We start from the raw sequence: 115,343 nt of genomic DNA on the forward strand, positions 1-115,343 counted from the left end.
ATGCTGGGAACTCAGGTGAGCAAGAATCCGGATACTGTGAAGAAAATGGCAGAGATCGGCTGTGAACTGGGCAATCACTCCTATGATCATACAAATCTGACGAATCTGGATGCAAATGGAATCCAGAAACAGATGAGTGACACGAACAATCAGCTCGTCGAAGCTTGTGGACAGAAAGCGACGGTCATGCGTCCTCCTTACGGTGCGATTAATGATACAGTTAAACAGAACGCAGGCTTGCCTATGATTCTGTGGTCTATAGATACTCTGGACTGGAAGACGAGGAATACGCAGTCCACGATCGACGCAGTTATGAATAATGTCCAGGACGGAGCTGTCATTCTGATGCATGATATTCATACACAGTCCATTGATGCGGCCATTGCATTGATTCCGAAGCTTCAGGAAGCCGGATATCAGCTTGTTACCATCAGTGAGATGGCAGAGGCGAAAGGAATCCAGATGGAAAATGGCGGAAAATATGGATTCTTCCAAAAAAGTGAATAAAAGGTGTTTGCAGTTTTCTAAAAATGTGGTATCATATAGCATAGTAACGCTTTACAGTGTGAAACTATAGAACGAGAGGTACAAAGAAATGGCATATGAAATAACAGGGCATACTGTCCTTACCGGCCTCCTTGGAAGTCCTGTGGCTCACAGTATTTCGCCAATGATGCACAACGAAGCATTCCGCCAACTGGGGCTGGACTATGCATACTTGGCATTTGATGTCGGGACAGATCATTTGAAGACTGCTGTGGAAGGTCTTAAAGTCATGGGAGTCAGGGGCTTTAACCTTACAATGCCGGATAAGAATCTGATGTGTAGTCTGGTTGATAAGCTTTCACCTGCTTCAGAAATCGGTGGGGCAGTGAATACAGTGGTAAATGATGACGGCGTGTTGACCGGATATACAACGGATGGAAGCGGATTTATGCGATCAGTTAAGGAAGAAGGCATGGATATTATCGGGAAGAAGATGACACTTCTCGGAGCAGGAGGAGCTGCGGCCGCAATCATGATTCAGGCGGCACTGGACGGAGTGGCTGAGATCTCCGTATTCAATATCCGAGATGATTTCTTTACACGTGCAGAAGGTATTATGGAAAAATTGAGAGGGCAGACGGAATGTAAGCTAAATCTTTATGATTTCTCAGATCCGGAAGTTCTGAAGAGAGAGATCGCAGAGAGTGTCATCCTTGTAAACGGAACTTCCATCGGAATGGCACCGCGTACAGACCGCTGCATTATAACTGACGACAGTGTATTCCGGAAAGATCTGTTTGTCTTTGATGTGATTTATAATCCGGAGGAAACCCTTCTTCTTAAGAAGGCGAAAGCGGTCGGATGTCAGACAGCAAACGGTCTGAATATGCTCCTTTATCAGGGCGCGGCTTCTTTTGAACTCTGGACCGGGTGTGAGATGCCGGTTGACATCATCAAGGAAAAATATTTTAAACGTTAATTGACAAATCGGTTTGAATTGTGTATTATGGTTTATATGCTGATAAAATTGAATATTCTACTATCGAAATACGATGAAAAGAAGTAGTAGGTATAATGAAGTGTCACAGAGAGTCCTTGGCAGGTGCGATAAGGATACAACGAGTTATATTGAATTCCTCTTGGAGTAGAGTGCTGAATTACTGTAACAGTATTAGTAGGCATCTCCGGAAGCAGCCGTTATCTGCAAGGGTATAACCGGAATAAAGGCGTACCTGTCGAGGCAGTTGCTGTGAAGTAACTGTGAAGTGAGGTGGAACCACGAAGTATGATTACTCTCGTCCTCTGTATGTGCAGAAGACGGGAGTTTTTTATTACCATTGACTCAATAGGAAACTTCGTTTCTGCAAAAGTACGCTTCCCGGTGGGAGCATGTTTTTCAAAATCTTAAGAGACAGAAAGGAAAAAGACTATGATTATTGTATTAAAACCAAGAACAACAGAAGAAAATATTTTGCGAGTAGAAAACATGGTGCGCGCGAGAGGGCTCGAGACGCATACAGTCCGTGGTGAAGAGCTTACCATTATCGGATGTATCGGCGATACGGTCCGCGTTGACCCGCGGCTTTTTGAAGTGGATAAAAGCGTAGAAAAAGTTATGCATGTGCAGGAACCGTATAAACTGGCGAACAGAGCATTTCATCCGGAAGATACAATCGTTGATGTTGCAGGTGTTAAGGTCGGCGGAGGCCATATGGCACTGATCGCCGGACCCTGCTCTGTAGAAAGTGAAGAACAGGTGATCGAGATCGCTAAGGCGGCTAAAGAATCCGGTGCAAATATGCTCCGCGGTGGGGCGTTCAAGCCGAGAACCAGTCCATATTCTTTCCAGGGAATGGGACTTGCGGGGCTGGATATCCTTTGCAAAGCAAGAGAAGTAACCGGCCTTCCAATCGTAACGGAACTGATGTCTGCAGAGTATCTGGATTTATTTGATGAAAAAGTAGATTTGATCCAGATTGGTGCAAGAAATATGCAGAATTTTGATCTCTTGAAACAGCTTGGTAAAACAAAGAAACCGATTCTTCTGAAGAGAGGGCTGAATGCAACATATGAAGAGTGGATCATGTCGGCAGAATACATTATGTCATCCGGCAACCCGAACGTAATCCTGTGCGAAAGAGGTGTACGTACATTCGAAAGCTACACCAGAAACACACTGGATTTACAGGCAATTCCGGTAATCAGACGTTTGAGTCATCTTCCGATCATCGTGGATCCGAGCCACGCAGGCGGAAAATGGTGGCTGGTAGAACCGATGTCCAAAGCAGCGGTTGCAGCAGGGGCAGATGGTCTTATGATCGAAGTACACAACAATCCGGAGTGTGCGCTCTGCGATGGAGGACAGTCTTTGAAACCGGCGAAATATGATACCCTGTTGAAAGAGATCCGTCAGATTGCAGAAGTTGTAGGTAAGAAAATGTAATTGACAGGAGGATAGAACATGAGTGAACCAGGTATCAAAATGGTCGTTGATTTAAAAGAACATAGTTATCCGATATATATAGAAAGGGGAATTATGGGTCAGGCTGCCGAACGGATCAAAGAAGTATATCATGGCAGAAAAGTGATGATCATCTCGGATGACAGTGTGTACGCTTATTATGGAGAGGCAATTAAGAAAGAACTCTCAGGAAGTTTTGAATGCTATGAAACAATCATTCCTCATGGCGAACCGTCTAAAAGTTTTCAGACCCTTCCGAGGGTATACAGTTCACTTCTGAAGGCGAAGATTACCAGAACGGATCTGATTGTGGCACTCGGCGGTGGGGTGACCGGTGATCTGGCAGGATTTGTGGCAGCAACTTTCTTAAGAGGAATTCAATTTGTCCAGATCCCGACTTCCATATTGGCACAGGTGGATTCGTCTGTAGGAGGAAAAGTGGCAGTTGATCTTCCGGAGGGAAAGAACCTGGTTGGCGCATTTTACCAGCCGAAAATGGTTCTGATCGATCCGGATGTACTGGACACTCTTCCGGAACGCTATGTAACCGATGGAATGGGAGAGGTCATTAAATACGGATGCATCAAGGACGCAGAATTATTTGCAAAACTAGAAGAGTACGGCTCTTTCGAGAATCTGAAGGCGCATTTAACCGACGTGATCGCGACTTGTGTAAACATTAAAAGAGTGGTCGTGGAAGAAGACGAATTTGACATGGGAGAACGGATTCTTCTGAATTTCGGGCATACGCTGGCACATACGATTGAGCAGTATTATCACTATGAGAGAGAAAGCCACGGAGAAGCGGTTGCTATCGGAATGTATCAGATCACCAAGATCGCGGAGGAGAAGGGGCTTACGAAAACGGGGGAGGCCGAGAGAATCAAGAATGTCCTGAAGGCTTATGGACTTCCGACAGAAGCGCATCTTCCGCTTCCGGAATTGATCGAGGCAATGAAGCTGGATAAGAAAACAATGGGAAATAAATTGAAGGTCGTGCTGCTTCACGAGATCGGAGATGCTTATGCATATCCGACGAGCATAGAATTTTTCGCGGGAGACCGTCAGGTATAAAAAAAGAGTTCCGAAAGGAACTCTTTTTAAAATCGTGAATTTATTTCTGGTTCGCCATGCGCCCCTCAAGAAGATCGTGAATCTTGTCGGTCGGGTTCAGAACGGAGCTGATCGGGATGTCATGATTCAGAGAATCGATGATCAGTGCGAGGAACTTGCTCATGTCTGCTTTGATAAAGTACGGCTTTGAGTTAAGTTCAGGCGGAAGATACGTCAGGTTGGTCGTGATCAATCCATCCATATAGCCTTTTTCGTAGTATTTGTCGAATTTTCCGAGACCTTCCGTGAAAAGACCGAAGGTGGTGCAAACATATACACGTGCGGCGCCGCGGTCTTTGAGCTGCTTGGTTACATCCAACATACTTTCTCCGGATGAGATCATATCATCGACGATGATGACCGTTCTTCCATGAACATCATCCCCGAGAAACTCATGCGCTACAATTGGGTTTTTCCCATTTACAACGGTTGAATAATCGCGTCGTTTGTAGAACATTCCCATATCTACACCGAGTACATTGGAAAAGTATACGGCTCTGCCCATTGCACCCTCGTCCGGGCTGATGATCATCAGATGCTCCTTGTCGACAGCAAGGTCAGGTACAGCCTTAAGAAGTGCTTTCATAAACTGGTAAGCAGGTGAGAAGTTGTCGAATCCCTTCAATGCGATTGCGTTCTGGACTCTCGGGTCATGTGCATCGAAGGTGATGATGTTGGAAACGCCCATCTGAACCAGCTCATCCAGTGCCATGGCACAGTCAAGGGATTCTCTCTTGGTACGCTTGTGCTGCCTGCTCTCATAGAGAAACGGCATGATCACGTTGATGCGGTGTGCTTTACCGGTACATGCGGCGATCACACGCTTCAAATCCTGGAAATGATCATCCGGTGACATATGGTTCAGATGTCCGTTCACGGTATAAGTAAGGCTGTAGTTGCAGACATCGACCATAATGAATAAGTCTTTTCCGCGGACACTTTCTCCGATGACGGCTTTGGCTTCCCCAGTACCAAAACGCGGACAGTTGTGTTCTGTCAGATACGTGTCAGCTTCGTAAGAAGAAAAAATCGCAGGATCCAGAAAATCATGAAGAGATTCCTTACGAAAAGAGACAATATAATTGTCTACCTTCTTTGCGAGCGGCTCGCAGCTCTTTAAAGCGATAATCTTAAGCGGTGCGATCGGCAGCGCTTTTTCCATAAATTCTATATTTGTCATATGTGCCTCCTGTATTCGAATGTCGCTCATTTCTCCTACTCATTTATACCATTATTTTAGAACTATGGCAAGAAAGAGCTGTAAAAAATTGCAATTTTCGCGGAAATCTAGTATGATAAGAAAGAATAGAAAATGGGGAGCTTTTAATTTTATGAAGCATGAGCATATTATAAAGAGTGTAGAAGAAGGAAGCATTGCCTGGGAAATGGGGATCGAACCGGGAGACAGGCTGCTTCAGATTAACGGAAGTATCATAGAAGATGTATTTGATTATCACTATTATACGAACGATGAAGAACTTCTTATTCTGATCCAGAAGGAAAATGGAGAGGAATGGGAGCTTGAGATTGAAAAAGATTATGATGAAGATCTGGGAATCGAGTTTGAACAGGGTCTGATGGATGAGTACCGTTCCTGCAGGAACAAGTGCATGTTCTGTTTTATCGACCAGATGCCGAAGGGGATGCGGGACACCCTGTATTTTAAAGATGATGATTCCAGACTTTCTTTCCTCCAGGGAAATTATATTACGTTGACAAATATGAGCGATCATGATATACAGCGTATCGTGGATTATCATCTGGAACCGATCAATGTTTCGATTCATACAACGAATCCAGAGCTTCGCTGCAAGATGCTGCATAACCGCTTTGCGGGAGATGCGCTGAAGAAGATTCAGATTTTATACGACGGCGGGATCACGATGAACGGGCAGATCGTATTGTGTAAAGGGATCAACGACGGAGAAGAGCTGGAGAGAAGTATCCGGGATATGACGAAATGGCTTCCGAATCTTCAGAGCGTATCGGTTGTTCCGGTGGGACTTACGAAGTTCCGTGACGGGCTCTATCCGCTGGAGCCGTTTACAAAAGAAGATGCAAAGGAAGTACTTGGCATCATTCACAAGTGGCAGAAAAAGATTTATGAAGAATACGGAATACATTTTATCCATGCCGGAGACGAATGGTATTTGCTGGCGGAGGAGGAACTACCGGAAGAGGAGCGGTATGACGGATATTTACAGCTGGAGAACGGGGTAGGTATGCTGCGCCTTCTTCTGAATGAATTTGAGGAAGCATATAAGCCGCTTGCAGGTGATGGAAGAGAGATCCATCTGTCCATGGCGACGGGCAAACTGGCCTATCCGTATCTGAAGGAGATGCTGGAACGGCTGAAGGCGAAGTACCCGAATCTGAATGTGAATCTGTTTGAGATCCGCAATGATTTCTTCGGGGAGCGGATCACCGTTGCAGGACTGATCACCGGACAGGATCTGATCGCACAGCTTAAGGGGCAGGATCTGGGAGATGCGCTTCTTCTCCCGTGCAGTATGCTGCGGAGCGGAGAGGAAGTATTTCTGGATGATGTGACCGTGACGGAATTATCGGATGCTTTACAAGTTCCGATAGATATTGTAAAATCAAGCGGTCAGGATTTTATAGAAGCAGTATTACAGCAAACGAAAGGGGCAAGATTATGAGTAAACCTGTAGTTGCCATTGTGGGGCGTCCGAATGTGGGAAAATCAACGCTGTTCAACGCATTGGCAGGAGAGAAGATAGCAATTGTGAAAGATACGCCGGGGGTGACCCGGGATCGTATTTACGCCGAGGTAAACTGGCTGGATAAAGATTTTACACTGATTGATACGGGAGGTATTGAACCGGAGAGCAGGGATGTGATCCTTGCCCAGATGCGGGAACAGGCGCAGATTGCGATCGACACGGCAGACGTGATCCTGTTCATGACTGATGTGAAGCAGGGATTGGTAGATGCGGATTCGAAGGTGGCAGACATGCTCAGACGGTCGCACAAGCCGGTGATCCTCGTTGTGAATAAAGTAGATAATTTCCAGAAAATGATGCCGGATGTTTATGAATTCTATAATCTGGGCATCGGTGATCCAATGCCGATTTCAGCGGCAGAGCGGATCGGAATCGGGGATATGCTGGACAAGGTACTGGAGCATTTCCCGGAAAGAAGCGGGACAGAAGAGGAGGACGAGCGTCCGAGAATCGCGATCGTAGGAAAGCCGAACGTTGGGAAATCTTCCATTATCAATAAGCTGATCGGGGAAGACCGGGTGATCGTATCGGATATTGCAGGAACGACGCGAGATGCCATCGATACGGATATTGTGCATAACGGAAGAGAATATGTTTTTATCGACACCGCCGGACTTCGCAGAAAGAATAAGATCAAGGAAGAGCTGGAGCGCTACAGTATCATTCGTACTGTGACTGCGGTAGAGAGGGCGGATGTGGTCCTCATTGTGATCGATGCGGTGGAAGGTGTGACTGAACAGGATGCAAAGATTGCAGGAATCGCACATGACCGTGGTAAGGGGGTTATCATTGTAGTAAATAAATGGGATGCCATTGAGAAAAATGACAAGACCGTGAAGGAATATGAGCAGAAGATCCGTATGGTTCTCTCCTTCATGCCTTATGCAGAAATCATGTATGTCTCAGCCAAAACGGGACAGAGACTTCCGAAACTGTTTGATATGATCGATATGGTCATCGAAAATCAGACACTCCGTATTGCAACCGGTGTTCTGAATGAGATCATGACTGAGGCCGTTGCGCTTCAGCAGCCCCCGTCAGATAAAGGAAAACGACTGAAACTGTATTACATTACCCAGGTCGCTGTAAAGCCGCCGACATTTGTCATCTTTGTAAATGATAAAGAACTGATGCATTTTTCGTATACACGTTATTTGGAAAACAGAATTCGCGAGGCCTTCGGCTTCAAGGGAACTTCGCTGAAATTCTTTATACGTGAGAGAAAGGAGAAGGATCAGTAGGATGGAACGGCTTATTTGTTTGGGAATAGGATATGTGTTTGGATTGTTTCAGACTGGATATATTTACGGGAGAATGCATGGAATGGATATCCGCAAGCATGGAAGCGGAAATGCGGGTTCCACCAATGCACTCAGAACAATGGGTGTTAAGGCAGGCGCGATCACTCTTTTGGGGGATTGTTTTAAATGTGTGATTGCTGTGCTGGTAGTCCGGGGAATCTTCGCAAGCCGGTGTCCGGAAATCCTGCCGCTCCTTTCACTGTATGCCGGATTCGGAGCAGTACTTGGGCACAACTATCCGTTTTATCTCGGATTTAAGGGAGGAAAGGGAATTGCGGCTACGGCTGGTATGATCCTTGCGACGGATCTTAGAATGGCTGCGGTATGTCTTGTGGTTTTTGTGGTGATCGTAGCGGTTACAAGATATGTTTCTTTAGGGTCACTTGTAGTTACGGTACTGTTTCTGGCAGGACTTGTGATCTGTGGACAGATAGGGGAGTTTGGAATGGCGCAGAACTATCTTTTTGAAATGTATGGGGTAGGGCTGTTGTTTACACTATCAGCTTTCTTCCAGCACAGAGCGAATATTAAGAGACTTCGGGAAGGAACAGAGAATAAAATCGGCCTGAAGAAGAAAGAAGCATAGAAAAAGATAAGGAGAATGACAATGAAGAAGATTGGAATTATGGGTGCAGGAAGCTGGGGGACTGCTCTGGCAATTTTACTTTCAAATAATGGACATGATGTGACGGTCTGGTCGATCGACAAAAATGAGGTTGAGATGTTGTCCGAAAAAAGAGAACATACATCCAAACTTCCGGGAGTTGTGATTCCGGATCATATCGTGTTTACCAATGACATTCAGGATGGAATTCTGGAGAAAGATGTAGTCGTGCTGGCGGTGCCGTCACCGTTTACCAGAAGTACAGCGCGTTCTATGAAACCATTTGTGAAGGAAGGACAGATTCTTGTTAATGTAGCGAAAGGAATCGAAGAGAGCACACTTATGACCTTAAGTGAGCAGATTGAAGAAGAAATACCACAGGCAAATGTAGCGGTACTTTCAGGCCCGAGTCATGCAGAAGAAGTTGGACGCAAACTTCCGACGACGGTAGTTGTGGGCGCAAAGAAAAGAGAGACTGCCGAATATCTGCAGAGCATTTTCATGAGCGAAGTGTTCCGCGTTTATACCAGCCCGGACATTCTGGGCATTGAGCTGGGCGGTTCGCTGAAAAATGTCATCGCTCTGGCAGCCGGAATTGCGGACGGTCTCGGCTATGGCGATAATACAAAAGCAGCCCTGATCACGCGTGGAATCGCAGAGATCTCACGGCTTGGAGTGAAAATGGGCGGTAAGATTGAATCATTTACCGGTCTGACCGGAATCGGAGATTTGATCGTGACCTGCGCCAGTGTACACAGTCGCAATCGAAAGGCTGGCTATCTGATCGGGCAGGGCAAGACCATGCAGGAAGCGATGGATGAAGTGCAGATGGTTGTAGAAGGCGTTTATTCTGCGAAGGCAGCGAAGAAACTTGCAGAGAAATATGAGGTCTCCATGCCGATTGTAGAGGAAGTGAACCGCATCTTGTTTGAGGGAAAGAAAGCAGAAGAAGCGGTACGGGAACTGATGCTGCGTGATGGAAGAATCGAACATCCGGCACTTCCATGGGAAGAATAGAAAAAACGATACTTTAGGAGGCGTATGTTTACGAAAGACAGAAGCAGGGAAGAGGATGAGAGAGTACGCGGGGAGATCGTGAGAGTCAAACCGGATTATAGAGCGGGACTTACAGAGGAACAGGTAAGAACACGTGTGGAAAATGGATGGACGAACGAGGAAGTGGCGCCGCCAGCATTGACGACAAAAGAGATTATTCATAAAAATGTATTTACGTATTTTAACTTGATTTTTCTGGTGTTGGCGATCCTTCTTTGTATTGTCGGATCGTTCCGTAATCTGACATTTCTTCCGGTCATTATCGCAAATACAATGATCGGAATCATTCAGGAGATCCGTGCAAAAAGGGTCCTTGAAAAGCTGAACATGCTAAATGCTCCGCATGCGGAGGTGGTACGGGACGGAAATGTGCGGAAAATTGATGCGATTGATCTTGTAATCGATGACATCGTCATTTTCGGCGCGGGCAACCAGATCTGTGCGGACGCAGTGGTGGAAGAGGGAGAAGTCAGGGTCAATGAATCCCTTCTTACCGGAGAATCGGACGAGATTACCAAGCGTCGGGGAGACACGCTGCTTTCAGGAAGTTTCATTGTATCCGGAAAATGCCATGCCAGACTGACCAGTGTGGGAGAAGATTCTTATATTTCCAGGCTGACTCTGGAAGCCGGAGCCATGCCGGAAGGGGAACAGTCTGAGATGATGCGTTCTCTCGACCGGCTGGTTAAAGTTGTGGGAATCGCTCTGATCCCGATCGGGATCGTGCTTTTTGTTCAGGGCTTCTTCTTTAACGGGGAGAGTTTCCGGGAAAGCATTGTATCGATGGTTGCAGCCGTGATTGGAATGATTCCGGAAGGTCTGTATCTTCTTGCAAGTGTGGCAATGGTTGTGAGTGCCATGCGGCTTGCAAAGAAACGAGTACTGCTTCATGATATGAAGAGTATCGAGACTCTTGCCAGGGTCGATGTGCTTTGTGTGGATAAGACCGGAACAATCACGGAAAACAGCATGTGTGTGAATAAGGTCGTGAGAGCGAAGGGGTATGAGGAAGAAACTATGCCGCCGCTTGAAGAGATGATCGGGGATTTTGTGAAAGAGATGGAGGCAGACAACGCCACCATGGCTGCTCTGAAAGAATTCTTTAAAGAGAATTCCGGGAAGAAACCGGACAAAGTCATCCCGTTTTCTTCCACTGTGAAGTATAGTGGTGTCATTTACGGAGAAGATGCCTATGTGCTCGGAGCACCTGAATTCGTTCTGAGAAAGATGTTTTCAGAACATCAGGATAAGATTAATCAATTTGCAGAAAAAGGCTACCGGGTTCTTGTTTTTGCAAAATATGATGGAATTCCGGATGGAAAAGCGTTGACCGGAGAGGCAAATCCGCTGGGATATATTCTGCTTCTGAATAAAGTCCGCAAAGAGGCGCCTTCAACGTTTGCATTTTTTGAACAGCAGGGTGTTGAGATCAAAGTGATTTCCGGTGATAATCCACTGACCGTCTCTGAGACAGCAAAGCAGGCAGGAATTCGGAACGCAGAGCGCTATATTGATGCACGGGAACTAAAGACTGAGGAAGAACTGGAAGAAGCTGCCCGGAATTATACCGTATTCGGAAGAGTTGTGCCGGAACAGAAACGCCAGCTTGTGCATGCGTTGAAACGTCAGGGACGTACGGTCGCGATGACCGGGGACGGTGTCAATGACGTACTGGCACTGAAAGATGCGGACTGTTCAGTTGCGATGGCTTCCGGAAGTGATGCGGCGGCACAGGCTTCCCAGGTTGTTCTTCTGGAATCTGATTTTTCCAAAATGCCGGAAGTTGTACTGGAAGGGCGTAGAGTCGTCAATAATATTCAGAGATCGGCCAGTCTGTTTCTGGTGAAGAATATTTTTTCTTTCCTCTTATCGCTGTTCTCTCTGGCTTTCATGATTACGTATCCGCTGGAACCGTCACAGGTTTCGCTGATCACGATGTACACCATTGGTATCCCTGCATTTTTCCTGGCACTTCAGCCGAACAAGGATATCATACGGGGACATTTCCTGACGAATGTGGTTCTGAAGGCACTTCCTGCCGGACTTACGGATGTGATCGCGGTCGGTGCACTGGTCGTGTTCGGGCAGACATTCGATGTTCCTGCATCGGATATTTCTACAGCAGCGACGATGCTGCTGGCAATTGTCGGATTTATGATTCTTTACCGGATCTGTCAGCCGATGAATCTTTTCAGAAGGGTGATCTGGATAGGATGTGTCGTCGGAATGATCGGCTGCAGCATTTTCCTTCCTGATTTATTCGCAATCACGGGAATGTCTACGAAATGTATCATGCTGTTTGTAGTCTTCTCCATTGCGACAGAACCGGTGCTGCGCTATCTCACACGGTTTGTGGAGTGGATCAGAGAAGGCTATATCCGGCTGTTTAAGAATCCGGAGAAAAAGAGGGTGTAATGAATCAGACATTTTTGATTTTGACAATATTGGGAATGGTGTTTTTTGGATCAATATATGGAGGCCTGAAAGGAAAAATCGGCAATGGGGTGCTGGTATTCAAAGCGCTTGCCACTCTGATGCCGGTCCTGGCGGCCTTTGCAGGAGTGCGTGCAAATAACAGTATGTCTGGCTGGCTGATGGTCGGGGGAGCAGTTCTTTGCATGGTGGCAGACGTGCTGCTTGAGCTGGTCCTTTTGGCAGGCGTGGCTGTGTTTGCATTAGCTCACCTTTTATTCATTGCAGGATATGCATGCCGTTATGGGATGGAATGGTATACGCTTATTCTTTTTGCTACAGGATATTTGATATTTTTTGTTGGACTTGGAAAGTATCTACCTGAAGCAAAGAAGATGAACCGGAAGAAAATGGTTCCCGATGCAGTTTATCTCACCGGCGCGGCCATATATCCTGCATTTCTCTGTGGAACAGCAGCTATGGCTTTGTCCGGGCTGATTAAAAGTGGATTTTCATTAAGTGCAATACCGGGGGCTATTGGTGGAGTATGTTTTATGATTTCCGATTATATTTTGGCCTGGAGGACATTTACGAAAAGAAAAGAGAGAAAATACAGTCTGATCCTGTTAATATTTTATTATAGTGCGGTGTATTTGCTGGTATGCTGATAAAGTTGTAAGGGGTGCGTTATGGATAGAAAGCAGATGACCAATATCGAAGTGAAGAGAAACAACGGAAACCGTGTGTACCGGTATATATGCAAAAATGGTATTGTATCGAATCCGGATATTTCTTATGCGACGAAGATGAGTTTTTGCCTATAAAATGGATTGCTCTTTTGTGCTCATGTACAGCATAATCTCAGAAAGCAGGGCATACACTGGTATCAGCCGGCAAAGGAGGATACCATATGAATACATTTGACTTATACAAGGACATTGAGACGAGGACAGGCGGGGAGATCTATATCGGAGTTGTGGGACCGGTCAGAACCGGAAAATCCACGTTTATCAAGCGGTTCATGGATGTGCTGGTACTTCCGGGAATGAAGGATGAACACATGAGAGCAAGAACGTTGGATGAACTTCCCCAGTCTGCATCCGGCAAGACGATCATGACGACCGAACCGAAATTTGTCCCGAAAGAAGCGGCTGTGGTCCGTCTGTCAGGGGATACCGATGTGAAGGTGAGACTGATCGATTGTGTCGGTTACATGGTGGAAGGAGCGGCAGGGCATATTGAAAATGGAGACGAGCGGCAGGTGAAAACGCCGTGGTTTGAGTATGAGATTCCATTTACCAAGGCGGCGGGAATCGGAACCAGAAAGGTAATCTGTGACCATTCCACGATAGGAATCGTGATCACGACCGACGGGAGCATCGGTGATATTCCAAGGGAGAATTACCGCCCGGCAGAGGAACAGACGATTCAAGAACTAAAGAGTCTGGGAAAACCGTTTATCGTTCTGGTAAACACCAGAAAGCCTTATAGCGAAGAGGCGAAGAAAGTCGCAAAGGAAATCGAAGAAACGCATAAGGTTACAGCGATGCCGGTGAACTGTGAACAGCTAAAAGAGGAAGACATCCATCATATTATGGAACAGATTCTGTTTGCATTTCCGGTTTCGGAAATTCAGTTTTTCATTCCCAAGTGGGTGGAAATGCTGCCACGAGATCACAAGATCAAGCAGGATATGCTGGAATATGTGCGCCAGGTCCTTAATCATGTCGATGAGATCCGGGATGCGCAGGATGCGGTCGTGACCCCGCAAAGTCCTTACATAACTGAGGCAAAGGTTGGAAAGATCTCCATGGACACCGGATGTGTCGCTGTGGAGATCCGGGTGGATGACGCGTATTATTATGAGACATTAAGTGAACTTACCGGAACCGCGATTACCAGTGAGTATGATCTGATCGGAACGATCAAGGAACTGTCGTCACTTCGAAAAGAGTATGAGAGTGTGAAGGATGCCATGGATTCTGTGAAATTAAAAGGCTATGGTGTGGTAAGCCCCGGAAAAGAGGAAATCCATCTGGACGAACCTGTCGTCATCAAGCAGGGAAATAAGTTCGGTGTGAAAATTCATTCCGAGGCGCCGTCCATTCATATGATACGTGCCAATATCGAGACGGAAATTGCGCCGATCGTGGGGAGCGAGCAGCAGGCAGAGGATTTGAAGAACTATATCAAAGCAGCTGCCCAGTCACCGGAGGGAGTCTGGGGAACGAATATTTTCGGCAAATCCATCGAAGAGCTGGTCATGGACGGGATGCACGGAAAGATTGCGATGATCAACGATGAAAGTCAGGTGAAACTTCAGGATACCATGCAGAAAATTGTCAATGACAGCAATGGAGGGCTGGTCTGCATTATCATTTAACAGGAATATGTGGTTGCACAGATGATTTGGGGTATGTTATACTTTTAGATATCAAATATGCCGGTACCGTTTTTTACAGGTATCGGCTTTGACTGTACGTAAGGAGAAGAAAAGAGGAGAGTATAAATGAAAGCAGCAATTGTTTCAGTAGATACATTGATTTACCAGAAATTAAAAGAGGATGATTGTGCGCCGATCGTCAAAAGGATGCTGGGGCAGGTCAGCTTCCGGACGGAACTGATTCAGCCGGTTCCGAATGACAAAGAGGTGATCCGGAAGGTGCTTGCAAGGATCGCTGATGCGGAAATCGCCGATCTGGTATTGACTATCGGAGGAATCGGGTGCAGGGATGAAGACTGGACACCGGAGGCGACGAAGTCGATCCTGGACAAAGAAATACCGGGCATGGCAGAAGCGATGCGGCTGTATATGGAGAGAACGAGAAAGCGCGCCATGCTGACCAGGGGAGTTGCCGGAATCCGGAACCATACGTTGATCGTGAATCTTCCGGGAAGTCCGAAGATCATCAAGGAATGTCTGGAATACATTCTCCCGGAGATCGTTTATGCGACCGAAGTCGTACTGGGAGAACATGACGATATTAAGGAGTAGCAGATGAAAGTAAGGATATATACCGATGGCGCTGCAAGGGGGAATCCGGACGGACCGGGGGGATACGGGACGGTTCTGGAATATGTAGATACCAAAGGGCAGCTCCATGTAAAGGAATTGTCGCAGGGATATGTGAAGACGACCAATAACCGGATGGAGCTGATGGCGGTGATCGCCGGACTGGAGACCCTGAACCGGCCATGTGAGGTCGAATTATATTCGGATTCTCAGTATGTGGTCAACGCATTCAACCAGCACTGGATCGAAGGATGGATCCGCAAAGGATGGAAGCGCGGCAAGAACGAACCGGTCAAGAATGTGGACCTCTGGAAACGCCTTCTGGAGGCGAAAAAGCCGCATCAGGTTCAGTTTATCTGGGTGAAAGGTCATGACGGCCATCCCCAGAATGAGCGGTGTGACCAGCTCGCGACGACAGCGGCCGACGGAAAGGATCTGATCGTTGACGAGGGACTTTAGACTTTACAAGATAGAAAAAATGTGTTAGAGTGTTTGAGGCAAGTAAGACAGACGTTCGCGGCTGCAGGTGCCGAAAGGCCGCAGGTGAGGAAAGTCCGGGCTTCACAGGGCAGGATGCCGGATAACGTCCGGTGGAGGTGACTCCAAGGAAAGTGCAACAGAAATAAACCGCCTGTCATATGACAGGTAAGGGTGGAAAGGCAGTGTAAGAGACTACCGCCCGTCTGGTAACAGAAGGGGCACATGTAAACCCCATCCGAAGCAAGACCGAATCAAAACGATGTGGCGGCCCGTCACGTTTTAGGTAGGTCGCTTGAACCTGCTGGCGACAGCAGGTCTGGATAGATGAACGTCCAACGACATAACCCGGCTTATCGTTTTGCTTGCCTGTTTATACTGAATTTTTATTTATGGTTTGTCATAGTTATGTATAATGTAGCGGAGAGGAAAGGTGGCTATTGTTAGTCACTTTTTTCTTTTATAAAGTAAATATAGGAGTATGATACTGGAGTGGAGTAAAATGTACGATATCGGAATATGTGATGATGGGTTTGAGATTTGTGGTTTTATTCAAAAGGTAATCAAGGAATATGCAGCAACTCATTTAATGAAAAAGAATTGGGAAAAGAATTAGAATTTGCAGATAGCATTGGATTCCTTCTGGAAAACCCTACTTTTCTGGACCGGTATTCTGGCTATGAGAACTTGAAGATGCTGGCATCTATTCGGAACCTGATTGGAGAAGAAGAAATTTATGCTATACTGCGAAAAGTTGGACTGGATGCAAAGGCGGAAAAGAAGAAATATCGTAAGTATTCCCTTGGGATGAAACCCGACAAAAAAGCTAATTGCAACAAAATAGTATAGGGAGAGGTATCACTCTTTTGAGTAATATCTCTCCCTATTAAAGGTTGTTTATTTTCCTTACGTTATTTTACAGAATTAATGTTTTCTCCTTTTCTGTCTGTCATATTTTTCTTCGCAGTATTTGCACCGGTACACTTCATTTTCCGGATCGGTCAGGACGAAGATATGATCCAGCTCCTGTTCGATGGAAGTGATACAGCGTGGATTCTTGCATTTGATCACATTTTTGATCTCTTTCGGAAGCGTCAGCGCCTTTTTGTCGACGATTTCTTCATTTTCAATGATATTGATCGTAATGTTGTGATCGATGAATCCGAGGATATCCAGGTCGATGATGTCGATCGGACATTCGATTTTGATGATGTCCTTCTTACCCATCTTGTTGCTCTTGGCGTTCTTGATGATAGCTACACAGCAGTCCAGCTTATCCAGCTTCAGATATTTGTAAATATCCATGCTCTTTCCGGCTTCAATGTGATCAAGAACAAAACCTTCCGAAATCTTACCGATATTCAATGTATTCTTTACCATAGTCAGTTACCTCCTAATCCACATGGATATCAAGCAGTGTCAGAATGAGGGCCATTCGGATATAGACACCATACTGTACCTGCTTGAAATAAGCAGCTCTTGGATCCTCATCTACTTCGACAGAGATCTCATTTACCCTTGGAAGCGGATGAAGCACCAGCATATCCGGCGGTGCGAGTTCCATTTTGGCTTTGTCGAGAATATAGAAATCCTTCATACGGACATAATCTTCTTCGTTAAAGAAACGCTCTTTCTGTACACGTGTCATATAGAGAAGATCGAGGTCAGGAAGCGCCTCTTCAAGACGAACTACCTCAGTATATGGAATGTTCTGTTTATCCAGAACGTCATGTCTTACATAATCCGGAAGACGAAGTTCTTCTGGTGAAATCAGTACAAATTCAATATCATCGTAGCGGGCAAGGGCATTGATAAGAGAATGAACGGTACGGCCGAATTTTAAGTCACCACAGAGACCGATTTTCAAGTGGTTCAATCGTCCTTTCAGAGAACGGATCGTAAGCAGGTCGGTTAAAGTCTGGGTCGGATGCTGATGTCCGCCGTCACCTGCGTTGATGACAGGAATGGTAGCATGCTGGCAGGCAACCATCGGAGCCCCCTCCTTCGGATGCCGGATCGCACAAATATCAGCGTAGCAGGAAATCATGCGGATCGTGTCAGAAACACTTTCGCCTTTTGCAGCAGAACTGGATGCTGCTGAAGAAAATCCCATGATGCTGCCCCCAAGATTCAGCATTGCAGCTTCATGGCTGAGGCGGGTACGGGTGCTTGGTTCATAGAATAAAGTAGCAAGCTTTTTGCCGTCGCATGCATGTGCGTATTTCTTTGGATTTGCCTCGATGTCGTTCGCGAGATCCATGAGTTTGTCAAGTTCTTCGACAGAAAAATCTAATGGACTCATTAAATGTCTCATGTAGGAAACCTCCTTTATTTTTGCCAGAATGACGACAGGTCTTCTGGAATTAATCTTTATTCTTCACTATCATATAATAAAACAGACCACATTTCAATAAGGATTTTATCTTTTGGTTTTCCGGCAGTTCGCTCTGATTTGGATATTCAGCCAAAGGAAGAGGAATAAAGAACTGGATTTTATAAAAAAAATAGTATATAATGTCCACGCAGGCAATGAATGCCGAAAGAACGAGCGAATGATAGAAGAAAGAACGTACAGATAAGGAGAGAATCCATTATGGAAACATTACTGGAGATGAGGCAGAAACTGGATGAGATCGATACCCAGATTACGGAGCTCTACGAGAAACGTATGGAAATATGCGGACAAGTGGCGGATTATAAGATAAAAAATGGAAAAAAGGTACTGGACCGCACACGCGAGAATGAGAAGCTGGCGTCCGTATCTGCAATGGCGACGAATGATTTTAATAAAAAGGGAATCAGAGAACTGTTTGAGCAGCTGATGTCCATGAGCCGGAAACTCCAGTATCAGAAGTTGTCCCAGGAAGGCGTCCTTGGAAGACTTCCTTTTATTGAACTGGATGAGCTGAATGTGGAAGGGGCCCGTGTGGTGTTTCAGGGCGTTGAGGGCGCCTATAGTCAGGCTGCCATGGAGAAATTCTTCGGATCAGGTCAGAAGAATTTCCATGTGCCGACGTTCCGGGATGCAATGGTAGCGATCGAAGAAGGAACGGCGGATTATGCGGTGCTCCCGATTGAAAATTCGACAGCAGGCGCGGTGGATCAGGTCTATGATCTCCTGGTAGAATTTGAAAATTATATTGTCGGTGAAGTCATCCTTCCGGTCCGCCATCAGCTTGCCGGTCTTCCGGGTGTGAAGATTTCCCAGATCAAGAGAGTATATTCCCATCCGCAGGGACTGATGCAGAGCGCCAGATTCCTGGATAATTACGGGGACTGGGAGCAGATCAGTGTCGCGAATACGGCGGTTGCGGCGAAGAAGGTGCTGGAGGAGAAGAATCCGGAGCAGGCGGCTGTGTGCAGTGAATATGCGGCAAAGCTTTACGGCCTGGAGATCCTGGAGCAGGACATCAATGCAGAATCCGATAATTCGACGAGATTTATTGTCATTACGAACCAGAAGGTATTTTTGAAACATGCCTCAAAAATCAGCATCTGCATGGAAGTTCCGCACGAAAGCGGATCCTTGTATCACCTGCTTTCACATTTTATTTACAACGACTTGAATATGACCAAGATTGAATCACGCCCGATCGAAGGAAGAAGCTTTGAATACCGCTTCTTCGTTGATTTTGAGGGAAATCTTGCGGACGCGGCCGTCAAAAATGCGATCCGCGGTTTGAGAGAAGAGGCGCTGAATCTGAAAATTCTCGGCAATTACTAGATTCAGAACAGACATATGCTTTGACATTTGCAATGGGAAAGGACAAATGAAATGAGAACGAACGAACTGGTATTATATCGCTATATGGAACATGAAGATCTGCTGCGTGATATGACATTTTTGATCGAAAATGCAGATAATGAGTATTATAATAAAGAAGATCTGAAGGGACTTTTATATGAATGCCTGAATGAAATGATCGAACTGGCGAGCTGTTACGGATTTGAAGGAAATCTGTGGCATAATTTTCTCACTTTACTGCTGGCAAACAGTGAGAATGCGTACAGTACTGCATGCGAGATCGTAGGTGAGATCGAAGGGAGTGTCAATGAGGCAGCACTTCATGATTTTGAAATTTTCAAAGAATTGTTTGATTATGACCTTCACCGGATGGAGAAGGAGATTGGGACTACCTGTATTTACATGATCGAGGATTATCATCACACAAACGGGCACGGAAAAGTCTTTAATAAGAGGATCCGCGACCGCATCTGCGATCTTGCAGGGGCACTTGGACAGGCAGGATCCGCGGAAGAATTCAAGCGGATCATCACCGGATTTTACAAAGAATTCGGAGTGGGCAAGCTTGGACTTCATAAGGCGTTCCGCGTGGAGCACGATGAAGACGGTGTGCAGATCGTGCCGATCACTAACATCGCCCATGTTCATCTGGACGATCTGGTGGGATACGACATGGCAAAGCAGAAGCTCATCGACAATACGGAGGCATTTGTAAGCGGAAGACGCGCGAACAACTGTCTGCTGTTCGGAGATGCAGGGACAGGAAAATCCTCTTCGATCAAGGCAATCCTAAACCAGTATTATGACAGGGGACTGAGAATGATTGAGGTTTATAAACATCAGTTCCAGGATCTGAATGATGTGATCGCGCAGATCAAGAACCGCAATTACAAATTTATCATCTATATGGATGATCTCTCTTTCGAAGAATTTGAAATTGAGTATAAATATTTGAAAGCAGTGATCGAGGGCGGACTGGAAAAGAAGCCGGACAATATTCTGATCTATGCGACCTCCAACCGCAGACACCTGATCCGTGAGACTTTCAAGGATAAGGCAGACCGCGATGAAGAACTGCACACCAACGATACGGTGCAGGAAAAACTCTCACTGGTGGCAAGATTTGGTGTTACCATTTATTTTGGAAAGCCGGATAAGAAAGAATTCCAGAAAATTGTCAAAACACTGGCGGAACGAAACGGGCTTACGATGCCGGAAGATCAGCTCCTGTTGGAAGCAAATAAATGGGAACTGAATCACGGTGGCCTGAGCGGAAGAACGGCGCAGCAGTTCATCGATTATCTGCTTGGTAAGAATTAGGAGTACTTGCGCTTTCGGACAGGACTTGTTATACTAATATGATACTGGAATTATAAAAATCGGATCAAGGAGATCATGGTATGAAATGGAATAAATTCAGAATAGAGACAACGACGGAAGCGGAGGATCTTGTCAGCAGTATGCTCATGGATCTGGGAATCCAGGGCATTGAGATCGAAGATAATATTCCGATGAGTCAGAGAGAAAAAGAGCAGATGTTTGTGGATATTCTTCCGGAGACCGGCGTGGATGACGGAGTTGCCTATATCAGCTTCTATCTGGAAGAAGAGGATGACAAGGAAGCGGTACTTGCAAAGGTTCGCGCTGAACTTGAGGATATGCGTGTGTATATCGAGGTGGGAAGCGGATCGATTGAGGAGTCGCAGACGGAAGATGTGGACTGGGTCAATAACTGGAAGAAATATTTCCATCAGTTCTACGTAGATGATATTTTGATCATCCCGTCCTGGGAGAATGTGAAGCCTGAAGATGAGAATAAGATGATTGTACACATCGATCCGGGCACTGCGTTTGGCACCGGTATGCATGAGACCACGCAGCTCTGTATCCGGCAGATCCGCAAGTATACCACGGAGCATACACGGATTCTGGATGTGGGATGCGGCAGCGGTATTCTGGGGATGCTTGCATTGATGTTCGGAGCCGAATATTCCGTCGGAACCGATCTGGATCCGTGTGCCATCGATGCGACCCGTGGGAACATGCAGGTAAATGGGATCACCGAAGATCGCTATGAGGTGATGATCGGTAATATCATTGATGATAAAGCGGTGCAGGATAAAGTGGGTTATGAGAAATATGACATTGTTGCAGCCAATATCCTTGCGGATGTGCTGGTGCCGCTTACGCCGGTTATTGTGAATCAGTTAAAACCGGGCGGAATCTATATCACCAGCGGAATTATTGATGACAAAGAAGAAACGGTAGTGAATGCTGTGAAAGCAGCGGGGCTTGAGGTCCTTGAGGTGAACTATCAGGGAGAATGGGTTTCCGTAACTGCACGTAAGAATTAGATGGGATGAGTGAGTGATGCATCATTTTTTTGTGACACCTTCGCAGGTGGAAGAACCGTATATCTATGTGGTAGGGCAGGATGTCAATCACATGAAGAATGTCCTTCGGATGAAACCGGGCGAACAGGCCGGGATTAGTGATGGGAATAATCTCAAATACGTCTGTGAAGTGGTATCTTACGAGGAAGGAAGGGCTACACTTCGTATCCTGGAAAAAATGGAGGCGGATACAGAGCTTAGCAATGAATTGTATCTGTTTCAGGGACTTCCCAAGGGAGACAAGATGGAGCTGATCGTTCAGAAAGCGGTGGAACTCGGAGCGGTGAAGATCATTCCGGTCGCAACGAAGCGTTCTGTCGTGAAGCTGGATGAGAAGAAAGCTGCAAGAAAAGTGGAACGCTGGAACAGCATTGCCGAGAGCGCCGCAAAGCAGGCCGGTAGAAGCCGAATCCCGGAAGTGGAGATGCCGCTTTCGTACAGCGAGGCTCTTAAGAAGGCCGCAGAGCTGGATGTGGTGCTGATTCCGTATGAGCTTGCCAAAGGGATGGAGGAGACAAAACGGATCATTCGTTCCATCAAAAGAGGGCAGTCTGTTGGAATCTTTATCGGGCCGGAAGGTGGTTTTGAACAGGAGGAAGTGGAAGCAGCCATCCGCAGTGGTGCAAAAGAGATCACCCTTGGAAGGCGGATTCTGAGGACCGAGACAGCGGGACTAGCGATTCTTTCTGTGCTGATGTTTGAACTGGAAGAGCAGCAGTAGGATTTCATTCAGAAGAGACAGATGGCAGGAAAGCAGAACCGGCATAAGATATAGTGAGGAAGAAGTTAGGAGACGATAAAAATGGAAGTTTATCTGGATAATTCAGCTACGACCAGAGCATATGACAGTGTCAGGGATATCGTTGCGAAAACGATGTGTGAGGATTACGGCAATCCATCTTCCATGCATAAAAAAGGCGTGGAGGCGGAAAAATATGTCCGGGGCGCAAGGGAAACGCTGGCAAGGCTGATGAAAGTGCAGGAGAAGGAAATATTCTTTACATCCGGTGGAACAGAAAGTGACAATCTGGCACTGATCGGAGGCGCGCGTGCAAATCATCGCGCCGGAAAGCATCTGATCACGACGGCGATCGAGCATCCTGCTATTTTGAATACGATGAAATATCTGGAAGAAGAGGAAGGGTACCGGGTCACATACCTTCCGGTTGATATGTACGGGCGGGTGCGTTTGGATGCCTTGAAAGAAGCACTCTGTCCGGAGACGATCCTGGTATCAATCATGTATGTAAATAATGAAATCGGATCCGTACAACCGATCGCGGAAGCAGCAGGAATCGTGAAGTCCTATAACCGGAATATTCTGTTTCATGTGGATGCCGTGCAGGGCTTTGGAAAATACAGGATCTATCCGAAGAAAATGGGAATCGACATGTTCTCGGTAAGCGGACATAAGATTCACGGCCCGAAGGGGATCGGATTCCTCTATATCAATGAAAGGGCAAAAGTAAGACCGATCATTTTTGGAGGAGAACAGCAGAAGAATATGCGATCCGGTACGGAAAATGTTCCGGGTATTGCCGGAATCGCGCAGGCAGCAAAAGAGATTTATACGGGACTGGACGAAAAAGTGGCGCATATGAGGTGGCTGAAGCAGAAATTTATAGAAGGTGTCAGCCAGATCGAACATACAAAGGTTCATGGACTTACCGATGAGACGAGCGCACCGCATATCATCAGTGTGGGAATTGCAGGGATCCGGAGTGAGGTTCTGCTGCACACACTGGAGAGCAAAGGAATTTATGTATCATCCGGTTCTGCATGCTCATCGAATCACCCGTCTGTGAGCGGAGTGTTAAGAGGAATCGGTACAGGTAAAGAATATCTTGATTCCACAGTTCGCTTCAGTATGTCAGAATTTACAACGGAAGAAGAGATTGATTATACATTGCAGACATTATACAATTGTGTGCCGATGTTAAGAAAGTACACACGCCATTAGGAGGAAAGTATGAAGTTTCAGACTTATTTGATAAAATATGGAGAGATTGGAATCAAGGGAAAGAACCGGTATATGTTCGAAGACGCGTTGGTGCGTCAGGTAAAATTCGTTTTGAAAGATGTAGAAGGAGACTTCCACGTATACAAGTCACAGGCCCGTGTCTATGTGGACTGTGAAGGATACTATGATTCCGACGAAGTGACGGAAGCACTTCAGAGAGTGTTCGGAATTGTGGGAATCTGTCCGGTAGTCCGGGTATCTGACCGTGGATTTGATGAATTGAAAAAAGATGTGGTTGCATATATGGACGAAATGTATCCGGATAAAAATATCACATTTAAAGTCGAGTCCAGAAGAGCAAAGAAGACTTATCCGAAAAAATCGATGGAGATCAATTGTGACCTTGGAGAAGCGATTCTGGATGCTTTTCCGGAAATTCGCGTGGATGTTCACAAGCCGGACGTTCTTCTCCGAGTAGAAGTCCGCGAGGAAATCTATATTTATTCGGAAATTATTCCGGGACCGGGAGGCATGCCGGTCGGTACGAACGGCAAAGCCATGCTTCTCCTTTCAGGAGGAATTGACAGCCCGGTGGCAGGGTATATGATCTCCAAGAGAGGAGTCGGACTTGAGGCGACTTATTTCCATGCACCGCCGTATACCAGTGAGCGCGCAAAACAGAAGGTGGTCGATCTGGCGAAGCTTGTCTCAAAGTATACAGGACCGATCAAGCTTCATGTCGTGAATTTCACCGATATCCAGCTCTATATTTATGAGAAATGTCCGCATGACGAGCTTACTATTATTATGAGAAGATATATGATGCGGATCGCAGAGCATTTCGCAAAACAGGATGACTGTCTGGGACTGATTACAGGAGAGAGCATCGGGCAGGTGGCGAGTCAGACGATGCAGAGCCTTGCGGCTACAAATGATGTTTGCACTCTTCCGGTATATCGTCCGCTGATTGGTTTTGATAAGCAGGAAATCGTGGAAGTGGCAGAGAAGATCAACACCTATGAGACCTCGATCCTTCCGTATGAAGACTGCTGTACCATTTTTGTAGCAAAACATCCGGTAACAAAACCAAATGTGGAAGTGATCAGAAAATCGGAAGAAAAACTGGCGGAAAAGATTGATCAGCTTTTTGACGAAGCAATTCGTTCGGTAGAGACGATTATCGTAAAATAAAGGAAACAAAGCCTAAAAAATAAGATGAAGGCTCCGAGAAACCTTCATCTTATTTTTAACTAAATATTAAACTAAATATGGGTTCAGGATTTCAAGAATGTGATCGACTTCTTCACTGTCAGCGTGAATGTTGAGATCAATCGGTTTTGAAAGATCCAGACTAAAGATACCCATGATAGATTTAGCATCGATAACGTATCTTCCTGATACAAGATCAAAATCATAATCAAACTTTGTGATTTCATTTACGAAAGATTTTACTTTATCAATTGAGTTTAAAGAAATCTGTACTGTTTTCATGTGAAAGTTCCTCCTTGTTTTGAATTTATATAGATATATTATAGTTTGTATAGAGAATTGTCAAGGAATAAAATGCCAAAGAAAACGATATTTTTTTGTAAAATCTTATAGAATTTGAAGGTGGGAAATGTGATGAGAAAAGCAGCGTTACACAATTTGGGGTGTAAAGTAAATGCCTATGAGACGGAAGCAATGCAGGAACTTCTTGAGAAGAACGGATATCAGATTGTCCCGTTCCAGGATGAGGCGGATATTTATATCATTAATACCTGTTCGGTTACGAATATTGCAGACCGGAAATCCAGACAGATGATCCATCGTGCCAGAAAGCAGAATCCGGATGCGGTGATCGTGGCTGCGGGCTGTTATGTGCAGGCAAGGACCGATGCAGGGGAAAAGGATGAGAATATTGATATTGTCATTGGGAATAATAAGAAACAGGAGCTGATCGGGATCCTGGATGCCTATTTTGCACAAAAAGAGAAGCATCAGCAGATTGAAGTAATCGATATCAACCATACTGCAAAGTACGAAGAACTGTCCCTCACAAGGACGGCAGAGCATACAAGAGCCTATCTGAAAGTGCAGGATGGCTGTAATCAGTTTTGCACGTACTGCATTATCCCGTATGCACGGGGAAGAGTAAGGAGCAGAAAAAAGGAAGAGGTTGTGCGGGAGGTAGAGACACTGGCCGCAAACGGATATCGTGAGGTGGTGCTGACCGGAATTCATCTCAGCTCCTATGGTGTGGATCTTAAGGATGAAAATGGGAAGCAGCAGGAAGACCTGCTCTCACTGATTCGGGCGGTCCATGAAGTGGAAGGTATTGTAAGGATCCGGCTCGGATCTCTGGAACCGCGGATCATCACAGAAGAATTTGCGTCTGAACTGTCGAAACTCAAGAAGATCTGCCCGCATTTTCATCTGTCGCTCCAGAGCGGATGCAATGCGACGCTGAAGCGGATGAACCGCCGGTATAGTGCGGAGGAATACTATGAGAAATGCAGGATCCTTCGGAAATATTTTGATAATCCGGCTCTTACTACCGATGTGATTACCGGATTCCCGGGAGAGACAGAAGAAGAATTTGAGGAATCCAGACGTTTTGTGGATAAGGTGGATTTTTATGAAACGCATATATTTAAGTATTCGAAACGCCGTGGGACAAAAGCAGCGGAGATGAAAGGCCAGATTACAGAGCAGGAGAAGGCCGGAAGAAGTGCTATTTTGCAGGAAATGAATGAAAGAAAACAGGCAGAGTATGAAAAGCAGTGGGTTGGTAAGGAAGTAGAAGTCCTTTTTGAAGAGGTGACTGAAAAAGAAGGACGGAAGATGGTGACCGGACATACCAGGGAATATCTCAGGATTTCTGTGCCTTGTACCGAAGACGGAGAGGAAAGCTGGACTAATCAGATAAAGAAAATTAAAATTGTGGATATTTCACAAATTACTCATTGAATTTTATTACAGATTATATTAGAATGGGTATTGAAGTATTGGAGGTCGTAAGATGAAGAATTTATCGAATACACAATTTTTTCAGGTGGAGGCCGGACCACAGATTCAGGCAAAAGATATCCTTGAGATTGTATATAATGCTTTAGTGGAGAAAGGATATAATCCAGTGAATCAGATCGTAGGATACATTATGTCAGGTGATCCTACATACATCACCAGCTACAATGGTGCAAGAAGCCTTGTGATGAAGGTGGAACGGGATGAGATCGTAGAAGAACTGCTGAAGGCATATATTAAGAACGAGTTATAGGATGATTCAGATTATGCGGATTATGGGATTGGATTACGGTACGAAGACTGTGGGAGTGGCGGTAAGTGACCCGCTGGGGATTACAGCCCAGGCCGTAGAGACGATTGTGCGCAAGTCGGAGAACAAGCTCAGACAGACACTGGCAAGAATTGAAGCACTTGCAAAAGAATATGAAGTAGAGAAGTTTGTGCTTGGTCTGCCAAAACATATGAACAATGATATCGGAGAACGGGCAGAGAAAGCGTTGGAATTTGGTGAGATGCTTCGTCGGCGGACCGGCCTTGAGGTCGTGATGTGGGACGAGCGTCTGACCACGGCATCAGCAGAGCGGACGTTAATTGAAACAGGGATAAGAAGAGAGAACCGCAAGCAGTACGTGGATCAGATTGCGGCTGTTTTTATATTGCAGGGATTTTTGGATTCGCTTGCGATGAAGCAGAACCCGGACGAGGGAGACGAATTGTATGAGTAGTGAAAAACTGGTTTTTACTTATGAAGATAGTGGAGAACAGGTAGAATTTTATATTCTTGAGCAGACGAAGCTGAATGGGAATACGTATCTTCTGGTTGCAGATTCTGAGGAGGACGACGCGGAATGTCTCATCCTTAAGGACACCAGTGCGCCTGAAGATGAGGAAAGTCTCTACGAGATCACAGAAGATGAAGTGGAACTCGAGGCTGTATTGAAAGTGTTTGAAGAATTACTGGAAGATGTGGATATCGAGATGTAGCAGCACACCGCGCGCCGGGAACCGGGGCGTAGACTCTTTATTTTACGATATGGATGTACGGACGATACATAAAAATATATGGAGGTGTGACGTTGAAACGAACGAACAATTCTAAATTGAAAATCATTCCGCTGGGAGGTCTGGAAAAAATCGGAATGAACATTACTGCCTTTGAATATGAAGACAGTATTATTGTTGTGGATTGCGGTCTTTCATTTCCGGAAGATGATATGCTGGGAATCGACCTGGTAATTCCGGATATTTCTTATCTTAAGAATAATGTTGAAAAATTAAAAGGCTTTGTAATCACCCATGGGCATGAAGACCATATTGGAGCTCTTTCTTATGTGCTTAAGGAGATTAATCTCCCGATTTATACTACGAAGCTGACCATGGGAATCATTGAGAAAAAGCTGGCAGAGCATAATCTGCTTCGCTCCACCAGAAGAAAAGTGGTGCGCCACGGACAGTCTATCAATCTTGGGCAGTTCCGTATTGAATTTATCAAGACAAATCACAGTATTCAGGATGCATCTGCACTTGCCATTTATTCACCGGCAGGTATTGTGGTGCATACGGGAGACTTTAAAGTGGACTACACCCCGGTATTTGGCGACGCGATCGATCTTCAGCGGTTTGCGGAGATCGGAAAGAAGGGAGTACTAGCCCTCATGTCGGACAGTACCAATGCAGAACGACCGGGATTTACCCAGTCTGAACGTACTGTGGGAGCAACATTCGACCGTATTTTTGCGGAGCATACGAACAGCCGTATCATCATTGCGACCTTTGCGTCGAATGTGGATCGTGTTCAGCAGATTATCAATTCTTCCTACAAATTTGGAAGAAAAGTTGTGGTTGAAGGACGCAGCATGGTCAATATCATTTCCGTAGCGTCTGAACTTGGATATCTGAATGTACCGGACAACACGCTGATCGAGGTGGATCAGCTCCGGAATTATCCGCCGGAGAAGACGACGATCATCACAACCGGAAGCCAGGGAGAATCCATGGCGGCACTGTCCAGAATGTCGGCGGATATTCATAAGAAGATTACCATTATGCCGGGCGATACGATCATTTTCAGTTCGAATCCGATCCCGGGAAATGAAAAAGCGGTTTCCCATGTGATCAATGAACTCTCTGCCAAAGGGGCAGACGTTATTTTCCAGGATGCACATGTTTCCGGTCATGCGTGTCAGGAGGAATTGAAGCTGATCTATTCCCTTGTGAAACCGAAATATGCCATTCCGGTGCATGGAGAATACCGGCATTTGAAAGCGAATGCGAATCTTGCAAAATCTCTGGGAATTCCGAAAGAGAATGTATTTATCCTGAAGTCGGGCGATGTGCTTGCTCTGGATGAGAACAGCGCCGAGATCGTAGATAAAGTTCATACAGGAGAGATTCTTGTGGATGGTCTTGGTGTAGGCGATGTCGGTAATATTGTTTTAAGGGATCGTCAGCATCTGGCGGAGGACGGTATTCTGATCGTTGTTCTCACTCTGGAAAAAGGTACCAATCAGCTCCTGGCAGGTCCGGATATCGTTTCCCGCGGCTTTGTCTATGTGCGTGAATCGGAAGGCCTGATGGAAGAGGCGAGATGTGTGCTTACGGATGCGGTGGAGCGGTGCCTGATGAGCCGCCACGCGGACTGGAGCAAGATCAAGCTTGTGATCCGCGATACGATGAATGATTTTATCTGGAAGAGAACGAAGAGAAAACCGATGATCCTACCGATCATTATGGATGTATAGAAGGATTCATGTGCCCCGCAGGTGTTGCGGGGCATCTGTATGAATGCGTATACAGCTGTATGGACAGGATATCGGTGATGTGCAATACAGGAAGTGAGGAACCACATGATAGTTGAAGAACGTCTGGTGACATACTTACATTCTCTGGAACAGGAGAACAGCGAGATTCTGGAAGAGATCGAACAGGAGGCTTTGCGAGATAGTGTGCCGATCATACGCAAGGAGATGCAGAGTTTTCTGAAGGTGCTCCTTGCGATCAAACGTCCCACGAGGATCCTGGAAGTGGGAACAGCGGTCGGCTTCTCGGCGCTGCTGATGAGCGAATATGCTCCTGAAGAATGTACAATTACTACGATAGAAAATTATGAGAAAAGAATTCCCATTGCCCGGGAGAATTTCAAAAGAGCGGGGAAGGAACAGAAGATCACTCTGATCGAGGGAGATGCCATGGAAGTGCTGACAGAGCTGAGTGGGCCATATGATTTTATTTTTATGGATGCCGCGAAGGGGCAGTATATTGCATATCTCCCGGAAGTGCTCCGAATTCTGGAGCCGGATGGCGTTCTGGTTTCAGACAATGTGCTCCAGGACGGGAATATCATTGAGTCCCGTTTCGCGGTGGAAAGACGGGATCGCACGATACACAGCAGAATGCGGGAGTATTTGTATACGCTGAAGCATCACCCGGACCTGGAGACTTCGATCATCCCGCTCGGGGACGGAACGGCAGTCAGCGTGAAAAGAAATAAAGAGAGGTAGAAGCAGATGGCACGACATCCTGAATTATTGATTCCGGCAAGCAGCCTGGAAGTTTTAAAAACAGCAGTTATTTTCGGTGCAGACGCCGTTTATATCGGCGGAGAAGCATTCGGACTTCGTGCAAAAGCGAAGAATTTCTCCATGGATGAAATGAGAGAAGGAATCGCTTTCGCTCATGAACATGGCGTGAAAGTGTATGTAACGGCAAATATTCTGGCTCATAATTATGATCTGGATGGTGTGCGTGCTTATTTTGAGGAGCTTCGGGACATCAGGCCGGATGCACTGATCATTGCCGATCCGGGAGTATTTGAGATCGCAAAAGAGGTATGCCCGGAGATTGAACGCCACATCAGCACGCAGGCAAATAATACGAATTACGGAACCTATCTGTTCTGGCACAAGCAGGGGGCAAGCCGTGTGGTTTCAGCCCGGGAACTGTCGCTTCGGGAGATCAAAGAGATCCGAAGTCATATTCCGGATGATCTTGAGATCGAGACCTTTGTGCACGGAGCGATGTGTATTTCCTATTCCGGAAGATGCCTGCTCAGTAATTATTTTACCGGGCGTGACGCCAACCACGGTGCCTGTACGCACCCGTGCAGATGGAAATATGCGGTCGTGGAGGAGACAAGGCCGGGAGAGTATCTGCCGGTATACGAGAACGAGCGGGGAACTTATATTTTTAATTCTAAGGATCTTTGCATGATCGAGCATATACCGGAACTGATCGATGCGGGAATTGACAGCTTCAAGATCGAGGGACGAATGAAGACGGCTCTCTATGTGGCGACAGTGGCAAGGACTTACCGTAAGGCGATCGATGATTACCAGAAAGATCCGGAGCTTTACCGGAAAAACATGCCCTGGTATCTGGAACAGATCGTGGGATGCACATACAGACAGTTTACGACAGGCTTCTTCTTCGGTAAACCCGGGGATGAATCACAGATTTATGACAGTAACACCTATCTGCGCGATTACACGTATCTTGGAATGGCAGGGGAAGTACGTGACGGCATGGTACGGATCGAACAGAGAAATAAGTTCAGTGTTGGAGAAGAGATTGAAATCATGAAGCCGGATGGAAGGAATCTGGAAGTGACCGTAGAGCGTATTGTAAATGAAGAAGGAGTGGAGCAGGAAAGTGCACCGCATCCGAAACAGGTATTGTATGTCAAGCTGACCGGTGATGCCGAACCATATGATATTTTAAGGCGAAAAGAAATGGAAATGAATGGGGAAGCATAAGAGAAGCTATGTATCAGGAGGACTTCGGTCCTCCTTTTTGTATCTGAATATAATCAGAAATAAGGACGGAGTTTTTCAATTGCGCCCTTCTCAATACGGGAAACGTAAGAACGCGAAATACCGAGCCGTTCAGCAATCTCACGCTGGGTGTATTCTTCATGATTGTATAGACCATATCGCATCTTCAGAACCAGCTGTTCCCGGGAAGTGAGAGCGGATTCCAGTTTACTGTAGAGAAGCTGAATGTCATTTTTTTCCGAAATCCGTGAGCATGCATCTTCTTCTCTGGATTCCAGAATGTCATAGATCCGGATCTCGTTGCCTTCACGATCCGTGCCCACTGGTTCGTAAAGAGAAATTTCACGATTGGTCTTGCGCTTGCTACGAAGCAGCATCAGGATCTCGTTTTGGATACATCTGCAGGCATAAGTGGCCAGCCGTGCGTTTTTTTGAGGATTAAATGTTGATACGGCCTTGATAAGGCCGATCGTCCCAACTGAGATCAAATCCTCCGGATCATCTTCCAGATATTGATATTTTTTCATGACATGCGCAACAAGACGAAGATTCCGTTCAATCAGAATGTGCCGGGCCTTTTGGTCACCTTCTGCATACTTGCGGAGAAAACAGGCCTCTTCTTCGGCTGTGAGAGGTGGGGGAAAGGACTTCAAAAGCAGCACCTCACAGAGTAGTTATTATAGTGTATGCGGGGACAAATCTGAGCGTGCATTTCCGAAAAAAGATTTCCGGCATTGACAAAACGGATGATTTCCGATATGATGGGGATATATTTTCTAAAGGATTTCGGTTTTCTTTTAGCAAATCAAAGTGACGATCCGTCACAACATTTTCAGAAAAGATTTTTGTACTTTTACCGTCAGGTAAAGGAGAATTTTCATGGGATTTTATACAATTTTATCAGCATCGATTCAGGGAATCAAAGTTGAAATGATTCAGGTTGAGGTAGATGTGGGGAATGGTCTTCCGGTATTTCATATGGTGGGTTTCCTGGCTTCTGAGGTGAAAGAGGCGGCAGAACGTGTACGAACGGCTCTGAAAAATACAGGGTTTATGATCCCGGCGAGGAAGGTGGTCGTGAATTTGTCGCCTGCCAATGTAAGAAAAAGAGGAACAGCGTTTGACCTTCCGATTGCGCTTGGCGTACTCATGGCACTTCAGATCCTGCCCGGAAACAGGCTGAAGAATGCACTGGTGGTTGGAGAACTGGGATTGGACGGAAGTGTTCGCAGGACAGAAGGAATTCTCGCAATTGTAGCGGAGGCAAAAGAAAGAGGAATCAGGTTCTGCATTGTACCGGAAGAAAACATGAAAGAGGCGGTATTGATCCAGGGAATTCATATTCTGGGCGTCAAGACACTGGCGGAGGTCTGCGAGTGGGCCAAAGGGCACAACTGTGCAGTCACAGAAGCGGATTTTACGTCTGATTTTGTTCATGAGGTACAAAAAGCGGACATAGATTATAGTGACATTCAGGGACAGGAGATCATGAAAAGGGCGGCGCTTGTGGCTGTAGCTGGAAATCATAATCTGCTTTTTATCGGTCCTCCGGGGGCAGGAAAAACGATGGTTGCCAAACGAATCCCGACGATCCTGCCGGGCCTGACCAGAGAGGAAAGTCTGGAAATCACCAGGATTTATAGTATTGCCGGACAGATCGAAGGGGAGAATCCGCTGATTACAAAGCGTCCTTTTCGGGAGGTTCATCATTCGGTGACCCGGGCAGCTCTGATCGGCGGAGGAATGATCCCTTCGCCGGGAGAAGTGACGCTGGCACATGGAGGTGTGCTGTTTTTGGATGAATTGCCGGAGTTTTCACGCACGGCACTGGAAGCACTTCGACAGCCCCTTGAGGAAAAATGCGTCCATATCGCCAGAAATCAAGGGATTTATTCGTTCCCGGCCGATTTTATGTTGGTGGCGGCGATGAATCCGTGTCCCTGCGGATTTTATCCGGATCTGGATAAATGCTCCTGCTCCCTGTCACAGGTGCAGAAATATCTGGGAAAGATCAGCCAGCCGTTTCTGGACAGACTGGATGTCTGTGTGGAAGCGGCGAAGGTGGAGTATGATGTACTTGTGGGAAAACAGGAAGAATGTACTTCGGAAAAACTGAGAAAAAAGGTGGAAAAGGCGAGAAAAATACAGAAAGAGCGGTTTAAGGACTTGCCAATTGCAACAAACTCGCAGATGCGTAAAGAAGAAATAGAACAGTTCTGCCGCCTGGACAGCCGGGGAGAATCCCTGATGCGACAGGCATATGATGCGCTGCATCTGACGGCAAGGAGTTATTACAAAATTCTGAAAGTGGCACGCACGATCGCGGATCTGGAAGGATCGGAAGTGGTTGAAGAAGGACATCTGGGAGAAGCGATCGGGTACAGGATGATGGATAAGAAATATTGGGGTTGTTAGGAGAAGAAAAATGACAGAATTGTGGCAGGAATACTATCTGGCGAATATATCAGAAATAAGGCCTGGGAAAAAGCGGAATTGGGCGGATCGGGGAATATCTGCTGAATTTTTATATAATATAGAAGAAATCAGTGAAAAAGAGCGCATCATGGCCGGAATCACAGAGGAAGAAAAGCGGATCCTTATGGAAAGCAGGAAGAGTAAGAACTGGAAGGAAGAGCTGGAAAAACTGGAAGAAAGAGGAATTCATTTCCTTGCGTGGGACAGTGACAGGTATCCCGGACGGTTGAAGGAGCTTACAGGTATGCCATATGGGCTATACGTAAAAGGTGAGCTCCCGGAGGAGAATCGAACAAGTGTCGCAATCGTAGGTGCCAGAAGATGCAGTGCCTACGGCGAGAAGATGACATTGCAGTATTCGGAAATACTGGCAGAGGCAGGCGCACAGATCATCAGTGGGATGGCACTGGGAATCGACGGGGCAGCACACAGAGGAACGTTATCTTCCGGCGGTAAGACCTTTGCCGTACTAGGATGCGGAGTGGATTTGTGTTATCCAAGAGAGCACAAAGGACTCTATACAGATTTGTCTGTGAAGGGAGGAATCCTATCGGAATATCCGCCCGGTACACCGCCTCTTGCCAATCATTTTCCGGCGCGAAACCGTCTCATCAGCGGCCTTGCGGATGTGGTGCTCGTGATGGAGGCAAAAGAAAAAAGCGGATCACTGATTACTGCGGACATGGCATTGGAGCAGGGAAGAGATATTTTTGCACTTCCCGGACCCGCTGACAGTGCTCTCAGCAAAGGCTGTCACCGACTCATAGATCAGGGGGCAGGAATCCTTCTTGACCCGGAAGAACTGTGTGAACAACTTCACATGATTCCGAAAAATAAGAAAAACGGGATGGCTCAAAATAACCATAAAAATAAAATAATGCTTGAAACTGAAGAGGATTTGGTGTATAGTAAGTGCGATTTGTTCCCGAGAAGCAGAGAGGAGATCCGAAGGCTCACCGGACTTGCTCCGGAAGAATTATCAAGGATTCTGCTCTCGCTTGAATTAAAAGGGTACATATCAGAACGGTCGAAAAATTATTATTTCAGACGAATATAGATTGCAGTGACAGGCATGGAGGAGTATTATGGCACGTTATCTCGTAATTGTGGAATCACCTACAAAAGTGAAAACCATTAAGAAGTTCCTTGGCAGCAACTATGTGGTGGTTGCGTCTAACGGGCATGTAAGAGATTTACCGAAGAGTCAGATGGGGATTGACATTGAACATGATTTTGAACCAAAATATATCACCATTCGGGGAAAGGGTGAAATTCTTGCAAATCTTCGAAAGGAAGTAAAGAAAGCGGATAAGATTTATCTTGCAACTGACCCGGACCGGGAAGGAGAGGCGATCTCCTGGCATTTGATGAAAGCATTGAAGCTTGAAGATAAGAAAGTATACCGGATCAGTTTTAATGAGATCACAAAGAGTGCGGTGAAAGCATCTTTGAAAAATGCGCGCGAGATCGACATGGATCTTGTGGATGCACAGCAGGCAAGGCGTGTGCTGGATCGAATCGTGGGATATAAGATCAGTCCGCTTCTCTGGGCAAAGGTGAAACGGGGACTGAGCGCAGGACGTGTACAGTCTGTGGCACTTCGTATCATTGCGGACCGGGAGGAAGAAATCAACTCCTTTATTCCGGAAGAGTACTGGACGCTGGATGCGATCCTGAATGTCAAGGGGGAGAAGAAGCCCCTTACAGCGAAGTTCTATGGGACAAAAGACGAGAAAATGGTGATTCATAACAAGGAAGAACTGAATCAGATTCTAGCAGGATTGGATGGCGTGCGTTATGAAGTGACCGACGTGAAACGGGGCGAGCGAATCAAGAAAGCACCGCTTCCGTTTACCACCAGTACCCTGCAGCAGGAAGCTTCCAAAGCCCTGAATTTTGCAACATCTAAAACCATGCGGATCGCACAGCAGTTATACGAAGGCGTGGATATCAAGGGCAGCGGTACGACCGGCCTTATCACGTATCTGCGTACGGATTCTACCCGTATCTCAGAAGAAGCAGATGCAAGTGTGAAGGCATACATCGGTGAAGTGTACGGAGAACAGTATGTTACACAGGTAGAAGAGACGAAGAAATCAGACGGGAAGAATATTCAGGATGCTCATGAGGCGATTCGTCCTTCTGATGTGACCAGGACCCCTGCATCGGTGAAGGACTCTCTGTCCAGAGATCAGTTCCGACTGTATCAGCTCATCTGGAAGCGGTTTGTTGCCAGCAGAATGCAGCCGGCCAGATATGAGACGACATCGATCCGGATCGGAGCAGGTGACTATCGTTTTGCAGTGTCTGCTTCCAAGGTAGTATTTGAAGGTTTCCGCCTGGTTTATGTGGAAAGCGATGATGAGAAAGAAGGAAGCAATATCCTTGTAAAAGGACTGGATGAGAACTCGGTTCTTACGCATGAATCGTTTGACTATAAGCAGCATTTCACTCAGCCGCCTGCGCATTTTACAGAAGCGGCTTTGGTTAAGACGCTGGAGGAGTTGGGGATTGGAAGACCAAGTACCTATGCTCCGACAATCTCCACAATCATTTCCAGAAGATATGTTGCGAAGGAGAACCGGAATCTGTACATGACAGAGCTGGGAGAAGTAGTCAATAATATGATGAAAAAATCTTTCAGCAGTATCGTAGATGTGAATTTCACAGCTTATATGGAAGGACTTCTTGATATGATTGCAGAAGGCAAGGTAGAATGGAAGACTGTGATCCGCAATTTCTATCCGGATCTGGAAGAAGCAGTGGAAAAGGCGGAAAAAGAACTGGATACCGTGAAGATCGAGGACGAGGTTACGGATGTTGTGTGTGAAGAATGCGGACGCAACATGGTGATCAAATACGGACCACACGGAAAGTTCCTGGCCTGCCCCGGATTCCCGGAATGTAAAAATACAAAGCCGTATCTTGAGAAAATCGGCGTTGCATGTCCGAAATGCGGCAAAGACATTGTGCTGCGCAAGACTAAGAAAGGCAGAAAATATTACGGATGCGAGGATAATCCGGAATGTGATTTCATGTCATGGCAAAAACCGTCCACGGAAAAATGTCCAAAATGCGGAAGCTATATGGTGGAAAAAGGAAATAAACTGGTGTGCGGTGACGAACATTGCGGTTATGTAAAAAATAAATAGGAAATTCATTGAGTTCTTGCGAATTGTATGATAATATAGTTTTGCACACAAATTTTTCGCTATTTGTGCGAATAATTTCTACAATAGCCGATGGAGAGGAAAAACCAGAGGTGCAATGCTTTATGGAGGATAAAATGAGCGTACAATTATTGGATAAAACTAGAAAAATAAACAAATTGCTGCACAATAATAATTCCAGCAAAGTTGTGTTTAATGACATTTGTGAGGTGCTGACAGAGATTCTTCTGTCCAACGTGCTTGTGGTAAGTAAAAAAGGAAAAGTGTTGGGAGTCAGTGCTTGTCCGGGCGTTCCGGAGATTAAAGAACTTCTGAAGGGAGAGGTCGGCGGACACATTGACGAGATGCTGAATGAGCGTCTCCTGAATATCCTTTCCACGAAAGAGAATGTCAATCTTCAGACACTAGGTTTTACACCGGAGATTGTGAAAGGGTATCAGGCGATCATTACTCCGATCGATATTGCGGGAGAGAGGCTTGGAAGTCTGTTCATTTACAAGAAAGATGCCTTGTATGAGATTGATGATATTATTCTCAGTGAATACGGTACAACAGTCGTGGGACTTGAGATGCTTCGCTCTGTGAATGAAGAAAGCGCTGAGGAGACCAGAAAGGAACAGATCGTACAATCCGCAATCAGTACTTTATCATTTTCTGAATTGGAAGCAATCATACACATTTTCGAAGAACTTGACGGCATGGAAGGAATTCTGGTTGCAAGCAAGATTGCTGACCGGGTGGGAATTACCCGTTCCGTGATCGTAAATGCACTTCGTAAGTTTGAAAGTGCGGGCGTGATCGAATCCAGATCTTCCGGTATGAAAGGTACTTATATCAAAGTCGTGAACGATTATGTTTTCAAAGAATTGGACAAGATCAAAAGAGAAAAAATGAAATAGAAAACAGAAGAGAAGGGTATCAGGAGTCTGATACCCTTTTTATCTCTCATTAACATAGATCACAATGAAAGGAGAAAGAAAAATGTACGACGGAGACAGAGCGGTCATTTCGATGATCCACAATTATCTCGAAGGCGGAAAGCAGGACGAGACGGTTTACAAATGCACAGTGATCGAGTATCAGAAAGAGATGGAGCAGCTTCATCTGCGGATGAGCACGGGAGAAATAACCGATATTTCTCTGGATGCAGTCTATGAATGCCGGATTCAGACCCTGAAAGGGGAAGCAGTCTGCAAAGGCGTGATCAAAGAGCGGTATGAGAACAGAGCCGGAATGATCTTGATTTTTCAGATTGTCAATGGATTTTATGAAATAAATATAAAGTAATTATAAAATTAAAAAAGGCATGTTGACAAATAGAAGTCGCAGTGCTATTTTATATCTAGACAGTTTTTAGCACTCAAATTTAATGAGTGCTAACAAAAATAGAAATCAAGGAGGAATTACAATGAGATTAGAACCTTTAGGTGACAGAGTTGTATTAAAACAGTTAGTAGCAGAAGAGACGACAAAGTCAGGTATCGTATTACCGGGACAGTCAAAAGAGAAACCGCAGCAGGCAGAAGTAATCGCAGTAGGACCGGGCGGAATGGTGGACGGTAAGGAAGTGACGATGAATGTGGCAGTCGGCGATCAGGTCATCTATTCTAAATATTCCGGAACAGAAGTAGAACTGGACGATGTTGAATATATCATTGTAAAACAGAGTGACATTCTTGCAGTAATCAAATAGTCAGCCGTATATGGCCTTTAGAAAAGAATTATTTTAAAACAGGAGTGAATTGAAATGGCAAAAGAAATTAAATTCGGCGCAGAAGCCAGAAAAGCATTGGAAGCAGGTGTGAATCAGCTTGCTGATACAGTAAGAGTAACATTAGGACCAAAAGGAAGAAACGTAGTTCTGGATAAATCCTTCGGAGCACCGCTTATCACAAATGACGGTGTAACGATTGCAAAAGAGATTGAACTGGAAGATGCATTTGAAAACATGGGAGCACAGCTCATCCGTGAAGTCGCTTCCAAGACAAATGATGTTGCCGGAGACGGAACCACAACAGCTACCGTACTTGCCCAGGCTATGGTAAATGAAGGTATGAAGAACCTTGCAGCAGGGGCAAACCCGATTGTTCTTCGTAAAGGTATGAAGAAAGCAACGGACTGCGCTGTTGAAGCAATCCAGAAGATGAGCAGCAAAGTAAACGGAAGAGATCAGATCGCAAGAGTGGCTGCTATTTCAGCCGGTGATGATGAAGTAGGCGAGATGGTAGCAAGCGCTATGGAGAAGGTTTCCAACGACGGCGTTATCACGATCGAAGAATCCAAGACCATGAAGACAGAACTTGACCTGGTAGAAGGTATGCAGTTTGACCGTGGATATATTTCCGCATATATGTGCACCGATATGGAGAAGATGGAAGCAAATCTTGACAATCCATTCATTCTGATCACAGACAAGAAGATTTCCAACATTCAGGAAATCCTTCCGCTTCTGGAGCAGATCGTTCAGTCCGGAGCAAAACTTCTTATTATCGCTGAAGACATTGAAGGTGAAGCACTCACAACACTGATTGTGAACAAACTGCGCGGAACATTCAATGTTGTAGCAGTAAAGGCACCGGGATATGGCGACAGAAGAAAAGCAATGCTGGAAGATATCGCGATCCTGACAGGCGGACAGGTGATCTCAGAAGAACTTGGCCTTGATTTGAAGGAAGTTACCATGGATCAGCTCGGACGTGCTAAATCTGTAAAAGTTCAGAAAGAAAACACGGTAATCGTTGACGGTTTTGGCGATAAAGATGCAATTTCCGGAAGAATTGCACAGATCAAAGCCCAGATCGAAGAGACAACTTCTGACTTTGACAAAGAAAAACTTCAGGAAAGACTTGCAAAACTGGCAGGCGGTGTAGCTGTTATTCGCGTTGGCGCAGCAACCGAGACTGAAATGAAAGAAGCGAAACTCCGTATGGAAGATGCTCTTGCAGCTACCAGAGCAGCAGTAGAAGAAGGTATTATCGCAGGTGGCGGATCTGCATATATCCATGCAGCAAAAGAAGTTGCAAAGATGGCTGAGACATTGACAGGTGATGAGAAGACAGGTGCAGGCGTTGTCCTGAAAGCTCTGGAGGCTCCATTATTCCATATCGCAGCAAATGCAGGTCTGGAAGGTGCTGTTATCATTAACAAAGTCAGAGAAGCAGAACCAGGAAACGGATTCGATGCATACACAGAAGAATATGTTGATATGGTAAAAGCTGGAATTCTTGACCCGGCTAAAGTTACAAGAAGCGCACTTCAGAACGCAACAAGCGTAGCCTCTACATTGCTCACGACAGAATCTGTTGTTGCAAATATTAAAGAAGATGTTCCACCGATGCCGGCAGGAGGCGCAGGCGGAATGGGAATGATGTAATTCCCGTTTTGAATTATTTGTGAATTTTGAAAACTCCTCGTAAAGAGGAGTTTTCTTTTTGTAGGAAAAGTGATACAATGATAGAAATATACAAAAGGAAATTTGGAGGTAAGATATGGGTGATTATTATACCGAACAACTTGTGAAGCGGAACGCCCCCGCAAGCACGATTCTTGCAAAAGCAGCACTGATTTTGCTTACGGTTGCTTCAGTTGGGCTTGTTTTGATCATTCCGGTTGCTATCATTGCACCAATTATTTTGATTTGTTTGGACGTTTTCTTATTCCGCAGTATGGATGTGGAATTTGAATATCTGTTTGTCAACGGCGCTCTTGATATCGACAAGATTATGGCAAAGTCCCGCAGAAAAAAGGTTTTCACGATGGAATTAAATGAGATGGAAGTTCTTGCACAGGCAGGTTCAGCAGAACTTAGACCGTATCAGGGACTTAAGACAGTGGATTTCAGCTCTGGAAACCGGGATGCAAAGCAGTACGAGATGGTGATCGTTCAGAAGGGTGAAAAGAAGAGAGTGGTTTTTGAACCGAATTCAACGATTCTGGAAGGAATGAAGATGCTTGCACCTAGAAAAGTTTTTGTTTAGGGTTGACACAAGTGTAACATGTATTGTATGATAGCAGTTAAATCACAACAAAAGAAGCGAAAGAGAGGAAAAGGATAATGGGAAAGATTATCGGAGAAGGAATTACATTTGATGACGTACTCTTAGTACCTGGGTATTCAGAAGTGATTCCGAATCAGGTCGATTTGTCAACCTATCTGACAAACAAGATTAAGCTGAATATACCAATGATGAGTGCCGGTATGGATACAGTTACGGAACATAGAATGGCGATTGCGATGGCTCGTCAGGGTGGTATTGGTATTATTCATAAGAATATGTCGATTGAACAGCAGGCAGAAGAAGTAGACAAAGTTAAGAGATCTGAATATGGAGTAATCACGGATCCATTTTATCTCTCACCAGAACATACACTTGCGGATGCTAATGATCTGATGGCGAAGTTCCGCATTTCAGGTGTGCCGATCACAGAAGGAAGAAAGCTGGTAGGTATCATTACCAACCGTGATTTGAAGTTTGAAGAGGATTTTTCCAAGAAGATTAAAGAATCCATGACTTCGGAAGGGCTGATCACAGCACCGGAGGGCATTACCCTGGAAGAGGCTAAAAAGATTCTTGCGAAAGCACGCAAGGAGAAGCTTCCGATCGTGGATAAGGATTTCAATCTGAAAGGCCTGATCACGATTAAAGATATTGAGAAGCAGATCAAGTATCCGCTTTCTGCGAAAGATGCCAAAGGACGTCTTCTTTGCGGAGCAGCGATTGGTATTACTGCAAACTGTCTGGAAAGAGCGGAAGCACTCGTGAAGGCACATGTTGATGTTGTCGTGCTGGATTCTGCGCATGGACATTCTGCAAACGTGATCCGGACTGTCAAGATGATCAAAGAGGCATTCCCGGAACTTCAGGTTATTGCGGGAAATGTAGCTACAGGCGAAGCAACAAGAGCTCTGATCGAAGCAGGAGCCGACGCTGTCAAAGTAGGTATCGGTCCTGGATCAATCTGTACTACACGTGTCGTTGCAGGTATCGGTGTACCGCAGATCACAGCGGTTATGGATTGCTATGAAGCTGCAAAAGAATATGGGGTTCCGATCATTGCTGATGGTGGTATCAAGTACTCAGGAGATATGACAAAGGCAATTGCGGCAGGTGCGAATGTATGTATGATGGGAAGTATCTTTGCAGGATGCGATGAAAGCCCGGGAACATTCGAATTATATCAGGGAAGAAAATATAAAGTATACCGCGGCATGGGTTCTATTGCTGCTATGGAAAACGGAAGCAAGGACAGATACTTCCAGACGGATGCTAAAAAGCTGGTTCCGGAGGGAGTAGAAGGACGTGTGGCGTATAAAGGTTCTGTAGAAGACACCGTATTCCAGCTTATGGGCGGTCTGCGTTCCGGTATGGGATACTGTGGTGCTGCGGATATCGAGACACTGAAGACGACCGGAAGATTTGTGAAGATTTCTTCGGCTTCATTAAAGGAAAGTCATCCACATGATATCCATATTACTAAAGAAGCTCCGAACTACAGTGTAGATGAATAAAATGAGATGCCTCGGTGATGCCGGGGCATCTTTTATGTCTGTGCTTCAAAGGCTTAAGAAAAAAATAATGAAATATTCTGCTTTTGTTCGAAGGAAATATGGTAAAGTAAAAGAATGAAGCTATAGAAAAAAGGTAGGGGCAGGAATGTTCGGCAAGAGGCGAAAGAGAAGAAGAAAAGAGAAGATATACAGGAACAGAGAAAGAGGATATACAAAGAAGCAGCAGATTCGGCTGCGGCACTATCTGAAGCTGGGCGTAGTTATCCTTGTTTTACTGATTTTGATTCTTTCTGTGATACGAATTGCAGGATGTATCCGCTCCGGGAAGTACTGGGAAAAAGAGGATGCAAAAATCGATGCGACAAAACCGGATATTGATGTGGAACTTTTGACTGTAAATGAATACTCCAGACCGGGGACGGAGACGGGAGAGATCCAGGGAATTGTGATCCACTATACGGCAAATCCCGGTGCAACGGCCATGCAGAACAGAGACTATTTTGAGGGCCTCAAAGATACGCATACCACGAAGGCAAGCAGTCATTTCATCGTTGGATTGGATGGAGAAATCGTGCAGTGTATCCCGACCTGGGAAGTGGCTTATGCCTCGAATTCGCGAAATGCAGATACAGTTTCGATCGAATGCTGCCATTCCGATGAGAGCGGGATGTTCAATGAGAAGACATATCGTTCCATGGTACAGCTCACGGCGTGGCTCTGCGAGAAGTTCGGGTTGGATGAAAATGACGTGATCCGACATTATGATGTGACCGGGAAAAACTGTCCGAAATATTTTGTGGAAAATGAAGATGCATGGGAACAGTTTAAGCTTGATGTGAAGACTGCGCTTGCAACTCCGAAAGAAGAAAAATAAGATATTTGGGTTGATAAGAAATAATAAATTCTGTTATACTGAATCCATACATATGTACAGTGGTACAAGACAGGAAATGAGGAATACAATGAAGAATATGAATAAAAAAATGTTGGATTATAATATTGTTTTGATTGGATTTATGGGCGCAGGGAAAAGCACAGTTTCCACTTACCTGAATAAAGAGTATGGTATGGAAGTGATCGAGATGGATCAGGTGATCGCAGAGCGTGAGAAGATGAGTATATCCGATATTTTTGCCGTACACGGAGAAGAATATTTTCGCAATCTGGAGACGAATCTTCTGATTGAGATGCAGTCTCAGACGAACAAAGTTATTTCCTGTGGCGGCGGTGTTGCCATGAGAGACCGCAACGTGAAAGAGATGAAGAAAAATGGAAGAGTTGTTCTACTTACGGCAGCCCCGGAGACGATTCTGGAGCGCGTGAAAGACAGTGATGACCGTCCCCTTTTGAATGGACACAAAGATGTAGATTATATCGGCGGCCTGATGGAAGTGCGAAGACCCAAATACGAAGCAGCTTCAGATATCGTTGTAAGCACGGACCAGAAACGTGTTTCAGAGATCTGTGAAGAGATGATGCAGAAATTGAAGGAAATGGATGAGAAAGATGTTTAATATGTTTTACCCGGATGATTATGTGGCATCCACTTATGTGATTGATTTTGACAAGTTATATACAGAGGGTTGCCGGGGGCTGATTTTTGATATTGATAACACACTGGTTCCTCACGGCGCACCGGCCGACCAGCGAGCTATCCGACTGTTTGAAATGCTGAGAAGGATTGGATTTGATACTTGTCTGATTTCGAATAATCAAGAGCCGAGAGTGAAGCCTTTTGCGGAGAAAGTGGGAAGTAAATATGTCTATAATGCGCATAAACCTTCTACAAAGAATTACAAGAAAGCAATGGAACTGATGAGCACGGATGAGAAGAATACCATTTTTATCGGAGATCAGTTATTTACAGATGTATGGGGAGCAAAACGCACCGGAATCGAAAGCATACTTGTGAAGCCGATACATCCAAAAGAAGAAATTCAGATTGTTCTGAAACGTTATCTTGAAAAAATTGTTCTATATTTTTATAAAAGAGACAAAAAAAGAAACAGATAATAGAAAACAGCAAAGGAGTCTGCAGGAAGCAGGCTCTTTTGTTTTGTGTGTGTCCAGCGAAGCTGGACCACACTTGCCGGTGCAAGTCCGGTCACGGTAATCGCCAGTGAGCCGTGTAGCTAAACTCGGTGTGTTGTAGTAATACAGGGTGCTAAATGAGGGGCGGATGAAAGGTTCATCCGCCTACTCTACCAGAACTGAAGTTTCACCGGATAAAATACGGCCTTCGTATGTTACAAAAATAATATAGACAATATGTATAATTTTTATAGTATTTTTCTATAATTTATGTTATTGTAAAATAAAAAGGAAAGGTGGTAGGGTTTATGAATTTAAATCAGTTGTATTATTTTGCAACTCTGGCTCAGGTGGAACACTACACAAAGGCAGCTGAGATGCTTTCCATTACGCAGCCGAGTTTAAGCCATGCCATCAGTATGCTGGAACAGGAACTGGGAACCACTCTTTTTGAAAAGCGCGGAAGAAATGTTGCCCTGACAAAGTATGGAAAAGTATTTCGCGAATATGTGCAGGAATCGCTTTCTATTCTGGATTCAGGAGTCAAAAAGATGAAGGCTCTCACAAGTGAAACGAGTGGAATGATTGATTTGGCGTACATTTATACACTTGGAAGTGTTTTTGTACCACAGCTGGTCGGAGGTTTTTTAAATCAGCATGAAGGATGGGATGTGGAGTTCCATTTTCATGCAGGCAGTACGACAGATATTATCAAGGGACTAAAAGAAGAAAAGTATGATCTTGCACTTTGCTCGGGTAAAGAAGATGAACCGGAAGTTGTTTTCATACCTGTAGGTATGGAAAAATTAGTGGTTGTTGTACCCAAAGATCATGAATTGGCCGGCAGAGGAGCGATCACACTGGCAGAGACAGTGAAATATCCGCATATCTGTTTCCCGAAATCCTGTGGACTTCGTCTGATTATTGATGATCTTTTTGAAAAATCGAGTGGAATGCCGGAGATAGCTTACGAAATACTGGAAGACAATTCTATGGCAGGTCTTGTGGCACAGGGATTTGGAATTGCTGTAATGCCGGAAATACCGCTTTTAAAAAGTCTGGCTGTGGATGTATTGGAAATCAAAGAACCTTCTTACGAACGGTTTGTTTATATGGCGATAATGAAGAACAAGTATTTAGCTCCTATTGTAAAGCATTTTGCAGATTATGTGGAGAAATGCTACAAAGAGGAGGTTTCCAAGTGAGTGAGAGTTAGGTTGCCCGAATTGTCATTCTGTGATATATTTGTGTGTGACAGGAGGGAGAAGAATGAAGCCGCTTGAAATCAGAAATATAAGAATCGGAGAAGGAATCCCTAAAATATGTGTGCCGATCGTCGGGAAAACGAAGGAGGAGATACTGGGTGAAGCCGGAAAGCTTTCAGAAGTCCCGGCAGATATCGCGGAGTGGAGAGCAGACTGGTATGAGGACGTATTTGATGTGGAGAAGGTGAAAGAAGTTTTGAAGGAACTTCGTGCAATACTGAACGAAACACCGCTCCTTTTTACAATACGAACAGCAAAAGAAGGAGGAGAGAAGGATATCACACCGGAAATGTATGCGATGCTGAATTCAGAAGCAGCAAAAACGAAAGATGCAGATCTGATCGATGTGGAAGCGTTTCTGGACGCAGATCTGGTTCCGGGCCTGATTGAAGAAATTCACCGGTGTCATGGAAAGGTTATTGCATCCAACCATGATTTCGAAAAGACACCAAAGAAGGATGAGATCGTTCGGAGACTCTGTGCCATGCAGGAAGCGGGAGCAGATATCCTGAAGATCGCTGTTATGCCACAAAGCAGGGGAGATGTTATGACCCTTATGGAAGCAACGGTTGAGATGCACGAAAAGTACGCCGATCGTCCGATCGTTTCGATGTCCATGGGAGGCATAGGTGGTATCAGCCGGATCTGCGGAGAAATGTCCGGTTCAGCTATGACATTCGGTACAGCAGGAAAGGCATCGGCACCCGGGCAGATGAACGCAAGGGATCTGAGTAAAATTCTGAAAGTACTGCATGAAAATATGTAAAAGTTGCAACTGTTCATAAAAATACAAAAGTTTCGGTTGAAAAATACAGAGATTTATTATAGAATTATTAAAGTGAATGATTTAAGATGAAAAAGGAATGCCGTAGAGCATATATTAAGGAGGAAGTATACAATGGCAGTAAAATCAGCTGGTGAATTCAGAAATGGTATGACGCTGGAAATTGAAGGCAATGTATATCAGGTACTTGAGTTCTTACATGTAAAACCAGGAAAAGGTGCAGCTTTCGTTCGTACGAAGCTTAAAAACATCATCAATGGCGGTGTGGTAGAAAGAACATTCCGTCCGACAGAGACATTTGAGGAAGCATTTATCGAGAGAAAGAATATGCAGTATCTCTACAACGACGGAGATTTGTATTATTTTATGGACAACGAGACCTATGATCAGATTGCCATTAACGCAGAAACTGTTGGCGATTCCATGAAGTTTGTGAAAGAGAATGAGAACGTTACGATCAGCTCTTATCAGGGAAGTCCTTTCGCAATTGAGCCGCCGTTTACTGTAGAACTTGAGATTACAGAGACAGAGCCAGGCGTAAAGGGAAATACTGCTACGGGTGCTACGAAACCGGCTACTGTTGAGACTGGTGCACAGGTTATGGTTCCGTTGTTTGTCGATCAGGGTGAAAGAATTAAGATTGATACTCGTACAGGAGAGTATTTATCCAGAGCATAGGTTGAAGGATAGAAAGTACAGATATGAGTGTCTGGCATTTTTCACAAAAATCATAAGAATGTATATGCCGGAATTACGGATAAATCCCGTAGTTCCGGCATTTTTTCTTGTCAAAGCCTTTGGGGCTCATGAAAAATAGTACTTGAAAAAGGAAGAAAGGAAACGTATAATCAACTCACATACCTGTAAATCAGGTATTCTCATTCAGATGATGTTTTCTTTGACGGCTGCGCAGAGTTTCAGATTTTGGGAAAGGAGAACGTATGGAATATACGGATTTTGTAAAAGCAATGCACAGAGAAGTCAGAGGACAGATGGAGCCGGATGTGGCGGTGGAGATTCACACAGCAATTAAGAATAACAGTGCCCTAAGAACCGGGCTTGTGTTTATAAAAAAAGATGTCAACATTGCTCCGACGATCTATCTGGAAGAATTCTATGAACAGTATCTCGAAGGTGCCTCAGTTCAGGAAATGGCACAGACAATTCACTCAATCTATGAAAAGATCAGTTTGAAAAATTCCTATCCATATAACAATATTTTAAAATTTGAGAATATAAAAGACAAAATTGTTTATAAACTGATTCATAAGGAATCCAATCTGGAACTGCTTCGAGAGATTCCTTATGAGGAATATCTGGATCTTGCAGTTGTTTTTTATATTCTTCTGGATCATACCGGATTCGGACCGGCAACGATTCTGATTCGCAGTGAGCATATGCTTCGGTGGAATGTCACGAAGGAAGAAATCAGCCGGCTTGCGAAAGAGAACACGCCGAAACTGCTTCCGATGGATCTTGGTATTCTTGCGGACACCATGTACGTAGTGACGAACCAGATACGCAATCTGGGTGCAGCAGTCATGTTGTATCCGGACACCTGGGAGAAAGTTGCTGCTCTTATCGGAGAAGACTTCTATATCCTTCCCAGCAGTATTCATGAACTGATTGTAGTTCCGGAAAGCATTGGAATGAATCGGCTTCAGCTTGAGAATATGGTTGAGGAGATCAATCAGACGGAAGTGGAACAAGAAGAGATACTGTCCAATACGGTCTATCGATATATTCGTAAAGAAAAGAGGGTCATTTTCTAACGAAATATAAGATAACTGTGAATCTGGTCAGAATAGATTATGATTTTTCACTTGATTTTTAGAGATAATAGTGCTATATTAATTATTGTCTCTGTAGCTCAGTGGATAGAGCACCGCCCTCCGGAGGCGGGTGCGTCAGTTCGATTCTGATCAGGGACGTATAAGAGAACGGCAGGAGTACATGATTTGTTCCATGTATTTCTGCTGTTTTTTGTAATAGTGATGCCGCATTTTTGCATCTGACAAAACTTTCAATTTTTCGCTATTGACGCAGAAAATCTGCCGCGTTATCATGGGGGAGAACAAGGAGGTTTCTGATATGGCGGAAAAAGTGAGGAATCTCTGTCTCTGGTACTGGAAGCATCAGCGGGCGAATGTGATCGTTGGGATATTGCTTCTTGGACTGGCAGGGATGATGACCGTGTTTTTTCTGACGTATGAGGAAGAACCGCAGGTGATTCCGGTTCCCGCGATCGTGAGCGTTCAAGGATGCGAAGAGATGGAGACGAATCCACTTCGTGAGAGCAGGATGGAAGATGTGAATCAGGCGGTGGAAAAGTACTATGCCCGGATTGGAGAAAATGCAGATTATGTCGAGAATTACGAGAACCTTTATCTGTATATGAAAAACGGGCAATATGAAAATACCTATGTGGTATATGCGACCTATGAGATGAAGATCCGAGATATCTATACGCCGGTTCCGGGGCTGGGAACGCTCTATATAGAGAGGGAAGAGGACGGAACAATTAAAATCAGTGCAAGCGTAGATGAAGAGATCCAGAAATACATCGCACATATCACGCAGCATGAAGATGTACGGGGACTATTCAGGCAGATCGAAGAATCTTACGCCCGTGCTGTACATTCGGATGAAATGCTGGCGCAGGCACTGGGGGATTTACAAAGCGTGCTGAAATAAAATATTGCGCACGGGAGAAGATTCCCTTATAATAAAAACTGGTTTTGAAACAGATTTGAAAGACAGAGAGGAAGAAGAGTATGAAGAAAATCCTGGATCTTATAACAGAGGAACTGGAACAGGCGTTTGAGGAGGCCGGATATGAAAAAGAACTGGCGAAAGTGACGCTGTCCAATCGGCCGGATCTTTGCGAATACCAGTGCAACGGGGCGATGGCCGGAGCTAAAAAGTACCACAAAGCACCGATCATGATCGCGGAAGAGGTTGTGGCAAAGATTACAGGTGATGGAAGCATTCGCGAGGCAGAGGCTGTGAAGCCGGGATTTATTAATCTGAAAACGAATCCGGATTATATTGCCGGATATTTGAATGAAATGGCAAAAGATGATAAATTTGGCGTGGAAGAAGAGAAAAATCCGAAGACGATCCTGATCGATTACGGCGGACCGAATGTAGCAAAACCGCTGCATGTAGGACATCTTCGTTCTGCGATCATCGGCGAAAGTATTAAGAGAATTACCCGCTTCATGGGGAATCGTGTGACCGGAGATATTCACCTTGGCGACTGGGGATATCAGATGGGATTGATTATTACAGAGCTTAGAAAGCGTCAGCCAAATCTGCCGTATTTTGACGATGCGTTTACCGGAGAATATCCGGAAGAACCGCCGTTTACGATCGGTGATCTGGAGGAAATCTATCCTGCTGCATCCGCATATGCCAAGGAGCATGAAGACTATCGTGAGGAGGCTCTGGAGGCTACTTTCCAGCTGCAGAACGGGAAAAGAGGATACCGTGCAATCTGGAATCATATTATGAATGTATCTGTAGCAGATCTTAAGAAGAATTATGCGAATCTGAACGTGGAATTTGACCTGTGGAAGGGCGAGGCAGATGCGCAGAAATATATTCCGGATATGGTGCAGCGCCTGAAGGATGAAGGATATGCACATCTGGATGAGGGAGCACTTGTGGTGGACGTAAAGGAAGAGACGGATACGAAGGAGATCCCTCCGTGTATGATTCTGAAATCAGACGGTGCCGCGCTTTATGATACCACAGACCTTGCAACGCTGGTTGAAAGAGAAGAACTTTATCATCCGGATGAAGTGATCTATGTGGTTGACAAGCGTCAGGAACTTCATTTTATCCAGGTATTCCGCTGCGCGAAGAAGACCGGAATCGTGCGCGAGGATACAAAGCTTACGTTCCTTGGCTTCGGAACGATGAACGGAAAAGATGGAAAGCCGTTCAAGACCAGAGAAGGCGGCGTGATGCGTCTGGAACATCTGATCAAAGATATTACGGATAAGATGTATGAGAAGATTACCGACAATCGTACTGTTGCAGAAGAGGAAGCGGAGAAAACAGCGAAGATCGTGGGAATGTCTGCGATTAAATACGGAGATCTTTCCAATCAGGCTGCGAAGGATTATATTTTTGACGTGGATCGTTTCACTTCATTTGAAGGAAATACCGGTCCGTACATTCTCTATACGATCGTCCGGATCAAGTCGATTTTAAATAAATACAAAGAAAATGGAAATACGCTGGATGATACGAGGATTCTTGGCGCCGGAAGTGAGAGTGAGAAGGCTCTGATGCTGGAGGCTGCCAAATTTGGAAGTGTGATGGAAACAGCATATCAGGAGCTTGCGCCGCATAAGATCTGCGCATATATCTATGATTTGGCAAATGCATTTAATCGTTTCTACCATGAAACAAAAATTCTGGCAGAAGAGGATAAGGCAAAACAGAAGAGTTATATTGGGCTTTTGAAACTGACAAGAGATATTCTGAATACCTGTATCGATCTGCTGGGATTTGAAGCACCGGAGAGGATGTAAAATAGAATAAAACTATTCGTAAGGTGGCTTGAATAAATACGAAAGAAGGAACATAAGGATGATGACAGAGAGATTATATTATGAAGACAGTCATATGGCTGAATTTGATGCGAAGGTCATTTCCTGCGAAAAGTCCGGGGAAAATTATGAGGTGGTTCTTGACAGAACTGCCTTTTTTCCTGAGGGAGGCGGACAGTCTGCCGATACCGGATTTTTGGAAGATATAAGAATCGTAGATGTTCAGGAAAAAAACGGAAGCATTTTTCATAAAGCTGAAGGCTACATTGAGCCGGGCAGTGAAGTAAAGGGAAGGATCGACTGGAAACAGAGGTTCACCAGGATGCAGCAGCATACAGGGGAGCATATTCTGTCCGGTTTGATCCATAAAAGATTTGGATATGATAATGTGGGATTTCACCTCAGTGATGAGATATGTACGCTGGATCTGAATGGCCCAATGACAAAGGAAGAAGTCAGAGAGATTGAAAATGCGGCGAATGAGGCTGTATTTGCTTGCATTCCGGTCGAGGTGTTATACCCGTCAAAAGATGAGCTTGCATCTTTGGAATACCGGAGCAAGATCGAGATCGAGGGTCAGGTCCGTATTGTGCGAATACCGGGGTATGATGTGTGTGCCTGCTGCGCACCGCATGTGGATAATACCGGTGAGATCGGTCTGATCAAACTGATTAGTGTCCAGAACTACAAAGGAGGAGTTCGGCTTACGGTGGTTTGCGGAAGACGTGCACTGGCAGATTATCAGGCGAAAGAAGACAGTGTAAAAGCGATCATGTTCAGCTTGTCCTCCAAGGAGGAATTGATAGCAGATGCAGTTGAGAAGTTGAAAGAAGAGACGAATGCATGGAAGATGAAACTGATAGAAGCCAGACGGGAGATGCTTGCAGGGAAAGTAACCGGCATAGAAGAAGGAAAAGCGTGTGTCTGCCTGTTTGAATCTGGTCTGGAGGGCAGTGAACCGCGTGAACTGATGAATCTGGTTCTGGACCGCAATGTGAAAGTATGCGGAGTATTTGCCGGGACAGATGATGTTGGATACCGCTATGTGATCGGAAGCCGCACGGAGGATGTCCGGCCTCTTGGAAAAGAGCTGAATCAGGCATTTGAAGGAAGAGGCGGAGGAAAACCGGAGATGGTTCAAGGGTCATTAAAAGGGGCTGCATCCGAAATAAAGGAGTACTTTATGAAAGTGCAGTAATGAAATTCTCATGAATTTCCTATTTACTTTTTGAAATAAATGTTGTATAGTGGTGAAATATAAAATGTAACCAGAAAAAGTAACATGATTTCAGAAAGGGCAGGATATATGAGTAGTCAAAAAATGAATATGCAGGATGGTTTGTACAGCCCGGATTTTGAGCATGACAACTGCGGAATTGGGGCAGTTGTGAATATCAAGGGAAGGAAAAGCCATGAGACAGTCGCCAATGCGCTGAAGATAGTTGAAAACCTAGAACATAGAGCTGGCAAGGATGCCGAAGGGAAGACCGGAGACGGAGTTGGAATTCTGTTACAGATTTCACATAAGTTTTTCTCCAAGGTCTGTGAACCCCTCGGCATCTTTTTAGGTTCTGAGAGAGATTATGGTGTAGGTATGTTTTTCTTCCCTCAGGATGAACTGAAGAGAAACCAGGCAAAGAATATTTTTGAAGTCATTGCAAGAAGAGAAGGCCTGAAGTTTCTTGGATGGAGAGAGGTCCCGATTCATCAGGAAATTCTCGGGAAAAAGGCAGTTGAGTGTATGCCGTGCATTATGCAGGGGTTCATTGAGCGCCCGGAGAAGATTGAGAAAGGTCTGGACTTTGACCGCCGTCTGTATGTGGTAAGGCGTGTGTTTGAGCAGAGCAGTGATGATACATATGTGGCATCCCTTTCCAGCAGGACGATCGTCTACAAAGGAATGTTCCTGGTCAAACAGCTGCGGCGATTCTTTGAAGATCTTCAGGATCCGGATTATGAATCTGCGATCGCGGTGGTACATTCCCGTTTCAGTACCAATACGAATCCGAGCTGGGAGCGGGCACATCCGAACCGATTCATAGTGCATAACGGAGAGATAAACACGATACGTGGAAATGCAGATAAGATGCGCGCCAGAGAAGAAAATATGGAATCTGAATACCTCAAAGGAGAGCTCTATAAGGTTCTTCCTGCGATCAATATTGCGGGATCAGATTCTGCCATGTTAGATAACGCTTTGGAGTTCATGGTAATGAGCGGGATGCCTCTCCCGCTTGCGGTTATGATCTCGATTCCGGAGCCATGGGCGAACAACCGAACGATGTCTCAGAAAAAGAAGGATTTTTATCAATATTATGCGACGATGATGGAACCTTGGGACGGACCTGCATCGATCCTTTTCTCCGATGGAGACTGTATGGGTGCGGTTTTGGATAGAAATGGACTTAGACCATCCCGATACTATATTACCGATGATGATACGCTGATCCTTTCTTCTGAAGTTGGCGTGCTGGATATCCCGCCGGAGAAGATCGTAGTCAAGGAGCGAATCCATCCTGGTAAAATGCTACTTGTAGATACGGTTCAGGGTAAAGTGATCGATGACGATGAACTGAAAGAAGGATATGCAGCATCACAGCCTTATGGTGAATGGCTTGACAATAATCTTGTTTGTCTGAAAGATCTGAAGATTCCAAATCTGAAGGTTCCGGAATATACGAAAGAAGAATGCCAGAAGCTTCAGAAAGCATTTGGATATTCTTATGAAGAAGTAAATTCTTCTGTGCTGAATATGGCGAAAAACGGAAGTGAAAGTATCGGTGCAATGGGAATTGATGCACCACTGGCAGTCCTCTCCGAGAAACATCAGTCCTTGTTTGGATATTTTAAACAGATTTTTGCACAGGTAACCAATCCGCCGATTGATGCGATCCGCGAAAAAGTAGTGACATCAACCAGCGTCTATGTCGGCAGGGACGGGAACCTTCTGGAAGAGAAGGAAGAAAACTGTCATGTCCTGAAGATCAATGATCCGATCCTCACAAATACGGATCTTCTGAAAATTAAAAATATGAAAGTGGAAGGCTTTAAAGTGGTGGAAATCTCGACCACGTATTTTAAAAATTCCAGCCTGGAAAAAGCGATTGATTATTTGTTTATCCAGGTGGATCGTGCAATCCGTGACGGCGCGAATATCCTGATCTTAAGTGATCGTGGTGTAGATGAATACCATATTGCTATGCCTTCACTTTTGGCTACTTCCGCAGTGCATCAGCATCTGGTGCGTACTAAGAAGCGTACGAGTGTTGCTGTAATCATGGAAACCGGTGAGCCGAGAGAGGTACATCATTTTGCAACCCTGCTGGGTTATGGAGCCTCTGCAATCAATCCGTATCTTGCCCATGAATCGATCCGCCAGCTGATTGACGAAGGAATGCTTCAGAAAGATTATTATGCTGCGGTAAATGATTATAATGAGGCAGTGATCAGCGGTATTATCAAGATTGCGTCCAAGATGGGAATCTCTACGATCCAGTCTTACCAGGGATCTATGATCTTTGAGGCAATCGGTCTGAAGTCGCAGTTCATTGATAAATATTTTACCGGAACTGTCAGCCGTGTGGGCGGTATCGGAATTGAAGAAATCGCGCAGGATTATATGGCAAGACACTTTGCTGCATTTGATCCATTGGGGCTGGATGTAGATCTGACTTTGAACAGTGTAGGACAGCATAAATCCAAGAGCGGAGGGGAGAAGCATCTGTATAATCCACGCACGATTCATATGCTGCAGCAGTCCACAAAACGTGGAGACTATCAGATGTTCAAGCAGTATACGGAAATGGTAGACGAAGAGTCACGTGGTATCACCTTACGTGGACAGATGGATTTTAATTTCCCAAAGAAAGGAGTTCCGCTGGAAGAAGTAGAAAGTGTGGATGAAATCGTGAAGCGCTTTAAGACCGGTGCGATGTCCTATGGATCCATTTCCAAAGAAGCACATGAGACGCTGGCACTTGCTATGAACGCTCTTCATGGTAAATCAAACAGTGGAGAAGGCGGAGAAGATATCGAACGTCTGGACAGCGATAAATGTTCTGCAATCAAGCAGGTCGCAAGTGGAAGGTTCGGTGTAACTTCCCGTTATCTGGTCAGTGCCAAAGAAATTCAGATCAAGATGGCACAGGGGGCAAAACCTGGAGAAGGCGGACATCTTCCGGGTGGAAAAGTATATCCGTGGATTGCCAAAACCAGGCATTCTACACCGGGAGTGGGACTGATCTCACCGCCGCCGCATCATGATATATATTCCATCGAGGATCTGGCACAGCTTATTTATGACTGTAAAAATGCCAATAAGGATGCGAGAATTTCAGTAAAACTGGTATCCGAAGCAGGGGTAGGTACGGTCGCTGCCGGCGTTGCAAAAGCGGGAGCAGGGCTGATCTTGATTTCCGGATATGACGGAGGAACCGGAGCGGCGCCGAGAAGTTCCATCCATAATGCAGGACTTCCGTGGGAACTGGGACTCGCAGAAACACATCAGACCCTGATCCAGAACGGTCTTCGTGAACGTGTACGGATTGAGACAGACGGAAAATTAATGAGCGGGCGTGATGTGGCGATCGCAGCACTTCTTGGTGCTGAAGAATTCGGATTTGCAACGGCACCGCTGGTAACAATGGGATGCATTATGATGAGAGTATGTAACCTGGATACCTGTCCGGTCGGCATTGCAACCCAGAATCCGGAGCTGCGGAAACGATTCGCAGGAAAGCCGGAGTATGTGATCAATTTCATGCGTTTCATCGCGGAAGAGCTTCGGGAATACATGGCAAAACTCGGAGTGCGTAAAGTAGATGAACTGGTAGGACGCACCGATCTCCTGAAAGTAAGAGACGTTCCCACTTCAGCGCGTGCGGCTACGCTGGATCTGTCAAGGATCCTTTACAATCCATATGCGAAAGAAAAAAGCGGCATGATCTTCAATCCGAAGAAAAAGTACGACTTTGAACTGGAAAAGACGATGGATATGAAGGTGCTTGTAAAAGAACTTCTGCCGTCTCTGGAAAAGAAAGAAAAGAGAACCCTGGAACTTGAAGTGTCCAATGTAAACCGTACCTTTGGAACCATTTTTGGCTCAGAGATCACCAGACGTTATCCGGAGGGACTCCCGGAAGACAGTTATGTAATCAAGTGTCACGGAGCCGGCGGACAGTCATTTGGCGCATTTATACCGTCAGGGCTGACGCTTCAGTTGACTGGTGACAGTAATGATTATTTCGGAAAAGGGCTGTCCGGAGGTAAACTGATCGTTTATCCACCGAAGGAAGCGAAGTTCAAGGCAAATGAGAATATTATAATAGGTAACGTTGCACTTTATGGTGCCACCAGTGGAAAAGCATTTATAAACGGACTTGCGGGAGAACGTTTCTGCGTAAGAAATTCCGGTGCAACTGCAGTGGTAGAAGGTGTCGGTGATCATGGATGTGAATACATGACCGGCGGACGTGTGGTGATTCTTGGACAGACCGGAAAGAATTTTGCGGCCGGCATGAGCGGTGGTGTGGCATATGTATTGGATGAAAACAGTGACCTTTACACCAAAGTAAATAAAGAGATGGTAAATATTGAGCATATTACCTCGAAAGCAGATGTTTCTGAACTCAAGGAAATGATCGAGGAGCATGTGGCAAATACAAATTCGGAAATGGGAAGAAAGATTCTGGAGCATTTTAAAGAATATCTTCCGAAATTCAAGAAAGTCATTCCACATGATTATGAAAAGATGCTGACTATGATTCTCCAGATGGAAGAAAAAGGATTCAGCAGTGAACAGGCAAAAATTGAAGCATTTTATGCGATTAAAAATGGAAGATAGGGGGCGAAAACAGTGGGAAAAGCAACAGGATTTATGGATTATGAGAGATGCGACCAGAAATGTGAGTCGCCGATGAGCAGAATCAAACATTTTTGTGAGTTCCACACGCCTCTGTCTAAGGAGGAACAGGAAATTCAGGGAGCAAGATGCATGTCATGCGGCGTTCCTTTCTGCCAGTCAGGGCAGATGATCATGGGGATGGCAAGTGGATGTCCGCTTCATAATCTGGTGCCGGAATGGAATGATCTGATCTATCACGGGAACTGGGAGAAAGCATATTATCGATTGGTGAAAACCAATAATTTCCCGGAATTTACATCCAGAGTGTGTCCGGCACTTTGTGAGGCGGCATGTACCTGCGGCCTTCATGGAGATGCAGTAACTACGAAAGCAAATGAATATGGAATCATTGAAAATGCCTATGAAAAGGGATACGCAAAAGCGCGCCCGCCGAAAGTACGTACCGGGAAAAAGGTGGCTGTGATCGGTTCGGGGCCTTCCGGACTTGCGGTTGCGGATCAGCTGAACCGTCGCGGTCATACCGTTACCGTATTTGAAAGAGAAGATAAAATAGGCGGTTTGCTTCGTTATGGAATTCCGAATATGAAACTGGAAAAGCAGGTGATTGATCGAAAGGTCGCAGTGATGGAAGAGGAAGGCGTCATTTTCAAAACGGGATGCGATGTGGGAAAAACAGTGAAAGCATCTGAGATTTTGAAAAATTATGACCGCATTGTACTTGCCTGTGGAGCTTCAAATCCAAGAGATATCAAAGTGCCGGGAAGAGATGCAAAAGGAATTTATTTTGCTGTAGATTTCCTGAAATCCACAACGAAATGCCTGTGGAATCATGGTATGAAGCTGAAAGAGGGAGAATACATTTCTGCAAAGGGAAAGAAAGTTATGGTCATTGGCGGCGGGGATACCGGAAATGACTGTGTTGGTACTGCTGTGCGCCATGGCGCCAAATCCGTGCTTCAGGTCGAGATGATGCCGAAACTCCCGGATGAGAGAGCGGAGAGTAATCCGTGGCCGGAGTGGCCGAGAATCTGCAAGACGGATTACGGTCAGGAGGAGGCTGCAGCTGTCTGGGGAAATGATCCGAGAATCTATCAGACAACAGTCAAAGAATTTATTAAAGATAAAAACGGAAATCTTTGTAAAGCTGTTCTTGTAAAGCTGGAAAGCAAAAAAGATGAAAAGACCGGGCGGATGATGATGGCGGAGGTCGCAGGAAGTGAATACACGGTTGAAGTAGATCTTGTCCTGATCGCGGCAGGATTTCTGGGGAGCCAGGATTACGTAACCAAAGCATTTGGCGTCGAAGTCAATGAAAGAACGAATGTCAAGACTGAGCCGGGAGAATACAAAACGAATGTGAAAAATGTATTTACAGCTGGAGATATGCATCGCGGGCAGTCTCTGGTTGTCTGGGCAATCCGGGAAGGCCGCGAAGCGGCCTGCCAGGTGGATCTGGATCTGATGCGATATACGAATCTTTATGTACAATAAAATAGGAGAGAGACTTGAGTAAAAACAGGTCTCTCTTTTTCTTTATATAAATACTTTATAAAAATGTTACATAAATGTTAAAAAATATTGCAAATCTTTGAGAGCTGCTATATAATAGTTTTGATTAAAAGAATAATTAAGGAAGTTTTAAGAAACTGAGATACTCTGATACGAAAAGCCTTGAAAATATGTGTCGTTTAGTGTATGCTTAATTCGTATGGGGTATAAATTTTAGATTTTAATAGAATAAGGTGGGTAACAATATGAAGAATAAATTTTTTCGTACACTCGTAGCATCGCTTGTTGTGAGTTCTTGTATTGTAACAACCGTGGGCGCTGCTCCGGATGCGGATACGATTAAGGAACAGAGAGATTCGGTACAGAGTCAGGTCAATTCTCTTCAGAGCCAGTTGACTGAAGTGCTTACAGAGATTAATGATCTGGAACGCCAGCTGATTGCAACCGGAGAACAGATCACACAGGCGACCGAAGATCTGGCGGAAGCTGAGGAAAAAGAGAAAGAACAGTATGAGGCCATGAAGCTTCGTATCAAGTATATGTACGAAGAAGGCAATAATACAGTGCTGGAGAAGATATTTACTTCCGGAAGCATCGGTGAGATGCTGAGTCAGGCTGAGTATATTCAGAATGTACATAAATATGACAGAGATCAGCTCAATGAATATGTTGAGACAAAAGAAAAGATTGCTGATTTGAAGGAACAGCTTGAAGAAGAGCAGAAGGAGCTCGAGGCGACACAGGAAGAATTTACGGCTAAGAAGGAATCCTTGAATGCGACTCTGGAAGAGAAGAAAGAAGAGGTTGCAGATCTCGATGCGCAATTCCAGGCGGCAGTAGAAGCTGCGGCTAAGGAAGCAGAAGAAAAGGCACGCAAAGAACGTGAGGCGGCGGAAGCAGCTGCTGCTGCTGAGAAGAATAACAGCAACAAGAATAACAGTAATAATAATACGAACAATAATAATAGTAACAATAATAGTAACAATAATAGTAACAATAATACTTCGAAGCCGAGTACCCCGTCGAACAATGGCGGAAGCAGCAGTACAAGCGGAGGCGGAACGGGCGATACCAGTGTGGCACAGGTAATCGTGAACGCGGCATACAGTCAGCTTGGAACGCCGTATGTGTGGGGCGGGACAAGCCCGGGTGTCGGCCTTGACTGTTCCGGACTTACCCAGTACTGCCACAGAGTAGCTGGAATCTCGATTCCAAGAGTATCAGGTGATCAGGGGGCAGGCGGCAAAGCGGTTTCCAGCCCGCTGCCGGGTGATATTGTATGTTATTCCGGACATGTTGGAATCTACATCGGTAACGGTCAGATGATTCATGCACCGGAACCGGGAGACGTAGTAAAAATCCAGAGTGTATACGGAAATCCATGGTACAGAAGATACTGGTAAAAAAACATTGAGAAAAAAGAGTCGGAATCCTGGCAGAACTATCTGTCAGGATTTTTAGTTACCATGCATATAAGAAAAAGCAGTTGTAATAATTCATGTAGAAAGGAAAATCGTCAGATGAGAGTAATAACAGCGAAGAGTGCCGGCTTCTGTTTTGGAGTAAAGCGGGCAGTGGAAACAGTATATAAACAGCTTGAACTGGAAACAGAAAAGCAGATATATACATATGGTCCGATTATCCATAATGAAGAAGTTGTGAAGGATTTGGAAGAACGCGGGGTAAAAGTAATACGAAGTGAGGAAGAACTGGAAAAACTGACAGAGGGTCTTGTAATCATACGATCACATGGTGTTCCCAAAAGAATTTGTGACATGCTGGAGAAGAGGGGAGTTTCATATGTGGATGCCACCTGTCCGTTTGTCAAAAGGATTCATAAAATTGTATCAGAAGAAAGTGAAAGAGGAAGCTATATTGTGATTGTCGGAGATCCAGAGCATCCGGAAGTGCAGGGAATCCGCGGATGGGCTAAGGATAATGTAAGCGTGATTCAGAATGCGGAGGAAGCACAAAAATTTTCGCTGAATTCTTGTGGGAATGCGATACCATGTAGACAGAAAGTCTGTGTAGTGGCACAAACGACATTTAATTACAATAAATTCAAAGATTTAGTTGAAATTATTTCAGAAAAGGGTTATGATATAAGTGTTTTAAATACGATTTGCAATGCTACGAAGGAGCGTCAGACAGAAGCCAGGAGCATTGCGGAAGAGGTGGATGCTATGATTGTAATTGGTGACAAGCATAGTTCCAATACCCAAAAGCTATTTGAAATATGCAAAAAAGCATGTAACAATACGTACTATATACAGACACTTGGCGATTTGGATACGAATCAATTAAGGTCCGTGGAAACAGTAGGTATTACAGCAGGGGCATCCACGCCCAACAATATAATTGAGGAGGTTCAAAATAATGTCAGAATTAACTTTTGAACAAATGTTAGAAGAATCATTTAAAACAATTCATAATGGAGAGGTTGTAGATGGCACTGTAATCGATGTGAAACCGGACGAGATTATTCTGAATATCGGATACAAGGCCGACGGTATCATCACCAGAAGTGAATACACGAATGAGTCAGGATTAGACCTTACAACAGTTGTATCTGTTGGAGACACAATGACTGTAAAAGTGCTGAAAGTAAATGATGGAGAAGGACAGGTTCTTCTTACATACAAGAGACTTGCAGCTGAGAAGGGCAATGAAAGATTAAAAGAAGCATTCGAGAACAAAGAAGTTCTGAAAGCAACCGTTACACAGATCCTTGGCGGCGGATTAAGTGTTGTTGTAGATGAAGCAAGAGTATTTATTCCTGCAAGTCTTGTGTCAGATACTTATGAGAAAGATTTATCAAAGTATCAGGATCAGGAGATTGAGTTTGTGATCAGCGAGTTCAATCCGAGAAGAAATCGTATCATCGGTGATAGAAGACAATTGCTCGTAGCAGAGAAGGCTGAGAAGCAGAAAGAGCTCTTTGCAAAGCTGAAAGTTGGCGATACGGTTGAGGGTACTGTTAAAAACGTGACAGACTTCGGCGCATTTATCGATCTCGGCGGAGTGGACGGACTGCTTCATATTTCTGAAATGTCATGGGGAAGAGTTGAGAATCCGAAGAAAGTATTTACAGTAGGTGAGACTCTGAAAGTACTTGTGAAAGATATTCGCGATACAAAGATCGCACTCAGCCTGAAGTTCCCGGAGACCAATCCGTGGGCAAACGCAGCAGAAGATTATGCTGTAGGTAAAGAAGTGACAGGAAAAGTGGCAAGAATGACTGATTTCGGTGCATTTGTAGAGCTGGCACCTGGTGTAGATGCATTACTTCACGTATCTCAGATTTCCAGAGCACATGTTGAGAAGCCGTCTGATGTTCTTTCTGTTGGTCAGGAGATTACAGCTAAGGTTGTAGATTTGAATGAAGCTGAGAAGAAGATCAGCCTTAGCATGAAAGCACTGGAGAATGCAGAAGTGCAGGCAGCGGAAGCACCGGTTGAAGAATAGAATTTTAGAAAATTCAAGTGAATATGATGGGATTTTTATACAAAAAGAGACTGGAAACAGTCTCTTTTTGCGTCTATAAAATGTTAAAAAAACATCAAGATGTTTCTCAAAATGTACAATAAATTTGTGCATTTTACTGGAATTGTTCTTGAGTTTTCGGTATAGTTAGAGCAAGTCAACAAGGAGAAATAAGGAAGGAAGGAAATTGATTATGGGACTTTTGACATTTAAAGGCGGAGTTCATCCGAATGACGGCAAAAGCTTTGCAAAGGACAAGGAAATTGTAGAACTGTTGCCGAAAGGCGATCTTGTGTATCCGCTTTCCCAACACATCGGGGCGCCGGCAAGCCCGGTTGTCAAAAAAGGCGATCATGTCCTGAAAGGGCAGATGATTGCCGAAGCGGGTGGATTTGTATCTGCGCCGATTTATGCGTCCGTGTCGGGAACTGTAAAAGCAATTGAGCCGCATGTGAACCCGACCGGTGCAAAAGTGAATTGCATTGTAATTGAAAATGATGGTCAGTATGAAGAGGTGGAATATCCTCCTGTAAAACCACTTTCAGAACTGACAAAAGAAGAGATTCTGAATATGATCGCGAATGCCGGTATTGTAGGTATGGGTGGGGCCGGATTCCCGACCCGTGTGAAGCTCTCACCGAAAGAACCGGAGAAGATCGATTACATCATAGCGAACTGTGCAGAATGTGAACCGTATATCACGGCAGACTACAGAAGGATGATGGAGACTCCGGAACTTCTGGTAGAAGGCATGAAAGTTATTCTCAAGTTGTTTGACAATGCAAAAGGTATTTTTGGTGTGGAAGATAACAAACCGGATTGTATCGCAAAACTCAAAGAACTGGTTAAAGACGAACCGCGTATGGAAGTAAAGACATTGATGACAAAATATCCGCAGGGTGCAGAGCGTCAGCTGATCTATGCAACCACTGGACGCGCCATCAACTCTACGATGCTCCCGGCCGACGCAGGATGTGTGGTGGATAATGTAGAAACTGTCATCAGTATTTACAACGCGGTTGTGAAGGGAATCCCGTCTATGGAGCGTGTTGTGACCGTGAGTGGTGACGGCGTTGCAAATCCGGGAAATTATAAAGTCCTTTTTGGTACCAATCAGAGAGAATTGGTAGAAGCAGCAGGCGGATTGAAGGAAGGATGCGAAAAGGTGATTTCCGGCGGACCGATGATGGGATTTGCCATGTATACGCTTGACACACCGATTACGAAAACATCGTCTTCTATTCTCTGTCTTTCCAAAGACGAAGTATCTGCAAGTACGGCGACCGCATGTATCAACTGCGGAAGATGTGTGGAGGCCTGCCCAAGCCGAATCATACCGTCCAGACTTGCGGATCTTGCAGAACGTCATGATGAAGCAGGATTTGTCAAGATGAACGGACTGGAATGTGTGGAATGTGGTTCATGCAGTTATGTCTGTCCGGCAAAGCGCCATCTGAAGCAGGCAATCGGCTCCATGAGAAAGACTGCACTTGCAAATAAAAAGAAAAAATAGAACAGTACAGAGAGGAAGAGGTGAACAAAAGTGAGTGAACAATTGAAAATTTCATCTTCACCACATATTCGTTCCAAAGCGACGACCAGTAATATTATGATGTGGGTTGCAATCGCACTTCTGCCGGCGACCGCCTTTGGAATCTATAATTTCCGTGACACACATGCATGGCTTGTTGTGATCGTGACGACAGCAGCAGCAGTACTTACGGAATATATTTATGAGAAACTAATGCACAAACCGATCACGATCAAAGATTTCAGTGCAGTTGTCACAGGACTTCTGCTTGCACTGAACCTTCCGCCGACAGCACCACTTTGGATGGGAGTTCTCGGAAGCGTATTTGCAATCCTGGTCGTAAAGCAGCTGTTTGGAGGACTGGGACAGAACTTTATGAACCCGGCACTTGCTGCAAGATGTTTCCTGCTGATTTCTTTTACCGGCAGAATGACATCCTTTACATATGACGGGATTTCAGGTGCCACACCGCTTGCGGCTATCCGCGCAAATGTGGAAGCAGGCAACAGTGCACTGGCAGGAGTGAACAGCATGGATATGCTCCTTGGAAAGATCGGAGGAACGATCGGTGAGACTTCTGTGATCGCAATTATGATTGGCGCGATTATTCTGATTCTTATGGGAATTATCGATCTTCGTATTCCGGGAACTTATATCGTGACATTTGCATTATTCATTGGAATTTTCGGCGGATTTGTTGATGGAATCGGATTTTTCAACATTCCTTACATGACAGCACAGCTCTGCGGCGGCGGTCTGATGCTTGGAGCGTGGTTCATGGCAACCGATTACGTGACATCGCCGATTACGAAGAAGGGACAGATCGTATATGGAATCATTCTTGGGGTTCTGACCGGAATCTTCCGTTTGTTCGGAGGGTCCGCAGAGGGCGTATCCTACGCGATCATCTTCAGTAACCTTTTGGTTCCGCTGATCGAAAGAGTTACTCTTCCAAAACCATTCGGTAAAGGAGGAGAAAAATAATGAATAAAATATTAAAAAATACATTGATCCTTACCGCGATTACCGTGATTGCCGGTACGGCTCTCGGACTGGTATATGAAATAACAAAAGATCCGATTGCAAAGGCAGAAGCTGATGCAAAGCAGGAAGCCTGCCAGACGGTTTTCCCGGAAGCAGATACATTTGAAGAAGTGGAAGTTGATTCGGATGCGGCGGCGAAGGCGGTAGAAAGCATGGGAACCAATGCAACGGTCGATGAAGTGTATGTGGCAAAAATGGGCGGTGATGAAGCAGGATATGTGATCACTACAACAGATAAAGACGGATACGGTGGAAATATTCAGATTTCTGTTGGAATCATGAATGACGGAACCGTGAACGGTATCTCCATTCTGTCGATCGGTGAGACGGCAGGTCTCGGTATGCGTGCGACAGAGCCGGAATTCTATAATCAGTATGCAGAGAAGAAGACAGACAAGTTCTATGTTGCCAAGGATGGCGGAGAGAATGAGCCGATTGATGCACTCAGTGGTGCAACGATCACCAGCCGTGCCGTGACCGGAGCAGTCAACACAGCACTTGGTTATTTTCAGAATGCGTTAGGAGGTAGTGGAAATGAATAGTTGTACCGAAAGATTATATAATGGTTTAATTAAAGAAAATCCGACCTTCGTCATGATGCTTGGTATGTGTCCGACACTTGCGGTAACGACTTCTGCGATCAACGGTATCGGAATGGGACTTTCCACTACGGTTGTACTGGTACTCTCGAACATGCTGATTTCCATGCTCCGAAAAGTAATTCCGGATTCAGTCAGAATGCCTGCATTTATCGTAATTGTGGCATCATTTGTAACAATGGTGCAGTTCCTTCTGCAGGGCTTTGTTCCTTCACTGTATGATTCGCTTGGAATCTATATCCCGCTGATCGTAGTAAACTGTATCATTCTGGGACGTGCAGAAAGTTATGCTTCCAAGAATCCGGTACTTCCGTCTATCTTTGACGGTATCGGAATGGGACTTGGATTTACATTTGGTCTTACCTGTATCGCAATCGTGCGTGAACTGATCGGATCCGGAAAAATCTTCGGAATCCAGATCATGCCGAGTTTCTATGAGCCGGTCACCATCTTTATTCTTGCACCTGGTGCATTCCTGGTACTTGCGTTCCTTGTTGCAGCACGCAGCAAGATCATGAAGAAGATGGCAGCAAAAGGCAAAGAAGTTCCGAAAGCACAGAGATGTGCAGAAGGCGGATGTGCGTCATGCGGCGGCTGTGAAGGAAAAGTTTTCCCGACAGGCCAGGAAAAAGAATAGGAGGAATACGAGATGAAAGAATTACTTATTATTGCGATTGGTTCAGCACTTGTAAATAACGTAGTCCTCAGCCAGTTCCTGGGAATCTGTCCGTTCCTCGGAGTTTCCAAGAAGATCGAGACAGCTGCAGGTATGGGAGGAGCCGTTATCTTCGTTATTACGATTGCATCATTTATCACCAGTTTGATTTACCGTTTTATCTTGATGCCGACAGGGTTCGAATACCTTCAGACGATTGTATTTATCCTTGTCATCGCAGCACTGGTACAGTTTGTAGAAATGTTCCTGAAGAAAACGATGCCTCCGCTTTACAATGCACTTGGTGTGTATCTTCCGCTGATCACAACAAACTGTGCAGTACTTGGAGTTGCACTCACGAACGTACAGAAGGAATATACCATTCTGGAAGGTGTGGTAAATGGTTTTGCAACAGCACTTGGATTCACGATCGCCATCGTCATCATGGCCGGTGTTCGTGAGAAAATCGAATACAATGATATCAGCGAGTCTTTCCAGGGAACACCGATCGTACTGCTTACGGCAGCACTTATGTCCATCGCGTTCTTTGGATTCTCCGGAATCATATAGGAGGACCGGATTATGAGTATAACAGGAATTTTAGTTGCTGCACTCATCGTGGGCGGCACCGGCCTTTTCATCGGTGTCTTCCTCGGAGTTGCAGGTAAAAAATTTGCGGTAGAAGTTGATGAAACAGAACAGGCAATTCTGGAAGCACTGCCGGGCAATAACTGTGGCGGATGCGGATACGCGGGATGTTCAGGACTTGCGGCAGCCATTACGAAAGGTGAGGCACCACATAACCGCTGTCCGGTCGGAGGAGCTCCGGTAGCAGAAAAGATTGCCGCAATTCTCGGAACCGACGCAGGAGAAACGGTCCGTCAGACTGCATTTGTCAAATGTGCCGGAACCTGCGGCAAGGCAAAACAGGCCTATGACTATACAGGAATTGAAGACTGTGTTATGGCGAGCCAGATGCAGAACGGCGGTCCGAAAGGATGTGGCTTCGGATGTCTTGGGTTTGGAAACTGTGTAAAAGCCTGCCAGTTTGATGCGATTCATGTGGTGGACGGTATTGCAGTGGTTGATCCGGAGAAATGTAAAGCCTGCGGAAGCTGTGTGAGCGCCTGTCCGAAACGACTGATCGAGATCGTACCATACGAACAGAAACATCTGGTTCAGTGCAGCTCCAGAGATAAAGGAAAAGATGTTATGAGCGTATGCTCTGTCGGATGTATCGGATGTAAGATGTGCGAGAAGGTCTGCGAATTCCAGGCAGTGACTGTGACAGGCAATATCGCCCACATTGACCCGGAAAAATGTACAAACTGCGGAAAATGTGCGGAAAAATGTCCGAAGAAGATTATTAAATAATATGAAGCATCAAATAAAAAAAGCAGCGAAGGTGATGGGAGAAGGACTCCTGCTCGTGTGGCAGGATGTCCGGAACCTGTGGCCTGTGCTGCTTGTTCTGGTATTGTATTTCCTTCTTGGAAAGTTTGTGCTTCACAGTCTCTGCCCCAGTGTGATCCTGACCGGATTTCCTTGCCCGGGCTGCGGCATGACGAGAGCGATGCTGTCAATCCTGAGAGGAGATTTCGCATCCGCATGGAGATTTCATCCGTTTTCCTACGTGCTTCTTATGTGGGCTGCGGCATTTGGAATACGAAGATACATCCTCCAGAAGGATGTCAAGATCCTGATGAAATGTCTGATCGTGATTCTGATCGGGATGCTGGTGTTTTATGTGTATCGGATGGTACGGTATTTTCCGGGAGAACCTCCGATGAGTTACGATGAGAGCAGCCGGCTGTATCGGTTATACAGACTTTGGAAAGGGAATGTATAAGCGTACATTTCCAGTGAAAGAGAAATGTGAAAGGTATGTGAAGAATGTTGTTTTTTAATATTTGCTGTGGTATTATGATACCAGTTTAAGTAGATGAATGACAGGAGGAATATACCATGGATAACGAGTTGGAGAACAAGGTATCGCAGGAAGAGAGCGTTTTAGATACACAGCCGGACTTGCAGCCGGAAGGGGCAGGTACTCCGGCGGAACTGACGGAGGCTGATGGAAACTGTACTGTAGGAGCAGAAGAAGCACAAGTGAGCGAAGAACGACAGCTGTGCGAAGAACCACAGGTGGGGGAAGAAGCACAAGTGAGCGAAGAACCACAGATTACGGAAGACACATCGGTAACTGTACCACAGCAGGAGAAGCCTGTTTTGGAACAGACGGAGGTTAAACCGGATGAAGAGCCGGTTTACACGGATCCGAATGCGGACACAGTACATAAGCAGCAGACAGCGGGACATTATTCTTATGGAGATCCGAATATGGGATATTATGGAAATGCACAGCAGACAGGAGCGACGGGCAGTCAGTCGAACGGTGCGTCAGATCCCAATATGAATCAGAGCCAGAATGGTCAGAATTATAACACAAATTCTAATCAGGCACAGAAGATAAACTATAATCAGAATTACAACTTCCATCCTGGTCGTCAGACGAATGAAGCACCGCTTTCTATGGGCGAGTGGCTGCTTACTTTGCTGATCGGTGCAGTACCGTGCTTTGGAATCATCATTTACTGTATCTGGGCATTTGAGAAGAACGGCAATGTGAATCGTAGAAATTACTGCCGTGCATATCTGATTATGACTCTGATTGCTTTTGCAATTGTCATGATATTTGTTTTTGTTGCGATAATCGGAGCATTGCTTAGCTTCTAATTGAATAATAATTTTTATTGAAAAGGCCAGTCCGAGTGGGGAGTGGTCTTTTTCTTATTCTTAGAGGTTCCAAGTCTTGCCTGCCTGACGAGCACTATTTTTATAAACGAAAAAAGTTTGTATTTCTCCTGCAATTTCGTTCAATAAGAAACAGACAAAGTATTTGGAGAATAAACTTTAGAAAATCTTTAGCATTTTGTGCCGTGTTCTTTAAGAAGTCTCATCTATCCTATACGTAGAGCAAAAGAAAAACGTGTTTGCTTTACGGAGGTGAAAAAAAGTGTATAATATGAAAGTGTGACCTGGTACATTAGGTGCACGCAATGAATGGAAGAGATGAGGGAAAAGAACATGGAAATGAATCATGTATTAATAGTAGAAGATGACAAAGAAATCCGGGAAGGTGTTGAGATTTATCTGAAAAACCAAGGGTATGAGGTATTCCAGGCCGCGGACGGTGTTGAAGGTCTTAAGATGATAGAAAGAGAAGAAATTCATCTTGCGATCGTAGATGTGATGATGCCGAGAATGGATGGGATCACAATGACAATGAAGCTTCGTGAGAAACATGATTTCCCAGTGATCATGCTGTCAGCCAAATCGGAAGAAGTGGATAAGATCATGGGACTGAACATCGGAGCAGATGATTATGTTACGAAACCATTTACACCGATGGAGCTTTTAGCCCGGGTAAATTCACAGCTTCGGCGCTACCGGAGATTTGCAGAAAAATTAAACAAACAGAACGAAGGGAAGAATATACATGTCGTCGGTGGTCTTGAACTGAATGAGGACACTGTGGAAGTAACCGTAGACGGAGAACCGGTCAAACTGACACCGATCGAATATAAGATTCTTTTACTATTAATGAAGAATCCCGGAAGAGTATTTTCTTCCGAAGAGATTTATGAAAGAGTCTGGAATGAACGGGCGATCAATACGGATACGATCATGGTGCATGTGCGGAATATCCGTGAGAAGATTGAGAGCTGCCCGAAAGAACCAAAATATTTGAAGGTGGTGTGGGGCGTTGGATACAAAATTGAAAAACAGGCATAAACTTGCGATCGTGCTTATTGTTGCTGCACTTGCAGTTGTAAGCATCATTATGGTAGAGAATTATGGGAAATTCTACCGCGCTATGGAAGAAAGGCAGGAACTGGAGCAGGATTATTATCAGGATAAAGAAGAACTGATAAAGGAGATGCTCATGAGCAGTTATGTGCTCTATTATGCACAAGGCAAAGGGGATGATGCCTATGGATATCTTCCCAGGTCTGAATATACTGGGGTTTATCAGGTGTTTGAAGGGCTGGCTCCTTATGTGAATTATCAGATGGAAATAGCAAAAGAGACTACGACAGAAGATTCTGCTTCAAAGGATTCTGCTGCAGAGGACACCAATGCAGATGATTCCAAAGCAACATCCGCTGAAACAGAGAATACAACCATTATTACGGATACGGAAGAAAACGATATTTTGAGAAAATGGGATCAATACGCATTTGGAGTTGCTTTTGGATATGATGAAAACGGAACGCCTTATTATCTTGACTGCATTGGGGACAGAGAAGAAGAGACAGAAAAAAGCATTCGCAGAATCATCGGCGAACTGACGGACTATCCGTTTTGTGACCCGATATTGGATAATGAACTTCCGGGAGCACCGGTTCATTCTGTATTCTACTTTGGAATGACGCAGGAAAATCTTGACTGCTATCTGGTGTCTCAGATCTATGTCAACGAGAGTGCACCGGATATCGAAGTATACACTTTCTTCGCTCTTGCCATGCTGATGATCCTTCTTGCCATGCTTCTGCCTCGCTTTAAGACGCTTCATACCGGGGAGGAACGCATATTCCACGCACCATTTGAAGCGGTTCTGATTATTGGATGCTGTACCGTGGCGTGGATTTTGAATCACTGCGGATGGCTGGTGGCACGTAATACGGGAAGAGGATACTACCCGGAAGATTTTCTGATCTGGATGGCAGTGTTTGCTGTTGCATACTGGATCGGAGGATGCACAAGGCAGATCTACACACTTGGTATCAAGGGGTACCTAGCACAACGGGTACTATGTGTAAAGCTTTGGGAAAAATCCGGGCTTCGTTTGAAAAGTATTTATGAATGGATCAAAGAAAAACTTCATCGGTTATACCACTCCTTTTATGATATCGATCTGAAAGAGAAGAATACCAAAGTGATCCTGAAGATCGTTGCGGTTAATTTTTGTATCCTTCTGATCTGTTGCATGATGTGGGTGTTCGGTATCTTTGCACTTTTAATCTATTCGCTCATTTTATTCTTTATCCTGCGGAAATGTTTTGATGATATCCGTACGAAATATGCGCTTCTGTTGGAAGCTACAGGAGAGATCGCAAAGGGCAATCTGGATGTGGAGATCAAGGAAGATCTGGGGATTTTCAGTCCGTTCCGCGAAGAGATACAGAAGATACAGAGTGGCTTCAAAAAAGCGGTCAAAGAAGAGGTGAAGAGCCAGCGTATGAAGACAGAGCTGATTACGAATGTGTCTCATGATCTGAAAACACCGCTCACGGCGATCATTACCTATGTGGATCTTTTGAAGGAAGAGACGGACGAAGAAAAGCGGAAATCCTATATCGATGTGCTGGATCAGAAATCCATGCGCCTGAAAGTACTGATCGAGGATCTGTTTGAGATCAGTAAAGCGAACAGCGACAATATTTCTCTGAATCTGGTTCAGGTCGATATTGTGAATCTGTTTAAACAGGTGGAATTGGAGCTGGATGAAAAAATCAAAGCGGCTGATCTGACACTGCGCACGGATTTTCCGGAAGAGAAAGTGAACCTTCTGCTGGACAGTCAGAAGACTTACCGGATTTTTGAGAATCTGCTGGTCAATGTGGCAAAATATGCGCTTGGGGGCACCCGCGTTTATGTAGAGATCCGAAAAGAAGAGAAGGAGGCTGTGATCCGGATCAAAAATATTTCTGCTACGGAGCTGAATTTCAATCCGGATGAGATCACAGACCGTTTCGTACGTGGGGATGTTTCCAGAAATACGGAAGGCTCCGGTCTGGGGCTTGCCATCGTGAAAAGTTTTGTGGAACTCCAGAAGGGAACCTTCGTCATAGAGACCGAAGCAGATCTCTTCAAGGCAGAGATCCGCTGGCCGCTTGTTCTAAATTAATAATTGCAGCCGAAGTGCACTGTTTCAGGTTTATTTCTTATATCCGCTGGAATAGTGCATTTCGTAGTCTGAGGTTATGAATACCGCTTCGGCAGCAGGTGTATCTTCGATCAGCTTCATACCTGCTTTTAGACCGAGTGCAAAACAGGTCGTGCTCAGTGCATCTGCTTCGGCGGAAGAGTCACAGATGATCGTAACGCTCAGAAGGTTATTTTCATACGGATAGCCGGTGACCGGATTCAGAATGTGATGGTACTGGACCCCGTCCTGTTCAAAATACCTCTGGTAAATGCCGGAAGTGACGGCGGATTTATCTTTCAGTTTTACGGAAGAAATCGTGACGCCGGTCTCTTCAAACGGCTTCTGGATCCCGATATTGAAACTGGTTCCGTCCGGTTTCCCGCCGAGTGCAAGTACATTTCCGCCGAGACTTATCAGCGCGTGTTTGACTCCCTGTCCCTTGAGATATTCCTTGAGGTGGTCGGCGATGTAGCCTTTTGCGATGCCGCCAAGGTCTACGCCGGATTTGACATCGGCAAGGCGGACGGTGTTTCCTTCTATCTTGACGTTCTGATAGCCGATATGATTCTTTGCTTCCGCAATGGCGCTGTCTGACGGGACAGAAGGAGAATCACTGCGGAATCCCCAGGCATCGATCAGCGGCGCGATGGTAATATCGAATTTACCCTCCGTGAGCTGGCTGTATTTCAGCCCGATCTCGATCGCCTCAATGGTTTCGCGGGAAAGCTCCACCGGCTGGCCTCCTGCATGATTCAGCTTGTATATCTCACTTTCTTCATTTGTCGGGCTGAAGAGAAGTTCGTATTTCTTACATAACTGCATACACTCGTCTAATATGTGGTCCGCATTTTTATCGTAGACCGTGATGGTGATCACTGTGTCAAAGAAGGTGGAAGTCCTGGAAGCAGGTTCATTTGAAATGCTGGAGCATCCGTTGACAAGGAGTATCGTAATGAGGAGCAGAATCCCCGGTAATTTCCATTTTTTCATAATTCCCTCCGAAGTGTTATAATAGTATCATTATAAGGTGACTGCAGAGAAAAATCAATCGAACGTTTGGTTGCACTCGGGGATATGTTGTGCTAGAATAAACGGAAGAGAGGTGGAGTCATGGAGAATAAGAAGAATTTGAGAAAGAACGACTTGCTCTTATTGCTAATCGTGGTAGTTGTTGCAGCAGCGATCTGTGCGCTGAGATTCTGGCTCGGGGACAAGCATCCGGGGTATGTGACTGTGCGGATAGACGGTGAGGTCGTGGCATCCTATGATCTGTCGGAAGATCAGGAAGTGGAATTGAACGGAGGAACGAATACGATGCGGATCGAGGACGGTACGGTGAAGATGATTCAGGCCGACTGCCCGGATAAGCTCTGTATGAAGCAGAAAGCGATTTCTAAGAATCGGGAAAATATTATCTGCCTTCCGAATAATATCGTGCTCCAGATCGCAAATCAGGATGAATCGGAGCTGGATGCGGTTACGAATTAGGAGGCGGCAAATTGAGAACAAAAGTGGCATATTTCGGAGTGTTCACTGCACTGGCGCTGATCTTCAGTTATGTGGAAAGTCTGATCCCTTTTCACATCGGAATTCCCGGAGTGAAGCTCGGACTGGCGAATTTGATTGTTGTGGTGGCTCTTTATAAGATGGGGACAGAGGAAGCATATGCACTGTCTGTTGCCCGAATCGTACTGTCCGGCTTCCTTTTTGCAAATCTTTTCAGTATCATTTACAGTCTGGCGGGAGGGATGCTCAGCCTTATGGTCATGGTTTTTCTGAAGAAGAAAGGCTGGTTCAGTGTATATGGTGTCAGCCTGGCGGGAGGAGTCATGCACAATGTGGGGCAGCTTCTGACCGCCATGCTGATCGTTGAGACATTCAGTGTTTCCTATTATCTTCCGGTGCTTCTGGTTGCGGGAGCAATCACCGGACTTGTGATAGGAATCCTGGCAGAGGCCATGCTGAAGAGGCTTGCGGGATTGGACATGGGAAGCAGGAAGGAGCAGAAGAGATGATTTCATATATTCGAGGAGAACTGGTCTATATCAGTGAAGATAAAGCAGTGGTTGATGTTGGAGGGGTGGGCTATGGCATTTTTATGCCGGCAAAGTCGTTGAGTCAGCTCCCGCCTACGGGGAAAGAAGTGAAGATTCATACATATCTGAATGTGAAGGAGGATGCGATGCAGCTCTACGGCTTCCTCACCCGGGATGCGCTGGAAGTATTCCGGCTTGTGATTGGGGTGAGTGGAATCGGGCCGAAGGGCGGACTCGGGATCCTCTCACAGCTGACGCCCGATGAACTGCGGTTTGCGGTGATGGCGAACGATGTGAAGGCCATATCGGCAGCCCCCGGTATCGGGAAGAAGACGGCAGAGAAGTTGATCCTGGAACTGAAAGACAAGCTGAGTATTGAAGATGTGCTGACGCATCAGATGGAGGGAGAAGGAACTGTTCAGAACGCTTCTTCCTGCGGACAGGAAGTACAGTCTGATGCGGTGCAGGCGCTGACCGCGCTTGGATACGGAGGCACGGAAGCACTCCGCGCGGTGCGTCAGGTAGAGACGGATGAGAATACAACGGTAGAAGAACTGCTGAAAAAAGCACTGAAGTTTTTGATGTAAGGGGCGGCATATGGCGAAGAGAATTATTACAACCGAGAATCTGGAAGAAGACAAGAAGATAGAGAATCATTTAAGGCCTCAGCTATTGAAGGATTATATCGGCCAGGAGAAGGCAAAGGAGACTCTGAAGATCTACATTGAAGCGGCGAAGTCCAGGGGGGAATCCCTGGATCATGTACTGTTTTACGGGCCTCCGGGACTGGGAAAGACGACACTTGCCGGTATCATTGCGAATGAGATGGGAGTCAATATGAAGATCACCTCGGGCCCGGCTATCGAGAAGCCGGGAGAGATGGCGGCAATCCTGAATAATCTCCAGGAAGGGGATGTGCTTTTTGTAGATGAGATCCACAGGCTGAACCGGCAGGTGGAGGAAGTGCTGTATCCTGCCATGGAGGACTACGCGATTGATATTATGATCGGGAAGGGGGCGTCCGCTCGCTCCATACGGCTTGACCTTCCGAAGTTTACACTGGTTGGAGCGACCACGCGTGCCGGAATGCTTACCGCACCTCTTCGCGATCGTTTCGGAGTGGTCAACCGTCTGGAATTCTATACGGAACAGGAACTGCAGACGATCATCATGCGTTCCGCGAACGTACTGGATGTGGAAATTGACAAAAAAGGAGCACTTGAGCTGGCAAGGCGTTCCAGAGGGACTCCGCGTCTTGCCAACCGCTTATTGAAGCGGGTAAGGGATTTCGCCCAGGTGAAATATGACGGGGTGATTACGGAAGAAGTGGCTTCTTACGCACTGGATCTTCTGGGAGTGGATCGTCAGGGACTGGATCATGTGGACCGGAATATTCTGCTGACGATGATCGAGAAATTTCAGGGAGGTCCGGTGGGACTTGATACGCTCGCCGCTTCGATCGGAGAGGATGCAGGAACGATTGAAGATGTTTATGAACCGTATCTTCTTAAAAATGGTCTGATTCAGAGAACACCGCGGGGAAGGGTCGTCACGGAGCTGGCATACCATCATCTGGGGCTGGAATAGACCTTAAAAACCAATGATTCGTTGAAATTTAGATAAAAAAATTGAAAAACAGTTGGTTTTTGTCTAAATATAGTATATAATGAAATGAGGAATTGAGCGGGTAAGGAGGTTCTTTATGGCATCGTCAAAAAATTACACAGAAGTTCTCATCGGTGGAAAGGTATTTACACTGAGCGGCTTTGAGAGCGAAGATTATCTACAGAAGGTGTCCACTTATCTGAACCATAAGATTGAAGAATGTACAAGCAGCGAGGGGTACCGCAAGCAGAGTGCGGAAGCCAGGAATGTACTTCTGGCACTTAACATTGCAGACGATTACTTCAAGGCCAAGAAGCAGGGTGGAGCCTTAGAGAGCGATATCGAAGCGAAAGACAAAGAGATGTACGACCTAAAGCATGAACTGATTTCCATTCAGATAAAGTATGAGAATGCTGAAAAGGCATTGGACAAGCTGAAAGAAGAGAACAGAGAATTACAGATGAAAATCGTACAGTTAGAAACTGAGATGAAAAATCACCGTAAGAAATAGACTGTCTTATGACAGTCTATTTTGCGCTATAGGAGGTTGGTATGAGGAAGCAAGTGGAGATTCTGGCACCTGCAGGGTCGATGGATAGTCTGAAAGCAGCTGTGGCTGCAGGAGCGGATGCGGTTTATACCGGAGGTATGATGTTCGGTGCCCGCGCATATGCGAATAATCTTTCGGAAGACGAACTTCTGGAAGCAATCGATTTTGTGCATCTGCACGGTAAGAAGCTCTATCTGACTGTTAATACACTTTTGAAGGAACAGGAGTTGGAAGAGAAGCTTTATGCGTATCTCTATCCCTATTACCGTCAGGGGCTGGATGCGGTGATCGTGCAGGACATCGGGGTACTCCGGTTTATCAGAAAGACATTTCCGGATCTTCCGGTCCATGCCAGTACACAGATGACGATCACCGGTGTGGATGGAGCGAAACTTCTGGAAAAGGAAGGCGTCACACGTGTGGTGACAGCCAGAGAGCTTGGTATAGAAGAAGTAAGAAAAATCGCAGAAGAGACCGATCTGGAGATTGAAAGCTTTGTGCATGGAGCACTCTGCTACTGCTATTCAGGTCAGTGCCTGTTCAGCAGTTTCCTTGGCGGGCGAAGCGGGAACCGTGGACAGTGTGCGCAGCCGTGCAGACTTCTGTATCAGGCTGAAGGAGACGACAAAAGCAGGTATCTGCTCAGTCTTAAGGATATCTGTACACTGGATCTGATCCCCGAGATGGTCGAAGCGGGGATAGATTCTTTTAAAATAGAAGGAAGAATGAAGAAACCGGAATATGTAGCGGCAGTCGCGCATTTATACCGCAAATATACGGATCTGTATCTGGAACTGCTTGAAAGAGCACCAGAAGGGACAGATCCGGAGGTGTTTGCCAAACAGAAGTTCCGGGTGGAAGAAGCGGATCGGAGTGTACTTCTGGATCTGTACAATCGGGGAGGATTTCACACCGGATATTATCACACACAGAACGGGAGAGAGATGGTTTCGCTGGACAGGCCGAACCATGCGGGGATCCCTGCGGTAAAGGTGCTGAAAAAATCCGGAAGGAATATGGAATGCCGTGCACTCATCGATTTGAATCCGCAGGATATCATTGAACTTCCCATGCGGAGAGGTAAGGAGAAGGCGGACAACTATACCTGTAAGACGGCAGTGAAAAAAGGTGCGTCACTGACCATTCCGGTATTTGCCGATACTCCGGCTGCGAAAGGAATGGTATTGAGCAGGATCAGGAACGAAGTGTTGATCCAGAAGCTTCATGAGCTGTATGTGGATAGAAAAATAAAAGAAAAAATTAAGGGAATTTTTATACTTTCCGTTGGAGATTCTGCTAAACTAACGGTATCATACGGCGATATTTGCTTTACGGTATGTTCGGATAAGGTTCAGGAAGCCATGAATCACCCAATCGATGTTGAACGTGTGAAAAAGCAATTAGAAAAGACGGGAAATACCCCGTTTGAATTCGAAGAACTTCAGATCGAGATCACAGGAAACGCGTTCGTTCCCATGCAAAAGCTCAATGAGATCCGAAGAGAGGCGTTGGACAAGTTGCAATGCGAAATAACAGAGAGGTACAGAAGAAAGGAAGCGGATGCGCAGGATATCAGGGAAACTGTCCCCGCTGTTATGGCGAATCCTATGATAGATTCCATGCCGACGCATCATAGATTTACCGCTTCTGCCCGGACGTTGGAGCAGATCCGCGTGCTGACAGGATCCGGAATGATTGAGCGGATCTATGCGGATTGTGCAGCGTTCCCGAAAATCTGGGAAAATGAGATGCTTCGGGAGGTCATTCGGGATGTGAAAGAATCCGGGAAAGAGATCTGGCTGATCATGCCGTATATTTTCCGGGAAACGACACGGAAACGGTATGATGCAGGCTATGACCATATCCTGAATGCCGGATGGGACGGCGTCATGATCCGGAATTATGAAAGCTATGGGTTCCTGAAGAAACGCGGGTTTGAAGGACGTATTATGACAGAATATAACCTCTATCAGTTTAACCGCGAGGGCTTGGCGTTCTGGAAGGAGAAGGGGATTTATGGGTTCACAGCTCCGCTGGAACTGACTGCCAGAGAATTGGAGTCACTTCCGATGCAGGACGGAGAACTGATTCTGTACGGACACCTTCCCATGATGGTATCTGCCGGATGTGTCCGCAAAACGCTGGGCAGATGTAAAAAAGAATCGTCCTGTATGACAATAACTGACAGATATCGAAAACAGTTTATGGTACAAAATGAGTGTGATTATTGTTATAATGTGATTTATAATCAGGTACCACTCTATCTTGCAGACCGGATGCAGGAGGCAGATCAGATTGGAGCAGGAGGCTTCCGCCTGATGTTTACAGTAGAGAATGCCCGGCAGACCGGCAGGATTCTGCAGCTTTATGAGGAGGAGGCAGTATACCTGGATGGAGAATTTACCCGGGGACACTGGAAGAAAGGAATAAAGTAGGTGAAGATTTGGTAAATATTGTTGTTGAGCTGTCGAAATATCTCATGATCATCATGATTGCAGTCTATACGTATGAGTGTTTTGCAGTTTTTGGCTTTTCAGATGAATATACGAAAAAGAGCATTCTTCGCCGCCAGAATGTATTAATGTTTCTCATGCATTTTACAGCGTTTCTGGTGCTGTATTTGCAGACGGAAGAGAAGAAGATGATTGGGTTCTATGGAATGCAGGTCGTGCTTCTGCTGACGATCATTCTTCTGTATACGAAAATCTACCCGAAGGTGTCGCGCCTAGTCGTGAACAATATGTGTATGCTTTTATCGATCGGGTTTATTATGATTACCAGATTATCCTATTCGCTGGCGGTGAAGCAGTTTATCATTGCAGCGGGAGCCGTGGCAATCAGTCTGATTGTTCCGATCATTATCCGTAAGGTGAAGGTACTCTCTGAATGGAGAAGGTTTTATGCAATAGCCGGTGTGATTATGCTGGCGGTGGTGTTGATTTTTGGTCCTGTAACCGGTGGAGCACTGCTTTCTATTCAGATCGGTGGTTTCGCCTTACAGCCGTCGGAGCTTGTGAAAATCATTTTCGTATTCTTTACGGCTGCGAGCCTGAAGATGGATACCAGTTTTAAAAATGTCGTGATTACGACTGTAGTTGCTGCTGTTCACGTGTTGATTCTGGTGGTTTCCAAGGATCTGGGGGCAGCACTGATCATTTTTGCCGTGTACCTGGTCATGCTCTATGTGGCGACGAGGCAGCCACTGTACGTATTTGCAGGGGTGGGTGCCGGAGGCGCAGCTTCCGTAGTAGCGTATTATCTGTTCAACCATGTGAGGGTACGTGTACTTGCATGGAAGGATCCGTTTGCGATTTACAATGAAGGCGGTTTGCAGCTGGCGCAGTCATTGATGGCAATTGGGACAGGAAGCTGGTTCGGCATGGGACTCATGCAGGGGGCTGCGGATAAGATTCCGGTTTCAGAGTCGGATTATATTTTTTCGGCAATCGCAGAGGAAATGGGATTGATATTTGCAATCTGTCTGACGATGATCTGCGTCAGTGTGTATATTATGTTTCTTAATATCGCCATGGAACTGCATGATCGTTTCTACAAGCTTGTGGCACTTGGACTTGGAACCTGTTACATATTCCAGGTATTTCTCACGATTGGCGGTGTGACAAAGTTCATTCCGTCCACCGGGGTGACGCTTCCGCTTGTGAGTTACGGAGGAAGCTCAGTTTTAAGCACTGTGATCATGTTTGGTATTATTCAGGGACTTTATATAGTAAGAGAAGACGAGGAAGAGGATATTGAAAGAAAAAAAGCACAGCAATTACGAAATGGACAGGCTGGACGAAGAGCTTCAGAACCTTCCCGACGAAAGAACGTATCAACCTCAAAAGCGGCAAAGCGGCCAGCGCAGCGAAGGGCAGAAGAAAGGGGAAGGACCGCGGGAAAACAACCGCAAAAAATCAGTTCAGGAAAAGCCGGTTCGGGAAAAGCCTCTGTCAGAACGACGGGCACGAAAAGACCAGAAGGCGCGCGAAAAGGAAGAAGCTAAGAAAAAGAAGATGACCAACAAGGAATTTGCCAGAGTGACATATATGTTTGTAACATTGTTCCTTGTGATGATTGGATATATGGTATACTTCAATGTAGTGAAAAGCAAAGAAGTGATCAACAGCCCGTATAACGTACGTCAGGATCTTCTCGCCAAGCGTGTAGTCCGGGGAAAAATACTGGACTGTAACGGAGAAGTACTGGCACAGACTGTGACCGATGAAGACGGTACAGAGACCAGGGAATATCCGTATGACGATTTGTATGCGCATGTAGTTGGTTATTCTGTAAAAGGAAAATACGGGATCGAGTCGATTCAGAACTTTAATCTGCTGACTTCCAATGCATTTTTCCTTGAAAAGCTGGCAAAGGAATTCAAAGGAGAGAAAAATATAGGTGATAATGTGGTCACGACGCTGGATACGAAGCTGCAGCAGGCCGCGTATAACGCGCTGGGCAACAACAAGGGTGCCGTAGTGGTGATGGAAGCCAGCACAGGTAAGATTCTTGCTATGGTTTCCAAGCCGACATTCGATGCGAATACCGTAGCGGAGAATTGGGAAGCTTTGAACAACGATCCGGACAGTTCGCTCTTCAACCGAGCGACTATGGGACAGTATACGCCCGGTTCCACGTTCAAGATCGTCACGACTCTGGAATATTTAAGAGAACATCCCGATGCCGATGATGCCTATACACATTACTGCGAGGGATCTATCGAGGCGGACGGAACGACAATCCATTGCTACGGACAGACGGCTCACGGGCAGGAGGATCTTGCGGATTCTGTGGCAAATTCCTGCAATACATCATTTTCAAATATCGGGCTTCAGCTTGATAAAGATAAATGGAAGAAGACGACGGAGGACCTTCTGTTTGACAAAAAGATTCCGTGTGATCTGTCTTATCGCGAGAGCAGTTTCCGACTGACCGGTGATTCGGACAGTGCTGAGACGATGATGACCGCGATAGGCCAGGGGAAAACGGTGGTAACACCATATCACATGGCTATGATCACCGCAGCAATCGCGAACGGAGGAACCTTAATGAAGCCTTATCTGGTGGATCAGATCACCAATTATACCGGAACAACTGTGAAAAAATACATGCCGGAGAAATATGCGGATCTGATGACCTCGGCGGAGGCGGCGCAGCTTACCGAATATATGACGGATGTTGTGAATTACGGTACCGGAACTGCCCTTTCCGGAGAATCTTATACTGTGGCGGGCAAGACAGGAACGGCGGAAGTAAGCGTAGATAAGCAGACGGTTCATTCCTGGTTTGTAGGATTTTCCAACGTGGACAATCCGGACATTGTAGTCAGTGCGGTCGTGGAAAATGCTGATACGGCAAGCATCACCGGAACAAGTGTTGCGAAAAAGATATTTAATGCGTATTACTATCAATAGATAGTTATTCGGACGCAGAACGGATGGGAAACATGAAGTTTTACAAACATCTGTATGTCAGTGAGGACATCGGGAAAAAGAAAGAAAAAATTATCCGGAATATGAAGTCGGGCAAATATCCGCTGACAACCTATCTTCTTGTCCTGACCGAAGAAGGTGAGAATCAGCTTGAGTTCTATTCTGCATCGCTTTTGCGACAGGGAATGCTGTATGAGGAGGATATTTTTGTGGTTGGTCTGGCATCCGGATATGAAGATGCGGTCTATCTGGTAGAGGAGATTATCAGAGAAGTCTATGAAAAGACCGGCGATGTGGATATACGTTCCTATATTAGGGACCAGGAAAAGAAATAATATAGCGTGGGGGAATAGAAAAAGATGCTCCATCTCATCGGACTGATATTGAAAATCATAGGGATTATACTGGCTGTGATACTGGGAATTCTGGTATTGCTTGTTTGTATTGTCCTTCTGGTGCCGGTGCGGTACGCAGCCGACGCGGATTTTCCGGGAAATGTAAGTGAGATCAAAGCCCATGGAAGTGTCTCGTGGCTGCTTCATCTCATACGCTTGAAGGTTTCGTTTGAAAATGGGGAGCTGAAGTGGAAGCTCGGATTGGTTTGGCTTAGATTTTCCAGTGAAGCAGAGAAAGATAAGGAAGCAGCCCCGAAAGAAAAGAGGGGAAAAAAGAATAAAGAAAAATCTGTGAACGTGCCGAAAACACAAAGAATAGAAGAGAAAGATGTATCGGAAAATGCAAAGGAGAAGAAGTCTGCAGAAACCGGTAAGGAAGAGCGGGCAGAAGTCAAATTGCAGAAAACCGAAGTTCAGGGCAAGGAAACACAGAATACAAAATCAAAGGACGCAAAAGCTCTGGATGCAGAACATTTAAAAAAGGAGTCTCAAGATACGAAGTCTCATAAAACAGAACCGGAGGAAATGTCCCGAATCGAAAAACTTTGCGAGCGATTCCGAAAGATATTTGAAAAGATCAAATATACATTCCGGCAAATCTGTGATAAAATAAAAGCAATCGGCGAAACAAAAGAACAGATTACGGTATTTCTTGAGAATGAGAGTCATCAGAGGGCATTTGCAAAATTGATGAAAGAGACAGTCTGGATCAGGCGCTTCCTGAGACCGAAAGAAATAACGGGGGATATTCATTTCGGTTTTGAGGATCCGTATTTAACCGGCAAGACGCTTGCACTGCTCAGTATGATTTATCCCTTTGTGGGGGAACATATGAACATAGAGCCTGATTTTGAAGAAAAAGTGCTGGAAGGAAGCGTTAAGATCCGGGGCGGACTACGGCTGTTTCATCTGATAGCGCTTGTCTGGTGCCTGATCTGGAACAGAGATATCCGTATACTGATCAAAGATGTGCGTAAAAGAATGAAATAATAAAGAATCGTTCAGAATAGAAGAAAGAAAACAGGAGGAACAGATTATGGCAGAAGAAAATCGATTCAAGGACACAATGGATTCCTTATTCAAAGGAATGAATGGAGTGGTATCTTCCAAAACGGTAGTAGGAGATGCGATCCATATCGGAGATACAATCATTCTCCCTCTTGTCGACGTTTCCTTTGCAGTAGGCGCCGGTGCATTTAACGCGGATAAGAAAGAAAAGGGAGCCGGCGGACTTGGAGGAAAGATGACCCCGTGTGCCGTGCTTGTCATTCAGAACGGAACGACCCGTCTTGTCAATATCAAGAACCAGGATACGATGACCAAGATTCTCGATATGGTTCCGGATGTCATCGACAGACTGAAAGCACCGAAAACGGACAAAATGACCGAAGAGGATGTGGTGGATATCCTGGACGGAGCTGAGAAAGAAGCTGAGAAGAAAGCATAAACAGGCCGTCACGAATACTCCCGGGAAACATAACATACAATATAGAAAGAGACCGGAAGCAGGGATGGAAATAAAATGAAACGGATCATCGGATTTGCGCTGTTTTTTATCGCGGTCGGAATCATAATAATGATGTTTCTTCCCAATATTTTCGTGGGAATACTTATTGCTCTGCTGTGTATTTTATTCGGCTACCTGCTTTTTTGCAGCTGCTGAAAAAGAAAATGATATCACAGAAAACAGTCAAATAAAATAGTAAAGAAAAGCCTTGCAGATGCAGGGCTTTTATGATATAATTTGAGCGTTGCAAAAAAACACGTATGTGGTTCATCCCAATGGTGCCAACGCATCAGATGCACGGTTTTGGGACCTAAACATACGGAAGTAAAAAACCAAATGGAGGAAAGAAACATGAGCGTTATTTCAATGAAACAACTTTTAGAAGCAGGTGTTCATTTTGGACATCAGACCAGAAGATGGAACCCTAAAATGGCTGAGTACATCTACACAGAAAGAAACGGAATCTACATTATCGACTTACAGAAATCCGTTGGAAAAGTAGATGAAGCTTACCAGGCAGTTGCTGATATCGCAGCTGAAGGCGGAAAGATCCTGTTTGTAGGAACAAAGAAACAGGCTCAGGATGCTATCAAGACAGAAGCAGAACGCTGCGGAATGTTCTATGTAAATGAAAGATGGTTAGGTGGTATGCTTACCAACTTCAAGACAATCCAGAGCAGAATCGAACGTCTGAAAGAGATCGAGACAATGGCTGAAGACGGAACATTTGACGTACTGCCGAAGAAAGAAGTTATCGCTCTTAAGAAAGAATGGGAAAAACTGGAAAAGAACCTTGGCGGTATCAAGGAAATGAAGAACATCCCGGATGCAATCTTCGTAGTAGACCCGAAGAAAGAAAGAATCTGCGTTCAGGAAGCACACACTCTGGGAATCCCGCTGATCGGTATCGCAGACACAAACTGTGATCCGGAAGAACTTGATTATGTAATTCCAGGAAATGATGATGCTATCAGAGCCGTAAAACTGATCGTTTCCAAGATGGCAGACGCTGTTATCGAAGCAAATCAGGGAGCAGCTGAAGACGTTGTTTACGAAGGTGAAGACGTAGAAGTAGCTGAGGCTGAAGAAGCAGTAGAAGAATAAGAAATTTGATATAACAGATGATGCACGAATATATCAGTTGGAGGAAAAAATCATGGCAATTACAGCAAGCATGGTAAAAGAATTAAGAGAAATGACAGGCGCCGGAATGATGGACTGCAAGAAAGCTCTGAGCGAAACAAACGGAGATATGGATGCAGCAATCGAATTCCTTAGAAAAAATGGTGAAGCAAAAGCTGTTAAGAAAGCCGGACGTATCGCAGCAGAAGGTATCGTAATGGCAGATGTTCAGGGTGATAACACAGCAGCAATCGTTGAAGTAAACTCTGAGACAGACTTCGTTGCTAAGAATGCTGATTTCCAGGCATTCGTTAAAGCAGTAGTTAACCAGGCATTAGCAACCGAGAACACTGAGATGGAAGCATTCATGGCAGAAGCTTGGAATGAAGACACAAGCAAGACTGTAAATGATGCATTAACAGAGAAGATCGCTATCATCGGAGAAAAACTCAGCATCAGAAGATTTGAAAAAGTATCTATCGACAATGGTGCAGTTGTATCCTACATCCACGGCGGCGGAAGAATCGGTGTTTTAGTTGTAGCTGAAACAGCAGTAGTTAACGATGCAGTAAAAGAAGCACTCAAGAACGTTGCAATGCAGGTTGCAGCATTAAATGCAAAATTTGTCAGCCAGGCAGAAGTTGATGCTGAATATCTTGCACATGAGAAAGAAATTCTTCTTGCTCAGATCATGAACGATCCGAAAGAATCTCAGAAACCGGAAAAGGTTATTCAGGGAATGATCAACGGACGTATCAACAAAGAAATGAAAGAAATCTGTCTGTTAGACCAGGTATATGTAAAAGCAGAAGACGGAAAACAGTCTGTTGCTAAATACCTTGAAGAAGTTGGAAAAGCTAACGGAACTACAATCAAGCTTCAGAAGTTCGTTCGTTTCGAGACTGGAGAAGGTCTTGAGAAGAAGAATGAAGACTTCGCAGCAGAAGTTGCAGCTCAGATCAACGGCTAAATAAATCAGATTTTTTAAGGGCTCTGAAAGCTTTATAAACACTTGATTCTAGTGGTTATAAGGTTTTCGGAGCTTTTTCTTTGAGAAAAGATAACTATCTGCAATCCCGAAAATTGACACATTTACATATAATAATAGTCTATTGAGAATAAAGATTATTTGGTATAATATAAGTAAAGTCCAGGGGAATAATATCCTAAGCGGCAGGTTACTGATAATCCGGTTCAATCATTAGTAAAAGGAAATTTGATTATGTACCATAAATTAAAAATCTCTCATAAATGGAATGTGGCGGATACAATTACCACCATGCGGATGGCAGCTACTGTTTTTCTGTTTTTTCTTCCGCTTACATCTACTTTGTTTGTTGTGATTTATACATTTGCGGGTATTACGGATGTATTAGATGGGTGGATTGCAAGAAAATCAGGAAAGGCAAGTGAATTCGGTGCCAGACTGGACAGCATTTCTGACTTGTTCTTTTACAGTGTTTTGCTGATTCGTCTTTTCCCGATTTTGTACCGGACACTTCCGGGAGAAATCTGGTATGTAGTATTGGCAATCATACTTGTACGTCTTGCAGCATACATCACAGCAGCAGTCAAATATCATCGCTTTGCGTCAATTCATACATGGATGAATAAGTTGACCGGTGCGTCGGTATTTCTGTTGCCTTATATTCTTTTGGTTTCGTCAGGTGTAGGGTATTGTTGGGCAGTATGTATGTTGGCATTTGCTGCGTCGGCAGAGGAACTTGCAATTCATCTTTTACGGAAAGAATATCTTGCGGACAGAAAGTCCTTTCTACAAAAAAATAGAGATGATATCTATGTTGATAACGAAGAGGGAAGAAGTTAATGGGGAGGTAAGACTATGAAAAGGTATGTTGCCCTGCTAAGAGGCATCAATATAAGTGGAAAAAATAAAGTACCAATGTCTGAGTTAAAGAAATGCTTTGAAAAACTTGCATTTGAAGAAGTTAAGACATATTTGAACAGTGGTAATGTGATTTTTTCCAGTAATGAAGATAATACAGAGAAAATGACAGCACAAATTCAAATGATGATTCATAATCAGTTTGATTTAGATATTGCTGTTCTTGTCATATCAAAAGAAATGCTTGAAGATATTTTACAAAGTGCACCTGACTGGTGGGATAATGACAACAAAGAAATCTATGATAATCTGATTTTCATTATACCTCCGGCTAAATCTTCTGATGTATACAGTGAGATTGGAGAGCCTAAAAAAGGGTTAGAAAAGATAGAAGGTTATAAAGAAGTTATATTCTGGTCTTTTAGTCGTAAAGATTATCAAAAAACGAATTGGTGGTCTAAGACAGCAAGTGCAGGTATAGGAACTAAGCTAACGATAAGAACAGCGAATACTGTCAGAAAAATAGTTCAAATGTAAGCACTTTTATGATGGAGCTGGTATTCTGGCCAACGTATATCGAGAAATATCTTGACAAGTAAACGGTCGTTCACTATAATTGTGGTAAACGACCGTTTTCTTAATCGCCATGAATAAGAAAATGATTCAGTGAACCATTTTGAATGGAGAAAATAAAAATGTCTGATACAAGGGAACGAATATTGATGACTGCTCTTCACCTGTTTGCGAGGGATGGTTATGAGGCTGTACCGGTAAGCGCAATTGCAGGAGAATTGGGAATGACGAAGGGAGCTCTCTATAAGCATTATAAAAACAAACGTGATATTTTTGACAGTATCGTTGAGAGGATGTATCAAATTGATGCTGAACGGGCGCGGAAATATGAAGTACCGCAAGAGAAATATGAAATCCAGCCGAAAGCATATGAGAATCAGTCCGTGGAAAATGTGATTGAATTTACCATTGCTCAGTTTTTCTTATGGACGGAAGATGATTTCGCATGCGATTTTCGCAAGATGCTGACACTGGAGCAATACCGCAATGAAGAAATGGCAGAACTTTACAGTCAGTGTATCGTAGCAGGACCGGTCGACTACATAGAAGACTTATTTCGAGGGCTGATCCGGGAAGGAGTATTGAAAGAGGAAAATCCCAGGCAGCTTGCGGTAGAATATTATGCGCCGCTTTTTCTTCTTATCAGTATGTCCGATCGGACACGGGGAAATGAGGATTATGCCACAATACTCCGTAATCATGCAGAACATTTTATGCAGAGTCATGGGAGAGACCCGGGAGAGAGAATACAATGAGAAACGAGATAGATATGAAGCAATACGGCCTGTCTAAAACGATTGAAAAAACAGCGGAATGTTTTGAAGATTTGATTGTTTCGCGGGTTATTTCACAGGAAAAGGGAATCTATCGGCTGGTATCTTCACAGGGAGAAAAATGGGGAGAAATATCGGGCAGATTCCATTATGATGTCCAGGCAAAATCAGAATATCCGGCGGTGGGCGATTTCGTTATGGCTGACTGGAACAAAAGCGGCGGAAATGCAGTAATCCACCATGTTCTTCCAAGAAAAAGTTGCTTTATCCGAAAAGCTGCCGGTGAAAAAAATGAGGAGCAGATTGTTGCTGCCAATATCGATACTGTATTCTTGTGTATGTCTCTGAATAATGATTTTAATCTGCGGCGCCTGGAGCGTTATGTATCGATTGCATGGAACAGTGGAGCAATGCCGGTTGTTGTGTTGACAAAATCAGACCTGTGCAAGGATCTGGAACAAAAACTGTTCGAAGTATCTTCTGCAGCAGCGAGTGTGGATGTTTTAGTGACGAACACGATCGATCAAAACGGTTATGAGCAGATTTATCCGTATCTTACTGAAGAAAAGACAATCGCATTGATCGGTTCGTCCGGTGTCGGAAAGTCTACTTTAATCAATTGCCTGCTGGGTGAAAAGCATTTGGATACAAACGGACTGAGGAATGATGAGAAAGGACGGCACACGACAACCCATCGTGAACTGATTCTTCTGCCATCCGGCGGTATGGTGATTGATACACCGGGGATGCGTGAACTGGGAATGTGGGATGCCGGAGACGGAATCGATCAGACTTTTTCAGATATCGAGAAATTGGCGCTTAAATGCCGTTTCCGTGATTGTACTCATTCAGGCAGCGAACCGGGATGTGCAGTACAGGAGGCAGTAGAGCATGGTGAACTACCGATTGAACGGCTCCGCTCCTGGCAGAAGCTGATGAATGAGAATCGGTATGCAGAAGATACACAAGGTTATCTGGCTGAGAAAAAACAAAAATTTAAAAACATTGCAAAAATCAATAAAAAGAATCGAAAAGGATAAAGAAAAAATGAGCACCAGCAATATTTTAATACGTTTAGAGAGAAAAGAAGAATATCGGGAAGTAGAAAACTTAGTGAGAGAAAGTTTCTGGAATGCATATCGTCCGGGATGTTATGAGCATTATGTGCTGAATCAGCTCCGGAACGATCCGGCGTTTGTTCAGGAACTTGATTTTGTTATGTACCTCAGTACACAGGAAAATGCTCCGGTGGAGCATGCCGATGCGGAACAGGATGGTAAGCTGATTGGGCAGAACATGTTTATGAGAGCAAATATCAAAGCAGATGACGGCAGAACGATTCCTATCATGGCGATGGGGCCAATCTGTATTGCGCCTGAACTGAAAAGAAAAGGATATGGAAAAATTTTGTTAGACTACTCCTTTGAGAAAGCGAAAGAACTTGGCTGTGGCGCGGTTTGTTTTGAAGGAAACATTGATTTATTTTAGAACTGGAGGAGATTTATGAAAAATCAGGATGCAATACCATTTCCGGACGAACTTAAGCATCTTTTTGAGACGAATTTGGGAAGTCATTTCGTTTTTGGTCATATCTGTGCGTGGCAGTTCGTCTTTGTGCGAATATAATGACATGAATATATGACACATATCCTGTAATACATCTAATTCAAAACAATCTGAGAATACCTTATCTTTGGGTAAAAAATCGTCTGGGTTTTTCCGATAATATCCCTCCGTCCCATATTTTGATAAAAGCGTATATATATGAAACAGTGTTGTTAAAAGATGCTGATGCCATTCAATATCCGGAGTGAAAATAATATATGGAAGGTCAGAATGATATAAAACTGACAACAGATATTTGTTGTAAATATCGCTGGTTATTGGTGCAATCAGGGTGCCGGAGAATAAAATATTCGGGCAAATGCAATCTGTCATTTCTGTTTTTGTTGATCCAGTGGCATGGCCGGCAATTTATGAAGAACTGGATCTACCGGTTTCTTATGTCAGCATAGTATCTATGCTGATTTCAGGAGGAACTGTCATTTCCAGTTTATTGAGTGTCAGGTTAGTAGCAAGGCTGGGACCGATCTTTCCAAATATGACATATCTAACTCCTAAATTATTTGGTGCGGAGGTCTCACAGTCAGTGATTGGAATACAAATGGCATCTTCCTATCTTAGTATAATGTTGACACCGGCATTTTTCGGTGTGCTGGCACAAAATATGGGTATCTGTTGTTCTGTACCATTTCTGAGTGTGATGTTTGTAATGATGGCGGGTATGATAATATATGTTAAATGCATAAAGTCTTAGTTTATTCACTTGTTGTTAGATTTTTGTATTTTTTGGGAGGAATACCCACTGTCTTTTTAAAAACGGTAATAAAATAATTATAGTCTTTAAAACCACATTGTGCTGATATTTCTGCCAAAGGCAATTCGGATTCCATTAACATTTTTTTTGCTTTTTGGATTCGAAGATTACGAATATGCTCAGCAATCCCGGTTCCGTAATTCTGACTTGCTATTTCATATAGCTGAGTTTTTCCAATTCCAAATTCATGTGCAATCTGCATGGCATCGATATCCTCTGTAAAGTGAGATTGAATATATTCATCAATTCGAACAGGGAGCTTCTGACTGCGAAGAGAGGCCATTCGTTCCAGACACAAATATGCTGCAACCGCTTCCAGAATATGAGAAGCGGAGGTAATATAACTCTCTGTTTTGAGTGGCTGCATGAAACAGGCTTTTTGTAAATCTGACATATTGATTTTGTAAATCTGACATCTTTTCTTTATTTCTTTCCAACCGATTTCGTGTGACTCATATGCAAATACATGACCAAAAAGAAGATATCCGATGATGATATTTCCCATGTAAAGCGGACGGATGCTTTCTGTTAACCCTGCATGACACTGATAGGTATATAATGAATGACGTTTAGCAGCAATTCTGCATGCATTTTCATCACAATGCTGGCATTCATTTCTGCCAGCTTCATCCGTGCGAATTATCTGGCAAAAAGGAGCAATATTTTCAGGATATGCAGCGAGTTCATGAAAATTCTCGTCAAATATTGTGATACGAATCTGCGTAAGGTTATAAAAATCTTTTAACAAAGCATTCAGCTTTGTAATGTCAAAAGTTGATATCATACTGAATCTCCATTCTTTTTTTTGATTCTAGCATATCTGCGAACAAATTCAAAGTAAAAAGAACATACTTCTATATAAAAACAGAAAAAAAGAGGATAGTATTTATAGTACTAAGAAGATAAGGAGGATAACGAATATGTTAGCAACATTAAACGATGTAATGAAGATTGCAGAGGAAAAAAAGATAGCTGTTGGATCCTTTAATACGCCAAACCTCGAAGCGCTTCAAGCAGTAATTGAAGCGGCGGAGGAACTGGATTTACCGGTTATCATTCAGTTTGCACAGTGTCATGAACCGTGGATTCCACTTGCTATGATTGGACCAATTATGGTTAATGCAGCGAAAAAATCCAAAGTTCCGGTATGTGTTCATCTGGATCATGGTGAGACCCTGGAATATTTGCAACAGGCACTTGATATGGGATTTACATCAATTATGTATGATGGATCCACACTTTCCTATGAAGAAAATCTGGAGAATACAAAAAGAGCAGTTGCCATGGCAACTAAGACAGGGGCTTCGGTAGAGGCAGAGCTTGGCTCTATGGGAAGAAGAGAGTCTGGTGCTGGGGATGACAGTGGTGAGAACGATGACACCAAGATCTATACAGACCCGCATCAGGCGAAAGTATTCGTTGAAGAGACAGGAATTGATGCGCTTGCCTGCTCTTTTGGTACAACACACGGCATTTACTTAACACAGCCGAAACTGGATTTTGATGTAGTAAAAAATGTACGTGCGCTGACAGAACAGATTCCGATTGTAATGCATGGAGGATCCGGAGTGAGCAGAGAGGATTATCGAAAAGCCATCGAAGCCGGGACAAGGAAAGTAAACTATTTTACTTATATGGACAAGTCCGGTGGTAATGCGGTAGCGGAATATGTAAACAGCGTAAAAGAAGGAGAACCATTGTTTTTCTCGTCTGCGTCCATGGCGGCAAGGGATGCAATGAAAGAAAATGTAAAAGCAGCAATGAAAATGTTTGCATTAATGGATTAAGAAAAAGGAGAAGCGAAAATGAGAAAAAAGATGACATTTGCACTAGCATTTTGTAACCGTGGATTTATGCCGGGAGAACTGATTTACGGAGCAAGAGAAGATATGATTAAGGCTGTCACGGATGCGGGGTATGACTACATTGCCATGGATGCGGAACTGACCAGGTATGGCGGGATCGAAACGAGAGATGAAGGACTTCTCTATGCAAAATGGTTAAAGGAACATGAGGGAGAATATGATGGAGTAATCTTTTCTATGCCGATTTTTGCAGATGAGAACGGGGCAATCACGGCACTGCAGGATGCGGGGGTTCCGATTCTGATGCAGGCTTATCCGGATGAAATTGGTAAGATGGATTTTGCTCACAGAAGAGATGCATACTGCGGAAAATTCTCTGTTACAGATGTATTTACCCAGTATAACGTACCTTTTACTGTTATGAAGCCGCATGTCGTACATCCGTTATCGAAAGCATTTGCACAGAATTTAAGAGACTTCGCGGCAATCTGTCGTGTGGTAAATGGAATGAAACGATTCAATGTGGGATGCATCGGAGCAAGAACGACTGCGTTTAAGACCGTTCGTTTCGATGAAATCACGTTACAGAAATACGGAATCAATGTGGAATCCTTTGATCTCTCCGAGTTGATCTATAAGGTAGAGCATAAGGCAGACGACGATGCGGCAGTTGCGGAAAAAATCAAAGTTCTGGAGAATTACACAGATTTTACAAGAGTGCCGGAAGCCAATAAACTAATGCTTGCAAAAATATCTGTTGTAATTGATGAATATATTGATGAATACCATCTGGATGCCCTGACTTTGCGCTGCTGGAATGAGATGGAGACCTATATGAGGGTATGTCCGTGTGTCCTGTTAAGTGAATTAAATGACAGAGGTATTGTTGCTTCCTGTGAGATTGATATGTGTTCCGCGCTGACCATGCGTGCCATGAATCTTGCAAGCGAAGAGCCGACCGCTGTACTGGATTGGAATAATAACTATGGTGATGATGAGAATAAGGTGATCTTATTCCACTGCGGACCAGTTGCCCAAAGCTTAATGACGGAAAAAGGAACAGTTACTGAGCATAAGATGTTTGCAAAAAGTGATCCGGGTTCCGGATGGGGATGTAACGAAGGAAGAATTAAGGCATTCCCAACTACTATCTCTAACTGCCAGACCAAGGACGGTAAAATTATTGTGTATGCAAGTGAGGCGCAGTTTACAGACGATCCGATTGAAGATGCATTCTTCGGCTGCGGCGGTGTCTGTGAAATTCCGGATTTGCAGAATAAGCTGATTAAACTTGCAAGGGGAGGTTTCAAACATCACACTTCGGTAGGTGTTGGTCACATGAAAGAAATCTTAAAAGAGGCATTTACCACCTATCTTGGATATGAATGGGTAGATATCGATTAGGAGGAATGTGGCATGAAAATTGCAGGATTGGATATCGGCACGACAGGCTGCAAATGTACGGTCTTTGATGAGAATGGGAAATATCTGGACAAGGCATATCGGGACTATCCGGTAAAGCGGACGGTTGGAGGGCATGAAATTGACATTTCTGCTGTGATGGACGGGGTCTATGCTTCCATTCGGGAGATGGCGGAAAAATACCCGGATATTGCGGGGATCGGTGTTACCAGTTTTGGAGAGACTTTTGTCTGTGTGGATGAGACGGGAGAACCGCTTCACCCGGCCATGCTCTATACGGATCCGAGGGGAAAGGAAGAGTGCCGGGAGCTGGTTGAAAAGCTTGGAGAGCGGGAGATTGCGAATATTACCGGTCTCCGTCCGCATGAAATGTACAGCATTTCCAAAATTATGTGGATCAAGAAGAATCAGCCGGAGGTATATTCTTCTGCCCGTAAGATTTTTTTGATGGAAGATTATGTGGTCTATCATCTGACGGGAAATGCACAGATTGATTATTCCCTTGCCACCAGAACGATGGCATTTGATATCCGAAACCTCTGCTGGAGTCGAGAAATATTTGAGGCGGCAGGAATTGATATGGGACTGATGGCAAAGCCGGTATCGACCGGAACTGTTGCCGGGACGATCAGTCTGGCAGCAGTACAAAAGACGGGACTTTGCGGGGATACAAAAGTAGTTTCTGTGAGTCACGATCAGGTATCAGCAGCTGTAGGAGCAGGTGCTTTTGATGGCTCTGTAGCCGTGGATGGGGCCGGAACAGTAGAATGCCTTACTCCGGTGTATGATCAGATACCAGACATCGACGTGATGTATCAAGGATATTTTTCTGTAGTGCCTTACGTGATACCGGGAAAATATGTAGCATATGCATTTTCCTACACTGGGGGAGCCCTGATGCAGTGGTGTACGGAGACAATGGCAAAAAAAGAAATGCAGTTGGCGAAAGAACAGGGGATTTCTGTCAATGAGTATCTGGAACAGGCTTATGCGTCTCAGAAAGAAGAGATTCCAAGCGGGCTTCTGGTGCTGCCTCATTTTGCAGGCGCTGCAACCCCTTATATGGATACTGGTTCTAAAGGGGCTGTTTTGGGGCTTACAACGGCAACGACGACAGCTGATATTTATCGCGGTTGTATGGAAGGCGTTGTCTATGAAATGTATCTGAATATGCAAGCACTTCAGGGTTCAGGAATCCGGTTTGAAAAAATCCACGCCACCGGCGGTGGAGCCCATTCTGAAGAATGGATGCAGATGAAGGCAGATATGCTGAATGTGCCTATGGTTGCATTGAAAACTGTAGATGCAGGAACGGTAGGAAGTGCTATGCTTACTGGAATTGCGATAGGACTTTTTCACGATTTGCAGGATGCCGCGTTTCATATGGTGGAAGAAATTAAAACTTATGAACCAAGACCGGCAATGCATGAAAAGTATATGAGAATCTATGAAAAATATCAAAATGTATATCAGGCAGTCAGACCACTCATGTAGTGGTACAGTCTGTCCGGGAAAGGTGAAGAGAAAATGAATCCATATATAGGACATGACACACAGTTGTATGGAGTAGAAGAACATCGTCTTATAGGGGGAAAAGGTGACGGTATGCGTCTCTTTGAAGTGAATAATGGAAAGGGGCTTATGCTCACTATTTCGCCTGACAGATGCGGTGATATTACCAGATTGCGTTTTAAGGGAATCAATATGAGCTACCTGTCTCCTTGCGGATATGCAGCACCGGCTTATTATGACAGTATCGGAGTAAACTGGCTGAAGACCTTTACGGCTGGCTTTCTTACCACTTGCGGACTACAGGCAGTGGGCTCTCCATGCATGGATGAAGGAGAAGAACTTCCACTCCATGGTTCTATCGGTAATCAGCCCTGTGAGCAGGCCTACTGGACCGAAGACGAAGCCGGTCTTGTTATTCATACCGCAGTAAAAGATGAGACCATTTTTGGCAGAAAACTCCGGATGGAACGTAAAATTCAGGTTTCTACTAGGGAAAATTCCTTCGAGATCTGTGATACGATCTGCAATACAGGAGATAAAATAGAGCCTGTTGAGATTCTGTATCACATGAATATGGGATATCCATTGCTGGACGAAGACAGCATTGTGAAAATACCAGCGGCAGAGGTACTGCCAAGGGATGATCATGCCGCAGAGGACATAGAAAATTGGATGCATATGGAGAAACCGACAGTCGGATATCAGGAACGCTGTTATTATCATAAGTTTGCAGATGAGGCAGGAAGAGCTTCTATCTTTCAGCCGAAACTGGGAATAGGACTGAGTATTTCTTTTGACGCAACGGAACTGGACGGGTTTGTGGAATGGAAGATGATGGGAGTCAGAGATTATGTGCTTGGTCTGGAATGCGGCAACTGTTACCCGGACGGTCGCGATGTAATGAGAAAAGCCGGAATGTTGAAATTCCTGAGTCCTGGAGAAAAGAAAACATATAATGTAAAAATCACCATGATAGATTTATGTGAAAAATAAAAGTGATGAAAGATTGAAAAGCCATGTACAGGAATAAAAGTCCGTATATGGCTTTTTAGATGTCAAGGGTTTTGTTTCGTAGTTTTTCCTGATACTGTTTGGGAGTCATATGATAATACTGGTCGAAAACCTTATAGAAATGTGCCCGGTTGGAGAAATGCAGTTTCTCTGTAATTTGTGAGATATTCATTTGGGTACTGCATAACATGGTTTCAGCGGCAGCCATGGTAAAGGTCATACTGTATTTAAAAAGGCTTTTTCCTGTTGCTTTTTTCACTATTCTTCCGATGTATGAGCCATCATAATTAAGAATCTGTGCAAGCTCATGATTCGTAATCCGCCCGTTTCGTTCTTCCAGAATCTGGTCAATACGGGCCATAAGTAAGGAATCCATTCGTGCTCTGGTTGTGACATGTTCTACATGATAATAACGTGAATCGGATAAAATAAAAATGCAAATCCATACATTGTAAATGGTTTGATCAGCCAGTTGACAATCCATGTGACAAACAGACCTTTTGGGTTTTTACCGACGTTTTGTATACTCCGAAAATCTACTTTCAGCATCATGGGATAGATCATAACCCAGATTAGCACAGCCATTGGAATAGAAATTCTTGCATATTCAAATTTGTTTGAAAATGCAGGAAGTGCAGGGGCAAAATGTCCTAGAAGGACACCTACGATCATACAAAGGAACACCCACACTGTCAGGTAGCGTTGGAAAAAATTAATACCTGTATTTTTTTCTTCTTTTATTATGATTTTATACCTCCTCATCCAGCAATTGATTTTTCAGTGCAAGGACTTTTTATGAACGCATACAAAAGCAACTTTGGGTTTATGAGTCATATATGTGTTCCTCCTTTGATCGAATTATAGAAATTATTCTATTTGTTGTTTATATGAAAACCGATGCTGATTATTGCATTAAAAATAGCATCGGTCTCAATTGCAATCACAATTGCAATTACAATGACTGCTCTGATGGCATATACAGTCAGGTTTATCAGAAAAAACACGTCCAAGACTCTGATAAAATGAATCCAACTGTTCTTTGTTCAGCGAGTAGTAAGTATTTTTTCCATCTCTGCGATCAATTACGACATTTGCTTCGATTAAAACTCTCATATCATGAGATAAGGTGGGCTGGGTGATATGGAATGCTTCCAGAATTCGGCATGCACACAATTCACCACATGACAGCATATCAACAATTTTTAGACGTTTAGGATCTGAAATGGCTTTTAAAATCTTACCCAAATCTTTATAGCTCTGTTCCAAATTGTATTACCTCTTGTATATTTATAGAATTTCTTCTATATGTTATTATATGCCTTGATTAATAATGAGTCAATATCAAATTGAAGATATTCTATATTTGTATTGACAAATGGTTATATAAGTAATATTATTAATAATACATAGAAGATGTTCAATGTGTTGGCAAAAGGGAAAACATTATGGAGATAGATTATATACAGTATTCAAAAATATTTAAAGTTTTTTCTGATCCAAAGAGACTTAAGATTATTGATATGTTATCGAATGGAGAATTATGTGCGTGTAAAATACAGGAAGAATTTCACATTACACAGCCGACTTTATCACATGATATGAAACAGCTATGTGATGCTGGTGTTGTAAATTCCCGAAAAGAAGGAAAGTGGATGCATTATTCTTTGAATCTGGAAAAAATGAATGAAATTTATAAAGTGATAGGCAAATTAATGGTGCCGGATGAATTTCAGAAAATTGTAGATTGTGATTGTAATAAATAGATTATAACCGGCTTTATGCCGGTTAAAAAATACATAATAAATAGAAAAATTCGAATGCGTGAATGTGAGGAGAAAAAAGATGGAAGTTTTAAAATCGATAGGTCTGTTTATTCAGAATCAGATCTTAGGAATGAAATGGCTGAATGTGGTAATTCGGAATGGTTTATCTGCGATAGGAGTGGATGTTTCAACAAGGATAGGTGGCAGCATACTGTTTTTCATCTATGATATCATTAAGATTACTGTATTATTATGTTTTTTGATATTTATAATTTCTTATATCCAAAGTTATTTTCCACCGGAACGAAGCAGGAAAATTCTCGGGCAGTTTCATGGAATATGGGCAAATATGATTGCGGCTCTTCTCGGAACAGTTACACCATTTTGTTCCTGTTCTTCAATTCCGTTATTTATTGGTTTTACAAGTGCAGGACTTCCTTTGGGAGTTACTTTTTCATTTTTAATCTCCTCACCGATGGTCGATCTGGGAAGCCTCGTACTTCTTATGAGTATTTTTGGAGCAAAAGTTGCGGTTGCCTATGTGGTTGTGGGATTGATTATTGCTGTTCTTGGCGGTACATTAATTGAAAAAATGCACATGGAGAAATATGTGGAAGAATTTATTCGGAGTGCAAGTGGAGTAGATATTGAATTGCCTGATTTAACAATTACGGATCGTTTGATTTATGCAAAAGACCAGATGACAGGCACGTTCCGAAAAGTATTTCCGTACATTCTTATAGGTGTTGGAGTCGGTGCAATAATCCATAACTGGATACCGGAACATATCATTCAGACTGTTCTTGGTAATAACAATCCATTTGCAGTCATTCTGGCTGTTATAGTTGGAGTTCCAATGTATGCGGACATCTTTGGAACCATCCCGGTTGCGGAGGCATTACTGGCAAAAGGAGCTCAGCTTGGGACAATTCTCAGTTTTATGATGGCGGTTACGACACTGAGTCTGCCCTCAATTATTATGCTTAAAAAAGCGATAAAACCGAAATTATTAGGATTATTTGTTGGAATTTGTACGGGCGGCATTATTATTGTCGGATATTTGTTTAATATATTTCTGTAGGGACGTTTCTTTTGCCACGATGCTGGGGGCAAAAGTCCTGGCATCGAACGTCCCTTTTTTGCTTTTTGTTGCTATTTATAAGTTTCTACCGTAGTTTTCGGTATATTTGGTGTCGATTGTAACTATACCCTTCCCATATTCTTATGCCAATAGAGGATTTTCTGCATAGTTCGAAGACCCTTTCACATAGTGAAAGAGTTTTCTAAAATTCAACGCTGCGATTTTACTTCCGAAGAAGAACCTTCCTCTTTGTTTTCCACGTGGAAGCTTTTCCAGATGATAGTTTCTTCGAAGAATTGAGGGAATCGTTTCTACTCCGTTTCGTATCCTGCGATACAGATTATATGTTTCACTAGACATTCTCTCCTCTAGTGCGAGGCGAATCAGGCTCTTTTTCTAGGTGTGTTTCCTGCCGGACACTTTATCACTTTTGTTTTTTCTTCGTCCATTTCAAATCCGGAAACATCTCGCCGATTCTTTTTGGCTGTCAATGCAGTAGGAAGTAGTTCGATGTTCTTTTATAAACTGTGAGTCTGAATGGATATTGGGTTCATACTCATAGCTGGTTACAACAGAACCATTTTTCCCAACAGTTTCCTCTACATTAGCCACATAGCCGCGATATTCTTTCCCTGCTTTCCTTCGGTATGTAGCCTCAGGATCAGTTGGATTTAACAGCATGGTCGAATTGCCGAGGTTGTCTTCCTTAGTAATCCAGCGACGTTTTCCCTGTTCGACAATGGACTGCTCTGAAAAACAGCGAATAAAAAGTTCATACTCAGAGACATCTTCGAATCCTGTTTTGGCGATTTCTTTATTATAGTTTTGGATGGCAGCTTTGTATAAATCAACTCCGTGAGTTTGTTCATAATCATAACATCTACGGCGAAAACTTTTGCCCAGGAATTTTCTAACGCTTTTTGCTCACGTGCAGTGAGGTTTAAAAAACTATCGAACAGAGGTTAAGATCGGAGACAATTGCATGATGGCTCCGAATGTGGCGATCTATACTGCCGGGCACCCAATCCATCCGGATACCAGAAATACGGCATACGAATACGGGATTGAGGTGAACATCGGAAATAATGTCTGGATCGGCGGAAATTCCGTGATTTGTCCGGGTGTCACAATCGGGGATAATGTCGTGATCGGAGCGGGAAGCGTGGTCACGAAAGACATTCCGGATTGGTCCGTTGCGGCCGGGAACCCGTGCAGAGTCATCCGAAAGATCACCGAAGCGGACAGAAAAATCTATTTCAAGGATAGAGAATTCGATGAGGAAGCCTGGGAGCAGGTCACCGGGCAGGAAAGATAATAAATTCAAATACGATTCGGCGTACTTGCTCCAAAGCGGCAATCTACTGATAATCCACTTTAACCAGGCATAGTCCGCAGGCCGGTGCCATAAATCCGGCTGCTTTGCGGCTGGCGGCATCCAGCACGTCGTTCATGTTTTCCGGCTGTCGCATTCCGAAACCCACTTCCAGAAGGGTTCCGGTCAGAATGCGGACCATGTTCTGGAGGAATCCGTCGCCGTGGTAAGTAAATATAATATAAGGTCCTTTCTGGACGATCTGAATAGAATCAACCGTGCGAACGGTTGATTTTTTAAATCTGGGATTTCCACAAAAGCTTTTGAAATCATGCTGACCGGTCAGATATGCGGCAGCCTTCTGCATGCTTCGAATATCCGGATTCCGGTCGAGTATATAGACATAGTTCCGGTCAAATACCGGCTTGGCAGATCCGGCATAGCAGGTGTATTCATATGTTTTCCCGACAGCCATGTAGCGGCTGTGGAAGCGCGGTGATGCTTCATGGACTTCCAGGATACTGATGTCGGCGGGCAAATACTGATTCATGTATTTCCGAATCTGCGCAGTCGATAGATCCGTGTCCAATACAGCATTTGCGGTCATTTCTTTTGCGTGCACACCGGCATCGGTACGGCCTGCACCCGTTACTTCCACGGACGAGCCGGTCATTCTGGAAAGCACGGTTTCCAGCTTTCCCTGGATCGTTGCATCGGTATTGCCCTGACTCTGCCAGCCCGAATAGCGGGTCCCGTCGTAGGCTATGGTAAATTTATAATTCTGATTCATAAAAAATGTCTCCTATAACTTATTCTGAACAGACTAATTATACCAAAAAGAAGAATTTAGGAAAAGACTGTAAACCAAAGTTAATTGCAACAGTCTGGCAATAAGGAACGGAAGAAAGCTAAAATACGCAGTTCACAAATGGTATCAAAGCGTTTATAATCGTTTTGTATGATTACGAATGTGAGGTGCCCGAAATGGAAAAGAACTTGACAAACGGAAGCGTATTTAAAACGATCTTATCTTTTTCACTGCCCTTCCTGTTATCTTATTTTTTACAGACACTGTATGGAATGGCAGATTTATTTATCATAGGTCAATATAACGGTGTGGCCAGCACAACGGCGGTGTCCATCGGAAGCCAGGTCATGCATATGATCACAGTCATGATCGTAGGTCTTGCCATGGGCTCCACGGTCATGATCGGTAAAGCGGTCGGGGCCGGGAAGAGAGAGGAGGCGTCAATGGCGATCGGAAATACGATCACGCTCTTCATGGGAGTATCGGTGACACTCACCGTCATCCTGCTTCTTTTGGTCCGCTCGATTGTTGCGGTGATGTCCACGCCGGAAGAAGCGGTGCAGGGGACGATCCTCTATCTTACCATCTGCTTTATCGGGATCCCGTTCATCACAGCCTATAATATCATCAGTTCCATTTTCCGCGGGATGGGGGATTCCAGAAGCCCGATGTGCTTTGTGGCAGTCGCCTGTGTGGCAAATATCATTCTGGATTATCTGTTCATCGGTGGTCTGGAACTGGGACCGGCGGGAGCTGCACTTGGAACGACGATTTCCCAGACGATCAGTGTGATCGTATCCCTGTGTATCATTCGAAAGCGGCAGAGCGGTATTGTGATGAAGAAATCTTATTTTCGTCCGAAGAAACTGATCATGGAACAATTGCTTAAGATAGGAATTCCGGTTGCGCTGCAGGACGGTTTCATACAGATTTCTTTCATCATTATAACGATCATCGTGAATCAGCGAGGGTTAAATGATGCGGCTGCGGTGGGAATTGTGGAGAAGATCATTGGCTTTTTGTTCCTGGTTCCATCTTCCATGCTGTCAACCGTTTCGGCACTGGCGGCACAGAATATCGGTGCCGGAAAACATGACCGCGCGAAGAAGACATTGTGGTATGCCATCACGATGTGTGTTTCCTTTGGACTTGTCACAGTGGTTGTCATGCAGTTTGCCGCGGGATGGTTTGTAGGACTATTTGCAACAGATACCGAGGTAATCCGTCTCGGCAGCGAATATATGCACGGCTATGTGTGGGACTGCGTATTTGCCGGAATTCATTTCTGTTTCAGCGGATATTTCTGCGCATATGGACGTTCATCCTTTTCGTTCCTGCACAATTCGATCTCGATCGTATGTGCCCGGGTTCCGCTTGCCTATCTGGCATCCAGGTATTTCCCGAATACGTTGCTCCCGATGGGGCTGGCAACAGCGACCGGATCCCTGGTGTCGGTTGTGATCTGTGTTGTGGTGTACCTGTGGATGCAAAGAAATGAAAATCTTACATAGCCAAATCGTTCTGAAAACTGATATAATGGATTTAATGAACCGTATGTTAAAAAACAATAATCATAAAGGAGGAAATACAAAATGAAAGTGTTATTGATCAATGGAAGCCCGCGCAAAGAAGGAAATACATTTATCGCATTAAACGAGATGAAACATGTGTTTGAGCAGGAGGGCATCGAAGCGGAGATCGTGCAGGTCGGAAATCAGGCCATCCGCGGCTGTGCAGCCTGCGGCGGATGTTCCAAATTAGGAAAATGTGTATTTGATGACTGTGTTAACGAAATTGCACCGAAGTTTGCAGAGTGTGACGGACTTGTGATCGGAAGCCCTGTTTATTATGCGTCTGCCAACGGGACCCTGATCTCGTTCCTGGATCGTCTGTTCTACAGCACTCCGTTCGACAAGACCATGAAAGTAGGAGCCAGTGTCGTGGCAGCCAGAAGAGGAGGGCTCTCCTCCACATTTGATGAGCTGAATAAGTATTTCACGATCAGCGGAATGCCGGTAGCATCCGGTCAGTACTGGAACAGCATTCACGGACGCCTGCCGGGAGAAGCAGCAGGAGATGCAGAAGGACTCCAGAGCATGAGGACACTGGCACGCAACATGAGCTTCCTTATGAAATCTATTGCACTCGGAAAAGAAAAGTATGGTCTGCCGGAGAAAGAAGCAAAGCAGGCTACGAATTTTATTCGTTAGTTACATGAAATTTAAGTTATAAAAAATCTATAAACTCTGTTGACAAACAATAATTAAGTGCTATAATAATTCAAAAATAAATAGTTTAAAAATAAAATATATTACTTCGAAAAAGAAGTAATATATTTTTGGAAACAATCTAAGCACTCAACGCAAAAGAGTGCTAACAAAAAGGAAGGCAGGTTATTTTTTATGAGATTAAAACCATTAGGAAACAGAGTTGTTTTGAAACATCAGGAAGCAGAAGAGAAGACACAATCTGGAATCATCCTGCCAGACAGTGCCAAGGAAAAACCACAGACAGCAGTTGTCATTGCAGTCGGCCCCGGGACAGACGGAAAAGAGATGCAGGTCAAGGAAGGAGACAGAGTCATCTGTACCCAGTATGCGGGAACCGAGATCAAGGTGGACGACGAAGAATATGTGATCGTATCACAGAATGATATCATTGCAATCGTTGAATAAGAAAAGAATAAAATCAGATTGAATTTGAGAAAGTAAGAAAGAAGGAATAAATCATGGCAAAGGATATTACATATGACATTGATGCAAGAAAGAAAATGGAGACAGGTGTCAATAAACTGGCAGACACCGTAAAAGTAACACTTGGACCAAAAGGAAGGAATGTGGTTCTGGATCAGTCCTACGGTACACCACTGATTACGAATGACGGTGTTACTATTGCGAAGGAGATTGAACTGGAAGATCGTTATGAGAACATGGGAGCACAGCTGGTCAAAGAAGTTGCTACCAAGACGAACGATATCGCAGGAGACGGAACTACGACCGCAACAGTTCTCGCTCAGGCTTTGGTGAATCAGGGAATGAAAAATATCGCAGCAGGAGCTAACCCGATCATCCTTAGAAAAGGAATGAAGAAAGCTTCCGACGTGGCTGTCTCTGTTCTGGAAGAAATGAGCCGCCCGGTAACCGGCAAAGAACACATTGCAAAAGTTGCCGCCATTTCCGCAGGAAATGAAGAAGTCGGTGAAATGATTGCAGATGCAATGGAAAAAGTCGGTGAGAACGGTGTGATCACCATCGAAGAATCCAAAACAATGCAGACGGACATCGATGTAGTAGAAGGTATGCAGTTTGATAACGGATACCTTTCCGGATATATGTGTGACGACAAGGAAAAGATGGTCTGCAATATGGAAAATCCTTACATCCTGATGACAGACCGTAAGATTTCCAATATTCAGGATATCCTTCCGATTCTTGAAAATATTATGAGAGAAGGAAGAGAGCTCTTGATTCTTGCAGAAGATGTAGAAGGAGAAGCCCTTACGACATTGATCGTAAACCGTCTCAGAGGAACACTTAAAGTGGTTGCTGTGAAAGCTCCTGGTTATGGTGATAACCGGAAAGAAATGCTGCAGGATATCGCGGCGCTTACCGGCGGACAGGTTATCATGGAAGACATCGGAATCCAGCTTAAGGACGCAACAATGGATATGTTAGGCCGTGCAAAATCTGTAAAGGTAACAAAAGAAAATACAACGATCGTAGACGGCACCGGAAATAAAACAGATGTAGAAGCTAGAATCGAAAATCTGAAGAGACGGATGGCAGAGACTACATCCGATTTCGATAAAGAGAAACTGATGGATCGTATCGCAAAAATGGGCGGCGGTGTTGCAGTGATCCGTGTCGGAGCGGCAACAGAAACCGAGATGAAAGAAGCAAAATATCGTATGGAAGATGCCATGAATGCCACAAGGGCAGCGGTAGCAGAAGGAGTTATTTTCGGAGGCGGTTCCGCATACATTCATGCACAGAAGAAAGTGGATGAATTTGCGGCAACACTGACCGGTGATGAGAAGACCGGAGCAGAAATCATTGCAAAAGCTCTGGAAGCGCCACTCTATGCGATCGTTGACAATGCCGGACTGGAAGGTGCAGTTGTGATCAACAAAGTGAAAGAAAGTGAAGTAGGAATCGGATTCGATGCGGTTCACGAAACCTATGTAGATATGATGGAAGCAGGAATCATTGATCCTGTCAAAGTAACCAAGAATGCACTTGCCAATGCGGTTAGTGTAGCAGCAACCCTTCTTACAACAGAAGCAGCAGTAGCAGACATTAAGGAACCGGCTCCGGCAGCACAGCCGTCACCGGATATGTACTAATTACATATGTACGAATTGCATATGATATATCCCTCTCTAAAACAAGATACCCGTCCCGTTTAAGGGGCGGGTGTTTTGTTGTAAAAAGGTTTCAAAGTGTTTCCGTAATTAGAAATTGCTTAATGCAAAAACTGGTGGTAAACTGAATATATAGGAAACGTCATAAAGCAAAAGACGTCCGGCAGATCCTCCCGGAGATGCCGCGTGAAAGGAGATGAGAACTATGTCTGATATGATGGAATACAAATGCCCGGCCTGCGGCGGTGCCATGGAATTCGACAGTAAGTCGCAGAAGATGAAGTGCCCCTACTGCGATACCGAAATCGCGGTGGAAGAATTTCAGAAAATGCAGGAAAACAAACAGCAGACAGCTTCAGATGGGGTATATAGCGAGAATCAAAGTGGAAGTCAGGACAAAGTAGACTGGCAGGCGGCCAACGATAATCAGTGGGCAGAAGGTGAGACCGATGGAATGCGGGTCTATGTATGTGAGTCCTGCGGCGGTGAGATCATTGCAGAAGAGACAACGGGAGCGACCACCTGTCCGTATTGCGGGAACCGGGTTGTCATGAAGGGACAATTTTCCGGTGATCAGAAGCCGGATTATGTCATTCCGTTTAAGAAAGATAAGAAAGCTGCAAAGGCGGCATATTACAGCCATCTGAAAGGCAAGCCGTTCCTTCCGAAGGTATTTAAGGATGAGAACCATATTGATGAGATCAAGGGCGTATACGTTCCGTTCTGGCTGTTTGATGCTGATACCAAGTCCCATTTTATGTATGATGCGAGAAATCTCCGTGTCTGGGAGAACGGCGACACCGAATATACGGAACATGAACATTATTTGGTAGAGCGCGGCGGCTCGGTCCGGTTCGAACGGATTCCGGCGGACGGTTCCGAGAAAATGGATGATACACTGATGGAATCCATTGAGCCATTTGATTTCTCCGAGGCGGTACCATTTACCCCGGCATATCTGGCGGGATTTGTGGCAGACCGCTACGATGTGGATATGGAAGAATGTTTGGAGCGTGCGAAAGAACGAATCACGAGCAGTGCGGAAACTGTTTTTGGAAATACTGTAACCGGATATCAGATGATTACGACGACAGGAAGCAATGTCAATATTTACAATGCAAAATATTTATATGCATTGTATCCGGTATGGATCCTTAATACAACATGGGAAGGAAAGAAATACACCTTCGCTATGAACGGACAGACCGGCAAGATGGTGGGTGATCTCCCGATGGATAAAAAAGCCTACTGGCGTTATGTGGCAACCCGAAGTGTGATCTTCGGAGTGATCATCAGTGTTTTGATGTGGATTTTCATGCTGTGATGGGAGGGGTGGACAAATGAAGAAACGATTTTTGGCAGTTATAATTACGATTCTTTTGGCAATGTCTGCGGTTCTTCCGGCATCAGCCGAGGGAGCGTATCTGAGGGAGGCACCGCTTGTGGCGGATCATGCTGACCTTTTAGATGACGATGAAGAGAGCAAATTAACAGAATTACTGGAAGAGATCAGCGAACGGCAGAGGTGTGATGTGGTCGTAGTCACGACGGATACATTGGAAGGCAAGAGTGCCATGGAGTATGCGGATGACTACTATGACTATAACGGATACGGATATGGCGAGGACCGTGACGGAATCCTGCTTCTCGTCAGCATGGAAGATCGTGACTACTGGATCAGTACCTGCGGCTTTGGAATTACAGCATTTACCGACGCGGGGATCGAATACATATCCGATGAATTTGTGCCGTATCTAAGTGATGGCGATTATGAGACAGCGTTTATAGAATATGCGTCACTCTGCGATAAATTTCTGACCCAGGCCTATGAAGAAGAGCCTTATGACGTGGGAAATATGCCGCGCAGATCCATGCCGATCTTCTGGATTTTCGGATCGTTTGTTGTCGGATTCATCATTGCACTTATCATGGCAAGTGCGAAAAAATCAGCACTTAAGACGGTGCGCAGAAAACCGGAGGCCAGAGACTATGAGGTTCCGGGCAGCTTTTCACTGTCCCTGCAGAAAGACCGGCTTGTCAACCGGTTTGTGACGACTCGAAAAATTGAACGGCAAAGCAGCAGTTCCGGCGGAAGCAGCACCCACACCAGCTCTTCCGGTTCAACACACGGCGGTGGCGGCGGCAAATTCTGATATTTCATAACAATTCCATAACAAATTGCGTATGAACATTCAGAGCTTTTGGACGAATAGGAGTAAAGTAAAACCGGAGGGAACGTATCTGTTCTCTCCGGTGAACTATTGTAAACGATATTGTATTTAGAAGACTCCGGTAATGAAAATCTCAAGTCCGATGAAAATCAGGATGACACCGCCAAGAATGGTTGCTTTCCCGGAAAGCTTCGTTCCGGCACCTTTCCCGATTACCAGCCCTCCCATACAAATGATAAAAGTAACAACTGCGATGATGAATGCACAAATCGCAGCAGAAAGAAGATCATAATCCGCAATCGTGAATCCAACGGAAAGTGCGTCGATAGAAGTTGCAATTCCCTGAATCATCAGCGCGGCAAATCCCACACCCGGTTTCTCGCAAGGTTCTTCTTTACTGGTAAGTCCCTCATGCAGCATCGATCCCCCGATATATCCAAGAAGGATGAGTGCGATCCACGGGATGAATTTCTCAAAAGACTGAAAATATTCCACGATCGTATGAACACAAATCCATCCAATCATCGGCATAACTGCCTGAAAAATCGCGAAAACCCCGGCAATCCGGCACATTTTTCTGGGTTTCATACAAGGTTCGTTCAATCCATTGGCAAGAGAGACAGAAAATGCATCCATGGCAAGTCCGACTCCCAGCAGAATACTGTTAAAAAAGAATACAAATCCAAGCATCATACATGATTCCTCCGTAATATAATGACTGCGCATTGGTAATAATAAAATGTGAAAATGTTAATTAAAAAATGAATAAAAACGGTCATAAAAAAACCAGATACGGTGAAAACCATACCTGGTGTCAGGACAAAAAAAACAGACTCCATGTATAGCTTCACAGTTACACATGAGTCTCGCAATTTAAAACAAGCCAGGCCAGACGGCCAGTATGTTGACTTGCTACACAAAGGATTTGCGCTCGCTACTCCCTCACAACAGTTGTGATTTTATCATGTGGTGAAAAGATTGTCAATCGGTATTGAGAAAAAATGTCATTTTATAAAAAAGAGACCTATCTTGAAGAATTATGGCATTTAAAAGGGGAACAATGATATCGTGTAAATAGCACGTAACAAGTACCCGATATATAATGATTATGAAACATTCTGTTATTGAACAATTCATCCTTCATAAACTCTATAATGTATCAAATTAATAAAGGAACATATAAAGACGTGTATGTTACAAGATTATCAAAATGTTAAAATATACACAATAATGACAAAATAATAACATAAAAATATATATAATACACAAAAAAGATATTTATTTTTCCTTAAATTGTGGTATCATAGTGTACAACGCTGTTGAATTACATAACAGCAATCGGAAAGGAGATTAGAATAGATATGAGATTAGATGGAAAAGTAGCAATCGTAACTGCAGCGACAAGAGGTATCGGACTGGCATGTGCACAGCGTCTGGCGCGCGAGGGCGCAGTCGTTTATATCGGCGCAAGAAATATGGAGAGGGCTGCTGAGCGTGCGGACGAGCTGAACAAGGAAGGCTGCAATGTTAAGACTGTTTATAATGATGCTTCCAAGAAGGAAACATATGCATCCATGGTGGAGGAAGTGATCAAGAATGAGGGCAAGATCGATATTCTGGTAAATAACTTCGGAACATCCAATCCGAAGAAGGATCTTGACATTAAGTCTACTGAATATGACGAGTATATTCGTACAATCGATATGAATCTTGCAAGTGTGTTCCTCAGTGCACAGGCAGTGATCCCACATATGGCAGCAAATGGCGGCGGAAGTATCATCAATATTTCTTCTGTAGGTGGCATCCGCCCGGATATTTCCCAGATTGCATACGGAACCAGCAAAGCAGCAATCAACTATCTGACCAAGCTGATTGCAACACAGTGTGCAAGAGACAATATCCGCTGCAACGCAGTGCTTCCGGGAATGACGGCAACCGAAGCTGTATCCGGAAATCTGACACCGGAATTCCAGGAATTTTTCCTGAAGCATACACCGATCCGCAGAATGGGTAAACCGGAAGAAATTGCAGGAACGGTACTGTATTTCGCAAGTGACGATGCAGCATACACAACGGGACAGATCGTGGATGTATCCGGAGGTTTCGGCATGCCGACACCGGTATTTGGCGACATGATTGAAATGAAGAACAGACGGTAGAATATGTAGTCGTATACAAATCGGTTAATTCATTGCAACTTAAATAAGTATAATCAGGCTGTGATACTTTGATGATTTTGATTCAATCAAGGTATTGCAGTCTTTTTTTGTGTGGTGAGTTTGAGGCCATTTGTTAACCATTTAATAGCATTTGGAGCCAGCTTAGCTCCATTTCCTCGATTCCAAAGCTCTGAATTTGAAAAAAGTATCGTGACAGTTGATAAAAAATCGCAAAGTATCGTAAGCCTCCATTGTTTCTCATAGCATTTTCCAATAAAATGATATTAAACAAACCGGACTAAAGGAGGGAAAATATATTGAACACCTTACAGTTTGCCGATAATCTGACCAGGCTTCGGCGGGAGAAGAAGGTTACACAGGAAGAACTGGCGGATTTTATCGGGGTGACCAAGGCATCGGTTTCCAAATGGGAGACCAGGCAGAGTCTGCCGGATATTTTGATTCTTCCGCAGCTGGCGTCCTTTTTTAACGTGACGGTAGATGAACTTCTGGGCTATTCTCCGCAGTTAAGTAAAGAACAGATCCAGAAGCAGTACTACCGTCTGGCGGGAGAATTTGCATCCAGACCATTTGAAGATGTGATAAAGGAGAGTGAAGAACTGGTACGGAAATACTATTCCTGTTATTCTATTTTATATCAGATCTGCCTTTTGTGGCTGAACCATTTTATGCTGGCCGGTGATGAAAAGCGGGGTCAGGAGATTTTGAAAAAAGCGGATCAGTTGTGCGGTCATATACTGGATGACTGCAAAAACATACGAATCTGTAATGAAACGGTCATGATTCGTGCCGTCATTCGGCTGATGCAGGGAAGGGTAAATGAAGTGATCGAGCAGTTGGAAGAATTGGATCAGACACAGCGGATGGAAAGGACGGCGGATTCTTTGCTGATACAGGCTTATCAGATGGCCGGAGAGAAAGAGAAGGCGATCCGGCGTACACAGGTCAGTATGTTCACTCATCTTATGTTACTGATTGACGGGGCGACGTTATATCTGGATATTCAGAAAGAAGAGATGGAGCTTTGCAGTGAGATCATACGAAGAACGGATGAAATCTGCAAACTCTTTGCTGTAGAACGTCTGGTTCCGAACTCTGCCGCACTCTTTCATCTGGAGGCCGCTATGGTGTATACCATGCATCATCATACGGAAGAAGCGCTGGAAAGAGTCAGACTGTATGGAACGGTCATCGACTGGATGTTGAAAGAAGAGAACCTGGAGCGGCACGGAGATGATTATTTTGACACCATTTCCAAATGGTATGATAGCTTCGATCTGGGAGGAAGAGCGCCCAGAGATAAGAAAACGATCCGCGACAGCGCAGTTCAGGGGCTTATGCATCCTGCGTTTGACGAAATCAGGGAACAGGAAATTTTCCGAAATACTATCCGAATATTGAAAGAAGAATAACATCCAAACAAGGAAGGAGAACCATTATGAATAATCTAAATGAAATGCTACCGTTTCTTATACCGCTTGTGATTGTCCAGTTCGGACTTCTGGGCTACACCATTTACCATATTCTTACACACAAGAACTATAAAAGAGGAAATCGGGCGATCTGGCTTGTCGTAACCATTATCGGAATGGAATTTATCGGTCCGGTGCTGTATTTCCTTCTGGGAAAAGAGGAGAGTTAGATGGATACACTGACAGTTTCGCAGGTGAAAAAATCATTTGGTAGCCAGGAGATCATTCGCGATCTGAGTTTCCGGGTCCCGGAGCATTCGGTGTTCGGGTTTATCGGCGAGAATGGGGCCGGTAAGACGACGACTATGAAAATGATTCTGGGTCTGCTGCGGATGGACGGCGGGGAAATTCTGGTGGAGGGAGAGGCGGTGTGCTACGGGCAGACACGAACCAACCGGTATGTCGGCTATCTGCCGGATGTCCCGGAATATTATGGATTTATGACTCCGAGAGAATATTTGAGGCTCTGCGGTGAAGTGTCCGGGATCACCCGGAAAGAAGCGGACAAAAGAGCGGATGAGCTACTGGAGATGGTCGGACTGACGAAAGCTGATAAAAGGATACACGGATTTTCAAGAGGGATGAAGCAAAGGCTTGGGATTGCACAGGCACTGCTTGGAAAACCGAAGCTCTTGATCTGCGATGAGCCGACCTCTGCTCTGGACCCACTGGGGCGCAAGGAAATACTGGACATCCTGTCTGCCGTCAGGGAGAGCACGACTGTTTTGTTTTCCACGCATATCTTGTCTGATGTGGAGCGGATCTGCGATCAGATTGCGCTGCTTCATCATGGAGAAATTGCGCTGCAGGGAACCATGGACGACATTCATGCGATGCACAAAGGCGTCGGTTTCGAGATTGAATTTCACAGGAAAGAGGATCTGGAAGCATTATTTATGGAGGTGATCGGGAAATGAGCGCATTTACAGCATTTATAAAGAAAGAATTTCTCGGACTATTCCGGAGCGGGAAAGCGGTCATTCTTCTGCTGATCTCGGTTTTGTTCGGAATCATGAATCCGGCCATCGCCAAACTGACACCCTGGATGATGAAAAGTATGGCAGATAGTATGGCGGAAACCGGGCTTGTAGTGACCGCGGTGGAAGTGGATGCTATGACTTCATGGACACAATTTTACAAAAATGCACCCATGGCGCTGATCGTATTTCTCCTGATGTTTGCAGGAATCCTCACGTCTGAATATCAGAGCGGAACGCTGATCGGCATGGTGACAAAAGGAATTTCCAGATGGAAAATACTCGCCGCAAAAAAAATCATGGTTCTCATAGTCTGGACAGTTTTCTTTTGGCTGATGTACGGGATCACATTTGGATATAACCAGTATTTCTGGGATCAAAGCAAGATCGAACATCCGCTGTTTGCTGCAGGTTGCTTCTATATTTTAGGTGTGTGGCTGGTAAGCCTGATCTTCCTCAGTTCCGTACTTGCCCGGACAAACACGGCTGTACTGGGAATGACAGGTGGCGTTTTCCTCATTTCCTATCTTCTGGGAATGTATCACGGCATCAGCAAATATCTTCCCACCGAACTTCTCGGGGTTACGAATGTTTTAACGAAATCTGCAGAAATCAAAGATTACCAGGCATCACTCATTGTGATTACGTTTCTGATCCTGATTCAGACCATCGCAGCAGTGACCGGATTCAATAAAAAGGCACTGTAAAATGCTGGAAAGTCTAAAGAATTTGGTCATAATATTAAAAAACCCTAAAGTCCATTGACATTCGCATTTTAAATTTTATAATTAATTTCAGCGTTTATAATGGAGGATGCGAAAGAAGAGGTGGAATATGCGGGATTGGTTAAAAAAGGCGGGGCAGTTGCTGGTGAATATTCTGATTTCACCGATTACATTAGTACTTTCATTGATTATGGGGATCAACCTATTAAAGAACGAAATAAAGAAACGGAAAGACAGGGCATAGCATGAAAATGTTGTGCCTTTTATCTTGAAAAAAATTTAAGCTTTTGGCATTGCGAATACCACAGTTTACAAAAAACTGCTTTCTTTGTATAATAAAACCAACAGAAAAAGAGCAAAGGGCGCTCCTCGTGGCAAAAGGAACGTCCTTAAGGAGCGATAAATGATAGATAAAAAAGAATTTTTGGAAACATATAATCTGTCCGAGAAGGAGTTCCGGGAAGCGCAGATTTCATGGGAAGAGCTGACTGCGATCTACGAGGATTATCAGGGAATCGAGGGACATTTGCGCGATATCGGCAAAGATTTTGTGGACGATTATTTATATGATATTGAAAAAGCGGGAATCCATTCATACCGATACCGTACCAAGGAGCCGGGGCATCTTCTGGAGAAGATCATCCGGAAACGGAGAGAAAACATGGGGAAATTCTCCCGCCTGGACCGGACGAACTACCACAAGTTTATTACGGATCTGATTGGGATTCGGGTGTTTTTCCTGTACCGGGAAGATTGGGTGTATTTCCACAATTATTTGACCAGTGTGTTTGAAAATAAACCGGAGCAGTATGTTGAAAATCGAATTGAGGATTTTGATGACGACATCAATCATTATTATATCGCGGAACGCCCGAAAGTCTATAAGCGTTCCGGAGACACAAAGATTTATGACCGGAATCTGATCGAGATCCGGGCAGACGGGATTTACCGTTCACTCCACTATATTGTGAAATATAAAGGCTATTATGTAGAAATTCAGGGAAGAACGCTCTTCGAGGAAGGCTGGAGCGAGATCGACCATGACATTGTCTATCCTTATTATAAAGACGATGAGATGCTGACCGACTTCTCGAAACTTCTGAACCGGCTGTCGGGCATGGCGGATGAGATGAGTTCCTATTTCCGGCGCATGAAAGAGGAGCGGGAGGAGAAGGAATAGAAATAGAAATGGGAATGGGAGGGATAGGTGTGAAATGGAATTGAAGAAAATAGCCGTGATCCATACGGATTTCCCAGAGAAATTCGGGATTCCTAGGCAGAGTAATTTGGCGGACACGCGCGGAAGAATTGTTTTAGAAGAAGAATACCGAAGAGAAGAGGCGGTCCGGGGGCTGGAAGACTATTCATATCTTTGGCTGATATGGGAATTCTCCGAAGGAAAACGGGAAGAATGGAGTCCTACCGTACGTCCACCGCGGCTCGGAGGAAACTGCCGGATGGGAGTCTTTGCGACCAGATCACCTTTTCGCCCGAATCCCCTCGGGCTTTCCAGTGTGAAACTTGATCGAATTGAAGTAACAGAAAAGGAAGGTCCTGTTCTTTATGTGACCGGAGCCGATCTGCTTGACGGGACGCCGATTTACGATATCAAGCCTTATTTGCCATATGTGGACAGTCATCCGGAAGCGAAAAGCGGATTTGCCGGGAAAGTGCAGGACTATGCTCTTTCCGTGTGTGATGAAAATGGAGTGTTGGATGGAATCGGAGAAGAAGATAGAAAGGTGCTTTTTCAGATTCTTGAACAGGATCCGCGGCCATCTTATCAGAATGATCCGGAGCGGATCTATGGAATGGCTTACGCGGGGATGAATGTGAAGTTTCGTGTGGAGGGGGAGAAATTGTTTATCGTTGGGGTGGAAAGTGAGGACACCATATGAAATACTATATGGCACCACTGGAAGGAATCACGGGATACATTTACCGGAGAACATACCATGAATTGTTCGAACCGGCTGACAAATACTTCATTCCCTTTCTGACACCGAATCAGAAAGGGAAATTCAGTTCCAGGGAGCTGAATGAAATTTTGCCGGAGCATAATAAAGGAATGTATACTGTTCCGCAGATTCTGACGAATCGGTCGGAAGAGTTTATTTTTTGTGCGCAGAAACTGGAGGAGGAATTCGGATATCAGGAAGTGAATCTTAATCTGGGTTGTCCGTCCAAAACAGTGGTATCCCGATACCGCGGATCGGGTTTCCTGATCAAAACGGATGACCTGGAACGCTTCCTGGATGAAATATTTGAAGCGCTGGATATGAGGATTTCCGTCAAGACCAGGATCGGAAAATGGGATGAGGAAGAGTTTGATGAACTGCTTCGGATCTACAATCGTTTTCCAATGGAAGAACTGATCGTTCATCCGAGGCTCCAACAGGATTATTATAAGAATACTCCGAATCTGGAAGCTTTCGAAAAAGCGACAGAAGAGAGCGCAAACCGGCTTTGTTATAACGGCGATATTTTTACGGTTGAAGATTATGCAAAATGGAAAGAACGATTTCCGCGGACGGAAATGCTTATGATGGGGCGGGGGATTTTAAGAAATCCCGGACTGA

The 115,343-nt window shown here is 44.7% G+C and carries 114 protein-coding genes, 1 tRNA gene, 1 other RNA gene, 3 pseudogenes and 1 other annotated feature (2 of these 120 cut by a window edge); of the genes and pseudogenes, 105 read left to right on the forward strand and 14 right to left on the reverse strand.

What is annotated here, in order from left to right:
- The 4 genes from ACTNBR_RS00255 to aroB form a co-directional block, all read left to right on the forward strand.
- Nucleotides 1-507 carry the end of a polysaccharide deacetylase family protein gene (locus ACTNBR_RS00255; RefSeq protein ID WP_441015910.1) on the forward strand. Its footprint begins 972 nt before the window's first position, so 507 of the gene's 1,479 nt are visible here — the last part of the coding sequence; its start codon lies beyond the left edge, outside the window; it ends in the stop codon at nucleotides 505-507.
- Between the two features lie 88 nt (nucleotides 508-595).
- Complete coding sequence (locus tag ACTNBR_RS00260; RefSeq protein WP_441015913.1) at nucleotides 596-1,465, forward strand: shikimate dehydrogenase; 870 nt, start codon at nucleotides 596-598, stop codon at nucleotides 1,463-1,465.
- Between the two features lie 64 nt (nucleotides 1,466-1,529).
- Nucleotides 1,530-1,792, forward strand: a binding site (T-box leader).
- A 123-nt stretch (nucleotides 1,793-1,915) separates the two neighbouring features.
- Nucleotides 1,916-2,929: a 3-deoxy-7-phosphoheptulonate synthase gene (gene aroF, locus ACTNBR_RS00265; protein ID WP_427806429.1), complete on the forward strand. Its 1,014-nt coding sequence runs from the start codon at nucleotides 1,916-1,918 to the stop codon at nucleotides 2,927-2,929.
- A gap of 33 nt (nucleotides 2,930-2,962) precedes the next feature.
- Nucleotides 2,963-4,021, forward strand: a complete 1,059-nt coding sequence (aroB, locus tag ACTNBR_RS00270) for a 3-dehydroquinate synthase (RefSeq protein WP_441016015.1) — start codon at nucleotides 2,963-2,965, stop codon at nucleotides 4,019-4,021.
- A 40-nt stretch (nucleotides 4,022-4,061) separates the two neighbouring features.
- Here the strand turns inward: aroB and ACTNBR_RS00275 are convergent, their stop codons facing one another.
- Complete coding sequence (locus tag ACTNBR_RS00275) at nucleotides 4,062-5,240, reverse strand: ribose-phosphate pyrophosphokinase (protein ID WP_427819131.1); 1,179 nt, start codon at nucleotides 5,238-5,240, stop codon at nucleotides 4,062-4,064.
- A gap of 112 nt (nucleotides 5,241-5,352) precedes the next feature.
- Here ACTNBR_RS00275 and ACTNBR_RS00280 point away from each other — a divergent pair, with 112 nt between their 5' ends.
- From ACTNBR_RS00280 to ACTNBR_RS00335, 12 genes are all read left to right on the forward strand, one after another.
- Nucleotides 5,353-6,720 (forward strand): DUF512 domain-containing protein, encoded by a 1,368-nt coding sequence (locus tag ACTNBR_RS00280; protein ID WP_427806425.1) that lies wholly within the window; start codon nucleotides 5,353-5,355, stop codon nucleotides 6,718-6,720.
- Nucleotides 6,717-8,045 carry a ribosome biogenesis GTPase Der gene (der, locus tag ACTNBR_RS00285; protein ID WP_427806423.1) on the forward strand — a complete coding sequence of 443 codons (1,329 nt, stop codon included), beginning with the start codon at nucleotides 6,717-6,719 and terminating at the stop codon, nucleotides 8,043-8,045. Before ACTNBR_RS00280 ends, der begins: the two co-directional genes overlap by 4 nt.
- 1 nt (nucleotide 8,046) lies before the next feature.
- Nucleotides 8,047-8,691 (forward strand): glycerol-3-phosphate 1-O-acyltransferase PlsY, encoded by a 645-nt coding sequence (gene plsY, locus ACTNBR_RS00290; RefSeq protein WP_441015916.1) that lies wholly within the window; start codon nucleotides 8,047-8,049, stop codon nucleotides 8,689-8,691.
- Between the two features lie 21 nt (nucleotides 8,692-8,712).
- Nucleotides 8,713-9,726: an NAD(P)H-dependent glycerol-3-phosphate dehydrogenase gene (locus ACTNBR_RS00295; RefSeq protein ID WP_427806421.1), complete on the forward strand. Its 1,014-nt coding sequence runs from the start codon at nucleotides 8,713-8,715 to the stop codon at nucleotides 9,724-9,726.
- A 24-nt stretch (nucleotides 9,727-9,750) separates the two neighbouring features.
- Nucleotides 9,751-12,180: a cation-translocating P-type ATPase gene (locus ACTNBR_RS00300; RefSeq protein WP_441015919.1), complete on the forward strand. Its 2,430-nt coding sequence runs from the start codon at nucleotides 9,751-9,753 to the stop codon at nucleotides 12,178-12,180.
- On the forward strand, nucleotides 12,180-12,845 hold the full coding sequence (locus tag ACTNBR_RS00305) for a lysoplasmalogenase family protein (RefSeq protein ID WP_427806419.1): 666 nt from the start codon (nucleotides 12,180-12,182) through the stop codon (nucleotides 12,843-12,845). The genes ACTNBR_RS00300 and ACTNBR_RS00305 overlap by 1 nt, the downstream gene beginning before the upstream one ends.
- Nucleotides 12,846-12,866: 21 nt before the next feature.
- The gene (locus ACTNBR_RS00310; protein WP_427819141.1) at nucleotides 12,867-13,001 is read left to right on the forward strand and encodes a hypothetical protein; all 135 of its coding nucleotides are present in this window, start codon (nucleotides 12,867-12,869) and stop codon (nucleotides 12,999-13,001) included.
- A gap of 86 nt (nucleotides 13,002-13,087) precedes the next feature.
- Nucleotides 13,088-14,560, forward strand: coding sequence for a stage IV sporulation protein A (gene spoIVA, locus ACTNBR_RS00315; protein ID WP_441015922.1), 1,473 nt, complete (start codon nucleotides 13,088-13,090; stop codon nucleotides 14,558-14,560).
- Nucleotides 14,561-14,686: 126 nt separating this feature from the next.
- Nucleotides 14,687-15,172, forward strand: coding sequence for a MogA/MoaB family molybdenum cofactor biosynthesis protein (locus ACTNBR_RS00320; RefSeq protein ID WP_427806415.1), 486 nt, complete (start codon nucleotides 14,687-14,689; stop codon nucleotides 15,170-15,172).
- Nucleotides 15,173-15,175: 3 nt separating this feature from the next.
- Nucleotides 15,176-15,649, forward strand: coding sequence for a ribonuclease HI (gene rnhA / locus ACTNBR_RS00325; RefSeq protein ID WP_427806413.1), 474 nt, complete (start codon nucleotides 15,176-15,178; stop codon nucleotides 15,647-15,649).
- Nucleotides 15,650-15,688: 39 nt separating this feature from the next.
- An RNA gene (gene rnpB / locus ACTNBR_RS00330) (RNase P RNA component class A) lies at nucleotides 15,689-16,039 on the forward strand.
- Between the two features lie 228 nt (nucleotides 16,040-16,267).
- On the forward strand, nucleotides 16,268-16,516 hold the full coding sequence (locus ACTNBR_RS00335; protein ID WP_441015925.1) for a hypothetical protein: 249 nt from the start codon (nucleotides 16,268-16,270) through the stop codon (nucleotides 16,514-16,516).
- 75 nt (nucleotides 16,517-16,591) lie between these two features.
- On the opposite strand, the gene ACTNBR_RS00340 is transcribed toward ACTNBR_RS00335, so the two are convergent.
- On the reverse strand, nucleotides 16,592-17,047 hold the full coding sequence (locus tag ACTNBR_RS00340; protein WP_427806411.1) for an aspartate carbamoyltransferase regulatory subunit: 456 nt from the start codon (nucleotides 17,045-17,047) through the stop codon (nucleotides 16,592-16,594).
- Between the two features lie 13 nt (nucleotides 17,048-17,060).
- Nucleotides 17,061-17,981, reverse strand: a complete 921-nt coding sequence (gene pyrB / locus ACTNBR_RS00345; RefSeq protein ID WP_427806410.1) for an aspartate carbamoyltransferase — start codon at nucleotides 17,979-17,981, stop codon at nucleotides 17,061-17,063.
- A 279-nt stretch (nucleotides 17,982-18,260) separates the two neighbouring features.
- On the opposite strand from pyrB, the gene pheA reads away from it, so the two are divergent.
- The 6 genes from pheA (at nucleotide 18,261) to thiI (ending at nucleotide 24,956) form a co-directional block, all read left to right on the forward strand.
- Nucleotides 18,261-19,391, forward strand: coding sequence for a prephenate dehydratase (pheA, locus tag ACTNBR_RS00350; protein ID WP_427806409.1), 1,131 nt, complete (start codon nucleotides 18,261-18,263; stop codon nucleotides 19,389-19,391).
- A gap of 51 nt (nucleotides 19,392-19,442) precedes the next feature.
- On the forward strand, nucleotides 19,443-20,732 hold the full coding sequence (locus ACTNBR_RS00355) for an ATP-binding protein (protein WP_427806408.1): 1,290 nt from the start codon (nucleotides 19,443-19,445) through the stop codon (nucleotides 20,730-20,732).
- Nucleotides 20,733-20,812: 80 nt separating this feature from the next.
- Complete coding sequence (gene prmA, locus ACTNBR_RS00360; RefSeq protein ID WP_441015928.1) at nucleotides 20,813-21,766, forward strand: 50S ribosomal protein L11 methyltransferase; 954 nt, start codon at nucleotides 20,813-20,815, stop codon at nucleotides 21,764-21,766.
- 16 nt (nucleotides 21,767-21,782) lie between these two features.
- Nucleotides 21,783-22,526 (forward strand): 16S rRNA (uracil(1498)-N(3))-methyltransferase, encoded by a 744-nt coding sequence (locus ACTNBR_RS00365; protein WP_427806406.1) that lies wholly within the window; start codon nucleotides 21,783-21,785, stop codon nucleotides 22,524-22,526.
- A gap of 81 nt (nucleotides 22,527-22,607) precedes the next feature.
- Nucleotides 22,608-23,765, forward strand: a complete 1,158-nt coding sequence (locus ACTNBR_RS00370; RefSeq protein WP_427806405.1) for a cysteine desulfurase family protein — start codon at nucleotides 22,608-22,610, stop codon at nucleotides 23,763-23,765.
- 9 nt (nucleotides 23,766-23,774) lie between these two features.
- Entirely contained in the window at nucleotides 23,775-24,956 is a 1,182-nt protein-coding gene (gene thiI / locus ACTNBR_RS00375) for a tRNA uracil 4-sulfurtransferase ThiI (protein WP_427806404.1), read from the forward strand.
- 66 nt (nucleotides 24,957-25,022) lie between these two features.
- Here the strand turns inward: thiI and ACTNBR_RS00380 are convergent, their stop codons facing one another.
- Nucleotides 25,023-25,256 (reverse strand): HPr family phosphocarrier protein, encoded by a 234-nt coding sequence (locus ACTNBR_RS00380; protein WP_427806402.1) that lies wholly within the window; start codon nucleotides 25,254-25,256, stop codon nucleotides 25,023-25,025.
- A gap of 132 nt (nucleotides 25,257-25,388) precedes the next feature.
- Between ACTNBR_RS00380 and mtaB the strand changes: the two genes are divergently transcribed.
- From mtaB to ACTNBR_RS00415, 7 genes are all read left to right on the forward strand, one after another.
- The gene (mtaB, locus tag ACTNBR_RS00385; protein ID WP_427806401.1) at nucleotides 25,389-26,714 is read left to right on the forward strand and encodes a tRNA (N(6)-L-threonylcarbamoyladenosine(37)-C(2))-methylthiotransferase MtaB; all 1,326 of its coding nucleotides are present in this window, start codon (nucleotides 25,389-25,391) and stop codon (nucleotides 26,712-26,714) included.
- A gap of 52 nt (nucleotides 26,715-26,766) precedes the next feature.
- Nucleotides 26,767-27,024, forward strand: coding sequence for an IreB family regulatory phosphoprotein (locus ACTNBR_RS00390; RefSeq protein WP_427806400.1), 258 nt, complete (start codon nucleotides 26,767-26,769; stop codon nucleotides 27,022-27,024).
- 13 nt (nucleotides 27,025-27,037) lie between these two features.
- Nucleotides 27,038-27,496: a Holliday junction resolvase RuvX gene (ruvX, locus tag ACTNBR_RS00395; protein WP_427806486.1), complete on the forward strand. Its 459-nt coding sequence runs from the start codon at nucleotides 27,038-27,040 to the stop codon at nucleotides 27,494-27,496.
- Complete coding sequence (locus tag ACTNBR_RS00400; protein ID WP_441015931.1) at nucleotides 27,489-27,755, forward strand: DUF1292 domain-containing protein; 267 nt, start codon at nucleotides 27,489-27,491, stop codon at nucleotides 27,753-27,755. Before ruvX ends, ACTNBR_RS00400 begins: the two co-directional genes overlap by 8 nt.
- Nucleotides 27,756-27,847: 92 nt before the next feature.
- Nucleotides 27,848-29,512 (forward strand): ribonuclease J, encoded by a 1,665-nt coding sequence (locus ACTNBR_RS00405; protein WP_427806398.1) that lies wholly within the window; start codon nucleotides 27,848-27,850, stop codon nucleotides 29,510-29,512.
- Between the two features lie 105 nt (nucleotides 29,513-29,617).
- Nucleotides 29,618-30,271, forward strand: coding sequence for an O-methyltransferase (locus tag ACTNBR_RS00410; protein WP_427806397.1), 654 nt, complete (start codon nucleotides 29,618-29,620; stop codon nucleotides 30,269-30,271).
- A gap of 6 nt (nucleotides 30,272-30,277) precedes the next feature.
- Nucleotides 30,278-31,522 carry a peptidase U32 family protein gene (locus ACTNBR_RS00415; protein ID WP_427806396.1) on the forward strand — a complete coding sequence of 415 codons (1,245 nt, stop codon included), beginning with the start codon at nucleotides 30,278-30,280 and terminating at the stop codon, nucleotides 31,520-31,522.
- A gap of 53 nt (nucleotides 31,523-31,575) precedes the next feature.
- Here the strand turns inward: ACTNBR_RS00415 and sigK are convergent, their stop codons facing one another.
- Nucleotides 31,576-32,193 (reverse strand): RNA polymerase sporulation sigma factor SigK, encoded by a 618-nt coding sequence (sigK, locus tag ACTNBR_RS00420; protein ID WP_441015934.1) that lies wholly within the window; start codon nucleotides 32,191-32,193, stop codon nucleotides 31,576-31,578.
- Between the two features lie 226 nt (nucleotides 32,194-32,419).
- Between sigK and ACTNBR_RS00425 the strand changes: the two genes are divergently transcribed.
- From ACTNBR_RS00425 to ACTNBR_RS00595, 35 genes and pseudogenes are all read left to right on the forward strand, one after another.
- Complete coding sequence (locus ACTNBR_RS00425; protein WP_441015937.1) at nucleotides 32,420-33,955, forward strand: YifB family Mg chelatase-like AAA ATPase; 1,536 nt, start codon at nucleotides 32,420-32,422, stop codon at nucleotides 33,953-33,955.
- Between the two features lie 10 nt (nucleotides 33,956-33,965).
- A complete protein-coding gene (gene dprA / locus ACTNBR_RS00430) occupies nucleotides 33,966-35,072 on the forward strand; it encodes a DNA-processing protein DprA (RefSeq protein ID WP_441015940.1) in 1,107 nt (368 codons plus the stop codon).
- Between the two features lie 28 nt (nucleotides 35,073-35,100).
- The gene (gene topA / locus ACTNBR_RS00435; RefSeq protein WP_441015943.1) at nucleotides 35,101-37,167 is read left to right on the forward strand and encodes a type I DNA topoisomerase; all 2,067 of its coding nucleotides are present in this window, start codon (nucleotides 35,101-35,103) and stop codon (nucleotides 37,165-37,167) included.
- 134 nt (nucleotides 37,168-37,301) lie between these two features.
- Nucleotides 37,302-38,084, forward strand: a complete 783-nt coding sequence (codY, locus tag ACTNBR_RS00440; protein ID WP_427819203.1) for a GTP-sensing pleiotropic transcriptional regulator CodY — start codon at nucleotides 37,302-37,304, stop codon at nucleotides 38,082-38,084.
- A gap of 82 nt (nucleotides 38,085-38,166) precedes the next feature.
- Nucleotides 38,167-38,472, forward strand: coding sequence for a hypothetical protein (locus ACTNBR_RS00445; RefSeq protein ID WP_427819205.1), 306 nt, complete (start codon nucleotides 38,167-38,169; stop codon nucleotides 38,470-38,472).
- A gap of 121 nt (nucleotides 38,473-38,593) precedes the next feature.
- Entirely contained in the window at nucleotides 38,594-38,878 is a 285-nt protein-coding gene (locus ACTNBR_RS00450) for a co-chaperone GroES (RefSeq protein ID WP_427806388.1), read from the forward strand.
- Nucleotides 38,879-38,932: 54 nt separating this feature from the next.
- Nucleotides 38,933-40,558 (forward strand): chaperonin GroEL, encoded by a 1,626-nt coding sequence (gene groL / locus ACTNBR_RS00455; RefSeq protein ID WP_427819207.1) that lies wholly within the window; start codon nucleotides 38,933-38,935, stop codon nucleotides 40,556-40,558.
- 115 nt (nucleotides 40,559-40,673) lie between these two features.
- Nucleotides 40,674-41,162 carry a DUF6106 family protein gene (locus ACTNBR_RS00460; protein ID WP_427806386.1) on the forward strand — a complete coding sequence of 163 codons (489 nt, stop codon included), beginning with the start codon at nucleotides 40,674-40,676 and terminating at the stop codon, nucleotides 41,160-41,162.
- A gap of 77 nt (nucleotides 41,163-41,239) precedes the next feature.
- Nucleotides 41,240-42,694 (forward strand): IMP dehydrogenase, encoded by a 1,455-nt coding sequence (guaB, locus tag ACTNBR_RS00465; RefSeq protein WP_427806385.1) that lies wholly within the window; start codon nucleotides 41,240-41,242, stop codon nucleotides 42,692-42,694.
- A 145-nt stretch (nucleotides 42,695-42,839) separates the two neighbouring features.
- Entirely contained in the window at nucleotides 42,840-43,568 is a 729-nt protein-coding gene (locus ACTNBR_RS00470) for a peptidoglycan recognition protein family protein (RefSeq protein ID WP_441015946.1), read from the forward strand.
- A gap of 106 nt (nucleotides 43,569-43,674) precedes the next feature.
- Nucleotides 43,675-44,208 (forward strand): annotated as a pseudogene (locus tag ACTNBR_RS00475) (shikimate kinase); the annotation flags it as partial.
- Nucleotides 44,201-44,707, forward strand: coding sequence for a YqeG family HAD IIIA-type phosphatase (locus ACTNBR_RS00480; protein ID WP_441016018.1), 507 nt, complete (start codon nucleotides 44,201-44,203; stop codon nucleotides 44,705-44,707). The pseudogene ACTNBR_RS00475 and the gene ACTNBR_RS00480, both read left to right, overlap by 8 nt.
- Nucleotides 44,708-45,033: 326 nt before the next feature.
- Nucleotides 45,034-45,930 carry a LysR family transcriptional regulator gene (locus ACTNBR_RS00485; RefSeq protein ID WP_441015949.1) on the forward strand — a complete coding sequence of 299 codons (897 nt, stop codon included), beginning with the start codon at nucleotides 45,034-45,036 and terminating at the stop codon, nucleotides 45,928-45,930.
- A 64-nt stretch (nucleotides 45,931-45,994) separates the two neighbouring features.
- The gene (gene aroD, locus ACTNBR_RS00490; protein WP_427806382.1) at nucleotides 45,995-46,756 is read left to right on the forward strand and encodes a type I 3-dehydroquinate dehydratase; all 762 of its coding nucleotides are present in this window, start codon (nucleotides 45,995-45,997) and stop codon (nucleotides 46,754-46,756) included.
- A gap of 132 nt (nucleotides 46,757-46,888) precedes the next feature.
- Nucleotides 46,889-47,452 carry an elongation factor P gene (efp, locus tag ACTNBR_RS00495; protein ID WP_427806381.1) on the forward strand — a complete coding sequence of 188 codons (564 nt, stop codon included), beginning with the start codon at nucleotides 46,889-46,891 and terminating at the stop codon, nucleotides 47,450-47,452.
- A gap of 263 nt (nucleotides 47,453-47,715) precedes the next feature.
- Complete coding sequence (locus ACTNBR_RS00500; RefSeq protein WP_441015952.1) at nucleotides 47,716-48,546, forward strand: DUF5688 family protein; 831 nt, start codon at nucleotides 47,716-47,718, stop codon at nucleotides 48,544-48,546.
- Between the two features lie 87 nt (nucleotides 48,547-48,633).
- Nucleotides 48,634-48,705, forward strand: a tRNA-Arg gene (locus tag ACTNBR_RS00505).
- 160 nt (nucleotides 48,706-48,865) lie between these two features.
- Nucleotides 48,866-49,468: a hypothetical protein gene (locus ACTNBR_RS00510; RefSeq protein ID WP_427806379.1), complete on the forward strand. Its 603-nt coding sequence runs from the start codon at nucleotides 48,866-48,868 to the stop codon at nucleotides 49,466-49,468.
- Nucleotides 49,469-49,548: 80 nt separating this feature from the next.
- On the forward strand, nucleotides 49,549-51,315 hold the full coding sequence (gene argS / locus ACTNBR_RS00515; protein WP_427806378.1) for an arginine--tRNA ligase: 1,767 nt from the start codon (nucleotides 49,549-49,551) through the stop codon (nucleotides 51,313-51,315).
- 61 nt (nucleotides 51,316-51,376) lie between these two features.
- Nucleotides 51,377-52,531 carry an alanyl-tRNA editing protein gene (locus ACTNBR_RS00520; protein ID WP_427806484.1) on the forward strand — a complete coding sequence of 385 codons (1,155 nt, stop codon included), beginning with the start codon at nucleotides 51,377-51,379 and terminating at the stop codon, nucleotides 52,529-52,531.
- 108 nt (nucleotides 52,532-52,639) lie between these two features.
- Complete coding sequence (gltB, locus tag ACTNBR_RS00525; RefSeq protein ID WP_441015955.1) at nucleotides 52,640-57,175, forward strand: glutamate synthase large subunit; 4,536 nt, start codon at nucleotides 52,640-52,642, stop codon at nucleotides 57,173-57,175.
- 12 nt (nucleotides 57,176-57,187) lie between these two features.
- Nucleotides 57,188-58,687: a glutamate synthase subunit beta gene (locus ACTNBR_RS00530; RefSeq protein WP_441015958.1), complete on the forward strand. Its 1,500-nt coding sequence runs from the start codon at nucleotides 57,188-57,190 to the stop codon at nucleotides 58,685-58,687.
- Nucleotides 58,688-58,950: 263 nt separating this feature from the next.
- A complete protein-coding gene (locus ACTNBR_RS00535; protein ID WP_441015961.1) occupies nucleotides 58,951-60,108 on the forward strand; it encodes an NlpC/P60 family protein in 1,158 nt (385 codons plus the stop codon).
- A 117-nt stretch (nucleotides 60,109-60,225) separates the two neighbouring features.
- Nucleotides 60,226-61,101, forward strand: a complete 876-nt coding sequence (ispH, locus tag ACTNBR_RS00540) for a 4-hydroxy-3-methylbut-2-enyl diphosphate reductase (protein ID WP_427806374.1) — start codon at nucleotides 60,226-60,228, stop codon at nucleotides 61,099-61,101.
- Nucleotides 61,082-62,170: a 30S ribosomal protein S1 gene (rpsA, locus tag ACTNBR_RS00545; protein ID WP_427819218.1), complete on the forward strand. Its 1,089-nt coding sequence runs from the start codon at nucleotides 61,082-61,084 to the stop codon at nucleotides 62,168-62,170. Before ispH ends, rpsA begins: the two co-directional genes overlap by 20 nt.
- 211 nt (nucleotides 62,171-62,381) lie before the next feature.
- Nucleotides 62,382-63,701: an electron transport complex subunit RsxC gene (rsxC, locus tag ACTNBR_RS00550; protein ID WP_441015964.1), complete on the forward strand. Its 1,320-nt coding sequence runs from the start codon at nucleotides 62,382-62,384 to the stop codon at nucleotides 63,699-63,701.
- 30 nt (nucleotides 63,702-63,731) lie between these two features.
- Nucleotides 63,732-64,703, forward strand: a complete 972-nt coding sequence (locus tag ACTNBR_RS00555) for an RnfABCDGE type electron transport complex subunit D (RefSeq protein ID WP_427806371.1) — start codon at nucleotides 63,732-63,734, stop codon at nucleotides 64,701-64,703.
- Nucleotides 64,703-65,305: an RnfABCDGE type electron transport complex subunit G gene (locus ACTNBR_RS00560; protein WP_427806370.1), complete on the forward strand. Its 603-nt coding sequence runs from the start codon at nucleotides 64,703-64,705 to the stop codon at nucleotides 65,303-65,305. The genes ACTNBR_RS00555 and ACTNBR_RS00560 overlap by 1 nt, the downstream gene beginning before the upstream one ends.
- Complete coding sequence (rsxE, locus tag ACTNBR_RS00565) at nucleotides 65,298-65,999, forward strand: electron transport complex subunit RsxE (protein WP_427806369.1); 702 nt, start codon at nucleotides 65,298-65,300, stop codon at nucleotides 65,997-65,999. The genes ACTNBR_RS00560 and rsxE overlap by 8 nt, the downstream gene beginning before the upstream one ends.
- Nucleotides 66,000-66,011: 12 nt before the next feature.
- Nucleotides 66,012-66,587: an electron transport complex subunit RsxA gene (gene rsxA, locus ACTNBR_RS00570; protein ID WP_427806368.1), complete on the forward strand. Its 576-nt coding sequence runs from the start codon at nucleotides 66,012-66,014 to the stop codon at nucleotides 66,585-66,587.
- 12 nt (nucleotides 66,588-66,599) lie between these two features.
- Nucleotides 66,600-67,391, forward strand: coding sequence for an RnfABCDGE type electron transport complex subunit B (locus ACTNBR_RS00575; RefSeq protein WP_427819220.1), 792 nt, complete (start codon nucleotides 66,600-66,602; stop codon nucleotides 67,389-67,391).
- 1 nt (nucleotide 67,392) lies between these two features.
- A complete protein-coding gene (locus tag ACTNBR_RS00580) occupies nucleotides 67,393-67,866 on the forward strand; it encodes a DUF2752 domain-containing protein (protein WP_441015967.1) in 474 nt (157 codons plus the stop codon).
- Between the two features lie 116 nt (nucleotides 67,867-67,982).
- Nucleotides 67,983-68,753: a hypothetical protein gene (locus ACTNBR_RS00585; RefSeq protein ID WP_427819222.1), complete on the forward strand. Its 771-nt coding sequence runs from the start codon at nucleotides 67,983-67,985 to the stop codon at nucleotides 68,751-68,753.
- Nucleotides 68,754-69,104: 351 nt separating this feature from the next.
- The gene (locus ACTNBR_RS00590; protein ID WP_427806483.1) at nucleotides 69,105-69,812 is read left to right on the forward strand and encodes a response regulator transcription factor; all 708 of its coding nucleotides are present in this window, start codon (nucleotides 69,105-69,107) and stop codon (nucleotides 69,810-69,812) included.
- Nucleotides 69,784-71,928 (forward strand): sensor histidine kinase, encoded by a 2,145-nt coding sequence (locus ACTNBR_RS00595; RefSeq protein ID WP_427819224.1) that lies wholly within the window; start codon nucleotides 69,784-69,786, stop codon nucleotides 71,926-71,928. Before ACTNBR_RS00590 ends, ACTNBR_RS00595 begins: the two co-directional genes overlap by 29 nt.
- Before the next feature lie 30 nt (nucleotides 71,929-71,958).
- Here ACTNBR_RS00595 and ACTNBR_RS00600 read toward each other — a convergent pair whose 3' ends face one another.
- The gene (locus tag ACTNBR_RS00600) at nucleotides 71,959-72,939 is read right to left on the reverse strand and encodes an FAD:protein FMN transferase (RefSeq protein WP_427819226.1); all 981 of its coding nucleotides are present in this window, start codon (nucleotides 72,937-72,939) and stop codon (nucleotides 71,959-71,961) included.
- A gap of 120 nt (nucleotides 72,940-73,059) precedes the next feature.
- Between ACTNBR_RS00600 and ACTNBR_RS00605 the strand changes: the two genes are divergently transcribed.
- The 19 genes from ACTNBR_RS00605 to ACTNBR_RS00695 all read left to right on the forward strand — a co-directional run bounded on the left by ACTNBR_RS00605 (nucleotide 73,060) and on the right by ACTNBR_RS00695 (nucleotide 90,105).
- Nucleotides 73,060-73,437, forward strand: coding sequence for a NusG domain II-containing protein (locus ACTNBR_RS00605; protein WP_427806362.1), 378 nt, complete (start codon nucleotides 73,060-73,062; stop codon nucleotides 73,435-73,437).
- 11 nt (nucleotides 73,438-73,448) lie between these two features.
- Nucleotides 73,449-73,964 (forward strand): Gx transporter family protein, encoded by a 516-nt coding sequence (locus ACTNBR_RS00610; RefSeq protein ID WP_441015970.1) that lies wholly within the window; start codon nucleotides 73,449-73,451, stop codon nucleotides 73,962-73,964.
- Nucleotides 73,961-74,572 (forward strand): Holliday junction branch migration protein RuvA, encoded by a 612-nt coding sequence (gene ruvA / locus ACTNBR_RS00615; RefSeq protein ID WP_441015973.1) that lies wholly within the window; start codon nucleotides 73,961-73,963, stop codon nucleotides 74,570-74,572. The genes ACTNBR_RS00610 and ruvA overlap by 4 nt, the downstream gene beginning before the upstream one ends.
- Nucleotides 74,573-74,582: 10 nt before the next feature.
- Nucleotides 74,583-75,572: a Holliday junction branch migration DNA helicase RuvB gene (gene ruvB / locus ACTNBR_RS00620; protein ID WP_427806359.1), complete on the forward strand. Its 990-nt coding sequence runs from the start codon at nucleotides 74,583-74,585 to the stop codon at nucleotides 75,570-75,572.
- Nucleotides 75,573-75,687: 115 nt separating this feature from the next.
- The gene (gene zapA / locus ACTNBR_RS00625; protein WP_427806358.1) at nucleotides 75,688-76,101 is read left to right on the forward strand and encodes a cell division protein ZapA; all 414 of its coding nucleotides are present in this window, start codon (nucleotides 75,688-75,690) and stop codon (nucleotides 76,099-76,101) included.
- Between the two features lie 41 nt (nucleotides 76,102-76,142).
- Nucleotides 76,143-78,575: a peptidase U32 family protein gene (locus ACTNBR_RS00630; RefSeq protein ID WP_441015976.1), complete on the forward strand. Its 2,433-nt coding sequence runs from the start codon at nucleotides 76,143-76,145 to the stop codon at nucleotides 78,573-78,575.
- 8 nt (nucleotides 78,576-78,583) lie between these two features.
- On the forward strand, nucleotides 78,584-80,143 hold the full coding sequence (locus ACTNBR_RS00635; protein WP_441015979.1) for an FtsW/RodA/SpoVE family cell cycle protein: 1,560 nt from the start codon (nucleotides 78,584-78,586) through the stop codon (nucleotides 80,141-80,143).
- 43 nt (nucleotides 80,144-80,186) lie between these two features.
- The gene (locus ACTNBR_RS00640; RefSeq protein WP_441016021.1) at nucleotides 80,187-81,554 is read left to right on the forward strand and encodes a peptidoglycan D,D-transpeptidase FtsI family protein; all 1,368 of its coding nucleotides are present in this window, start codon (nucleotides 80,187-80,189) and stop codon (nucleotides 81,552-81,554) included.
- Nucleotides 81,555-81,586: 32 nt separating this feature from the next.
- Complete coding sequence (locus tag ACTNBR_RS00645) at nucleotides 81,587-81,907, forward strand: hypothetical protein (protein WP_441015982.1); 321 nt, start codon at nucleotides 81,587-81,589, stop codon at nucleotides 81,905-81,907.
- Between the two features lie 24 nt (nucleotides 81,908-81,931).
- On the forward strand, nucleotides 81,932-82,957 hold the full coding sequence (locus tag ACTNBR_RS00650) for a DUF2953 domain-containing protein (RefSeq protein ID WP_441042651.1): 1,026 nt from the start codon (nucleotides 81,932-81,934) through the stop codon (nucleotides 82,955-82,957).
- A gap of 46 nt (nucleotides 82,958-83,003) precedes the next feature.
- Complete coding sequence (locus tag ACTNBR_RS00655; protein ID WP_427806353.1) at nucleotides 83,004-83,414, forward strand: GerW family sporulation protein; 411 nt, start codon at nucleotides 83,004-83,006, stop codon at nucleotides 83,412-83,414.
- Between the two features lie 411 nt (nucleotides 83,415-83,825).
- A complete protein-coding gene (gene rpsB / locus ACTNBR_RS00660) occupies nucleotides 83,826-84,578 on the forward strand; it encodes a 30S ribosomal protein S2 (protein ID WP_441015988.1) in 753 nt (250 codons plus the stop codon).
- A gap of 52 nt (nucleotides 84,579-84,630) precedes the next feature.
- Nucleotides 84,631-85,566 (forward strand): translation elongation factor Ts, encoded by a 936-nt coding sequence (gene tsf / locus ACTNBR_RS00665; RefSeq protein ID WP_427806351.1) that lies wholly within the window; start codon nucleotides 84,631-84,633, stop codon nucleotides 85,564-85,566.
- Between the two features lie 252 nt (nucleotides 85,567-85,818).
- Entirely contained in the window at nucleotides 85,819-86,424 is a 606-nt protein-coding gene (locus ACTNBR_RS00670; RefSeq protein WP_427806350.1) for a CDP-alcohol phosphatidyltransferase family protein, read from the forward strand.
- A 15-nt stretch (nucleotides 86,425-86,439) separates the two neighbouring features.
- Nucleotides 86,440-86,979 carry a DUF1697 domain-containing protein gene (locus ACTNBR_RS00675; protein WP_427806349.1) on the forward strand — a complete coding sequence of 180 codons (540 nt, stop codon included), beginning with the start codon at nucleotides 86,440-86,442 and terminating at the stop codon, nucleotides 86,977-86,979.
- Between the two features lie 158 nt (nucleotides 86,980-87,137).
- The gene (locus tag ACTNBR_RS00680) at nucleotides 87,138-87,770 is read left to right on the forward strand and encodes a TetR/AcrR family transcriptional regulator (protein WP_441015991.1); all 633 of its coding nucleotides are present in this window, start codon (nucleotides 87,138-87,140) and stop codon (nucleotides 87,768-87,770) included.
- Nucleotides 87,767-88,828, forward strand: coding sequence for a ribosome small subunit-dependent GTPase A (rsgA, locus tag ACTNBR_RS00685; protein ID WP_441015994.1), 1,062 nt, complete (start codon nucleotides 87,767-87,769; stop codon nucleotides 88,826-88,828). The genes ACTNBR_RS00680 and rsgA overlap by 4 nt, the downstream gene beginning before the upstream one ends.
- Nucleotides 88,829-88,835: 7 nt before the next feature.
- Nucleotides 88,836-89,276, forward strand: a complete 441-nt coding sequence (locus ACTNBR_RS00690) for a GNAT family N-acetyltransferase (protein WP_441015997.1) — start codon at nucleotides 88,836-88,838, stop codon at nucleotides 89,274-89,276.
- Nucleotides 89,277-89,685: 409 nt separating this feature from the next.
- Entirely contained in the window at nucleotides 89,686-90,105 is a 420-nt protein-coding gene (locus ACTNBR_RS00695; protein WP_427806345.1) for a hypothetical protein, read from the forward strand.
- A gap of 1 nt (nucleotide 90,106) precedes the next feature.
- Here the strand turns inward: ACTNBR_RS00695 and ACTNBR_RS00700 are convergent, their stop codons facing one another.
- On the reverse strand, nucleotides 90,107-90,949 hold the full coding sequence (locus tag ACTNBR_RS00700; protein ID WP_441016000.1) for a PocR ligand-binding domain-containing protein: 843 nt from the start codon (nucleotides 90,947-90,949) through the stop codon (nucleotides 90,107-90,109).
- Nucleotides 90,950-91,085: 136 nt separating this feature from the next.
- Between ACTNBR_RS00700 and ACTNBR_RS00705 the strand changes: the two genes are divergently transcribed.
- Genes ACTNBR_RS00705 through ACTNBR_RS00720 form a run of 4 tightly spaced genes read left to right on the forward strand, consistent with a single transcriptional unit; the run spans nucleotide 91,086 to nucleotide 95,897 of the window.
- Entirely contained in the window at nucleotides 91,086-91,952 is an 867-nt protein-coding gene (locus ACTNBR_RS00705; protein ID WP_394283480.1) for a class II fructose-bisphosphate aldolase, read from the forward strand.
- 18 nt (nucleotides 91,953-91,970) lie between these two features.
- On the forward strand, nucleotides 91,971-93,374 hold the full coding sequence (locus tag ACTNBR_RS00710) for an L-fucose/L-arabinose isomerase family protein (RefSeq protein WP_394283481.1): 1,404 nt from the start codon (nucleotides 91,971-91,973) through the stop codon (nucleotides 93,372-93,374).
- 12 nt (nucleotides 93,375-93,386) lie between these two features.
- Nucleotides 93,387-94,886: an FGGY-family carbohydrate kinase gene (locus ACTNBR_RS00715; protein ID WP_441016003.1), complete on the forward strand. Its 1,500-nt coding sequence runs from the start codon at nucleotides 93,387-93,389 to the stop codon at nucleotides 94,884-94,886.
- Between the two features lie 33 nt (nucleotides 94,887-94,919).
- The gene (locus ACTNBR_RS00720; protein ID WP_427819246.1) at nucleotides 94,920-95,897 is read left to right on the forward strand and encodes an aldose 1-epimerase family protein; all 978 of its coding nucleotides are present in this window, start codon (nucleotides 94,920-94,922) and stop codon (nucleotides 95,895-95,897) included.
- A gap of 55 nt (nucleotides 95,898-95,952) precedes the next feature.
- Here ACTNBR_RS00720 and ACTNBR_RS00725 read toward each other — a convergent pair whose 3' ends face one another.
- The 3 genes from ACTNBR_RS00725 to ACTNBR_RS00735 all read right to left on the reverse strand — a co-directional run bounded on the left by ACTNBR_RS00725 (nucleotide 95,953) and on the right by ACTNBR_RS00735 (nucleotide 97,181).
- Nucleotides 95,953-96,291 (reverse strand): helix-turn-helix domain-containing protein, encoded by a 339-nt coding sequence (locus tag ACTNBR_RS00725; RefSeq protein WP_441016006.1) that lies wholly within the window; start codon nucleotides 96,289-96,291, stop codon nucleotides 95,953-95,955.
- Between the two features lie 23 nt (nucleotides 96,292-96,314).
- On the reverse strand, nucleotides 96,315-96,587 hold the full coding sequence (locus ACTNBR_RS00730) for an arsenic resistance protein (RefSeq protein WP_441042652.1): 273 nt from the start codon (nucleotides 96,585-96,587) through the stop codon (nucleotides 96,315-96,317).
- Nucleotides 96,588-96,845: 258 nt separating this feature from the next.
- Nucleotides 96,846-97,181, reverse strand: coding sequence for an ArsR/SmtB family transcription factor (locus tag ACTNBR_RS00735; protein WP_427819252.1), 336 nt, complete (start codon nucleotides 97,179-97,181; stop codon nucleotides 96,846-96,848).
- Between the two features lie 179 nt (nucleotides 97,182-97,360).
- Between ACTNBR_RS00735 and ACTNBR_RS00740 the strand changes: the two genes are divergently transcribed.
- Complete coding sequence (locus ACTNBR_RS00740; protein WP_427806338.1) at nucleotides 97,361-97,678, forward strand: ArsR/SmtB family transcription factor; 318 nt, start codon at nucleotides 97,361-97,363, stop codon at nucleotides 97,676-97,678.
- A gap of 79 nt (nucleotides 97,679-97,757) precedes the next feature.
- Nucleotides 97,758-98,759, forward strand: a complete 1,002-nt coding sequence (locus ACTNBR_RS00745) for a permease (protein ID WP_427806337.1) — start codon at nucleotides 97,758-97,760, stop codon at nucleotides 98,757-98,759.
- Nucleotides 98,760-98,900: 141 nt separating this feature from the next.
- On the opposite strand, the gene ACTNBR_RS00750 is transcribed toward ACTNBR_RS00745, so the two are convergent.
- Together ACTNBR_RS00750 and ACTNBR_RS00755 are read right to left on the reverse strand one after the other, a co-directional pair.
- A complete protein-coding gene (locus ACTNBR_RS00750; protein WP_427819254.1) occupies nucleotides 98,901-99,119 on the reverse strand; it encodes a hypothetical protein in 219 nt (72 codons plus the stop codon).
- Between the two features lie 90 nt (nucleotides 99,120-99,209).
- Nucleotides 99,210-99,440 (reverse strand): hypothetical protein, encoded by a 231-nt coding sequence (locus tag ACTNBR_RS00755; RefSeq protein WP_441017359.1) that lies wholly within the window; start codon nucleotides 99,438-99,440, stop codon nucleotides 99,210-99,212.
- A gap of 277 nt (nucleotides 99,441-99,717) precedes the next feature.
- Here ACTNBR_RS00755 and ACTNBR_RS00760 point away from each other — a divergent pair.
- Nucleotides 99,718-100,074, forward strand: a pseudogene (locus ACTNBR_RS00760) (DapH/DapD/GlmU-related protein); the annotation flags it as partial.
- 43 nt (nucleotides 100,075-100,117) lie between these two features.
- On the opposite strand, the gene truA reads toward ACTNBR_RS00760, so the two are convergent.
- Nucleotides 100,118-100,861, reverse strand: a complete 744-nt coding sequence (truA, locus tag ACTNBR_RS00765) for a tRNA pseudouridine(38-40) synthase TruA (protein WP_441017356.1) — start codon at nucleotides 100,859-100,861, stop codon at nucleotides 100,118-100,120.
- 194 nt (nucleotides 100,862-101,055) lie between these two features.
- Between truA and ACTNBR_RS00770 the strand changes: the two genes are divergently transcribed.
- The 6 genes from ACTNBR_RS00770 to ACTNBR_RS00795 all read left to right on the forward strand — a co-directional run bounded on the left by ACTNBR_RS00770 (nucleotide 101,056) and on the right by ACTNBR_RS00795 (nucleotide 107,392).
- The gene (locus ACTNBR_RS00770; RefSeq protein WP_427819259.1) at nucleotides 101,056-102,390 is read left to right on the forward strand and encodes an MATE family efflux transporter; all 1,335 of its coding nucleotides are present in this window, start codon (nucleotides 101,056-101,058) and stop codon (nucleotides 102,388-102,390) included.
- An 81-nt stretch (nucleotides 102,391-102,471) separates the two neighbouring features.
- Nucleotides 102,472-103,089, forward strand: a complete 618-nt coding sequence (locus tag ACTNBR_RS00775) for a flavodoxin family protein (RefSeq protein WP_427807108.1) — start codon at nucleotides 102,472-102,474, stop codon at nucleotides 103,087-103,089.
- 192 nt (nucleotides 103,090-103,281) lie between these two features.
- Complete coding sequence (locus ACTNBR_RS00780) at nucleotides 103,282-103,554, forward strand: co-chaperone GroES (RefSeq protein ID WP_427807107.1); 273 nt, start codon at nucleotides 103,282-103,284, stop codon at nucleotides 103,552-103,554.
- A gap of 53 nt (nucleotides 103,555-103,607) precedes the next feature.
- Nucleotides 103,608-105,221: a chaperonin GroEL gene (gene groL / locus ACTNBR_RS00785; RefSeq protein ID WP_441017353.1), complete on the forward strand. Its 1,614-nt coding sequence runs from the start codon at nucleotides 103,608-103,610 to the stop codon at nucleotides 105,219-105,221.
- A gap of 223 nt (nucleotides 105,222-105,444) precedes the next feature.
- Nucleotides 105,445-106,563, forward strand: a complete 1,119-nt coding sequence (locus tag ACTNBR_RS00790; protein ID WP_441017351.1) for a hypothetical protein — start codon at nucleotides 105,445-105,447, stop codon at nucleotides 106,561-106,563.
- Nucleotides 106,564-106,579: 16 nt separating this feature from the next.
- Nucleotides 106,580-107,392, forward strand: a complete 813-nt coding sequence (locus tag ACTNBR_RS00795; RefSeq protein ID WP_427807103.1) for a TPM domain-containing protein — start codon at nucleotides 106,580-106,582, stop codon at nucleotides 107,390-107,392.
- A gap of 126 nt (nucleotides 107,393-107,518) precedes the next feature.
- Here the strand turns inward: ACTNBR_RS00795 and ACTNBR_RS00800 are convergent, their stop codons facing one another.
- A complete protein-coding gene (locus tag ACTNBR_RS00800) occupies nucleotides 107,519-108,103 on the reverse strand; it encodes a manganese efflux pump MntP family protein (RefSeq protein WP_427807102.1) in 585 nt (194 codons plus the stop codon).
- A gap of 668 nt (nucleotides 108,104-108,771) precedes the next feature.
- Between ACTNBR_RS00800 and hdhA the strand changes: the two genes are divergently transcribed.
- The 9 genes and pseudogenes from hdhA to ACTNBR_RS00845 form a co-directional block, all read left to right on the forward strand.
- On the forward strand, nucleotides 108,772-109,569 hold the full coding sequence (gene hdhA / locus ACTNBR_RS00805; RefSeq protein ID WP_427807101.1) for a 7alpha-hydroxysteroid dehydrogenase: 798 nt from the start codon (nucleotides 108,772-108,774) through the stop codon (nucleotides 109,567-109,569).
- 317 nt (nucleotides 109,570-109,886) lie between these two features.
- Entirely contained in the window at nucleotides 109,887-111,002 is a 1,116-nt protein-coding gene (locus tag ACTNBR_RS00810; RefSeq protein ID WP_441017348.1) for a helix-turn-helix domain-containing protein, read from the forward strand.
- A gap of 26 nt (nucleotides 111,003-111,028) precedes the next feature.
- Complete coding sequence (locus tag ACTNBR_RS00815; RefSeq protein WP_441017345.1) at nucleotides 111,029-111,232, forward strand: PLDc N-terminal domain-containing protein; 204 nt, start codon at nucleotides 111,029-111,031, stop codon at nucleotides 111,230-111,232.
- Nucleotides 111,233-111,946, forward strand: a pseudogene (locus ACTNBR_RS00820) (ABC transporter ATP-binding protein); the annotation flags it as partial.
- Between the two features lie 29 nt (nucleotides 111,947-111,975).
- On the forward strand, nucleotides 111,976-112,746 hold the full coding sequence (locus ACTNBR_RS00825; protein WP_441017342.1) for an ABC transporter permease: 771 nt from the start codon (nucleotides 111,976-111,978) through the stop codon (nucleotides 112,744-112,746).
- Nucleotides 112,747-112,873: 127 nt separating this feature from the next.
- Complete coding sequence (locus tag ACTNBR_RS00830; RefSeq protein WP_427819268.1) at nucleotides 112,874-113,008, forward strand: hypothetical protein; 135 nt, start codon at nucleotides 112,874-112,876, stop codon at nucleotides 113,006-113,008.
- A gap of 159 nt (nucleotides 113,009-113,167) precedes the next feature.
- The gene (locus ACTNBR_RS00835) at nucleotides 113,168-113,944 is read left to right on the forward strand and encodes a GTP pyrophosphokinase (RefSeq protein WP_441017339.1); all 777 of its coding nucleotides are present in this window, start codon (nucleotides 113,168-113,170) and stop codon (nucleotides 113,942-113,944) included.
- A 34-nt stretch (nucleotides 113,945-113,978) separates the two neighbouring features.
- Nucleotides 113,979-114,662 carry a tRNA (N6-threonylcarbamoyladenosine(37)-N6)-methyltransferase TrmO gene (gene tsaA, locus ACTNBR_RS00840; protein WP_427819759.1) on the forward strand — a complete coding sequence of 228 codons (684 nt, stop codon included), beginning with the start codon at nucleotides 113,979-113,981 and terminating at the stop codon, nucleotides 114,660-114,662.
- Nucleotides 114,659-115,343 carry the 5' portion of a tRNA dihydrouridine synthase gene (locus ACTNBR_RS00845; RefSeq protein ID WP_441017336.1) on the forward strand. 257 nt of this gene lie beyond the right edge of the window, so only the first 685 of its 942 coding nucleotides appear in the window; the start codon lies at nucleotides 114,659-114,661; its stop codon lies off the right edge, out of view. Before tsaA ends, ACTNBR_RS00845 begins: the two co-directional genes overlap by 4 nt.

It is taken from the genome of Bariatricus sp. HCP28S3_F11, from assembly GCF_052065395.1.
GTDB lineage: Bacteria > Bacillota > Clostridia > Lachnospirales > Lachnospiraceae > Allocoprococcus.

Bases quoted from the DNA above. Each gene is read 5' to 3' on its own strand.
- ACTNBR_RS00260 (WP_441015913.1), top strand. From the start codon at position 596: ATGGCATATGAAATAACAGGGCATACTGTCCTTACCGGCCTCCTTGGA.
- aroF (WP_427806429.1), top strand. From the start codon at position 1,916: ATGATTATTGTATTAAAACCAAGAACAACAGAAGAAAATATTTTGCGA.
- ACTNBR_RS00275 (WP_427819131.1), bottom strand. From the start codon at position 5,240: ATGACAAATATAGAATTTATGGAAAAAGCGCTGCCGATCGCACCGCTT.
- ACTNBR_RS00280 (WP_427806425.1), top strand. From the start codon at position 5,353: ATGATAAGAAAGAATAGAAAATGGGGAGCTTTTAATTTTATGAAGCAT.
- der (WP_427806423.1), top strand. From the start codon at position 6,717: ATGAGTAAACCTGTAGTTGCCATTGTGGGGCGTCCGAATGTGGGAAAA.
- plsY (WP_441015916.1), top strand. From the start codon at position 8,047: ATGGAACGGCTTATTTGTTTGGGAATAGGATATGTGTTTGGATTGTTT.
- ACTNBR_RS00295 (WP_427806421.1), top strand. From the start codon at position 8,713: ATGAAGAAGATTGGAATTATGGGTGCAGGAAGCTGGGGGACTGCTCTG.
- ACTNBR_RS00300 (WP_441015919.1), top strand. From the start codon at position 9,751: ATGTTTACGAAAGACAGAAGCAGGGAAGAGGATGAGAGAGTACGCGGG.
- ACTNBR_RS00305 (WP_427806419.1), top strand. From the start codon at position 12,180: ATGAATCAGACATTTTTGATTTTGACAATATTGGGAATGGTGTTTTTT.
- ACTNBR_RS00310 (WP_427819141.1), top strand. From the start codon at position 12,867: ATGGATAGAAAGCAGATGACCAATATCGAAGTGAAGAGAAACAACGGA.
- spoIVA (WP_441015922.1), top strand. From the start codon at position 13,088: ATGAATACATTTGACTTATACAAGGACATTGAGACGAGGACAGGCGGG.
- ACTNBR_RS00320 (WP_427806415.1), top strand. From the start codon at position 14,687: ATGAAAGCAGCAATTGTTTCAGTAGATACATTGATTTACCAGAAATTA.
- rnhA (WP_427806413.1), top strand. From the start codon at position 15,176: ATGAAAGTAAGGATATATACCGATGGCGCTGCAAGGGGGAATCCGGAC.
- ACTNBR_RS00340 (WP_427806411.1), bottom strand. From the start codon at position 17,047: ATGGTAAAGAATACATTGAATATCGGTAAGATTTCGGAAGGTTTTGTT.
- pyrB (WP_427806410.1), bottom strand. From the start codon at position 17,981: ATGAGACATTTAATGAGTCCATTAGATTTTTCTGTCGAAGAACTTGAC.
- pheA (WP_427806409.1), top strand. From the start codon at position 18,261: ATGGAAACATTACTGGAGATGAGGCAGAAACTGGATGAGATCGATACC.
- ACTNBR_RS00355 (WP_427806408.1), top strand. From the start codon at position 19,443: ATGAGAACGAACGAACTGGTATTATATCGCTATATGGAACATGAAGAT.
- prmA (WP_441015928.1), top strand. From the start codon at position 20,813: ATGAAATGGAATAAATTCAGAATAGAGACAACGACGGAAGCGGAGGAT.
- ACTNBR_RS00365 (WP_427806406.1), top strand. From the start codon at position 21,783: ATGCATCATTTTTTTGTGACACCTTCGCAGGTGGAAGAACCGTATATC.
- ACTNBR_RS00370 (WP_427806405.1), top strand. From the start codon at position 22,608: ATGGAAGTTTATCTGGATAATTCAGCTACGACCAGAGCATATGACAGT.
- thiI (WP_427806404.1), top strand. From the start codon at position 23,775: ATGAAGTTTCAGACTTATTTGATAAAATATGGAGAGATTGGAATCAAG.
- ACTNBR_RS00380 (WP_427806402.1), bottom strand. From the start codon at position 25,256: ATGAAAACAGTACAGATTTCTTTAAACTCAATTGATAAAGTAAAATCT.
- mtaB (WP_427806401.1), top strand. From the start codon at position 25,389: ATGAGAAAAGCAGCGTTACACAATTTGGGGTGTAAAGTAAATGCCTAT.
- ACTNBR_RS00390 (WP_427806400.1), top strand. From the start codon at position 26,767: ATGAAGAATTTATCGAATACACAATTTTTTCAGGTGGAGGCCGGACCA.
- ruvX (WP_427806486.1), top strand. From the start codon at position 27,038: ATGCGGATTATGGGATTGGATTACGGTACGAAGACTGTGGGAGTGGCG.
- ACTNBR_RS00400 (WP_441015931.1), top strand. From the start codon at position 27,489: ATGAGTAGTGAAAAACTGGTTTTTACTTATGAAGATAGTGGAGAACAG.
- ACTNBR_RS00410 (WP_427806397.1), top strand. From the start codon at position 29,618: ATGATAGTTGAAGAACGTCTGGTGACATACTTACATTCTCTGGAACAG.
- ACTNBR_RS00415 (WP_427806396.1), top strand. From the start codon at position 30,278: ATGGCACGACATCCTGAATTATTGATTCCGGCAAGCAGCCTGGAAGTT.
- ACTNBR_RS00425 (WP_441015937.1), top strand. From the start codon at position 32,420: ATGGGATTTTATACAATTTTATCAGCATCGATTCAGGGAATCAAAGTT.
- dprA (WP_441015940.1), top strand. From the start codon at position 33,966: ATGACAGAATTGTGGCAGGAATACTATCTGGCGAATATATCAGAAATA.
- topA (WP_441015943.1), top strand. From the start codon at position 35,101: ATGGCACGTTATCTCGTAATTGTGGAATCACCTACAAAAGTGAAAACC.
- codY (WP_427819203.1), top strand. From the start codon at position 37,302: ATGAGCGTACAATTATTGGATAAAACTAGAAAAATAAACAAATTGCTG.
- ACTNBR_RS00445 (WP_427819205.1), top strand. From the start codon at position 38,167: ATGTACGACGGAGACAGAGCGGTCATTTCGATGATCCACAATTATCTC.
- ACTNBR_RS00450 (WP_427806388.1), top strand. From the start codon at position 38,594: ATGAGATTAGAACCTTTAGGTGACAGAGTTGTATTAAAACAGTTAGTA.
- groL (WP_427819207.1), top strand. From the start codon at position 38,933: ATGGCAAAAGAAATTAAATTCGGCGCAGAAGCCAGAAAAGCATTGGAA.
- ACTNBR_RS00460 (WP_427806386.1), top strand. From the start codon at position 40,674: ATGGGTGATTATTATACCGAACAACTTGTGAAGCGGAACGCCCCCGCA.
- guaB (WP_427806385.1), top strand. From the start codon at position 41,240: ATGGGAAAGATTATCGGAGAAGGAATTACATTTGATGACGTACTCTTA.
- ACTNBR_RS00470 (WP_441015946.1), top strand. From the start codon at position 42,840: ATGTTCGGCAAGAGGCGAAAGAGAAGAAGAAAAGAGAAGATATACAGG.
- ACTNBR_RS00480 (WP_441016018.1), top strand. From the start codon at position 44,201: ATGTTTAATATGTTTTACCCGGATGATTATGTGGCATCCACTTATGTG.
- ACTNBR_RS00485 (WP_441015949.1), top strand. From the start codon at position 45,034: ATGAATTTAAATCAGTTGTATTATTTTGCAACTCTGGCTCAGGTGGAA.
- aroD (WP_427806382.1), top strand. From the start codon at position 45,995: ATGAAGCCGCTTGAAATCAGAAATATAAGAATCGGAGAAGGAATCCCT.
- efp (WP_427806381.1), top strand. From the start codon at position 46,889: ATGGCAGTAAAATCAGCTGGTGAATTCAGAAATGGTATGACGCTGGAA.
- ACTNBR_RS00500 (WP_441015952.1), top strand. From the start codon at position 47,716: ATGGAATATACGGATTTTGTAAAAGCAATGCACAGAGAAGTCAGAGGA.
- ACTNBR_RS00510 (WP_427806379.1), top strand. From the start codon at position 48,866: ATGGCGGAAAAAGTGAGGAATCTCTGTCTCTGGTACTGGAAGCATCAG.
- argS (WP_427806378.1), top strand. From the start codon at position 49,549: ATGAAGAAAATCCTGGATCTTATAACAGAGGAACTGGAACAGGCGTTT.
- ACTNBR_RS00520 (WP_427806484.1), top strand. From the start codon at position 51,377: ATGACAGAGAGATTATATTATGAAGACAGTCATATGGCTGAATTTGAT.
- gltB (WP_441015955.1), top strand. From the start codon at position 52,640: ATGAGTAGTCAAAAAATGAATATGCAGGATGGTTTGTACAGCCCGGAT.
- ACTNBR_RS00535 (WP_441015961.1), top strand. From the start codon at position 58,951: ATGAAGAATAAATTTTTTCGTACACTCGTAGCATCGCTTGTTGTGAGT.
- ispH (WP_427806374.1), top strand. From the start codon at position 60,226: ATGAGAGTAATAACAGCGAAGAGTGCCGGCTTCTGTTTTGGAGTAAAG.
- rpsA (WP_427819218.1), top strand. From the start codon at position 61,082: ATGTCAGAATTAACTTTTGAACAAATGTTAGAAGAATCATTTAAAACA.
- rsxC (WP_441015964.1), top strand. From the start codon at position 62,382: ATGGGACTTTTGACATTTAAAGGCGGAGTTCATCCGAATGACGGCAAA.
- ACTNBR_RS00560 (WP_427806370.1), top strand. From the start codon at position 64,703: ATGAATAAAATATTAAAAAATACATTGATCCTTACCGCGATTACCGTG.
- rsxE (WP_427806369.1), top strand. From the start codon at position 65,298: ATGAATAGTTGTACCGAAAGATTATATAATGGTTTAATTAAAGAAAAT.
- rsxA (WP_427806368.1), top strand. From the start codon at position 66,012: ATGAAAGAATTACTTATTATTGCGATTGGTTCAGCACTTGTAAATAAC.
- ACTNBR_RS00575 (WP_427819220.1), top strand. From the start codon at position 66,600: ATGAGTATAACAGGAATTTTAGTTGCTGCACTCATCGTGGGCGGCACC.
- ACTNBR_RS00580 (WP_441015967.1), top strand. From the start codon at position 67,393: ATGAAGCATCAAATAAAAAAAGCAGCGAAGGTGATGGGAGAAGGACTC.
- ACTNBR_RS00585 (WP_427819222.1), top strand. From the start codon at position 67,983: ATGGATAACGAGTTGGAGAACAAGGTATCGCAGGAAGAGAGCGTTTTA.
- ACTNBR_RS00590 (WP_427806483.1), top strand. From the start codon at position 69,105: ATGGAAATGAATCATGTATTAATAGTAGAAGATGACAAAGAAATCCGG.
- ACTNBR_RS00600 (WP_427819226.1), bottom strand. From the start codon at position 72,939: ATGAAAAAATGGAAATTACCGGGGATTCTGCTCCTCATTACGATACTC.
- ACTNBR_RS00605 (WP_427806362.1), top strand. From the start codon at position 73,060: ATGGAGAATAAGAAGAATTTGAGAAAGAACGACTTGCTCTTATTGCTA.
- ruvA (WP_441015973.1), top strand. From the start codon at position 73,961: ATGATTTCATATATTCGAGGAGAACTGGTCTATATCAGTGAAGATAAA.
- ruvB (WP_427806359.1), top strand. From the start codon at position 74,583: ATGGCGAAGAGAATTATTACAACCGAGAATCTGGAAGAAGACAAGAAG.
- zapA (WP_427806358.1), top strand. From the start codon at position 75,688: ATGGCATCGTCAAAAAATTACACAGAAGTTCTCATCGGTGGAAAGGTA.
- ACTNBR_RS00630 (WP_441015976.1), top strand. From the start codon at position 76,143: ATGAGGAAGCAAGTGGAGATTCTGGCACCTGCAGGGTCGATGGATAGT.
- ACTNBR_RS00640 (WP_441016021.1), top strand. From the start codon at position 80,187: ATGTTTGTAACATTGTTCCTTGTGATGATTGGATATATGGTATACTTC.
- ACTNBR_RS00645 (WP_441015982.1), top strand. From the start codon at position 81,587: ATGAAGTTTTACAAACATCTGTATGTCAGTGAGGACATCGGGAAAAAG.
- ACTNBR_RS00650 (WP_441042651.1), top strand. From the start codon at position 81,932: ATGCTCCATCTCATCGGACTGATATTGAAAATCATAGGGATTATACTG.
- ACTNBR_RS00655 (WP_427806353.1), top strand. From the start codon at position 83,004: ATGGCAGAAGAAAATCGATTCAAGGACACAATGGATTCCTTATTCAAA.
- rpsB (WP_441015988.1), top strand. From the start codon at position 83,826: ATGAGCGTTATTTCAATGAAACAACTTTTAGAAGCAGGTGTTCATTTT.
- tsf (WP_427806351.1), top strand. From the start codon at position 84,631: ATGGCAATTACAGCAAGCATGGTAAAAGAATTAAGAGAAATGACAGGC.
- ACTNBR_RS00670 (WP_427806350.1), top strand. From the start codon at position 85,819: ATGTACCATAAATTAAAAATCTCTCATAAATGGAATGTGGCGGATACA.
- ACTNBR_RS00675 (WP_427806349.1), top strand. From the start codon at position 86,440: ATGAAAAGGTATGTTGCCCTGCTAAGAGGCATCAATATAAGTGGAAAA.
- ACTNBR_RS00680 (WP_441015991.1), top strand. From the start codon at position 87,138: ATGTCTGATACAAGGGAACGAATATTGATGACTGCTCTTCACCTGTTT.
- rsgA (WP_441015994.1), top strand. From the start codon at position 87,767: ATGAGAAACGAGATAGATATGAAGCAATACGGCCTGTCTAAAACGATT.
- ACTNBR_RS00690 (WP_441015997.1), top strand. From the start codon at position 88,836: ATGAGCACCAGCAATATTTTAATACGTTTAGAGAGAAAAGAAGAATAT.
- ACTNBR_RS00700 (WP_441016000.1), bottom strand. From the start codon at position 90,949: ATGATATCAACTTTTGACATTACAAAGCTGAATGCTTTGTTAAAAGAT.
- ACTNBR_RS00705 (WP_394283480.1), top strand. From the start codon at position 91,086: ATGTTAGCAACATTAAACGATGTAATGAAGATTGCAGAGGAAAAAAAG.
- ACTNBR_RS00710 (WP_394283481.1), top strand. From the start codon at position 91,971: ATGAGAAAAAAGATGACATTTGCACTAGCATTTTGTAACCGTGGATTT.
- ACTNBR_RS00715 (WP_441016003.1), top strand. From the start codon at position 93,387: ATGAAAATTGCAGGATTGGATATCGGCACGACAGGCTGCAAATGTACG.
- ACTNBR_RS00720 (WP_427819246.1), top strand. From the start codon at position 94,920: ATGAATCCATATATAGGACATGACACACAGTTGTATGGAGTAGAAGAA.
- ACTNBR_RS00725 (WP_441016006.1), bottom strand. From the start codon at position 96,291: ATGGATTCCTTACTTATGGCCCGTATTGACCAGATTCTGGAAGAACGA.
- ACTNBR_RS00730 (WP_441042652.1), bottom strand. From the start codon at position 96,587: ATGATCGTAGGTGTCCTTCTAGGACATTTTGCCCCTGCACTTCCTGCA.
- ACTNBR_RS00740 (WP_427806338.1), top strand. From the start codon at position 97,361: ATGGAGATAGATTATATACAGTATTCAAAAATATTTAAAGTTTTTTCT.
- ACTNBR_RS00745 (WP_427806337.1), top strand. From the start codon at position 97,758: ATGGAAGTTTTAAAATCGATAGGTCTGTTTATTCAGAATCAGATCTTA.
- ACTNBR_RS00750 (WP_427819254.1), bottom strand. From the start codon at position 99,119: ATGTCTAGTGAAACATATAATCTGTATCGCAGGATACGAAACGGAGTA.
- ACTNBR_RS00755 (WP_441017359.1), bottom strand. From the start codon at position 99,440: ATGCTGTTAAATCCAACTGATCCTGAGGCTACATACCGAAGGAAAGCA.
- truA (WP_441017356.1), bottom strand. From the start codon at position 100,861: ATGAATCAGAATTATAAATTTACCATAGCCTACGACGGGACCCGCTAT.
- ACTNBR_RS00770 (WP_427819259.1), top strand. From the start codon at position 101,056: ATGGAAAAGAACTTGACAAACGGAAGCGTATTTAAAACGATCTTATCT.
- ACTNBR_RS00775 (WP_427807108.1), top strand. From the start codon at position 102,472: ATGAAAGTGTTATTGATCAATGGAAGCCCGCGCAAAGAAGGAAATACA.
- ACTNBR_RS00780 (WP_427807107.1), top strand. From the start codon at position 103,282: ATGAGATTAAAACCATTAGGAAACAGAGTTGTTTTGAAACATCAGGAA.
- groL (WP_441017353.1), top strand. From the start codon at position 103,608: ATGGCAAAGGATATTACATATGACATTGATGCAAGAAAGAAAATGGAG.
- ACTNBR_RS00790 (WP_441017351.1), top strand. From the start codon at position 105,445: ATGTCTGATATGATGGAATACAAATGCCCGGCCTGCGGCGGTGCCATG.
- ACTNBR_RS00795 (WP_427807103.1), top strand. From the start codon at position 106,580: ATGAAGAAACGATTTTTGGCAGTTATAATTACGATTCTTTTGGCAATG.
- ACTNBR_RS00800 (WP_427807102.1), bottom strand. From the start codon at position 108,103: ATGATGCTTGGATTTGTATTCTTTTTTAACAGTATTCTGCTGGGAGTC.
- hdhA (WP_427807101.1), top strand. From the start codon at position 108,772: ATGAGATTAGATGGAAAAGTAGCAATCGTAACTGCAGCGACAAGAGGT.
- ACTNBR_RS00815 (WP_441017345.1), top strand. From the start codon at position 111,029: ATGAATAATCTAAATGAAATGCTACCGTTTCTTATACCGCTTGTGATT.
- ACTNBR_RS00825 (WP_441017342.1), top strand. From the start codon at position 111,976: ATGAGCGCATTTACAGCATTTATAAAGAAAGAATTTCTCGGACTATTC.
- ACTNBR_RS00830 (WP_427819268.1), top strand. From the start codon at position 112,874: ATGCGGGATTGGTTAAAAAAGGCGGGGCAGTTGCTGGTGAATATTCTG.
- ACTNBR_RS00835 (WP_441017339.1), top strand. From the start codon at position 113,168: ATGATAGATAAAAAAGAATTTTTGGAAACATATAATCTGTCCGAGAAG.
- tsaA (WP_427819759.1), top strand. From the start codon at position 113,979: ATGGAATTGAAGAAAATAGCCGTGATCCATACGGATTTCCCAGAGAAA.